The sequence below is a fragment of the Methylobacterium cerastii genome (genome assembly GCF_022179125.1).
GTDB classification, from domain to species: domain Bacteria; phylum Pseudomonadota; class Alphaproteobacteria; order Rhizobiales; family Beijerinckiaceae; genus Methylobacterium; species Methylobacterium cerastii.
Window position 1 is genome coordinate 1 of record NZ_BPQG01000046.1, and the last position, 111,103, is coordinate 111,103.

Here is a 111,103-nt window from a genome sequence, read left to right on the forward strand (position 1 = left end):
CGCCCCCTTCACCGAAGTCTCGAAGGTCGTCAGCGTCTTCTCCACCGTCGCAGGACCCGTCGCCTCCGCTGCATCCGTCTACGCCTACGCACGGTAGACGACACCGCGGCTTGCCGGATCGACGGTTTTCCCGGAAACAGGCGGCCGTCCGGGGCGCGGCGCAGCGTTTCGTGCGCCGCCTGCCGGGAGGGGCGTTGATGCCGAGAAGGGGCCTGATGACGATCGGACGCGCTTTCCGGTTCGGCCCGAACCTGCCCGGCCCCTGCTTCCGCGGTGTCAGCGCCGCCGCACTTCTGTTCGCGATGTTGGCGGTGGGACCGGCCGCGGCCGACGTCGTGGTCGGCGTGGCGGTGCCGCGTTCGGGGGCCTACGTCTCCGTCGGCGAGCAGGTGCTGCGCGGGGTCGAGGCTGCGGCCCGCGACGCCAACGCCAAGGGCGGCCTCGACGGTCAGACCATTCACCTCGACGTCCAGGACGACGCCTGCGACTCGAACACCGCGACCGCCGTCGCCAACCATTTCGTGCGCTCGGACGTCGGCCTCGTGGTCGGCCACGTCTGCTCGAACGCGTCGCTCGCGGCGTCCGAGGTCTACAGCCAGAACGGCGTCACGATGATCACCGCGGCCTCGGTCTCGGCCAAGCTGACCGATCGCGGCCTGCCGACGATCTTCCGCGTCTGTGGGCGCGACGACGACCAGGCGCGCCTCTCGGCGATCGTGCTGGCCGAGCGGTTCCGCGACCGCAAGATCGCCCTCCTCCAGGACTTGACGCCTGCGGCGCGCGCGCTCGCCAACGCGACCAAGGACAACCTCAACCGGATCGGGATCAACGAGACGCTGCTGTCCGCCTTCTCACCGAGCGACGCCGACGACGCGGCTCTCGCCGACCGGCTGAAGGCCGCCGGCATCGAGGTCGCCTATTACGGCGGCGACGCCGTCGAGATGGGCCGTCTGGTTCGGATTTCGGCCGAGCGCGGCTTCCGGCCGCAATGGTTCGGCACCTCCGCCATCGCCACGCCGGACTTCGCCAAGATCGCTGGCGGGGCCAGCAACGGCGTGCTGATGACCTTCTACCTCGATCCAAGCCGCCAGCCGGCGGCGGCCGAGGTGGTCAAGGCGTTCAAGGCGGAGGGCGGCGAGCCGACGGGCTCGACGATCTACGGCTACGCCGCGCTCCAGGCTCTGGTGGCCGCCGGCAACTTTGCCCGGACGCAGGACCCGAGGCGCATCGCCGCGACGCTGCATGCCGAGCGCTTCGACCTCGTGCTCGGCACGGTCGGCTTCGACGGCAAGGGCGACGTCACCGCCCAGGGCTACGTGCTCTACGTCTGGAAGGACGGCGTCTTCACCCCGGCGCCGAAGTAGCCGATCGGCTCAGGCGGCCTCGGCCGCGTCGACCTCGGCTCCACGGCCGAGGCCGCGGAGGAGGTCGGCGAGGTGCGGGCGCACACCGAGCTGGAGCTTGTGTAGGCGCCGCACCGCCTCGTTCAGCGTTCCCTGGCGGTCGAGCATCCGGTCGGCGAAGCCGATCATCCGCGCGTTCGGCCAGGCCGGCTCGCGGATCGCGTGCAGGCGCCGCACGAGGGTTTCCGCCTCAACGGTCGGCTCCGCGTCGCTCATCAGGATCAGCAGCGCCGCGGTCGAGCGCGACAGGCCGTAATGGCAGTGGACGAGGAGATGCGCGGCGGGCCCCGCCTCGCGGTCGCGCCCGAAGGCCAGGATCTCAGCCACGTGGTCGGGCTCCGGCGGGACGAGGCCGTCGCCCGGGCCGAGGCAATCGTGGAAATAGAGGGTCGTGCGTCGGTGCGCCCCGTAGGCGGCGAAGCCCGCCGGCTCCGGCGTGCCCGGATCGAGCAGCGACAGCACGCGGTCGACGCCGCTCGCGCCGTGGCGGGCGAGCTCTTCGAGGCCGCAGACCGTGTGGAGGGTGATGGAAGCCGGTGTCACGATGGCACCGCCCTACCACGCGCTGCCCGCGGTTTCGAGACCAGCGCCGGACGTGTTAGGGCCGCGGGACCGCGACCGATGCCTTGAGGGAGGTGCCATGACGACCGTGAAGCGACGTGCGCTCCTCACCGCGGGGCTCGGTGCCGCGCTGTCGGCGCCTGCGCTCGCCGCCGCGCCGGCGCAGAACGGGTCGGAGGTCCGGTGGCGGTTGGCCTCCGCCTTCCCGAAGAACCTCGACATCCTGTTCGGGGCGTCCGAGGCCCTCGCCCGCATCGTCGGCGAGGCGACAGACGGGCGCTTCGCGATCCAGGTCACGGGCCCGGGCGAGCCGGTGACGGCCGACGGGCTGCTCGACGCCGTGGCGGCCGGGACGGTCGAGATGGGCCACGGGCCGGCGACCGTCGCGCCCGGCAAGGACCCGACCCTCGCGCTCGCGACTGCCCTCCCTTTCGGTCTGAACGCCCGTGGCCAGAACGCGTGGTGGCTCGCCGGCGGCGCCAACGACCTGTTCGCGGAGCTGTTCGCCAAGAACGGGCTCGCCAGCCTGCCCGGCGGCAACACCGGCGCCCAGATGGGCGGCTGGTTCCGGCGCGAGATCAAGACGGCGGCCGACCTCCAGGGGCTGAAGGTCCGCATCGGCGGCCTCGGCGCGCAGGTGCTGGCCAAGCTCGGCGCGGTGCCGCAGGCGGTCTCCGGCTCTGAGATCGCCGCCGCGCTCGAGGCCAAGCGCCTCGACGCCGCCGAGTGGATCGGCCCCTACGACGACGAGCGCCTCGGCCTTCAGAAGGCGGCGCCGATCTACCATTATCCCGGCTTCTGGGAGGGCGGCGCGATGCTGCACTTCTGGCTCAACGCCGAGACGTGGAAGGCCCTGCCCAAGCCCTATCGCGCGATCCTGCAGGCGGCGGCGGCCGAGGTCGCCGCCGACGTCCAGGCGAAGTACGACGCCCGCAACCCCGGCGCCCTCCGCCGGCTGGTGGCGACGGGCGCGCAGCTGCGCCCGTTCCCGCAGGATGTGATGGAGGCGGCGCTGAAGGCGGCCAACGACGTCTACGCCGAAATCGCCGCCAAGAACCCCGATTTCCGCCGGATCCACGAGGCGATGAAGACTTTCCGCAACGAGGAATACCTCTGGTTCCAGGTGGCGGAGTACACCTACGACAATTTCATGATCCGGGCGCGTGCGCGCGGATAAGGCCGGTGCCGCCGTCCCTGGTTTCGTGGCAGGGTCGCGGTTCTCCGATGCCCGTTCGCGACAGGGCCGAAGTGGTCGCGGGAACAGCACGCGATGATGCCCGATGACGATGCGGTCCAAAGCTCCGGTCAGCGCTCGGGCCAAGGCTCCGGGGACGAGGCCGTCGACGACGCGCAGGAGCGGCCCGAACGCTTCCTGATCGTCGGCGTCGGCGCGTCGGCCGGCGGGATCGAGGCGCTGGAAGGCTTCTTCCGCGGCATGCCGTCGATGCCGGGTCTCGGGATCGTCATCGTCACGCATCTCAGCCCCTGGCGCGAGAGCGTGCTGCACGAGATCGTCTCGCGCTTCACCGACATGCCGGTTGAGGTCGCGAGCGACGGCGTCGCGGTCGCGGAGAACCACGTCTACGTCCTGCCGGCCGACGCCGTCGTCGGCATCCGTGACGGGCTCCTCGTCCTGCGCCACCAGAGCGCCGAGCACCGCGAGCGTCACCCGGTCGACATCTTCCTCAGCGCGCTCGCCGCCGACCAGGGCGAGTATGCCGGCGGGGCCATCCTGTCGGGGGGCGACTCCGACGGCACGCTCGGCATCAAGGCGATCAAGGAGCACGGCGGCGTCACGTTGGCCCAGATTGCCAATGGCGACGGGCCGCAGCACCCGAGCATGCCCTCCAGCGCGATCGCGACCGGGTACGTCGATTTCGGCGTGCCCTCGCACGAGATGGGCGCGAAGCTCGTCGCCTACCGGGCGAGCCTGTCGATGACCGACACGATCCTGGCCGGCAACGAGGCCGGCCCGTCGCCCGACGAGCTGCGCGGGGAGATCTACGCGATCCTGCGCGCCCAAGTCGGGCACGACTTCGGCGGCTACAAGACCAAGACCTTCCTGCGCCGCGTCCAGCGCCGGATGCAGATCCTGCAGGTCGAGGTCGTCGCCACCTATGTCGAGCGGCTGCGTCGCGACCCGGTCGAGGTCTCGGCCCTGTTCCGCGACCTCCTGATCAACGTGACCACGTTCTTCCGCGACGCCGAGGCGTTCGCCATGCTCAGCGAACGCGTCATCCCGAAACTCTTCGAGGGGCGCGGCGCCGACCAGACCGTCCGGGTCTGGGTGCCGGGCTGCGCCACCGGCGAAGAGGTGTTCTCGCTGGCGATCCTGATGATCGAGCACATGGAGACGCTGACCGCGGCCTGCCGGGTACAGATCTTCGCCACCGACATCGACGAGCACGCCCTCGGCGTCGCGCGCGCCGGCCGCTATCCGGAGCAGCTGCTCGACGGCGTCTCGCCCGAGCGCCGGCGCCGCTTTTTCCTGCAGGACGGGGCGAGCTTCGTGCTGGCCAAGACCGTGCGCGACCTGTGCATCTTCTCGCCCCACAGCGTCATCCGCGATCCGCCCTTCTCGCGGCTCGACATGGTCTCGTGCCGGAACCTGCTGATCTATTTCGGGCTCAGCATCCAGAACCAGGTGCTGCCGACCTTCCACTACGCGCTGAGGCCCGGCGGCTTCCTGTTCCTCGGCATGTCGGAGAACCTGAGCCAGTTCGCCGACCTGTTTGCGCCGATCGACAAGAAGCACCGCATCTTCCGCAGCCGCGCCGACAACGCGACCGAGCCCCGCGTCCCCCTCGCTCTCAGCGGATTGCGCGCGATGTCCCATGGCAGAGACCTGAGACCGCGCCAGGGCGGCAACAGCTCCCTGGCGCTCCGCCATTCGGTCGAGATGCAGGTCCTGGAGCGGTTCACGCCGCCGCACGTCGCGGTGAACCGCCAGGGCGACGTGGTCTACTACTCGAACCGCACCGGCAAATATCTCGAGGCGGCGGCGGGACTTCCCACCCGTCAACTGCTGACGATGGCGCGCAAGGGGTTGAGGCTCGAGCTCCGGGCCGCGTTCCGCGAGTCTGTCGACACCAACGCCCAGGTGGTGCGCGAGGGGCTCGTCGTCGAAGGCGACGACGGCCGCGTCCAGATCGTCACCGTGACCATCGAACCCCTCGTCGCCCAGCGATCCGAGGAGCCGCTGTTCCTCGTGCTGTTCAGCGACGAAGGGCCCTCGATCAGCCGCGAGGCGGCGCAAAAGCGCTCGGTCTCCGCCCACGACGAGGTCGCGCTCCAGCTCGAGCGGGAGCTGCGCGAGACCCGCGAGCGGCTGCAATCGCTGATCGAGGAGTACGAGACCGCGCTGGAGGAGCTGAAATCGTCCAACGAGGAACTCGTGTCGGTCAACGAGGAGCTGCAATCCACTAACGAGGAGCTGGAGGCCTCGAAGGAGGAGCTGCAATCGGTCAACGAGGAACTCTACACCGTCAACGCCGAGCTGAACGGCAAGGTCGAGGCGCTGGATCGCGCCAACACCGACCTGCACAACCTCTTCGCCAGCACCGACATCGCGACGGTGTTCCTCGACGCCAAGCTCGTGATCCGCAGCTACACTCCCGCGGTCACCGAGATCTTCAACATCCTGCCGAGCGACCGCGGACGCCCGATCACCGACTTCGCCGGGCGGCTGACCCTGCCGAACCTGGCCGAGGACGTCGCCGCGATCATGCAGGGCAGCGACACGATCGAGCGGCAGATCGACCGGACGAAGGATTCCGCGCGCTTCCTCGTGCGGCTCGCGCCCTACCGAAACGGCGAGAACCGGATCGAGGGCGTCGTCGTCAGCTTCATGGACGTCACCGTGCTCGCCCGCGCCGAGATGAGCCAGCGCGTGCTGGTGGCGGAGTTGCAGCACCGGACCCGCAACCTCCTGGCCGTGGTCCAGTCGATCGCCCGGCAGACCCTGGGAACGGGGTCGGCGGTCGAGGCCTACTCTGAGCGGCTGAAGGCGCTCGGCCGGGTGCAGGGCCTGTTCGGCCGCTCCGACAGCGGCGCGGTCGACTTCGCCGAGCTGGTGCGGCTCGAGCTGCGCGCCCACGGAACCGAGGAGGGCAGCCGGATCACCATCGACGGGCCGGAGGTCGCCCTCGGCTTCGAGCACGTCCAGACCTTCGCCCTCGCGCTGCACGAGCTCGCGACCAACGCGATCAAGCACGGTGCCCTCGCACAGGCCGGCGCCCGCCTCGCCATCGCCTGGTCCCTGGAGGCGAACCCGGCCAGCGGCCGGCTGCTCGTGCTCGATTGGACCGAGAGCGGGGTCGCCATGCCGCCGGAGCCCGAGCGGCGCGGTTTCGGGCGCGACCTGATCGAGAAGGCGCTGAGCTACAGCCTGCGCGCTCAGGCATGGTTCGAGCTCGGGGCCGACGGCGTCCACTGCCGGATCGAGATGCCTCTATGAGTCGTGACCTCGGGCGGCTACACCTTCAGACGGCAATTGGCGCCGACCGCCGGGACGTCTCGGTCCTCAAGCATGGTTCGGCGCTCAGGTTCGAGACGGCATGAACAACCCCTTCATCCGGAAACTGGAGAACTTCACCCGTTTCTCCCAGGCGGAGCGCAAGGCGCTCGAGGACGCGACCGGGCAGAACGTGCGCCGCCTCGGCTCGCGCGAGGACATCGTCAACGAGGGCGACGAACCGCGCGCCGTCAATCTCGTCCTCGAAGGATGGGCCTGCCGCTACAAGCAGCTTCAGGACGGGCGCCGGCAGATCATCGCGTTCTTCCTGCCGGGCGACCTCTGCGACCCGCACATCTTCACACTGCGCCAGATGGACCACGCCGTCGCCTCGCTGACCCCGGTGACGCTGGCCCGGGTCACCCAGCCCACCATCGAGGGCCTGACGGAGAGCTCGACCCGCATCGCCGAGACGCTGTGGTGGGAGATGCTGCACAACGCGGCGGTCCAGCGCGAGTGGACGGTGAGCCTCGGCCAGCGCTCCGCCGTCGAGCGCCTCGCCCACCTGCTGTGCGAGCTGTACATGCGCCTGCGCGCGGTCGGCCTCACCGAGGGCACCGCCTACGACCTGCCGGTGACGCAGGCCGACCTCGCCGACACCCTCGGGCTGTCGAGCGTCCACGTGAACCGGACCATCCAGGAGCTGCGCGGCGCGGGCCAGATCACCTGGAAGGGCCGGCGCCTGACGATCCACGACCTGCCGGCGCTGATGGCGTTGGCCCTGTTCGACCCCAACTACCTCCACCTCGATCACGAGGGTGCGCATCTCGATGCGCAGTGAGATCCGTTTCGCGCCGGCCACTTTCGCGCGCCGCGCCGCCCGGCGTGGCGGCGATCCCTCCGTAGCGACGGCCGTCCGATGAGCGACGAAGGCCGGATCGCCGCGCTCGAAGCCGAGAACGCGGCCCTGCGCCGACGCCTCGTCGCCGCCGGCCTCGACCTGGATGCGTCGGCGTCGGCGTCGCCCGAGGTGGACGCGGTGCTGCACCGGACGCGCAACACCCTGGCGATGGTCCGCGCGATCATCCGCCGCTCGGCCGATGCGGATCGAAGCGCCGAGGATTGCATGATGCGCCTCGACGGCCGCCTCGGTGCGATCGCACGGGTGCAGAGCGCCGGCATCGCCGACCCGTCGGCCGGCCTCGACCTGCACTCGATCGTCGCCGATGCGCTGATGGCGTTGCTGGCCCGCGAGGGCGAGCGCGTCCACATCGTCGGGCCGAAGGTGCTGCTGGCCCCGCGTGTCGCCGAGGTGTTCGCGCTGGCCGCCCACGAGCTCGCCAGCAACGCGATGGAACACGGGGCGCTGACGGTCCCCGACGGCCGCATCGCCGTCACCTGGACTCTCGACTCGTGCGGGGATGCGCCGACCCTCTCGCTCGGCTGGACCGAGACCGGATTGCACGACTTGCCTGCCGAACCGGCGCCGCTCGGCTTCGGCACCGAGATGCTGACGCGCACCCTGCGCTACGAACTGGGCGCAGAGACCACCCTCGCCTACCGGCCGGACGGCCTGCGCTGCACGATCCGCTTCGCGCTGGCGCCGCGGCTCGGACGCGTCGTCGAGGCTCCGGCGGAGGACGGGGGCGACGCCTAGCAGGCTGCTGAAAAAGTCGGGCGAGGTAGAACAATCATCTCCGAATCACACCATTTGTTAGAGAATGGGGCGGTTCTCGCGTCTCGACGGTTCTCGATCGTGGGGGCTCGGCCCGCGAGTGCCTGCGGCAGGAGAACGTCTTTCTCCATCTCGGGACTTTTTCAGCAGCCTGCTAGAGCATTTTCGAGCGAGGTGGATGCCGGCTCGCGTGAAGGAAATGCAACCACACCCGGCTCGAGCATCGTCCGTGATCCAGAGATCATGGACGATGCTCCAGGCGCCGCCGACGGCGCTCAGGCCCCGAACAGGACGCGGGCGATCGTCCCCGGCTCGACCGGCTTCTTGCAATGGGCGACCGCAGCGTAGCGCGGCGGCACCATCGTCCGGTCGTAGCCGGTGGCGAAGACGAAGGGGACACCCCGCGCCGTCAGCGCGTCCGCCAGCGGGAAGACCATCTCGCCCTGCAGGTTGATGTCGAGCACGGCCCCGTCGAGGTCTGGCGCCTCGGCGAGCAACGCCAGCCCGTCGGCGACGGTCGCCGCCGGTCCCACCACTTCGGCGCCCTCCGCCTCGAAGCTGCGCGCCAGATCGGACACGATGAAGTAGTCGTCCTCCACGAGCAGGACGCGGCGCTTGGCCAGCGGTGCCGTCGACGTGGCGTCGCCCATTCGGTCCATCGATCTCAAGACGTTCCACGACCGCGCCCGTCGCGACGTTCATGGCATAGAATGCCAGGGAAAGCGGCCGCGGGCGAGCGGCGTGCGCGCAAGTCGCTCAGGGCGTGCGCTTGCGTAGGACGAAGTTGCCCGAGGCGAGGAATTTCTGGGCGCGCTTGCCGGTGTCGACCTCCGTCGTGAAGACGTTTCCCTTCGAATCGACGGCGAGGTTGTGGACCCAATGGAATTGCCCGGCTCCGCGGCCGTTGCGGCCGAAGGCGCCGAGGGTCTCGCCGGTGGCGCGCGACAGGGTTCGCACCTCGTTGTTCGCCCCGTCGGCGTTGAAGAGGAAGCTCTCGTCGGCATCGGGCCACAGCGCGAGCTCCCAGACCGTGCCGTCGGCGCGGGTCTTCGTCTCGACGAACATCTCCTTCGCGAAGCTGCCGTCCTTCCGGAACACCTGGATACGGTCGTCGGTGCGGTCGCAGACATAGACGAGCCCGTCGCGCGCGATCTTCACACAGTGCACCGGGTTGGCGAATTGCTGCGAGGGAGCTGCGGCCGGATCGTAGGCGGGTAGCTTGTCGTCGGTCGGCGGGCGGCCGTAGGCGCCCAACATCCGCTTGAACGCCCCGGTCTCGGAATCGAACACGATGATTCGGTGATTGTAGTAGCCGTCGGCGACGTCGACTTCGTTGGCGGCGTCGAAGTCGACGTTGGCGGGCCTGCCGAGGCGGCTCGTGTCGCGGCTGTCGGTCTGCGGGCCGGACTTGCCGATCTGCATCACGAACCGCCCGTCGGCCGTGAACTTGAGCAGCTGCCCGTCGTTCGCGCCGTTGCCGGCGATCCAGACGGAGCCCTTCGGGTCGACCTGGATGCCGTGCTCGTTCTCGGGCCAGTCGTAGCCCTGCCCCGGGCCGCCCCAGGAGCGCAGCACCGTGCCGGCCTGATCGAATTCGCGCACCGGGGGCGCCGGCTTGCAGCATTTCGTCCGCGGCGGATCGAGGCTCGCCGCCTTCTCGTCGTCGGTGAGCGTCCGCGGGCGCTGGATCACCCAGACGTGGTCGTCGGCGTCCACCGCGACGCCGGATGCCTGACCCATGATCCAGTTGTTCGGGAGTGGCTTCGGCCAAGCCGGATCGACCTGGAAAGTCGGCACCTCGGCCGCTTCTCCGAGACCGACGGGGATCGCGGCCTATACGAACCCGATCGCCAGCGCTCCAGCGAGCCTGCGCAGGATGTCGTCCTCCCGGCGGCGCTTCTGCGCCTTCCAGACGATCTTAGGCTCGCCTCGATGCGCGGCCAGGGCACGGGGGCGGCAAAGCCGCGCCGACGGTGACAGATCGCGGGAAACGGTTCGAGGCGACGCGGGAAGGGGCGCACCAAGAAAAAAGGCCACTCCCGAAGGAGCGGCCCGAAGTCTAGGGAGGAAACGCCCAAGAAGGGCAGCAGGACCGCGACGCCATCGCTGTCCCGCGTTGCACAATCTGATCCTCCCTCGCCGAAATACAAGGGGGTTCGGTCAGTGACCCTGTCGTTTCTCGGCCCGACCTGCAGCTCGGTCGAAGCATGTGTTGAAAATGTCGCAGACGGGTTCGATCAATCTTCGGCCGTCCTTGGTGTCGTCCTTGAGCGACAAATGCATGCAAATGACTGATCGAAAACAGGTTTCGTCCACCGATGCGGCCCTGTGCTATGGCCCGGATTTCAGCCCCTCCCGCATTGGTGCGCGCGGGACGATCGCGATCTCCGCTCTAGCTGAGCCGGTACGGTTCCGGGCCGTGGACCGGGTTGGGGACGACGCGAGACGATGGCGATTCACGAAAAGCGCTTCCGGGTCCTGAACGATGTCGCACCGCGGAAGGGCGGCGCTTACGTCTTGTACCTGCTGCAGCAGGCCAACCGCGCGCATCACAACCCGGCGCTGGAATACGCGATCGAGGAAGGCAACCGCCTCGGGCTACCGGTGGTCGCCTGCTTCGGGCTGCTCGACGGCGCCAACGGGTTTCCCGAGGCCAACGCCCGGCACTACGCCTTCCTGCTCCAGGGGCTCGCCGACGCGAAGGCGGGACTGGAGAAGCGCGGCGTCGGCTTCGTCATGCGCAAGGCTTCGCCCGCCGAGATCGCGATCGACCTCGGCCGCGAGGCCGCCCTCCTCGTGCTTGATCGCGGCTACCTCGCGATCCAGAAAAGCTGGTACGGCGAGATCGCGAAGGCCGTCGAGACCCGCGTCGTGCAGGTCGAGGGCGATGTGGTGGTCCCGGTGGAGACCGCTTCCTCCAAGCACGAGTTTGCCGCGCGCACGCTGCGCCCAAAGCTGCACAAGCTGTGGGCCGATTTCGTGGAGCCGCTCGCGGCCCGCAAGGTCGAGCATAAAGCCGACGGCCTGAAGCTCCCGAGTGAGATCGATCCGTCCGACCCGATGAAGGTCCTGGCCGGGATGACCCTCGACACCGACGTCGGGCCGGTGAAGCGCTTCGTCGGGGGCGAGACGCAGGCGCGCAAGCGCCTGAAGGCGTTCCTCAAGGACGGGCTGTCCGGCTACGGCAACGGCCGCAACCGGCCGGAGGCGGCGGCAGCTTCGCACATGAGCCCCTACCTGCATTTCGGCCAGATCTCGCCCGTCGAGATCGCGCTCGCCGTGCGCGCGGCGAAGGACGGCGACGACGACGACCGCGGCGCCTACCTCGAGGAACTGGTCGTCCGGCGCGAGCTGGCCTCGAACCACGTCTTCTACACCGAGGGCTACGACCACTACGCCAAGGCGGTGCCCGACTGGGCGCAGAAGACGCTGGCCGAGCACGCGGAGGATCCGCGGCCCTACAGCTACACCGAGGCGCAGCTCGCGGCCGGCGAGACCCACGACCGTTACTGGAATGTAGCGCAGGCGGAGATGCGGGTGACCGGGTACATGCACAACCAGTTGCGCATGTATTGGGGCAAGAAGATCCTCGAGTGGTCGCCGTCGCCGAAGGTCGGCTTCGAGCGGACCCTGCGGATCAACAACCGGTACTTCCTCGACGGGCGCGACGCGAACTCGTTCACCAACGTCGCCTGGGTCTACGGCCTGCACGACCGGCCGTGGGCGCGGCGCAAGGTGTTCGGCACCGTGCGCTACCAGAGCGAGAACTCGCTCAAGAAGTTCGACGCCAAATCCTACGTGAAGGCCGTCGAGACCCTGTGCGCGGCGGAGAAATAGCCGTCGCGCCCCTCGCGGCCTGGCCCGCTCCTCGCTAAGGCAGGGCGGCCGACGCAAACCTCGCCCCAGGCAGGCTTGCCGAGGCGAGCGTGTTCCGTCGGTGTCGAGTCCTCGCGCAATGCCGCCCCGTTTCCGCACCCGCGCCTCGATCGCGCGCCTGCGCCGCGTCTCCATCGGCGCCTACCCGCTCTGGCGCGGGCGGTTGCTGTTCCTGTTCGGCGGCATCTGCGTCGGCCTCGCCGCCGTCCTGATGGCGCGCTGCGCCGACGCGGCGCAGGTCGGCTTCAAGGCGCTGGTCGGCGTCTCGCCGCTGGTCGCCCTCGTGGCGACGCCCGCGGGCTTCGCGCTGGCGGCCCTGCTGGCGCGGACCGTCTTCCCGAACTCGCAAGGCTCGGGCATCCCGCAGGTGATCGCCGCGCGCCACACCCGCGATCCGGCCTTTCGCCACCGCCTGATCTCGCTGCGCGTCGCCTTCGGCAAGATCGTGGTGATGACCTTGGGCCTCGCCTGCGGCGCCTCGTCGGGCCGCGAGGGGCCGACGGTGCAGGTCGGCGCCGCGATCATGGCCGCCGTCGGCCGCCTCACCCCGGATCGGCTGCCCGGCCTGATCCTCGCCGGCGGCGCGGCCGGGGTCGCGGCCGCCTTCAACACGCCTCTGGCCGGCATCGTCTTCGGGATCGAGGAGCTCGGCCGGGCCTACGAGCCGCGCTCGTCCGGCCTAATCGTCGCCGGGATCGTCGCCGCCGGCCTCACCTCGCTCTGGCTCGTCGGCAACTACACCTATTTCGGAACCAGCGACGTGACGCTGCCGCTCGGCAAGGGCTGGCTCGTTGTGGTCGTCCTCGGCGCGGCGGGGGGCTTTGCCGGCGGCGTGTTCAGCCGTCTCGTGATCCTGTTCGCGCGCGGGCTCCCGGGCCGGGGCGGACGCTGGATCGCCCGGCATCCGATCGCCTTCGCGGGGCTGTGCGGCCTCGGCGTCGCGCTCGCGGGGCTCGCCTCGGGCGGATCGGTCTACGGCACCGGCTACGAGGAAGCGAAAGCGCTGCTGCACGGCGATTCGGCAGCCCGGCTCGACTTCGCGCCGCTGAAATTCTGCGCCACCGCGCTCTCGGCGATCAGCGGCATCCCCGGCGGTCTGTTCGCGCCCTCGCTCGCGGTGGGCGCCGGCCTCGGGGGCATGCTTCAAGACGTGTTCCCGCACGTGCCGATCGGCGCGCTGGTGCTGACCGGGATGGTCGCCTACCTCGCCGGCGTGCTGCAGGCGCCGATCACCGCCTTCGTCATCGTCACCGAGATGACCCAGGACCACGCGATGATGATCCCGCTGATGATCGCGGCGGTGCTGGCCGACGCCGCCTCGAAGACCGTCTGCCGCACCGGCCTCTACCACACGCTGGCCGAGATCATGCTCGCCCGCGCCGCGCCGGCGCAGGACGAGGCCGAAATTCCGGGCGCGTCCGCGCGGGTCGGCGGGAACGGTTGAGCTTGGGCCGCATTGATCGGACGCTTTCCACGCCGGCCGTTCGCCGGTTCGATCCGGAGTTTTCGGCATGACCCTTCTGAAATGGGCCCTCATCTGCTTCGTCGTCTCGGTCATCGCCGGCGGCCTCGGCTTCACCGGCATCGCCTCGGGCGCCGGCTCGCTCGCCCGGATCCTGTTCGGCATCTTCCTGGTGATCGCGATCGTCATCGTCGTCATCGCCTTCGCCGTCGGTCAGGCGGTGTTCTAGGGCGCGCCACGTGGCGTCGGGCCTGAGCCGGGGCGCCCCCCCGGCGAAGCGCACGTGTCTGGTCACCGGCGCCACCTCCGGGATCGGCTACGAGACCGCCCTGGGGCTGGCCAAGGCCGGCGCCCGGGTCGGGATCGTCGGCCGTGACCCTGGCAAGGTCGCGGCGACGGCGGCCGCGCTCACCGCGGCCGTGCCGGGCGCCGCGATCGACCGCTTCGTCGCCGACCTTTCGTCGCAGGCGGAAATCAGGCATCTAGCCGGCGAAGTCCGCGCGGCCTATCCCCGCCTCGACGTGCTGGTGAACAACGCCGGGGCGATCTTCGACCGGCGCGAGACCACCGTGGATGGCTTCGAGCGGACCTGGGCCCTCGACCATCTCGGCTACGTCCTCTTCACCCTCGAGCTTCTCGACCTGCTCAAGGCCTCCGGCCGGCCGGGCGCCGCCGCCCGCATCGTCAACGTGGCCTCGGCCGCGCACACCCGCGGCCGCATCGCCTTCGACGACCTCCAGGCCGAGCGGTCCTACGGCGCGATGCGCGCGTATTCGCAGGCCAAGCTCGGCAACGTGCTGTTCACCTACGCGCTCGCCCGCCGCCTCGCCGGCGCGCCCGTGACAGTGAACGCCCTGCATCCCGGCGTGATCGACACGGGCTTTGCCAAGAACACCGGCGGCGCGTTCGGCCTCGCCTGGAACCTGATCCGTCCGTTCCTCAGCACCCCTGCCGCCGGCGCGGCGACGACGCTGCACCTTGCGACCGCGACCGCGGCCGAGGGGGTGAGCGGGCGCTACTTCGCGCGTAGCCGCGAGAAGACCTCGTCGCGCTACAGCCGGGACGAGGCGGTGCAGGAGCGGACTTGGGCGATCAGCCTGGAGCAGGTCGGGCAGGCACCGATCGAGGCGTGGACATGAACGCCTGGGAACCGTGCCCGAACGTTCGAGAAGCGCGGACAGGAGCGTCCAACCGTTTGCTTTGGGGCAGGCGGTCCGCTCCCGACCGAACTCCGTCGTGGAAGCGACTCGTTAGACCAGACCTCGATGAGCCCGACTCATCGAGGTCTGGCCCCCGCGACTGCGGGGCGGCGGCAATCCGCCGGACCTCATGGGTTCCTACCCATGAGACTTGGTATTCGACCGGCCGAAAGCGGGTGTCGGTCGGCGTCGCCGCGTTGGTCTGTCGCTCCGAACCGCCCGCTTCTCTGTGGAGTTCGGCTGGCCGACTCGGTCGCGGAGGGCGACAGGCCAGCCTCAGGCCAGCTTAGGGCGGAAGGGAAGAACGAGACCTTCCGGACGCAAGCTCGTCATGAGGGTCCGCGCGAGTTCCGACTGTCCGAACGGCTTGGTCAATCGCGGGACCGGAACCAGGCCGTTCTGAGGCAGCTCGGCGTAGCCGCTTGCAAGGATCGCGACCATGTCCGGATACTCGGCCCAGATCGCGTCGATCAGCTGCGTCCCGGTCATACCGGGCATCATCTGATCCGTGATGACAAGATCGATGGTCTCCCTCGACCGACGCAGGATGCGCAGAGCCTGCTCCCCGGAGACCGCCTCGACGACCGTGTGCCCGAGATCTTCGAGCATCGCCGCCGTGTTCATCAGCACCAGAGCATCGTCGTCGACGACCAGGACCGTGACCGGGTCGAGCTTCGGAAGTTCCGGCTCGGCCTGTCGGTCGGGTTGGATCGCTTTGCTCATGTCGGCCTCGGGCAACCAGAGCTCAGCCGTCGTGCCCTGGCCCTTGACGCTCTTGAGGAGCAAACGGCCGCCCGACTGCTCGGCGAAGCCGTGGGCCATCGAGAGGCCGAGCCCGGTGCCTTTGCCGACGCCCTTGGTGGTGAAGAACGGCTCCGCCGCCTTCGCCAAAGTCTCCGCATCCATGCCTTCGCCGGTGTCGATCACGGACAGGCAAACGTAGTTGCCCGGCTTCAGGCCTTGGACGTCCTCGGCCGAAACTTTGGCCTCGCGGGCGACCAGCGTGATCGTGCCTCCGGCCGGTGTGGCGTCGCGTGCGTTCACGCAGAGGTTCAGGACGACCAGTTCGAGTTGGTTGGCGTCTGCCAGAACGTGCGGAAGCTGCAGTGGGAACTGCATAATCACCGGGATGTTCAAGCCGATCGACCGCTGCAGCATGTCGCCCATGCCGCGGATGAGGTCCGGCACGTCGACGGGCGTCGTAGACAACTCCTGCCGCCGCGCGAACGCAAGCATGCGCTTGGTCAGGGTCGCGCCACGATGGGCGGCCTGGATCGAGTTGTCGATCAGCTGCCGGAGCTTTGGGTCGGGCGGCAGGCGCTTGCGGGCAAGCTCCAGGTTGCCGAGAACCACCGCGAGCAGGTTGTTGAAGTCGTGGGCCACCCCTCCGGTGAGCTGCCCGACCGCCTCCATCTTCTGAGATTGGATGAAGCGTGCACGAGTCTCTTCGAGCGCCTGCTGCGCGTCGCGTCGCTCGGTGATGTCACGTGTGATCTTGGCGAAGCCGATGAGTTCGCCGTGGTCACCCCGGATGGCGTCGATCACGACGTTGGCCCAAAAGCGTGAGCCGTCCTTGCGGATGCGCCAGCCTTCGGCTTCGAACCGGCCTTCTTTCGTGGCCGTCGCCAGCGCCGTTCCCGGCAGATCGGTCGCCCGGTCCTCGTCGGTGTAGAACCGCGAGAAATGCTCGCCGATGATCTCCGCGTCGGAGTAGCCCTTGAAGCGCTGGGCGCCCTTGTTCCAGCTGGTCACCCGCCCAGTCGGATCGAGCATGTAGATGGCATAGTCGCGCACGCCTTGAACCAGCAGGCGGAAGCGCTGCTCGCTCTGTCGCAAGGCGGCCTTCGTGGCCTGCTGCTCGGTGAGATCGCGGGTCACCTTGGCGAACCCGAGCAGCGTGCCGTCCTCGGTGCGGATCGGGTCGATAAGAACGTGCGCCCACATCAGGCTGCCATCCTTTCGAACGCGCCAGCCCTCCTGCTCGAAGCGGCCTTCGGTCTCGGCGATCATCAGAGCCCGCGCTGGAAGGTCCGTCGCCCTGTCCCCGACCGTATAGAACCGGGAAAAATGCTGTCCGACGATCTCGTGGTCGGTGTAGCCCTTGAAGCGCTGTGCGCCCTTGTTCCAGCTTGTGACCACGCCTGCCGGGTCGAGCATGTAGATCGCGTAGTCGATGATGCCCTCGACGAGGATCCGGTAGCGATCCTCGCGGGTCAGTCTCGGCGTGGCGGCCTCTTCGATGTCCATGCGGCGGTCCAGAGCTCATTTGGGCCGGGACCCGGCTTCGAGGGCCGCGTGCAGGTTGGTGGCGGAGCGGCCCTGGGCACGATGGGGTGACAGTCGCCCGAACCTAGAACGCCCGTCCCGGACGCTCGTATCCTTCGATCAGGGTGAAAAGCCCCGCGAGCCATGCGGTCACCAGACCGCCGACCTTCGTGTTGTGCCGACGTGCTCCATTCGCAGGGGGCGTTTTCCGAATGGTCGATCGACAGAAGACCATCGCAAACCAACCCATATCGGCCGCCGGTCTCTGGTTCATCAAGCGATCTGCAAGCGGACATTCCCAGGGTCCGCGATGGGTCGAACGCGGGTTCATGACCTGGGTACCACCCGTCGGGTTTCGACCACGAGAAACCTCGCGCGTCCAATGCTGGCGGTCCCTGCGGAAGGGCGGTTTCGAGTTTCGCGCCTTCGCGGCGCGGGCTCGCCTGGAACCACCTCCGCGTCGATCCAGCGGGAGGTGGTCCCGGCGCTCAGCCGCCGACGGCGGCGGCCTTCTCGCGCCCCGCGACTCGTTCGGAACTTGCGCGCGCCTGAGCCTCGATGAACACCCGCGTCACGTCCGGCACGCGTGCCCTCAGCTCGCGGTCGAGGCGCGTCGAGATCCGCTCGACCTCGCCCGCGGTGAGGTCGTCGGCCAGGTCGAGGCTCACGTTCACGAGGATGTCCGTCGGCCCGAGGTGCTGGGTCAGCACCTCGTTGACGTGGTTCACCCCGGGCTCGGCGCCGACGACCTCCTGGATCGCTGCGACGACCTCCGGGTCGGCGGCCTCGCCGATCAGCAGGCCGTGGGTCTCGATCATCAGGAAGATCGCCATCCCGACGAGCACGAGCCCGATGCCGATCGAGGACCAGCCGTCGAGCGCGGGCATGTCGAGGAGGTCGGCCAGTACCACGCCGGTGAGCGCGATGACGAGGCCGATCAGCGCCGCCACGTCCTCCACGAGGATCGTGAACAGGGCCGGGTCCTTGCTGCGCCGGATCGCGCTCAAGGGCGAGCGGTCGCCCTTCTCGGCCCAGAACGCCCGCATCGCGACGAAGCAGGAATAGCCCTCGGCCGCGACGGAGAAGCCGAGAATGGCGACGTTCACCCAGAAGCCCGGCAGCGCGTAGCCGAACAGGCTCGCGTCGGCGGCGGGCTCCGGATGCCGGATCTTGTGGGCACCCTCGTAGATCGCGAAGATGCCGCCGCCGAGGAAGATCAGCAGCGCGACGATGAAGGCGTAGAAGTAGACCTCGCGGCCGTAGCCGAACGGGTGCCTTGCGTCCGCCGGCTTCTTCGCGCGCTTCAGGCCGACGAGCAGCAGGATCTGGTTGGCGGTGTCCACCACCGAGTGTGCGCCCTCGGCCAGCATCGCGGAGGAGCCGGTGACGGTGGCGCCCACGAACTTCGCCAGGGCGATGGCGAGGTTGGCGCCGGCGGCGGTGTAGATGGCGCCGGTGCTCTCATGTGCCATGCGCGGGCGTTCCTGTTCGATCTGGGGGGCGGATCGCAGCCGGGCCGCGGCGATCCGAGCCTAAGCGCCGGCGCCGCCGACGGGTTCCGCGCGCGTGGACGCGGCGGCGGCGCCGGTGCATCCTGGCGGCCGCAACCACGGGTACCCTGCATGACGGACACGGCCTACGACCCCGACAACATCTTCGCGAAGATCCTGCGCGGCGAGATCCCCGCGCACCGGGTCTACGAGGATGCCGACACCCTGGCCTTCATGGACGTGATGCCTCAGGGGCCGGGGCACACGCTGGTGATTCCGAAGGCGCCCGCGCGCGGCCTGCTCGACGCCGATCCGGCCTCGCTCGCGGCGTTGGCGGCCAGCGTGCAGCGGGTCGCGCGGGCGGTGAAGGCCGCGTTCGAAGCGGACGGGCTCACGGTGTTCCAGTTCAATGAGGCGGCCGGGGGGCAGACGGTGTTCCACCTGCACGTCCACGTCGTACCCCGGTTCGACGGGGTGCCGCTCCAGCGCCACGAGGGCGGGATGGCCGACCCGACGGTGCTCGCAGGTCACGCGGAGCGCATCCGCGCCGCCCTCGAGGTCTGACGGCTCAGGCGGCCGTCGCCGCGCCGGTTTGCGCCATCCCGGTCAGCAGCCGGCGCAGGGTCGCGTTCTCGGCCTCGAGTTCGGTGATCCGACGCAGCAGCACCGTGACGGAGTTGTCCTCCGTCGCCGGCTCGGCCGCCGCCGTCGGCGCCGCGACGGAAGCGGGCTTGGCCGCCTCGTCGGCGAAGGTGATCCCGACGCCGTCGGCGCGGCGCCAGCGCAGGGTCGAGCGGTAGGTCCGGTCCTTCTGGGGGATGTAGAGGTCGAACACCTCGGGCAACGTCGAGCTTTCGCTGAGGGCCAGCCGCGCCCCCGAGGAGGAGAAGTCGCGCACGAGGCAATCCATGCTCGAGGCACCGTTGTTGAACACGATGCGGCCCTTCAGGAACACCCTTTGGCGGGTCTCGTTGCGGTGTTCCGAAGACATGAACAGGGCCCCAGGCTCGAAGACGATAGGCCGATCATCCCACGTCGCCCCTTAAGGAATGCTCGCCGCGACCTTCGACTTACGGCCCTAAGCCTACAAAAAGCGCCGGTCGACGGTCTGGAACAGGTAGAATCCGTTGAAGCGCACGCCGGTCTCCGCGGCCCGGCCGTCGAAGTCGAGGGGGATGTCGGACCGGTCGTCGAGCTTGCCGCCGAAGGTCCAGCGGCCGCCACCGAGGAAGCGCGGCACGCGGCTCGACTCCGGCACGGCGCAGCACAGACCCTCGACGCTCTTCAGGCGGAACAGGTTGTAGCTCTGCATGGGCGCATCCTCCCCTCGGCCGACCCCTCGAACCGGATCTGCCGTACACGGCAAATCAGCTTGACCGTGTGGATAATCACACACTCTGTCCGGTTTGTGTCGATCACGTTTCGGGGACGTTGCGCTCCAACTCGTCGAGCCAGATCCGGGCCGTCCCGTCGGAGGGCGCCCGCCAGTCGCCGCGCGGGGAGAGGGCGCCCCCGGCCGACACCTTCGGCCCGTTCGGCAACGCCGAGCGCTTGAACTGGCTGAAGCCGAAGAACCGGGTCAGGAACACCCCGAGCCAGCGCCGGATCTCCGGCAGGCCGTAGGCGAGCCGCTTGTCGGCGGGGAAGTCGGGCGGCCACGCGCCCTTCGCCGCGTCGCCCCAGGCATGGAGCGCCAGGAAGGCGATCTTCGACGGGCGAAAGCCGTGGCGCAGGGTGTAGAACAGGGTGAAGTCCTGCAGCGCGTAGGGGCCGATCACGGCTTCCGTGCTCTGCGGCGCGGCGTCCGCCCCGGCGGGCACGAGCTCGGGCGAGATCTCGGTGTCGAGCACCGCGCTCAACACGCGCCCCTCCTCCGTACCGAACTGACCGGAGGCGATCGTCCAGCGGATCAGGTGCTGGATCAAGGTCTTGGGCACGCCGGCGTTGACGGCGTAGTGGCTCATCTGGTCGCCGACGCCGTAGGTGCACCAGCCGAGCGCCAGTTCCGACAGGTCGCCGGTGCCGACGACGATCCCGCCGGCGTGGTTGGCCAGCCGGAACAGGTAGTCGGTGCGCAAGCCCGCCTGCACGTTCTCGAAGGTGACGTCGTAGATCGCCTCCCCCGCCGCGTAGGGGTGGCCCATGTCAGCGAGCATCTGGCGGGCGGCGGGGCGGATGTCGATCTCGGCCGCGGTCGTGCCGAGCGCCCGCATCAGCGCGTGGGCGTTGCCCTTCGTCGCGTTCGAGGTGGCGAAGCCCGGCAGGGTGTAGGCCAGGATGTCCGAGCGCGGAAAGCCGAGCCGGTCGAAGGCCTTGGCGATCACGATGAGGGCGTGGGTCGAGTCGAGCCCGCCCGAGACGCCGATCACGGCCTTGCGCGTGCCGGTGGCTTCCAGGCGCTTGGCGAGGCCCGCGACCTGGATGTTGTAGGCCTCGTAGCAATCCTGGGCGAGGCGGGCCGGGTCGGCCGGCACGAACGGAAACCGCTCGATCCGCCGCATCAGCCCGAGGTCGCCGGCCGGCGGATCGAGGCGGAACGGCACGCGGCGGTAGGCCGGGCGGGGGCCGCCGCGAGCGTTGTCGTCGAAGCTGCCGGCCTGCATACGCTCCTGGGCGAGGAGGTCGAGGTCGACGTCGGCGAGCGTCGCGACCGGCGAGGCCGAGAAGCGCTCGCCTTCCGCCAGCCGCACGCCGTTCTCGTCGACGCTGGTCTGCCCGTCCCAGGACAGGTCGGTGGTGGATTCGCCCAAGCCCGCCGCCGCGTAGACGTAGGCGCACAGGCCGCGCATCGAGGCCGCGCGCGAGAGCAGGGCGCGCGACTCCGCCCGGCCGACCGTGATCGGGCTGCCCGAGAGGTTGGCGAGCACCGTGGCGCCGGCAAGCGCCGCGTGCATGCCCGGGGCGTCGGGCACCCACAAATCCTCGCAGATCTCCACGCCGACGGTCAGGCCCGGCACGTCCTCGGCGACGAACAACTGGTCGGCGCCGAAGGGGGCCTCGTGGCCGGCGAAGCGCACGGTCTCGCCCGCGATGCCGGCGCCGGAGGCAAAGTGCCGCTTCTCGTAGAACTCGCGGTAGTTCGGCAGGTGGAGCTTCGGCACGACGCCCAGCAGCCGGCCGCCCTGGATCGCGAGCGCCGCGTTGTAGATCCGGTTCCGCCAGCGCACCGGCGCGCCGACGAGGAGGAGGGGGCGGAGATCGCCCGAGGCCGCGACCAACCGCCTTGCCGCCGCCTCGACCGCATCGAGCAGCGTCGCCTGCAGCAGCAGGTCCTCGATCGCGTAGGCCGACAGCGCCAGTTCCGGGAAGACGGCCACCGCGACGCCCTGCCCGTGGCACCGCTCGGCGAGCGCCAGGATCGCGTCGGCGTTGCGCTCGGGGTCGCCCGGGTGGCTCCGCCCGGTGCAGGCGGCCACGCGGGCGAACCCGTGCGCGTAGAGGGAGTGGAAGTCCTTCCGGGGAAGGGCTTGCGGGAGAGGGGCTTGTGCCAAGGGCGTCACGACCCGCGCGAGGTGGAATGTCCCCACCACCTTACCGCTTGCCGGCCCGCCCCTCCAGCACTCGGCGGCGGGCGGTTTTCAAGGCTCTGTTAACGACGTTCGGCCTAACTCGGATCGACCGTTCCGGGCGGGACGGCCTTTCCGTGTTTCGAGTTTTTGAGAACCCATGCGCGCATCGGGACGGCCTCCCTATTCTCATCGCGACCCCTCTCGCCCCAGCCGCGGCGGCGACCGCCCGAGCCTCACGCTCGGCGCGCTGGCGCATCGGTTGATGTCCCTGCGGGCGAGCCTGACGCGGCGCCTCGTCGGCGGCCCGCAGCGGCCGGGCTACGCCATCGCCGGCACCCGGCCGGCGCCGAGCTGGCTCACGCCGCCGAACGCGATGCTGGGGCGCGGCACCGAGCCGGGCTCTGACGGCAGCTGGACCGATTCCCGCGCCGGCCGCGACGCGGTGTTCGCCGACGCTTGGCCGACCGAGGTCTTCGACGACCGGGCGACCCTCGACATGCTCGACGGCGCCCGGCCCGAGAGCCGCATCGACGCCTCCGCCTCCTCGCCCGGCGTGCTGGTGCGCTCTCCGCGCCGGCCGGCCGCGATCACGCCGGAGGACATCGACCGTCCGCGCGGGGTCGCCCACGCTGTGGCGGGCGCCTCGCTCCGCCCCGACGCCCCGCCCGCCGTGCGCTACACCCGCACCCCCGACACCATCCTGCAGGAGCGCCGCCAGCGCGCGCTGGAGGCCGAGCGCAACGCCCTCGACCTCGCACGGGCCGACGCGCAGGCCGCGATGCTGGCCGCCGCCGCCGAGCGCGACGCCGCCGCGCATGAAGCCGAGATCGATGTCGAACGGTCGGCCGCCGAAGCCGAGCGCGGGGCGGCCGAGGCCGTGGCGATCCCGCCCGGGCCGCCGCTGCCCCTGTGGCGCCAGCCCTTCGTTCCGCCGCCCGGCGTCCGCTTCTTCCGCACGCCCGATCGCCGCCCGTCGCGCCCGGCGGTCGAGCTGTCGGCCGCCACCGCGCCCGCGCCGGCCGAGGCCCGCGACCTATCCGAGCTGCCCGATTGGTCCGACGTCCAGCCCTGGTTCGAGGCGGGCGACTGGTCCTCCGCCGAGGCCTGGGCGGCGATCCGGCCCGGCTCCGCCGAGGGCGGCGACGCCGCGCAGGAGGTTTCGGTCGCGATGCCGGCCGAGCCTGCGCCGGCCGACCGATTCGTTTCGGTGCCGGTGGACATCTCGCATCTGCGCTCGCTGCCGCCTGCGCCGGTCTACGTCCTCGACCGCCTCGTGCGCTTCGATCGCCCGCTCCGCCCCGAGCACGGGCAGGACAACGCGAGCCAGCACGACGTCGTCCAGGACGACGCCGGCCAGGACGGCCTCGGCCACGGCGGCGACGTGGTGATCGCCGCCGCGGTGCCGGCGCTCTCGGTGCGCCCGGCGCTGTCGCTGGTGTTCGGGCCCGGAACCCCCCTCCCCTCTCCGGCAGCGATCCACGAGGTCCGCCGCGCCCCGGTGCTGTCGGCGATGGCCGCCCGCGCCGCGATCCGTCCCGCGCGGCCGACGGAGCCGGCCCTGCTGCCGGCAATCGACGACCTCGAAGCCGTCCAGCCGGAATACGAGGCCGCGTTCCAGGCCGCCGAGCGAGCCTTCGGCGCCGAATCCTTCGCGCCGAGTTTGGCGATGCCGGCCGCCGCGCCGCCCGTGGTCCTGCCGATCGTGCCGCGCCCCGTGCTGCTGCGCGGCAAGGCCGCCCCGGCCCCGGCTCCGATCGAGGTCGCGCCGGTGCCCGAGCCGACCTTCGAGGCGCCTTCGGAGCCGGTCTTCGAGCAAGCCTTGGAGCACGCCTCGGAGCAAGCCTTCGAGCCGGTGGTCGAGGCCCTGGCCGCGCCGGTCGCGGCGATGCCGGTCGTCGGCCGCCCGCACCTGATCGCCGCCGGCCGTCACCTCGCCATCGCCTCGGTGGAGAACGCCGACTACGAGTTGCCCGCCCTCGACCTGCTCGCCATGCCCGTGCCCGGCGAAAGCCCGGAGGTCGACGCCGACGTGCTGGAGCAGAACGCGCTCAACCTGCAGCAGACGGTCCAGGATTTCGGCGTGCGCGGCGACATCCTCGCGGTGCGCCCCGGCCCGGTCGTGACCCTCTACGAGCTGGAGCCGGCCCCCGGCACCAAGTCCTCCCGCGTCATCGGCCTGTCGGACGACATCGCCCGCTCGATGTCCGCGGTCTCGGCCCGCGTCGCCGTGGTGCCCGGCCGCAACGTCATCGGCATCGAGCTGCCGAACGAGATCCGCGAGACGGTGTTCCTGCGCGAGCTGCTCTCGGCGCCGGACTTCTTCGCCAGCAAGCACAAGCTCGCGCTTTGCCTCGGCAAGAACATCGGCGGCGAGCCGATCATCGCCGACCTCGCCCGCATGCCGCACCTGCTGGTGGCCGGCACCACCGGCTCGGGCAAGTCGGTGGCGATCAACACCATGATCCTCAGCCTGCTCTACCGGATGAAGCCGGAGGAGTGCCGCCTGATCATGGTCGACCCCAAAATGCTGGAGCTGTCCGTCTACGACGGCATCCCGCACCTGCTCTCCCCCGTCGTCATCGACCCCAAGAAGGCGGTCATCGCCCTCAAGTGGGCCGTGCGCGAGATGGAGGAGCGCTACAAGAAGATGTCCAAGATCGCGGTCCGCAACATCGACGGCTACAACGCCCGGATGGCGGAGGCGCGCGCCAAGGGCGAGACCATTACGCGCACGATCCAGACCGGCTTCAACCGCGAGACCGGCGAGGCGGTGTTCGAAGACGAGGCGATGGACCTCTCGGCCCTGCCCTACATCGTGATCGTGGTCGACGAGATGGCCGACCTGATGATGGTGGCCGGCAAGGACATCGAGGGCGCGATCCAGCGCCTGGCGCAGATGGCGCGGGCGGCCGGCATCCACCTGATCATGGCGACGCAGCGTCCGTCGGTGGACGTGATCACCGGCACGATCAAGGCGAACTTCCCGACGCGGATCAGCTTCCAGGTGACGAGCAAGATCGACTCGCGCACGATCCTCGGCGAGATGGGCGCCGAGCAGCTCTTGGGCCAGGGCGACATGCTGTTCATGGCCGGCGGCGGCCGCACGACGCGCGTGCACGGGCCGTTCTGCTCGGACTCGGAAGTCGAGAGCGTGGTCGCCCACCTCAAGCGCCAGGGTCGGCCGGCCTACCTCGAGGCGGTCACCGCCGACGACGGCTCCGAGGATGCGCCGAAGGGCAAGAGCAGGGGCAAGGCCGAGGCGGTCGAGACCGAGGTCGAGGAGGCCGACCTTCCGGTGTTCGACGTCGGCGCCTTCGTGGCGGCGTCGGGCGGCGAGGCCGGCGACCTCTACGAGCAGGCGATCCAGGTGGTGCTGCGGGACCGCAAGGCCTCGACCAGCTACATCCAGCGCCGCCTGCAGATCGGCTACAACCGCGCCGCCTCGATCATGGAGCGGATGGAGATCGAGGGCATCGTCGGCCAGGCCAACCACGCGGGAAAACGCGAGATCCTGGTCGAGGGCGCCCCCCACGCCGCCAGCATGTACGACGACGAGTAGCCGGCACGCGGCGTCGGCCCGAAACCGGGCCGGCGTCGCATCTTCGCCACAGGGTGCCGCTCTAACGGCGCCCCACGACGCGCCCGGATGCCCGGCGCCCCGAGCGGGCGTCCCGGCGCGACGGGCGTTTCGCGCGCCACGACGCCCTCGCGCGGCGACGTTTGCGCGCCGGACGCCGACCATCGCTTGCGGGACGCCGCACCCGCCCAGGAGACGCCTGTCCATGCTCGGCCGCCGCACCCGACTTGCCGGATCGCTCTTCGCGCTCGCGGCCTGGATCGCCCCGGTCGCGCCGGCCGACGCGCAGGTCAGCAGCTTCCTCGACGGCCTGTTCGGCCGCAAGGAACAGCCGGCCCCGGCGCCAGAGCCGGAGGCGGCGCCGGCTCCCTCGCCGACGCCGGCCGCGCCGGCGAAGAAGACGGTCGCCAAGCCTGCGGCCAAGGATTCGACGAAGGACGCGACGAAGGAATCATCGAAGGACGCCAAGGCCCGCTCGGCCGAGAAGCCCGGTCCCGCCAAGCCGGTCGCGGGCAAGCCCTCCGCGGCGGACGCGAAGGTCGCCGCCGTCGGCGCGCCCGCCCCTGCCCCGGCCGGCGCCTCGGACGAGCCGCCGGACGCGGCCACCGTGCTGTCCCAGGCCAACGCCTACTTCAACGGCATGGGCACGCTCACCGGCTCGTTCATCCAGATCGCCGCGGACGGGCGGCGGATCGGCGGCAAGCTCACCATCGCGAAACCCGGCCGCCTGCGCTTCGACTACGACCCGCCCTCGCCGCTGGAGGTCGTGGCCGACGGCACCTCGGTGGCGGTGCGCGACCGCAAGCTCGCGACCCAGGATCTGTACTTCATCGCCCAGACGCCGCTAAAATTCCTGGTCCGCGAGAAAATCGACCTCGCCCGCGACCTCACCGTCACCGACGTGTCGAACGATCCGGGCGGCGTCCGCATCAGCCTGGAGGACCGCGCGACGCTGGGCGGCACCTCGAAGATCCAGCTGTTCTTCGACCCCGACGTGAAGGTGCTGAGCCAGTGGAGGATCACCGATCCGCAGGGCTACCTCACCACCGTGCAGCTCTCGAACCTGCAGCGGGGCAAGGCCGTCGACGGCAACCAGTTCTTCATCAATTACGGCCGTCCCGAGGACAAGGCGATGCAGGAGCGGATCAAGCAGTCGCAGACCCCGTGAGGTTTGGCGCGGCGAGGATTCCTTAACGCTCTCCGCATCGATCCGGGGACAGGCGCCTTGAAGCGTGGCGATTGCCGCCCAGCGCCGCCGCGGTGAACCCGCCGTCAACGCGCGCCGCCCGATCGTGCCCCTCGTTCGATTCGATCGGGGGTACGACATGGAAATCGCCAGGCTTCTCCACACCTTCGCAGGGCCCGTCGCCGCGTTCCTCGCGGTGGTGCCGGGCCTGCGCCGACCGGCCGGCCCGCCGCCGCCGGTGCTGGCCGGGCCGACGGTGACCAACGTCGACTTCCCCGCCGGCCGGCCGCCGGCCGCCGGCTACTGGCCCGAGCGGTCCTGCATCCTCTCCGGCCGCCCGGAGCAGACCGCGACCTACGTCTACGAGAGCCCCGACAAGCTGTTCGCCGCCGGCATCTGGACCTGCCGCCCGGGCAAGTTCCGCATCGACTTCGGCCGGGACGAGTTCATCCACCTGCTCGAAGGCGTCGTGATCGTCACCGACGCCGAGGGCACCGCGAAGAGCTACCGGGCCGGCGACGCCTTCGTCACACCGAAAGGTTTTTCCGGCACCTGGGACGTGATCGAGCCGGTGAAGAAGCACTTCACCTATTACGGCGCCGTCGACTGAAGCGCCTTACGCGGCTTGGGGATTCCAGCCAGGGCGGTCGCTGGAAGCCGCGTTCGCGGCTTCAGGGCGCGAAGAGCGCCCCGCGGAGCGGAAGCCCGAGCCCGCGGATGCGGGCGCCGGCGATTGAGGCCGCAATGAAAAACGGGGCAAGCGCTGTCAGGCGATTGCCCTGGGGCGCCAGCGATCGAGCTCGCTGTCGATCGCGCCCTCGGTGCCGCGCATGAACTCGGCCGCCGACAGGCCGGGCGCCAGGGGGGCGAGGTAGCTCACCGTCACGGTGCCGGCCCGCGTCGAGGACCCGGTCGGCCAGTACAGCCCGGAGTTGACCGCCACCGGCAGCACCGGCAGGCCGAGCCGCCCGTAAAGCAGCTCGACGCCGCGCTTGAACTGCAGCTTCTCCGCGATGGTGCCGCGGGTGCCCTCTGGGAAGATCAGCACCGAACGCCCGTCGGCCACCGCAGCGCGGCTCTCGTCGATCATCGTGCGCAGGGCCTGCGTGCCGTTGGCGCGGTCGATGATGATCATCGGCGAGCGGCGCAGGAACCAGCCGACCACGGGGATGGCGACGAGCTCGCGCTTGGCGATGATCGCCACGTCGGGCACCAGGATCAGGAAGGCCAGCGTCTCCCAGGCCGACTGGTGGTTGGCGACGATCAGGCAGGGCTCGTTCGGGATGCGCTCGCGCCCCTCCTCGACGTAGCGCAGGCCGCAGATCGTGCGGAGCCCGAACAGGATGCCGCGCGCCCACAGGCGCGTCGCCGCGCGGATCGGCCGGACCGGCGAGCCGGAAGCGGCCAGCACTGCGAGCGGCGCCAGGAACAGAGCGGTCCAGGCGGCCCAGTAGGCGTTGAACAGGACGGAGCGGATGCGCGGCAAGGGCGATGTCTCTGGCGTGTCGTCTAGCGGGGGGCGAGCGGTGGTCCGTGCGCGGACATACTCCGTCGTCCGGGGCTGAGCACGCCATTTCCGCGAGGCCCCCGGTCGCGGCGTCGATCGCACGGCCGAATCGCGCTATCCAGCCGCGTCCCCTCGAGAACCGCGAGCGTTTCCGTTGCGCCTCACCGTCACGTCCTGGAACATCAATTCGGTGCGCCTGCGCATCGACCTCGTGCTGCGCTTCCTCGCCGAGGCGAAGCCCGATGTGCTCTGCCTGCAGGAGACCAAGTGCCCGGACGACGCCTTCCCGCTGAAGGCCTTGCGCGGCTCCGGCTACGAGAACGTCGTCTTCGCCGGGCAGAAGGGCTACAACGGCGTCGCGATCCTCTCGCGGTTCCCGCTGATCACCCGCGACGTGATGAGCTTCTGCGAGCGCCAGGACGCGCGCCACATCTCGGCGGTGCTCGGCCCCGAGGCGGGTGCGGCCGCGGGCATCGCGTTGCACGATTTCTACGTGCCGGCCGGCGGCGACGTGCCCGACACCGCCCTCAACCCGAAATTCGCGCACAAGCTCGACTTCCTGCGCGACCTGCGCGCCTGGGGCGGGCGCCGGATGAAGGGGCCCGCGATCCTCGTCGGCGACCTCAACGTCGCGCCGCTTGAGCACGACGTCTGGTCGCACAAGCAACTCCTCGACGTGGTGAGCCACACGCCGGTCGAGACCGAGGCGCTCGAACTCCTGCGCAACGAGGTCGGCTGGGTCGACACCGCGCGGCTGCTGACCCCGCCGCCCGAGAAGATCTTCACGTGGTGGAGCTACCGCTCGCCCGACTGGGCGGCGGCCGACAAGGGCCGGCGACTCGACCACGCCTGGGTCTCGCCGGACCTGGCCGGCACCGTGCGCAAGGTCGACGTCGCGCGGGACGTCCGCGGCTGGGAGCGCCCGTCCGACCACGCGCCCGTGACGCTGACGCTGGAGCTCTGACCGGAACGCGGACGCGCTCGGCGCATTGCACCCTCACACGCTCGTGAAGAAGGTTCGCCGACCCCATGCGAAAGATCCTGCTCGCCTTCCTGCTGCCGAAGGTCGTCTCGTATCTCCGCCGCCGCTACGGCGGCGGGCAGACCCCGCACCGCCGCTCGTTCTGAGCCCCCGCACCCAGCCACGGGGGCATGCCCCCTGTGGTCCGGTTTCAGCCTGACGCCTGCGACGCGCCCGCCCTCACCCGGCGGGCGTTCTTGCGTCCGTAGCCCGCGTAGAGGGCGAGGCCGAGCGCGAGCCAGATTGCGAGGCGGATCCAGGTCTCGCCCGGCAGGCCCGCCATCAGCAGCAGGCACGACAGGATGCCGAGGCCGGCCACCAGCGTGACCGCCGGGACCCGGAACGGGCGCGGCCGGTCCGGCTCGGTCCGCCGCAGGATCAGGACCGCGGTGCAGACCAGCACGAAGGCGAACAGCGTGCCGATGCTGACGAGTTCGCCCAGCTCCTCGATCGGCACGAGGGCGGCGACCAGCGCGGTGAGCCCGCCGATCGTCGCCTGGCTCGACATCGGCGTGCGCGTCGTCGGGCTCACCCGTGCGAACAGGCGCGGCAGCAGGCCGTCGCGGGCCATGGCGTAGAACACCCGCGCCTGCCCGTAGAGCGCGGTCAGCGTCGCGGTGGTCAGCCCGACCAGGGCGCCGAGCTTGATCGCGACGCTGAAGCCGCCGAGCCCGATCGCGTCGATCGCCCTGGCGATCGGGTCGGCGACGTTCAGCGACCGGTACGGCACGAGGCCGGTGAGCACCGCGGCGACGGCCACGTAGAGCACGGTGCTCACCGCCAGCGACCCGAGCAGCCCGATCGGCGCGTCGCGCTGCGGATCACGGGTCTCGCCGGCGGCGGTCGAGACCGTCTCGAAGCCGATGAAGGCGAAGAACACCACGCCGGCCCCGCGCAGGATGCCGCTCCAGCCGAATTCCCCGAAGGTTCCGGTGTTCTCCGGGATGAACGGGTGCCACAGTTCTGGCTTCAGGTGCGCGGCGCCGACGCCGACGAAGCCGAGGATGATCGCGACCTTAAGGGCCACCATCGCAGCGTTGACCCACGAGGCCTCGCGGCTGCCCCGCATCAGCAGCGCCGTCAGCGCGATGACGATTCCCGCCGCCGGCAGGTTGACGAGGCCGCCTCCCCCGGGCGCTGCGGCGAGGACCGCGGGCAGGCGCAGGCCCACATCCGCCAGCAGGCTCTGCGCGTAGCCCGACCAGCCGACCGCGACGGTGGCCGCGGCGAAGGCGAATTCTAGGACGAGGTCCCAGCCGATGATCCAGGCGCAGAGCTCGCCGAGCGTCGCGTAGGTGTAGGCGTAGGTCGAGCCCGGCACCGGGATCATCGCGGCGAGTTCCGCGTAGCACAGCCCGACGAAGGCGCAGGCGATGCCGCCGGCCACGAACGACAGCGCCAGCGCCGGCCCGGCATATTGCGCGGCGGCCGTGCCCGTGAGGACGAAGATCCCCGCCCCGATCGTCGCGCCGAGGCCGATGCAGACCAGCCCGAACGCCGACAGGTCGCGGGCCAGTGCCGACCCTTGGTCGTCGTCATGCGCGGCGACGAGCGCGGCGACGGATTTCTTCGTGGCGAAGAGGCCGGTGCTCATGGGATGGTGTGGTCCGAACCCGCGGGCGATGCGCGAGGCTGCGGCAAGAGCCGCGCCAGCGATAGCCGCGTCGGGCAATGAATCTTCGCGCGCTCCGCGATCAGGCTTCGGCCGGCTGCGGAGGCGAGCGCGGGTTCCTTCTCCCAGGGGGAGAAGAACAGGATGAGGGGCGTGCCCTGTCCTGAGAGGTCACGCCCCTCACCCCAACCCTCTCCCCATGGGAGAGGGGGTCGCGCGGTGCTTCGAACGATCCATTCGGTGCTGTCATGCCGCGATGGACGTCAGTTCGAAGGCAGCGCGACGCGCGACCGCCCCCCTCAGCGCCGCTCGTACAGCAGCCGCGCGCGGATCGTGCCCGGGATCGCGCGGATCTCGGCGAGCAGGGTCTCGGCGTCGGCGTTGGTCGCGTCGGTCTCCAGCACCACGTAACCGACCTCGCCGTCGGTCTGGTAGAACTGGCCGGCGATGTTGATGCCGGCGCTGGAGAACACCGCGTTCAGGCGGTTGAGCATGCCGGGCAGGTTCTGCTGCACGTGGATGAAGCGGGCGCCGGTCGGCCGTGGCGGCAGCTGCACCTGCGGGAAATTCACCGCGCCGATGGTCGAGCCGATGTCGGAATAGTCCACGAGCTTGCGCGCGACCTCCGCGCCGATGCGCTCCTGCGCCTCCTCGGTGGAGCCGCCGACATGCGGGGTCAGGATCACGTTCTCAAGGCCCTGGAGCGGCGAGACGAAGCGCTCCTGGTTCGAGCCGGGCTCGACCGGGAACACGTCGACGGCGGCGCCCGCCAGGTGCCCGTCGCGGAGCGCGCGGGCGAGCGCGTCGAGGTCGACGACGGTGCCGCGGGCGTTGTTGATGAGGTACGCACCCGGCTTCATCGCCCGGATCTCGGCCTCGCCGATCATGTTGGCGGTGGCGTCGGTCTCGGGCACGTGCAGCGAGACCACGTCGCTCTGCGCGAGCAGGTCGGCGAGCGAGGCGGTCGGCTCGGTGTTGCCGTGGCGAAGCTTGTCGGTGTGGTCGTAGAAGACCACCCGCATGCCCATGGCCTCGGCCAGCGTCGAGAGCTGCGTGCCGATGTTGCCGTAGCCGACGATGCCCAGCGTCTTGCCGCGCACCTCGACGGAGCCCGTCGCCGACTTGTCCCACTGGCCCGCATGCGCCCCGACCGAGCGCGGCACGATTCGGCGCAGCAGCATCACGATCTCGCCGATGACGAGCTCGGCTACCGAGCGGGTGTTCGAGAACGGCGCGTTGAACACCGGCACGCCGCGGCGGCGGGCGGCGTCGAGGTCGACCTGGTTGGTGCCGACCGAGAAGCAGCCCACCGCGAGCAGCCGGTCGGCCGCGTCGAGGGCGGCCCCATCGAGCTGGGTGCGCGAGCGGATGCCGAGGATGTGGATGCCCTTCAGGGCCGCGTGCAGGGCGTCGCGGTCGAGCGCCTTCGGCAGGCGGACCAGGTTGGTGTAGCCCGCCGCCTGCATCAGGCCGACGGCGCTGTCGTTGATGCCTTCGAGCAGCAGCACCCGGATCTTGTCCTTCGGCAGGGACAGCCGTTCCGGCAGGACCAGCGTCTCGGGGGGCAGTTCGTGGTTCATGGTGCGATCGGTCATGTGGCGAGAGGCGCGTCGCGCCGCGTTGCGGCAGCGTTAGGAGCCGCAATGCCGCGAAGCAACGACGCATGGGGATGGCTGGGATGCATCCGCGCGCCGTTATATCCGGCCTGGGCCTGCGGCTCCGGGCGCGAAGAGCGCCCCGCGGAGCGAAAGCCTAAGCCCGCGGAGGCGGGCGCCGGCGACTGAAGCCGAAGGAGAATAAGGCAAGCGCTTTCGAGCGGTCGACCGCGTGCCCGCGCCGGGCTGGCGTCGGCGAGGGTTTCGTGTATGGTCCGCGCGGCCTCGGCCCGGCGACGGGCGGGGCCGAAACCGCTTGGGCCAACGACCCTGCTGGACGACATCCCGGCATCGGCCAAGATCCGAGCACGACCCGAGCCTGCCGACGCGCAGCCCTCCCGTTTCGGAGGGGCGACCGCACGGCACCTCCGAACACCTCACCTGAAAGGCACTGCGATGTCGATCTCGGCAGAGCGCAAGACCGCGCTCATCAAGGAATACGCGACCGTCGCCAAGGACACCGGCTCGCCGGAGGTCCAGGTGGCGATCCTCACCGAGCGGATCACCAACCTGACCGCCCACTTCAAGACCCACGGCAAGGACAACCATTCCCGCCGCGGCCTCCTGAAGATGGTCTCGCAGCGCCGCTCGCTGCTCGACTACGTGAAGCGTCGGGACGAGGCCCGCTACCGCGGCCTCATCGAGCGCCTCGGCATCCGCCGCTAAGCACTGCACGCGGTTCCGAGCCCGGCTCGGGACCGTTTTTCATGGAAAGCATTTTCGAGCGAGGCGGACACCGGCTCGCGTGAAGAAAATGCGACGACACACCGAGATGGGGTGTCTTTCGCGATCCGAGGATCGCGGAGGACGCTCCCGTACCTCGGGTGGCCGGAACGGGTCCGGCCCTCCGAGCAACGGGCGACTTCGAGGCGCGAACACCAGGGACAGGATCGCAGGGCACTCCGCCGCCGGAGTGTCCCGCCGTCTTGCCCCTGGCCGCGCCGGGTTCGCCCGCCGCACGATGGCAAGGAAAACAGAATGTTCGACGTACAACGTGAAGAGCTGATGTGGGGCGATCGCCGCCTCGTGCTGGAGACCGGCAAGGTCGCGCGCCAGGCCGACGGCTCGGTGATGGCCACCTACGGCGACACCTCGGTGCTCGCCACCGTCGTCTCCTCCAAGGAGCCGAAGGTCGGGATCGACTTCCTGCCGCTCACCGTGAACTATCAGGAGCGCGCCTACGCCGCCGGCCGCATCCCCGGCGGCTACTTCAAGCGCGAGGGCCGCCCGTCCGAGAAGGAGACCCTGGTCTCCCGCCTGATCGACCGCCCGATCCGCCCGCTCTTCATCGACGGCTGGCGCAACGACACCCAGGTCGTCGTGACCGTGCTCACCCACGACCTCGAGAACGATCCCGACATCCTGGCGATGGTCGCGGCCTCCGCGGCGCTGACCCTGTCGGGCGTGCCGTTCATGGGCCCGATCGGCGCCGCCCGCGTCGGCTACGCCAACGGCCAGTACGTGCTGAACCCGCCGGTCCCGGAGATGGACGGCGCGGTGCTCGACCTCGTCGTCGCCGGCACCACCGACGCGGTGCTGATGGTCGAGTCCGAGGCGAAGGAGCTCTCCGAGGAGATCATGCTCGGCGCCGTGATGTTCGGCCACAAGCACTTCCAGCCGGTGATCGAGGCGATCGTCCGCCTGGCCGAGAAGGCCGCCAAGGAGCCGCGCGCCTTCTCCCCGCCGGAGAACGCCGACGTCGAGGCCGCCGTGCTCGGCGTCTGCGAGTCGGAGCTGCGCGACGCCTACAAGATCACCGTCAAGCAGGAGCGCTACAAGGCCGTCGACGCCGTGAAGGCGAAGGTGGTCGCCGCGCTCTGCCCGGCTGAGGGCGAGCAGAAGTTCGCCCCCGAGAAGGTCAAGGCCGCCTTCAAGGAGGCGCAGTCGAAGGTGGTCCGCTGGAACATCCTCGACACCGGCTCGCGCATCGACGGCCGCGACGTGAAGACCGTCCGCCCGATCGAGAGTCAGGTCGGCGTGCTGCCCCGCGCCCACGGCTCGTCGCTGTTCACCCGCGGCGAGACGCAGGCGCTGGTCGTCGCGACGCTCGGCACCGGCGAGGACGAGCAGTACATCGACGCGCTGCAGGGGACCTACAAGGAGACCTTCCTGCTGCACTACAACTTCCCCCCCTACTCGGTGGGTGAGACCGGCCGCATGGGTTCGCCCGGCCGCCGCGAGATCGGCCACGGCAAGCTCGCCTGGCGCGCGATCCACCCGGTGCTGCCGCCGGCCCACGAGTTCCCGTATACGATCCGCGTCGTGTCCGAGATCACCGAGTCGAACGGCTCGTCCTCGATGGCCTCGGTCTGCGGCGGCTCGCTGTCGCTGATGGATGCGGGCGTTCCGCTGCGCCGTCCCGTCGCCGGCATCGCCATGGGCCTCATCCTCGAGGGCGAGCGCTACGCGGTGCTCTCCGACATCCTCGGCGACGAGGACCACCTCGGCGACATGGACTTCAAGGTGGCCGGCACGGACGAGGGCATCACCTCGCTCCAGATGGACATCAAGATCGCCGGCATCACCGAGGAGATCATGCGGGTCGCCCTCGACCAGGCCCGCGACGGCCGCGCCCACATCCTCGTGGAGATGGCCAAGGCGCTGACCGCCGCCCGCCCCGAGCTCGGCGAGTACGCGCCGCGCATCGAGACCATGCAGATCCCCACCGACAAGATCCGGGAAGTGATCGGCACCGGCGGCAAGGTGATCCGCGAGATCGTCGAGAAGACCGGCGCCAAGATCAACATCGACGATTCCGGCACGGTGAAGATCGCGTCGGCCGACGGCAAGGCGATCAAGGCGGCCTACAACTGGATCCGCTCGATCGTGGCGGAAGCCGAGCCGGGCATGATCTACGAGGGCACCGTCGTGAAGACGATGGAGTTCGGCGCCTTCGTGAACTTCTTCGGCGCCAAGGACGGCCTCGTCCACATCTCGGAGCTCGCCGCCCAGCGGGTCGCCAAGGTGACGGACGTCGTCTCCGAGGGCCAGAAGGTCAAGGTCAAGTTCCTCGGCCAGGACGACCGCGGCAAGATCCGCCTCTCGATGAAGGTCGTCGACCAGGAGACCGGCGAGGACCTCACCGAGAAGCTCAAGGCCGAGCGCGCCGAGCGCGGCGAGCCCGAGCGCGAGGAGCGGGCCCCGCGCGAGCGGAGCGAGCGCAGCAGCCGCGGCGAGCGTCGCAACGCCAACGACTGATCGTCTGGACTCGAGTCCTGGCGGAGACGACGGCGCGGTCCCCTAGGGGGCCGCGCCTTTTTCGTGGCGGTTCCGGCGCGGCGGCAAACGACACGGCTTGAGGAACGGCGGCGTTCGCAAGGCGTTCGATCCGCGAACCCCAACAGGAGTGCAGTCGATTCCATGGCCAACGACATGATCCACGACATCTTCAGCGGCGAGCCGAACCTCAGCACCACGGAGCGCGCGGTCTCGGTGGCGCTCGGCCTCGGCATCGCGGCGGCCGCCGCGCAGCCGCGCCCGAACAAGTGGCTGAGCCTCGCCGCCCTCGTCGTCGGCGTCGGCCTGGCGCTGCGCGGCGCCACCGGCCATTGCGCGATGAAGGCGGTCTCCGACCGGCTCTGAGCTTCGACGAAGCGAGACGAAAAAGGGGGCGCCTCGCGGCGCCCCCTTTTTTTGGTCGGTCGTCTAAGTGAACTGGACCTCAGAGCGTCGTGGTGCGGCCGCGGCTGGCGACGAAGCCGTAGATGGCGAGCACGACGATCGCGCCGACGACCGCGCCGATGAAGCCTGCGCCCTGGTTCGGGCCGTACCAGCCGAGCGCCTGACCGAGGAAGGTCGCGACGAAGGCGCCGACGATGCCGAGGATGGTGGTCAGAATGAAGCCCGCGGGCTCGTTCGAACCGGGCATGATGAACTTGGCGACGACACCGGCGAGAAAACCGATGATGATGGTCCAGAGAATACCCATGACGAACCCCTTGGCGACGTGACGCCTGACGATGTGACGCCGCTTATCCGATGACGCGACGCTAGAACGGACGTGAAACGCACGGTCGGCTTCGTGGGTTGCGACGGATTGGCCGCGATCGGACCTTTTTCCATGCCTTCTCTGGCTCGATCGCCGGCGCGGCGCCCCTTTACCTGGCTGGCGCCGGGCGGCAGAAGCGGTCCGAACCGCAGCTGAGGACAGGGCATGACGATCGAACGCTTCGAGCCGGGCGCACGGATGGCGCAGGGCGTCGCCTACGGCGACACGGTGTACCTCGCGGGCCAGGTCGCGGCCGACACGGTCGGCACCGGCGTCACCGCGCAGACGCAGCAGATTCTGGGACAGATCGACCGGTTGCTGTCAGATGCCGGCAGCGACAAGGAGCGCATCCTGATGGCGACGATCTACCTGGCCGACATCGGGACCTTCGCCGAGATGAACGCGGCCTGGGACGCCTGGGTGTCGAAGGAAAACCCGCCCGGCCGCGCGACCGTCGAGGCCAAGCTCGCCGGACCGGAATACCTCGTCGAGATCGTCGTCGTCGCCGCCCGCTCGGGCAAGTGAAGGGCGCCGCGATGCGGATGGTCCGGTGCGCCCGCGCGATCCTGCTCGCGGGATTGATGCTCGCGGGCGGTCCGGCGCTGGCGGCCGGCCCCGAGCGGGTCGTCAACATCTACAACTGGTCGGACTACGTCGACCCGAAGGTGCTCGAGGCCTTCACCCGCGAGACCGGGATCAAGGTCGTCTACGACACCTACGACAACAACGAGATCCTCGAGACGAAGCTGCTCGCCGGCAAGTCGGGCTACGACGTGGTCGTGCCCTCGGGGCCGTTCCTGCAGCGGCTGATCAAGGCCGGCGCGTTCCTGCCCCTCGACAAGGCCAAGCTCAAGAACCTCGGAAACGCCTGGCCGGAGATCGCCGGGCGGCTGGCTGCCTACGATCCCGGCAACGCCTACGCCGTCGACTACATGTGGGGCACCACCGGGCTCGGGCTCAACCTCGGGCTGGTGCGCGAGCGCCTGGGCACGAACGCCGCCCTCAACAGCTGGAACCTCGTCCTCAACCCGGCCTCGGCGAACAAGCTGAAGGATTGCGGGATCATGATGCTCGACAGCCCCGAGGACCTGATCCCGAGCATGCTGCCGACCTTCGGCCTGAAGAGCGATTCGAAGCGCTGGGACGACATCACCCAGGTCACCGACGCGCTGTTCAAGGTGCGCGGCACGGTGCGGAAGTTCCACTCGTCGGAGTACATCCAGTCGCTCGCCAACGGCGACCTCTGCGTCGCGGTCGGCTATTCCGGCGACGTGCTGCAGGCGAAGAAGCGGGCCGACGAGGCCAAGAACGGCGTCGAGATCGCCTACCTCATCCCGAAGGAAGGCACGCTGATGTGGTTCGACGCCTTCGCGATTCCGAAGGACGCCGCCCACCCTGCCGAGGCGCTGAGCTTCATCGACTATATGCTGCGGCCAGAGGTGGCGGCGGCCAACACCAACTTCGTCTCCTACGCCAGCGGCAACCTGCCCGCGAAGGCGTTCGTGAAGCCCGAGATCCTCTCCAATCCCGGCATCTACCCCGACGAGGCGACGATGCAGCGCCTCTCGGTCAACACCGCCTGGGACGACCGCACCCAGCGTTTCGTCACGCGAGCCTGGACGCGGGTGCGCACGGGCAAATGATGCGTGCGCCGGGCATGAAAAAGCCCGGCGCGACGGCCGGGCTTCGCTTCTGGTCCGAGGATGCGATCAGTCCTTGAGGTCGGCCGGCACCTTGCCGCCGTTCTCTTCGAGCTTCTTGATCACCTGCTTGTGCAGCCAGACGTTCATGGTCGCCGAATCGTCCTTGTCGCCGGTGTAGTGCAGCTCGTCGGCGAGCTGCTTGCGGGCGGTCAGGTTCGAATCGAGATCGAGGAGCTTCATCAGGTCCACGATCGAAGTGCGCCAGTTCAGCGTCTGGGAGTTCTTCTCGGCCATGCCGTTGAGCACGGCTTCGACGTCGACCTGGCCGCCCGAGGTGGAGGCCGACGGCGACGCGTCGGCCGTGGTGGAGGTCGAGGCCGGGCTGCTGGAGCCGCCGGCATCCGTGGTCGAGGGCGCGGCCGAGGACGAGGCCCCCCCGAACGGATGCAGGATCTTGCTGACGATGCTGCCGAGTAGGCTCATGAGATGGATTCCCTCGATCGATGCCGCGGAAGACGTGCCGCAGTCGCGGGACAACGGGGGCGGGACCGGCCTGTTCCGGTTGTGTTGCGTCCTCAGCGAAAGAACGGCAGGCCGACGCCGAGCAGCACAAGGCCGACGAGCAGGCAGATCCCGCTCCAGCGTTCCAGCATCGGTGCACGTTCGGCGTCGCGCTTCGACAATGCGGCGAGGCCGACGCCACAGGTCAGGCAGGTGAAGCACAGCATCGCGACGAGCATCGCCAAGTTGGATTTGTTACGTCGGCAAAGCAGTTAGATTACCAGAATCCGGATCGCAACGGCTTGCAGATCCATAAATATCGGCCTCACTTGATTTTGATGAGTACGCGTAGCGACTCTTGCACCTGACGGTTGAATTGACGGTTCAAGCGTCATGACGTTCCGACGTATGGTCGTGACCATGTGGTTACATCGATCATCTTGGGACGGTGGACGCCGCAAGGCCTGCGCATGAGACATGCGATTTGACCTTTCGCCGGCCTGTGGCATGGGAGCGGCGAACGCCGAACCCGTCGGTCCCCGAGCCCGGACCCTGAGAGCTCATGCGCTACCTCCCCCTCCGCCGTACGATCCTCGCCGCGGCCCTGTTCGCCCTCGGCGCGGGCGCCGCCCCGGCGCAGACCGCGTTGGTCCCCGTCCGCATCGGCGTGATCCCGGTGATCGGTGCGGCGCCGATCTTCGTCGCCAACGGCGAAGGCTGGCTCGAGGCCGCCGGGCTCAAGCCCGGCTTCACCACCTTCGAGTCCGGCCCGAACATGATTCAGGCGCTGGCGTCGGGCACCATCGACGTCTACGTCGCCGGCATCGCGCCGCTGGCCGTGGCGCGCACCAAGAACATCGACGTGCGCGTGGTCGCCGCGACCGCGGTCGAGGAGATGGTGTTCGTCGCCGGCCCCAAGCTCGCACCCTACTTCGCGGCCACCGCCGACAAGGCGGAGGCGTTCCGCCGCTACCGCGAGAAGGAGGGCCGCGCCGCCCGCCTCGCGACCCAGCCGCCGGGCTCGGTGCCGAACACGACGCTGCAGCACTGGCTCTGGCAGGTGGCCAAGACCGACAAGGCGAACGCCGACGTCGTCGCCATGGGCATCGACGCGACGCAGCAGGCGCTGCTCGCCGGCGCGGTGGACGGCGCCTCGATCCGCGAGCCGGCGCTAACGATCGTCCAACAGCGCAACCCGGCGATCACGCTGATCGCCACCGGTGCCGAGATGTTCCCCGATCAGCCCGGCACCGTCGTCGCCGTCTCCGGCGCCTTCGCCGACCGCAACCCGGCCGCCGTGCAAGGGCTCGTGGATGCGCTGGTGAAGGCGACCGACCTGCTCAAGACCGATCCGGCGCGCGCCGCGCCGCCGGTCGAGAAGGCGCTCGGCAAGGGCATTACCGACCTCGCCACCATCCGGAAGGCGCTCTCCTCGCCGGCGGCGAAGTTCACCGCCGACCCGCGCGTGATCATCGAGGCCACGAAGAAGATGCAGGCCTACCAGGTGAGCATCGGCACCCTCGACAAGGACGTGCCGATGGACGGCCTGTTCGTGCCGGGCTTCTACGAGAAGGCGGTCGCGCGCTGACCTTCCTCCGCTCGATCCTGCTGTCGGCCGCGGGGCTCGCCGCCTTCCTGCTCGTCTGGGAGGCCGCGCCGCGGCTCGGGCTGATCAATCCGGCCTTCTTGCCGCCGCCGACCACGATCCCGGCCGCGTTCCTGCGCGAGATCGAGCTCGGCGTCTGGTTCGAGGCGGTGGCGTCGAGCCTCAGCCACTACCTCGTGGGGCTCGCGGTCGGCGCCGGCGCCGGGATCGCCCTGGGGCTCGTCGGCGGCATGTCGCGGACCTTCGAGTCGGCGACCGCCTGGGTGGTGCGCCTGCTCCGGCCAATCCCCGGCCTCGCCTGGGTGCCCTTCGCCATCATCTGGTTCGGGGTCGAGCCCTCGGCCGCCGTGTTCATCATCGCCATCGGAGTGTTCTGGATCGTGTTCTTCGCGACGCAGGGCGCCGTGCGCGGCGTCGACCGCGACCTGATCGAGGTGGCGCAGGCCTTCGGCTTCCGCTCGGCCCCCGCTCGGCTGACCAAGATTCTGCTGCCCGCGGCGACGCCGGGCATCCTCGTCGGCCTGCGCACGGCCCTGGGCCAGGCCTGGATGGCGGTGGTCGCGGCCGAGATCTTCGGCGTGCCCGGCGTCGGGCAGCGGATGATGCAGGCCTCGAGCCTGCTCTCGACCGACATTGTGGTGGTCTACATGCTGACCATGGCCGGGCTCTACGGGCTGTTCGATTCCGCCTTCGTCGCCCTGCAGGGCTGGCTCCTGCGTTGGCGGGCCTGAGCGCATGACAGCCGACACCGCCCCGCACGCCCCGATCGTCGCCTTCCGTGGCCTCAGCCTCGCCTACGAGCGCGCGGGCACGCGCAACGTCATCCTGTCGAACCTCGACCTCACGGTCGCGCGCGGCGAGTTCCTGGTGATCGTCGGCGAATCCGGCGTCGGCAAGTCGACGCTCCTGCGGGTGCTGATCGGGCTCGCCGCGCCGAGTTCCGGCACCGTCGACCTTGCGACGCGCCCCGGGTGCCGCACCCCGATGGCCCTGGTGTTCCAGGATGCGCGCCTGCTGCCGTGGCGGCCCGTCATCGACAACGTGGCGTTCGGCCTCGAGAACAGCGGCCTGTCGCGTGCCGAGCGTCGCGCCAAGGCCGGCGAGATGCTGGCCCTCGTCGGGCTCGGCGACCTCGCTCAGCGCTGGCCGCACCAGCTCTCGGGCGGGCAGCGCCAGCGCGTCGCCATCGCCCGCGCCCTCGCGGTCGACCCCGACGTTCTGCTGATGGACGAGCCGTTCTCGGCGCTCGACAGCTTCACCCGCGAAGGCCTGCAGGACGAGGTGCAGCGCATCCAGGCCGCCACCGGCAAGACGGTGCTGTTCGTGACCCACGACATCGACGAGGCGGTGACCCTGGCCGACCGGGTGGTTGTGCTCGCCGGCAAGCCCGGCCGCGTGGCGGCGGAGGTGCGCATCGACCTGCCGCGTCCGCGGCGGCGGCGCGACGGCGCGCTGCTGGAGGCGGCCCGGCGCCTGCGCGGCGAGCTGTCCCGCGACTCGGCGGAACTCTGACGGAAGCGTCAGAACCAACCTCGGTGAGCCCGGCTCAGCGAGGTTCGACCCCCGCGACTGCGAGGCGGTGGTCGACCGCCGCACCTCATGGGTTATGACCCATGAGATTTGGTATCAGTTGTCCGAATAGGCCCGCATCATCTCGACGATGCGGGCTCGTACCTCCGGGTCCCCGACCCGCAGGAACGCCGCCAGCATCGCGTCGCATTCGGCCGCATTGGGAGTCAGTGCGTCCGAGACCGGTGGCTCGTGCCGGTAGAAGTCCGAGACCGGGATCGCGAGCACGGCAGCGATCTTGCCCAGGATCTGCTGGCTGGCCGCCGAACGCGAGCCATCCAGCATCAGACGCGAGGTTGCCGGGTCCGTCATCGGTTCGTGCCGTCCAGTCTACCTGCCTGCGGTCGGCCCGGCACGTGTATGCGAGCGAACCGGTTGGTCAAATCGGTATTTACGCAAATCGTTGCATGCGCAACGACTAGTTTCAACCATGCGTAGAAAATACGATCGGTGATCCCAGGCACCTCGACGTCCCACGCGGCGCGACGCCATCACGCCAGCGTCGCCGACACCGCCAACCAGACCAAAGCGACCGCTCCGAGGATGCGCCGCCAGGGGTTCACCCCGCGCAGAACTTCGTCGGCGGCCCACCACCCGAGCGCCGCGCCCGCCCCGATCCGCAACCAGAAGTCCGGCCGACCTTGCGGAACGAGGACCCAGCGCACGATCGAGAACCCAAAAAACAACCAGAGCGGGAGATTGGGCCATTGTCCAATCACGAACGCGCCGGTTCGCCGGTCGCGGAACGTCCAGTCCACGGCGCGGCGCAGGGCCGACACGGCCCGCTCAGACCTTGTCGGTGCCCTCGGCCTGGCGGAGCGGCGCGCAGATCTGCGGGCTGACCTTGTCGAGGTGTACGCAGGCGTTGTCGCGGTACCAGGCGCGCAGGCCGGGCTGGGTCGGCGCGACGTACATCGCGACGAGAACGAAGCCGCCGGCGAGCACGATGAGGGTGAGGAGAAGGTTGCGCATTACGGGGGCTCCGATCGGACGGGCCGCCGGGCGACGGGTCGTCCAGGCAAAAGGCCCGTTCGCCGGAAAGGGCGCGGGCCGGGCGGTCGCCAGGTTAGCCCGACGACGGGTCCTGTTCCGCCCGCACAACGGTCAGGGCGCGCCCGGGTTCCGATCCGCGGCGGCGCCGAGGTCATGGTTACCGCCGGCGCGAGCTTCGCGTGCGGTCTTAACGAAGCGTGAAGCGCGTTTCCGGGAAATCCGGGAGGGCCGGTTAAGAAAGCCTGAAACGATTCGCTCGAATGCGCCGGACGACGGATGGTGGGGCGACCGGGCGACGTCCGGCCCCTTCCCGAGACACCATCAGGCGACGGCCATGACCGAGACGTTCGACGACCTCAAGTTCCTGATGAGCCTCGCCTTCGTGGTCTTCGGCGGCTTCGGGCTCGACGCGCTCCTGCGCTGAGCGCGCGGCGCTGGGTCGATCAGCGCGCCGCGGCCCCGTAGGCGCTGCGCAGGGCGAGCAGGGCGTCGGAGGGACCGATGGCGCTCATCGGTCGCGCGGTCGGACCGAGGCGGATCTCCGGCGCGGGGCGGGCCTCGGCGACGACCTTCACCTTCGGCGCATCCGGGACCTGTCCGGATCGCAGGAAGCGGGCGAGTTCGGCGGCCTTGGCGCGCTGCTCGGCGTGGAGCAGCCGCAGGGCCACCACGATCCCGATCGCCCCGGCGCCTTCGAAACAGGCGGCGATCACGTAGCCGGGCGCCATGGTCGTCACTCCTTGGAGAGTTGCCGGGGCGCATGCGGAGGGCGCCGCCGTTCCGCGACGGGTTCTCGGCGGTCATGGTTACCGCCATGTTAACCGCCGGCGGTGTCGCTCCCGGTTCCGGATTTCGTGATGGCAGCGGGCAATGGTCGCCCTCGAGGCCGGCGGTTGGATCGCCTCGATCGCCGCTGCGTCCGTCCGGTTTGAAACCAGTCGGAGCCCCCGTCACGGTGACACCTTGAGATTCGCATGACTGAGCCGACGCTTCCCTGACGCCGTCTCCGAGCGCGACCTCGGCCAAGCCGTTCATGACGCTGGTCGTCGCCTTCGTGCCGGAAGCGGGCGGGTGCCGCTACACCGCCGTCGCCCGGCACTGGAGCGTGGCCGACCGCGAGGCGCACGAGGCGATGGGGTTCCACCAGGGCTGGGGCATCTGCGCCGACCAGTTCGCGGCGCTCGCCCAAACCCCCTGAAGGCTCGCATCGAGACCGAAAACGAAAAAAGGCCGCCCTCGCAGGCGGCCCTCCTTTCGACCGGCGAACCGATCGTACGCCGATCACATGCGGTGACGGCGGTGATGCATCATGCGGTGGCGCCGCTGGTGACGCATCATCGGCCGGCCCATTGGCCGCATGCCGGGGCGCATCGCCGGATCCATGTCGGGCGTGCCGCCCGGCGCACCCATCGCGCGCTCCATGCCGGCGCGCGGGCCGCCGGCCTGGGGGCCGGACCGGTTGTAGGGGGAGTTCCCCTGGGCGAAGGCGGTCGCGGACAGGAGGGTCAGCGACGCGGCGATCAGGAACACTTTCTTCATGGGGAAGTCCTTGGGTCGTCTGTAGGGGCGGAACACCCGCCTCGAACGGCGCCGCAGCCCGATGCGGCGTCGGCGTACGCTGGTGAACTTCGGCCGTCGCGCAGGGGTTCCCCCTCAGGCACGGATTCCGCGCGCAACGACCCGCGTTCGTGCGGACTCCGCTCACTCCCGGTACCCCGCCTCGGTAGTCAGCATCCGCGGCGACGGGCCGGCCGAGGTCTTCCCCCCCGTCCGCGCAGCAGGCCGCCCCGGCTGCGCGCCCGCATCCACCGCACCGGCAAAATGGGCTAGGGACATGGGGCTGCGGAACGCCGGGGCGCGAGGGAGACGCTGATGGATCCGGTACTGATCACGGGGGCCGCCGGGTTCATCGGGTATCACGTGGCCGAGCGCTACCTCGCGGCCGGTCGCCCGGTCGTCGGCATCGACGACCTCAACGCCTACTACGACGTCGGCCTCAAGCAGGCGCGGCTGGCCCGGCTCGAAGGCCGTCCCGGCTTCCGCTTCCTGCGGCTCGACATCGCCGACGCCGCGGCCGTCGACGCGCTGTTCTCCGAGCACCGGTTCAAGCGCGTGGTCCACCTCGCGGCGCAGGCGGGCGTGCGCTACTCGCTGGAGAACCCGCGCGCCTACGCCCGCAGCAACGTCGACGGGTTCCTGAACATCCTCGAAGGCTGCCGCCATCACGGCTGCGAGCACCTGGTCTACGCCTCGTCGAGCTCGGTCTACGGCGCGCTCACCAAGATGCCGTTCTCGGTCCACGACAACGTCGACCATCCGGTCAGCCTGTACGCGGCGACCAAGAAGGCGAACGAGCTGTTCGCGCATTCCTACAGCCACCTCTACCGGCTGCCGACCACGGGCCTGCGCTTCTTCACGGTCTACGGACCCTGGTACCGGCCCGACATGGCCCTGTTCCTGTTCACCCGGGCGATCCTGGCGGGCGAGCCGATCTCGGTGTTCAACAACGGGCTGATGCAGCGCGACTTCACCTACGTCGACGACGTGGTGGACGGCGTCGTGCGGGTGGCTGAGCGCATCGCCGCCCCGAACCCCGCCTGGGACGGCGTACGCCCCGATCCCGGCACGAGCCTCGCGCCCTACCGGATCTACAACGTCGGCAACAACCGGCCGGTGCAGCTTCTCCACCTGATCGACGTGCTGGAGGCGTGCCTCGGGGTGAAGGCGGTGCGCCGGATGCTGCCGATGCAGGCCGGCGACGTGCCGGCCACCTATGCCGACGTGGACGACCTCTCCGCCGCCGTCGGCTTTGCCCCCGCGACGCCGATCGAGGCCGGCGTCGAGCGGTTCGTGCGGTGGTACCGCGACTACTACCGCGCCTAACTCTCAGTCGGCTTGATCTTCAACTGGTCGATGACCCAGCGCCAGGTCCCGTCCGCCTGCTCGCGGGCGGTCTCGACCGAGAGCGTGCCGTCGGGCAGCCGCGCGAAGGTCATCGCGATCGAGCCGTTGCGTATGGGAGGCAGGATTTCGGCGGCCGGAAACTCTGAACGGCGGGCCAGCAGGTCCGCGTAGAAGGCGCGGATCTCGGCGTGCCCGGTGGCGACGACCCGTCCGGCGGCCAGCACCGCCTCCGACTCGTAGAGCGCGACGAGGCCTTCCACGTCGCCGGCGTTCGCGCGCTGGTTGAACAGGCGGGCCAGCGCCTCCGGCGCCTCGGCGCCTTCCCTGTGCATGTCCGACATGGCGGTTCCTTTCGTGATGGTCGGCGGGTTCTTCGAACCGCCGGTTAGGTCAGTTGCGCCCCGGTGCCGTCACGCACCGAGACGGCGATGGGAATGCCGAGCTTCACGCTCTCGGACACGGTGCAGAACCGCTGGAACTGATCCAGGACCCGGTCGATCCGCGGCATGTCGGCGGCGGTGGCGCCCAGGGTGATCCGCACGTCGACGCCGACGATCCGCAGACGTTCGTCGTCGTTGCGCCCGATGCGGCAGGTGGCCTCGGCCGAGACGCCGCCTCCGTCCTGGCGGAACTTGCCCAATGCGAAGACGAGGCTGGCGCACAGGCAGTTCGCGACGCCGGCGATCAGCAACTGCTCCGGGTGCGGCCCGGTCCCACCGCCGATCGGCTCCGCCTCGTCGACCCGCAGGGCCGGCAGGGCCTTACTGAAATCCACGCTGAAGACGTAGTCGCCGACCTGCGTGATCGTGATGCTCGGCGCCGCCGTCATCCCGCGTCCTCCCCACCCTGCCGAATGCCCGGCCTCGCCCCGCGTTCCGGCCCCTCCTCTGACAGACTTGCCCCTGACAGATCCGCGATTTGAAACCGAAGCGCCGCCGGGCCGGCTCCGCATGCCTTGACGCGATTTCCGCTCTGGCATACCACATACCATATAAGGAATCGAGCCGAGGCCGGATCGTTCTCAACGATCGCGAGCCCCGCCCGCCTCCGCCGCAGGGAGAGCTTCCATGCCTGGCCGAATTCCCGACCGCTGATCCCGCCTTCCGCTCGCGGCCGTCATCCCCCGCGGGTCGCGCGACCGACGACCTCGCCCACCGGCGGCGGACGACGGGTCCTGGAACGATGAGCGTCTTGCATGTCTCGGGCGATCGACTTCGAACAACTGGTCTCGAATGCCGGCGACGCGATCGTGGTCTCCGACGCCGACGGCGCGATCGTCGTGTGGAACGCCGCGGCGGAGCGCATCTTCGGGTTCACGCCGGAGGAGGCGATCGGGCGCACTCTCGACCTGATCACGCCCGACCGGCACCGCCAGCGCCACTGGGACGGCTACCACAAGACCATGCGGACGGGGGTGACGCGCTACGGCGCCGAGGTGCTGCGCGTGCCGGCCCTACACAAGGACGGTCGTTCGCTATCGATCGCGTTCACCGTGAGCATGCTGTTCGACGCGGACGAGACCGTCACCGGCATCACCGCCGTGATCCGCGACGAGACCGAACGCTGGAACGCGGAGCGGGCGATGCGCCGCCGCATCGCCGAGCTCGAAGCCTGAGCAATCATCAAGATCTCCCGTCGGAAACGGGCAACGAATTCAAGGTCAAGGCCGGTTTTCGCAAGCGAGAGCAGATCCGGCCGAGAGCAACGTGACCGCCGACCGAGGCTCCGAAGATGAGCCCGGCCTTCGATCACCGAGTGCGTCACCGATCCAGGATCGGCGTCGCCATCCGTCCACGCGAAGAGAGGAAAAGCCGACGATGAGCAAGCCACTCGAGGGGATCAAGATCATCGACTTCACCCACGTCCAGGCCGGTCCGGCCTGCACGCAGCTTCTGGCCTGGTTCGGGGCCGACGTGATCAAGGTCGAGCGCCCCGGCTCCGGCGACGTCACCCGCAACCAGCTGCGCCACGTCGAGGGCGCGGATGCGCTCTACTTCACGATGTTGAACTCCAACAAGCGTTCGCTGACGCTGGACACCAAGACCCCCGAGGGCAAGCAGGTCCTGGAGAAGCTGATCGCCGAGTCCGACGTGCTCGTCGAGAACTTCGGCCCCGGCGCCTTGGACCGGATGGGCTTCTCCTGGCCGCGGATCAACGAGCTCAACCCGGGCATGATCGTCGCCTCGGTGAAGGGCTTCTCCGACGGCCACCACTACGAGGACCTGAAGGTCTACGAGAACGTGGCCCAATGCGCGGGCGGGGCCGCCTCCACCACCGGCTTCTGGGACGGGCCGCCCACCGTCAGCGCCGCGGCGCTCGGGGATTCCAACACCGGCATGCACCTGGCCATCGGCATCCTCACGGCGCTCCACCAGAAGAACAAGACCGGCAAGGGCCAAAAGGTCGCCGTGTCGATGCAGGATTCAGTGCTGAACCTCTGCCGCGTGAAGCTGCGCGACCAGCAGCGCCTCGATGCGCTCGGCTACCTGGAGGAATACCCGCAATACCCGCACGGCACGTTCACGGACGTGGTGCCGCGCGGCGGCAACGCCGGCGGCGGCGGCCAGCCCGGCTGGGTATTGAAGTGCAAGGGCTGGGAGACCGACCCGAACGCCTACATCTACTTCACGATCCAGGGCCATGCCTGGGCGCCGATCTGCCGGGCGATCGGCAAGGACGCGTGGATCGACGATCCGGCCTACAAGACCGCGTCCGCCCGCCAGGACAAGATCATGGACATCTTCGGCACGATCGAGGAATGGCTCGCCGACAAGACCAAGTTCGAGGCGGTCGACATCCTGCGCAAGTTCGACATCCCCTGCGCGCCGGTGATGTCGATGAAGGAGATCTCTGTCGATCCGAGCCTTCGCGCCAGCGGCACGGTCGTCGAGGTGCCTCACCCCCATCTCGGCTCGTACCTGACGGTCGGAAGCCCGATCAAGTTCTCGGACATGACCGTCGAGATCAAGTCGTCGCCGCTGCTGGGCGAGCACACCGACGAGGTGCTGGTCGACCTCGGCTACACCCAGCAGCAGATCGAGGAGCTGCACCAGGCCCGCGCGGTCTGATCGGTTCGACGATCTAGCGAAGCCGCTTCCGGCCCGAAAAGGCACCGGGGCGGCTTCCGTCATATCCATTGCTGCTGCTTCGGAGCTATCAAATTGATCGCGCGAAGCACCGACCGGCCCCCTCTCCCAGGGGGAGAGGGTTGGGGTGAGGGGCGTGACCTAACCGGACATGTCACGCCCCTCATCCTGTCCTTCCCCCCTGGGAGAAGGAACCCGCGCTTGATCCTGCCGGCGGTGCGACGACGGCGGCCTTCGCGGGTGTCGGAATGGCGCGTCCCTAAAACACGCGAAGGCTCGGATCCATGCAGCCACTTTGGCGCCGGTTCGTTCCGGCGGCGACGCCGCTCAGCCTGCGGGAACGCGCCCGCTCGGCGCTCGGCGCAATGCTCGGCATCCTCGTCACCGGGGCGCTCGCGGCCTGGGCATTGGGGCCGACCACCGCCCTGCCCTTCCTGATCGCGCCGATGGGCGCCTCCGCGGTGCTGCTGTTCGCCGTGCCCGCGAGCCCGCTGGCGCAGCCCTGGTCGATCGTCGGCGGAAACCTCGTGGCGGCCCTCGTCGGCGTGAGCGTCGCGGCGCTCGTGCACGATCCGATCCTGGCGGCGGCGCTGGCCATCGCAGGAGCCGTCGGGTCGATGATGGCGCTGCGCTGCGTCCACCCTCCGAGCGGCGCGGTCGCGCTCACCGCGGTGCTGGGCGGCCCGGCGATCCACGACCTCGGCTACGGCTTCGTGCTCTGGCCGGTCGGCGTGAACTCGTTGCTGCTGCTCGCCGCGGCGCTCCTCTTCAACAACCTCACCGGCCGCCCCTACCCGCATCCCGGCATCGCGCCCGCGCCCGGCCGCACCGATCCCGTCGCCGCGCCGCTGGGCTTCAGCGGCGAGGACCTCGATGCGGCGCTAGAAGACTTCGACCAGATCCTCGATGTCGGGCGCAGCGACCTCGAGGCGATCCTGCGGCAGGCGCAGCTCCGCGCCACCCGCCGTCGCTCGGGCCAGACGGACTGCGCCGCGATCATGACCCGCGACGTGGTGGCGATCGCCCCCCACGCGCCGCTGATGGATGCGCTCGCCCTTCTGCGCCGCCACCACATCAAGGTCCTGCCGGTGACCGACGAGAGTGCTCGCGTGGTCGGCATCGTCACGCAGACCGACCTCCTCGACAAGGCGGCGTGGGACCGACGCGGGCCGCGCCTTGGGCTCCTCCGCCGCCTGCGCCTGACCGCGGCCCGCGGGCGCGCCCCGCACGGCTCGGTCGAGGACATCATGACGAGCCCTGTCGTGACGCTGCGGCCGGACAGCCCGATCGGCGAGGTCGTGCTGCAGATGTCTGGGCTCGGCCTGCACCATCTGCCGGTGGTCGGGCCGGACGACCGCCTCGTCGGGATCGTCTCGCAGGGCGACCTCGTGGCGGCCCTGCTCACCGACGCCACGCGGCACCAGGCCGAGGTGCCGACGCCGCGGATGCTGGCGCCGGCCTGATCCGAGGGGGCGTCAGGCTGGGTTCGGCACGTCGAGGAAGAAGGCGACGGCCTGCGCCACCACCGCCGGGTCGTAGGCGTGGGGGCCGTCGTACTCGACGTAGGTGGTGTCGTAGCCGGCCCGTTCGAGCTGCGCGGCATGGCTGCGGCCGCCATGCGCGACCGCGATCTGCGCGTCCCGGGTGCCGTGCGAGACGAAGACCCGCGGCGCCCCGGTCTGGACCTGCACGCTCAGGAAGCCGGCGGACGAGGCGATGACGTGGGTGACGACGTCCCCGTTGGTCAGCCCCGAGGACAGGGCGTAGCTACCGCCGTCCGAATGGCCGGCGAAGGCCAGATGCGACGGATCGAGCAGGAAGCGCGATCCGACCTCGGAGAGCGCGGCTTCGAGGCGCTCGCGGTCGGGACCGTGGCCGGCGATGACGAGGTCCCAGGTCGGGAACAGCGATTGCGGGGCCAGCAGCAGGAACCCGCGCGCCTCCGCGTGGGCTTCCAGCATCGGCAGGATCTTCTCCGCGCCGCCCCCGCCGCCGTGGAACAGCACCGCCAATGGCGTGGCCCTTCGCGGGTCGATCCGGGCCGGCACGTGGAGGATCGCGTCGCGCTCCGGAAACAGCCCGAGCGGGTGACGCCCCGGCGGTAGCGGCGGCTTCACGGGGAGCCGGTGCGCGAAGGCGATGCGGCCGACGAGGCGCGGATCGATCATCGCGTCGGCTCCCATGGTCGCGGGAGGGCGGCGACCGCCCTCCCGCTCTTCGCCCGGCTGCACTTACTTCCGCTTCACGGTGCTCTGCGGGTTGAGGCTGCCGATGTTGCCGCTCTCGGTGCCCGCAGAGGGATCGATCACCGCGTTGATCAGGGTCGGACGACCCGAATCCATCGCCGCGTTGACCGCCTCGCGGAGCGCATCCGGCGTCGTGACGTTGACGCCGACGCCGCCGAAGGCCTCCATCATCTTGTCGTAGCGCGCGTCCTTCACGAACACGGTCGGCGCCACGTCGGCCGCGCCCGACGGGTTCACGTCGGTGCCGCGATAGATGCCGTTGTTGTTGAACACCACGATGCAGACCGGCAGGTCGTACCGGCAGATCGTCTCGACCTCCATGCCGGAGAAGCCGAAGGCCGAGTCGCCCTCGACCGCGAGCACCGGCTTGCCGGTCTCGACGGCCGCCGCCACGGCGAAGCCCATGCCGATGCCCATGATGCCCCAGGTGCCGACGTCGAGGCGCTTGCGCGGCTGGTACATGTCGATGACGCCGCGGGCGAGATCGAGGGTGTTGGCGCCCTCGTTGACGAGGATCGCGTCGGGGCGCTCCTTGATGATTGTGCGCAGCACGCCGAGCGCGCCGTGGAAGTCCATCGGGATCGAGTTCTTCAGGAGGCGCTGGCCCATCTTGGCGATGTTGGCGTCCTTCTTCGCCTTGATCGTCTCGGTCCAGGCCGCGGGCGGCGCCGGCCAGCCGCCCTTCATCCCGTCGAGCAGCGCCGCGACGCAGGAGCCGATGTCGCCGACGACCGGCGCGACGATCTCGACGTTCGAATCCATCTCGCGCGGCTCGATGTCGATCTGGATGAACTTCTTGGAGCCCGGGGCGCCCCAGGTCTTGCCCTTGCCGTGCGAGAGCAGCCAGTTCAGCCGGGCGCCGACCAGGAGCACGACGTCGGCCTCCTTCAGCACCGTCGAGCGCGCGGCGCCGGCCGAGAGCGGGTGGGTGTCGGGCAGGAGGCCCTTGGCCATGCTCATCGGCACGTAGGGGATGCCGCTGGTCTCGACCAGCGCGCGGACCGCCTCGTCGGCCTGCGCGTAGGCGGCGCCCTTGCCGAGGATGATCAGGGGGCGCTCCGCGGTCTTCAGCACGGCCAGCGCCCGCGCGATCGCTTCCGGCGCCGGGATCTGGGCGGGCGCCGGGTCGATCACCTTGACCAGCGACTTCGCGCCGGCCTCGGCGTCCATCACCTGCGCGAAGAGCTTGGCCGGCAGGTCGAGGTAGACGCCGCCGGGACGGCCGGAGCAGGCGGCGCGGATCGCGCGGGCCACGCCGATGCCGATGTCGGCGGCGTGCAGCACGCGGAAGGCCGCCTTGCACAGGGGCTTGGCGATGGCGAGCTGGTCCATCTCCTCGTAGTCGCCCTGCTGCAGGTCGACGATCTCGCGCTCGGACGAGCCCGAGATCAGGATCATCGGGAAGCAGTTGGTGGTGGCGTTGGCCAAAGCCGTCAGGCCGTTGAGGAAGCCCGGCGCCGAGACCGTAAGGCAGATGCCCGGCTTCTTCGTGAGGAAGCCGGCGATCGCCGCCGCGTTGCCGGCATGCTGCTCGTGCCGGAACGAGATCACCCGGATGCCCTCGGCCTGGGCTAGGCGCCCGAGATCGGTGATCGGGATGCCCGGCACGCCGTAGATCGTGTTGATGTCGTTGAGCTTCAACGCGTCGATGACGAGGTGGAACCCGTCGGTCAGCGCAGGCTGGGTGTCGGCCTCGGCCATGTTCACGTCGGCGGTATGCATGTCGATGACTTGTGCGTGCGCGGGCATCTCGGCCTCCCGAATGGATGGTTGTTGGGCCTCTCCGAGGCTTGGGCCTCGGATGGCTGGTCGCAGGACACGCGCCATGGGGGTGTCGATGGGGCGGGTCGACGAGGCGGACGTCGGAGGCGGGGCCGGCGCGAGGCGCCGGCCCGCCGGTGTCAGGCGATCCGGATCGGCTCGGCCTTCGGCACGGACACGGTCTCGTCGAGGGCGAGGTAGCGCGCCCGCATCGGCTTGAGCACGAAGATCGCCAAAGCCGCCGCGGTGAGGTTCAGGGCGACGATCATGCCGAACACCGCGTACCAGCCGTAGGCGGCCGCCACGAGGCTGCCGAAGGGAACCAGGAACGAGGCCGTGCCCTTGGCGGTGTAGAGCAGGCCGGCGTTGCTGGTGGCGAACTTCGAGCCGAAGGTGTCGCCGCAGGTGGCGGGGAACAGCGAGTAGATCTCGCCGAACACGCCGAAGTACAGGGCGGTCGCCAGCACGAACACCGTCGGGATGGTGCCGTAGCTGAGCAGCAGCAGCACCGCGACCGCCGCGGTCGAGAACGCGATGAACATCGTGTTCTCGCGCCCGATCTGGTCGGAGACCCAGCCGAAGAACGGGCGCCCGAACCCGTCGAAGATCCGGTCGAGCGAGATCGCCAGGGTCAGCGTCGCCATCGTCAGGCCGAGCATGCTCACCGGCACGTCGGCGACGTGGAAGTCGTGGGCGATCGGCGCGATCTGCGCCGCCGCCATCAGGCCGCCGGCGGCGACCATCACGAACATCGCGTACATCACCCAGAAGACCGGGGTGCGCACGGTCTCGCTCGGGGTGCGGTCGACCTTGCTCTGGGGCAGGTTGTGGCGCTTGCGCTGCACCGGGGCCGCGCTCCTCGGCTTGCGCAGGAACATCGAGAGGAACACCACCACCGCGCCCTGGATCAGGCCGAAGGTGAGGAACGCGCTCTGGTAGCCGCTCGACGCGATCATCTTCGCGATCGGCACCACCGTGATCGCGGCGCCCGCGCCGAACCCGGCGGCGGTGGCGCCGGCGGCGAGGCCCCGGCGATCCGGGAACCACTTCAGCGCGTTGCCGACGCAGGTGCCGTAGACCGACCCGGCGCCGATGCCGCCGACCACCGCGCCGAGGTAGAGCATCGGCAGCGAGCCGGCATAGGCGTTGATCACCCAGGCCAGCGCGATCATCACGCCGCCGAAGGCGACGACGATCTTGGGTCCGTAATTGTCGACGAACCAGGCCTCGACCGGGACCAGCCAGGTCTCGGTGGCGACGAAGACGGTGAAGGCGAGCTGGATCGAGGCCCGGCCCCAATGATGCTGGGCATCGATCGGATCGACGAACAGCGTCCAGCCGTATTGGAGGTTGGCGATCATCGCCATGCAGAGCACGCCGAAGGCGAGCTGCCACCATTTCGCCGCAGGGGCGTCCTGACGTTCCATCCCGGTTTCCTCCGCCTGCGACTCTCGGTTCGCGTGGATGCATCATGCATCGATTGCTCAGGTATGCAATATACCAGAGGCGGGGCGGCGGCGGAAACGTATTATCTTGCCGCTTTCTGTCATGCGGCCTCTTCGTGCGGCCGCGCAAGGCGGTGGCTCTGCCTCTCGGTAACGCGGCGGCGCGAGACCCGTGCCCTGCCCTTCCAGGGCCATCGACGACCACATCGTGACCGGAGGCCCGTGATGCGCGCTGGCTCAACGGGCGCGCGGCATGCGACAGGGTGCGAACCCGCCCGACGAGAGCCCGATGCCCTGCGCCCCCGACCGACTGCCCGCGTGACCGATCCCGCTCCCGCGTCGCGCAAGCGCGACCCGCGCGTCGACGTGCTGCGCGGCCTGGCCCTGCTGATCATCTTCGTCGACCATATCCCCAACAACGCGCCGGCGCTGATCACGCCGCACAATCTCGGCTTCTCGGACGCCGCGGAGCTCTTCGTGCTGTTTGCCGGATACTCGGCGATGGCCGCCTATGGCGGCCTGTTCCGCCGCGCCGGCACGATCGAAACCCTGAAGCGCGTCGCACGGCGGTGCCTGCGCATCTACCTCTTCCAGGCGGCTCTCCTGCTGGCCACCCTGCTGATCGTGCGGGCCTGGATGGACGCGACCGGCCTCGTCCCCCGCTTCGGAGTCGCGCCACTGCTGCAGATGGGGCTGTGGTCCGGCCTGTGGCGCGGGCTGCTGCTCAACGCCTTGCCGAACTACCTCGACATCCTGCCCCTCTACATCGTGCTGCTGGCCGCCTTCCCGCTCTACTATGCCGGCATGCGCCGGAGCGTCTGGGGCGTGCTCGGCGTCTCGGCCCTGATCTGGCTGCTCGCCAACCTCGACCCGGCCTTCAACCTGCCCAACGCCGCGGCCGACGACGGCTGGTATTTCAACCCGTTCGCGTGGCAGTTCCTGTTCGCGATCGGGATGGCGCTGTCCGTCGCCATCCGGGGCGGCGACGGCCTGCTGCCGCGCCGTGCCTGGCTGAGGGCCGCGTGCTGGCTGATGCTCGCCGTCTCGCTGCTGCAGGCCGCGCCCTGGAGCGCCTGGAACCTGCCGGACCTGAGTCTCGTCGCCATGGCGCCGCCGGACAAGGGCCACGTCGCCCCGCTGCGGCTGCTCCACATCCTGGCGGTGATCTATCTGCTGTTCGGGTCTCCCCGCGTCTACGCCCTCACCACGAGCCCGCGCCTGCGCTGGCTCGAGCTGTGCGGGCGCCACTCCCTGGAGGTGTTCGCGCTCGGGTGCCTCGCGGCGCTGATCGGCCGGATCAGCTACCGCACCTTCGGGCCGACTTGGCCGCTGCAGGTCGGCGTCAACGTCGCCGGCCTCGCGGCGATGATCGCGCTGGCGTGGTTCCTCGACCGGCGGGCGCGCCTCAGCGCCGCCCCATGACCACCCGCAGCTTGTCGGCCAAGTCCTCGCGGCCGTAGGGCTTGTTGAGCAGCGGCAGGTCGGCGGGCAGGCCGTCCTCCCCGAAGGCGGAGGCGGTGTAGCCGGAGGCGAGCAGCACCCGGAGGCCGGGCCGGAGCCGGCGCGCCTCGACCGAGAGCTGCACCCCGTTCATCCCGCCCGGCATCACCACGTCTGAGAACAGGATGTCGACCCGCTCCGGCCCTTTCAGCCGGGCGAGCGCCTCGGCGGCATGGGTCGCGGTCAGGGTGCGGTAGCCGAGCTCGCTCAGGCTCTCGACCGCCATGTCGAGCACCGCCGGCTCGTCCTCGACGACGAGGATCACCTCGCCGTCGGTGGCGCGGCGCAGCGGCATCGGCCCCTCGGGCCGGGCCGGCGTGGCGATCTCCTTCGAGTGCGGCAGGTAGATCGACACGGTGGTGCCCGCGCCGACCTCGCTTCGCAGCAGCACCTGCCCGCCGCCCTGGCGCGCGAACCCGTAGACCTGGCTGAGGCCGAGGCCGGTGCCCTTGCCGACCTCCTTCGTGGTGAAGAACGGCTCGAAGGCGCGGGCGGCGGTGCCGGCATCCATGCCCTGGCCGGAATCGCCGACCGCGACGTGGACGTACTGCCCCGGCGCGAGGTCCGGCAGCGCCGCGCCGTCCTCATCCGTCACCGTCAGGTTCTCGGTGCGGATCGTCAGGCGGCCGCCGGACGGCATCGCGTCGCGGGCGTTGACCGCGAGGTTGAGGATCGCGCTCTCGAACTGGCCGGGGTCGAGCCGCACCGGATCGAGGGCGGCGTCGAGGTCGAACGTCACGGCGATGGTCTCGCCGACGGCGCGCTCCAGCAGGGTGCGGAAATCCTTGAGCAAACGGTTCGGGTTGACCGTCTCGGGGCGCAGCACCTGCCGGCGCGAGAACGACAGCAGCTTCTCGGTGACCTCGGCGCCGCGCCGGGCCGCGGTCATCGCCGAGCCGGCGAGGCGCTCCACCCGCTGCGCGTCGGCGGGGCGGCGGACGATCATGTCGAGGTTGCCGATGACGATGGTCAGCAGGTTGTTGAAGTCGTGGGCGACGCCGCCGGTGAGCTGGCCGATCGCCTCCATCTTCTGCGCCTGGTTCAGGCGGTCGTCGGCGTCCTGGCGCGCGGTGGTGTCGACGACGATCCCGGCGAGCGCGGTCGCGCGGCCGGCCTCGTCGCGCATCGCCCGGCCCTTCAGCTCGATCCAGCGCGTCGCCCCGTCGCCCGCGCGCCGGATGCGGCATTGCAGGTCCAGGGATCCCACGGTCGCGATGGTGGTGAAGGCGGCCTCGGCGGCCGCGCGATCCTCGGGGAGGACGTGCGCGAGGGTCGTCGCCACGTCCCAGCGCGGCTGCAGGGCGTCGTAACCGAAGATGGCGTCGTGGCGCAGGCTCCGCCGCGACACGCCGGAGCCGAGGTCGAACTCCCAGTCGCCCATGTCGGCGGCTTCGAGCGCGATGGCGAGGTGGTCGCGGGCGACCTGGAGGTCGGCGCGCTGGCGCTCGCGCGCCTCGGCGATGCGCTCGGCATGTCCGTAGAGCAGGTCCACCTTGTGCAGGTACGCGCACAGCACGACGATGCCTGAGATCAGCGCCTCGAACCGCCCAGAGAACCAGCCGACGCTGCCGCGGGACGCGCCCGTCAGCGTCACGAGGTTGTCGAGGAGGAGCAGGAACAGCGAGACCGCGAGCCAGAGCTGGAGCAGGCTGCGCAGGCGCGTCGTCCAGCACAGGATCGCGAGCGAGAGGATGGTGAGCAGGGCGACCCCCGGCCCGACGCCGGAGGTGGTGAGCGACCAGTAGTCGTCGCCGACCACGGTGGTCGGCAGCCGGTCGACCTGGGCGACCACGAGGTAGGTCAAACCGGCGACCGCCACCGCGACCCCGACGGCCGCGGCGATCCCGACGGATGCGGACCGTTCGGGGGCGATCGACCGGCGCCGGCCGTCGCCTTCCATGATCGCGTAGGGCAGCGCGAACAGCGGCGGCCCGAGGTGCCACAGGGTCCAGAGCCACGTCGTCGTCGCCGGCGCCGACCCGAGGATGCGAGCCGTGCCGAAGACGTTCGGGAAGCTCAGGAGCTGGATCGCCACGATCAGCGTGACGTAGAGGCCGCCCGACGAGAGCACCAGCAGCGGCACCGAGCGGGTGCGCCGGTACTGCGCGAAGAACAGCGCCGTGGTGACCGCGTAGACCACCGTGAGCGCCGATTGATGGCTCGCGACGAATCCCGGCATCGGCGCCATCGGCTGCCCGACGAACGGGAGCAGCGCGAGCGACAGCGCGGCGAAGGCGAGGCAGACCAAGCCGGCGAACTGTCGCTGTCTCGGGCCCGGAGCCGCGTTGGCGAAGGTGGTGAGGTCGGCGGGGCGCGGGGCGTCGTTCACGATGGTCTCCGACCTTGCGACACCACGGGTGAAGCCGAAACGACAGGATTGCGTCGGCCTACCACAACCCAATGCTTGTAACTATCGCAGATGTGCAACTGAGAGGCACAATTTGTGACGGCGAGATCAGTCCGTCGCGCGGCGGAGTCCGAGGAGGGTCTTCCGGGTTGCGCGACGCTCGGCCTGGATCTGCGCCACCAGGGTCTCGGCGCTCGGCACGCCCATCGCGGTGGCCATCCGGGCCAGGGCGCCGCGCGACGGCGCCGTCCCGTCCGCGCCGACGAGGCGCTGCCAGTGATGCACGGCATCGAACAGGCGATAGGCGTCGGCGAGCCGCCCGGCGGCGTCGACGGGAAGCACTCCGCTCGCGCCGGCCTGCTCCAGCACCGCGTCGGCGGTGGCGCCGACGAGCGCTGGCTGCTCGTGCGCATGGCCGAGCACCAGGGCCTGGGCGAGGAACTCGAGGTCGAGCAGGGCGCCCGACGCCATCTTGAGGTCGAGCGGCCCGCGATGGCCCTTCTCGCGCGCGACCAGCCCGCGCATGTCCCGCGCCGCCCGGCACACCGCACCGGCGTCGCGGACCTGCGCCACCGTCTCGCGGATACCGGCTTCGATCTCGGCGCCGAGGCCCGGGTCGCCCGCGATCACCCGCGCCCGGGTCAGCACCATGTGCTCCCAGACCTCGGCCTCGCTCCGGTGGTAGGCAAGGAAGCCGCGGACCTGCACCGCCGTCGGGCTGTGCTCGCCGCCGGGCCGCAGGCGGAGGTCCACGGCGTAGAGACCACCGCGGCGGGTCTGGACCGTCAGCGCCGCGTAGAGCCGTTGTGCGAGGCGGTTGTAGGCCACCACCGCGTCGATCGCCCGCCGTCCCGTCGTGGTCCGGTCCTCGGGGTCGAAGTCGTAGACGATCACGAGGTCGAGGTCGGACTCCGCCGTGAGCTGGCGCGAGCCGAGGCGGCCGATGGCGAGGATCGCGCAGCGCCCCTTCGGCACGGCGCCGTATTCCGCGGCGAAGACGCGCTCGACCGCTGCGAGGCTCGCAGTGACCGCAGCTTCGGCGATCGTCGAATAGGCCTCGCCGGCCTGGGCCGCCGACAGGATGCCCGAGAGCAGGCGCGCGCCGGTGACGAAGCGCAGTTGCCGGGCGGCGTCGCGGCTGCGGTCGAGGAAGGTCTCGTGGTCGGCCGGGCTGCCGACCAGCGCCGCGTACTGCGCGGCGACCGCGGCTGGATCGGTCGTCGGCGCGACGAAGTCCGGGTCGAGCACCGCGTCGAGCACGTGCGGGCCGGTCCCGACGGTAGCGGCCAGCCGCGGCGCGGTGCCGAGGATGTCGGAGAACAGCAGGCGCAGGCGTTCGTGCGCCAGCAGGATCGTCAGGAGCTCGGACGCGTCCGGCATCCGGGCGAAGGCGTGGTCGAGGGTGTTGAGCGCCGCATCCGGCTCCGCGGTGCCGCCGAGCGCCTGGAGCAAGCTCGGCAGAAGCTCGGTCAGCACGGCGCGGGCGCGGGCGGTCCGCACCGCTGGCCGGCGCCCGAAATGCCAGCCGCGCACGGTCTCGACGGTACGGGCCGGATCGGTGAAGCCGAGGGCTGCCAAGGTCGCCAGCGTCGCGGGATCGTCCTCGCTGCCGCTGAAGACGAGGTCGCCGACCTCTGCCGACAGGCTCGGCGCGGTCTCGAACAGCAGGACGTAATGGGCCTGCACCCGGCCGGCATGGCGCAGGAGCGCCGCCTCGAACGCGCCGCGGGTCTCGAAGCCGCAGAACCGCGCGAAGGCTGCGAGGTCGTCGCCGTCAAGCGGCAGGCGCTGGGTCTGCTCGTCGCGCCGCATCTGCAGGCGATGCTCGATCGTGCGCAGGAACGCGTAGGCCGCGGCAAGCTCGTCGCGGGCGGCGGCGTCGATCCAGCCGGCCTGCGTCAGCGCGCCGAGCATCGGCACCGTACGGCTGCCGCGCAGTTCGGGCCGCCGCCCGCCGAAGACCAGTTGCTGGGTCTGCACGAAGAACTCGATCTCGCGGATGCCGCCGCGGCCGAGCTTGATGTCGTGGCCGACCACCGCCAGCGCCTCGTGGCCGCGCACCACGTGGATCTGGCGCTTCATCGCGTGGATGTCGGCGATGGCGGCGAAATCGAAGTACTTGCGCCAGATGAAGGGCGTCAGCTCGGCGAGGAACCGTGCCCCGGCGGCGCGGTCTCCGGCGATCGGCCGCGCCTTGATGAAGGCCGCCCGCTCCCAGTTCTGGCCGAGCGACTGGTAGTAGTCGAAGGCGAAGTCGGTGGAGAGCGCGACCGCTGTCGAGCCGGGATCGGGCCGCAGCCGGTAGTCGACGCGGTGGACGTAGCCCTCGGACGTGCGCTCTTCCAGGAGCTTCGCGATGCCCTGCGCGAGCTTGGCGAAGAACGGTTTCGCCTCGACGTTCTCGCCGAGCGGCGCGACGGCGGCGTCGAAGAACATGATCAGGTCGACGTCGCTGGAATAGTTGAGCTCGCCCCCGCCGAGCTTGCCGAGGCCCAGGACCACGAGGCCCGAGCCGGCTTGGGGGGCCTCGGGGTCGGCCGGGCGAAACTTCCCCGTGCCCGCGGCCTGGAGCAGGAGCGCGTCGGCGGCGGCGCCGACCGACGCGTCGGCGAAGTCCGACAGGGCCTTTGTCACGGTGGCCAAGTCCCACAGGCCGCCGAGGTCGGCGAGCGCCACGAGCAGGGCGTGCTCCGCGCGGTTGCGCCGAAGGACCTGCCCGATCGCGGCGAGGTTCGGCTTCGTTCCGCCCGTGCGACCCGCGGCCCGCTGCCGTGCCGTGATCGCCGCGTCCGCCGCCTCCGGGGCCTGGCCCGCCAGCGCCACGAACCGGTCCGGCGCCTGTGCGATCAGCCGCCATAGGAAGGGGGCGTGGTCGGCGATCCCGAGGAGGAGCGCGCGCACCGGCGGCGTGACGAACCCCGGCGGAAAGGCGGGCTCGACGTCGCCGAGGCGCGCGGCGGCGGTGCCCGGATCATGTAGGCCGGGTGCCGCCCGCAGGCGATCGTGTAACGAACCGAGGGCTGGCATCGGCGACCCGTCCGTGGCCGGAATGTCGAGGCCCGCGTGCCGGTCCTCCAATCGGCTGGCACGCTATCCGATCGCGATCCGCTTGGGGATGCGCGCGCGTCCCGCCGGGACCGCGGGGGCCTATTCCAGCATCTCGAGCGTGCGCAGCACCGCCATGCCGACGCGTTCGGCATCGATCTCGCCGGCCTCCGTCCGGGGCAGGACCGCGACGGCCTCGACGCGGTCGCCGACAAGCGGCCCGACGACGACTTTCAACACTTCGCCCGCCGGCGAGCCGGGATCGGCCACCAGGGCGACGACGTGGCCGGCCGCCTCGCCGTAGATCCGCAGCGGTTCGAGCGCGATCTCCTCGGGCACCTCGGCGTCGGGCTGCGGCGGGCGACTGAAAGTCGGGCGAATCACGTTGGTCATGCGCCGGGTCCTTTCGAATCGTCGTGGCCGTGTCTGTTAAGCGAGGCTTGGGCGCTGGGTCATCGAACGGGCGGCCATCCCTCGCGGCTCGATGCCCTCCGCTCGCCGAGATGTCATCGCGGCGGCCCTCGCAGGACGCCCCATCGTGCTTGTGAGCGGATGCCGTCGCCGCTAAGAGGCGGACCCCGGGCAGAAAAAAGGCCGCCCCCAAAGGAGCGGCCCGAAGTCTAGGGAGGAAACGCCCAAGATGGGCAGCGGTACGGCGACGCCATCGCTATCCCGCAATGCACAAATAACCCTTCGCGCCGCACCATGCAAGCCTCGGTTGGTCCGCTCGGACTACTAAGCGCGCCGGCCGGGTTTCTCTCGTCACGCGGTCGGACGAAGCCTCACGACCCGAGCTGCCGGTCGTGGTCGAGCTGCCGCATCAGTTCGGCCAAGCGCGGATCGAGCGCTTCGTCGATCACCGGCTCGTAGAGCGCCTGGAGGTGGCGCCCGAGGCGCTGGCGGGTCAACGCGTCGAGGGTCGGCGTCGCATCCGGCTTGGCAACGACGGGCTGGGCTTGGCGGTTCGTGTCGAGCATCGACATTACATTGGCGCCGGCGCCGACTTGGCAACCATCTCCGGTCGAACCCCGTGTGCCAAATCGGCGACGGGTTGTGCCGGAAAACGGAACGGCGCGAACCGTGAGGTCCGCGCCGCGCCTTTCGTTGAATACGCTGATGCGTGTTCGACCGTTTAGCGGTCGCCGACGCCCGACAGGAGCTTCTCGATCTGCCCCAGGCCGCTCTCGCGGGCCTTCGCCTCGCTGGGCAGGCTCCGGTCGGAGCGCTGGGTCAGCTTGCCGTTCTTACGGATGGCCCACTGGTAGGAGCCGCCGTCGGCCTTCGGGGGAATGATCTCCAGGGAGTACGGATGGATGTTCGTTGATGTCTCGCTCATGAGCCTATTATGCCACGGACGCGGTTCCAGTCCAAGTCCGGACTGAAACCGCGGATGCAGATGCCGCATCGGGCGCTCCGCGAAGCGAGTCCTTGGGCTGCGCGATCCTGGCGGCACGCGTGAAAATCGTGAGCTTGGATCGGCCTGCCGACCTACGGTGGCGCGCGGCGCGAACGCTGCATCGGCGGACGCCGATCTTGTCGAATGCCTGACCAATCGATGTTCGGCCGCACGGACTACCGGGCCTTCTCGTGCTCGCCGAGGCCGACGGCCTTGAAGTCGTAGGTCGGGAAGAATTCAGTGCGGTAGGCACCCCACGCGGTGTCCTCCAGCACGCGATTGATCTCGCGAAGACGGGTCGCAGGCAGGCGCAGCACCACGATCTGGCCGACGCCCATCACGACGTTCCACGACACCACCTCGATGCCGGGCGGCGGGAAAGCCTTGTAGAAGCCTTGCCGCGCCAGCTGCGCGTTCAGCTCGGCGAGCGGCCGCGACTGGTCGTGCTTCAGGAAGACCGTCAGCAGGATCGCGTCCTCCGGCGTCGCCGTCGCGGTGCCCGACGGGGGGGCCGAGACGGCCTGGGCGAACGCGCTCGGAGCACCCGCGAGCGCCATCGCCAGGGCCGCGAGCGGCCAGGCCGCACGAAGTGAACGCCGCATCGCAGTCTCCTCCACCAGCCCGGTTCGTCCTTCGAGACGCCGCGTGGGCGAAACACCGTCTCGAAGCCTCGAACGCGGGACCGCGCTCGCGGGTCCGCACCCTGCCCGGATGAACCTCCGGCGTCTCCGCCCGTTGCCGTGCGCTTGCGCCGAATCGGTGCGACCGCCCCCGGACCTGGACAGACCGATGACCCGCACGACGCTCGCCCTCGCCTCCGCGCTCGGATTGATCCTGGCCGGTCCCGCCTCGGCGCAGATCGTGACGGGGGGCGCCGGCAACACCGGCGTCGCGCCCCCGCCCGGCACCGGGGGCGTCGGCGGCGGCGCGCGCGACCTCGGGCCGAGCCCGATCACCCGCGGGAACGAGGCCAACCCGAGCAACATGTCGGTTCCCGGCACGACCCCGAACGTGAACATCGGCGGGACGCCGACCAGCGGTCCGCCCGGCACCGGCGGCGCCGCCGGCGGTCCTTCGCTCGGCCGTTAGCTTCTCGGCGCCCTGCACGATTCGCATGGCTTCGTTGCGGGCGCCGCAAGCTCCAGGCGTCGCAATTGTGTTGCGGCGCACACGCGGTAGGGCGACCATAACCGCTGTCCGCCGCCATTCCGGCCGGCGAACACCGCGTGACGCGGCCCCGGCGAGACTCCGGAGCGCCCTCCGCCCACGGTGACGGCCCCAAGCCATCTGGGGCGTTTCACGTCTCGCTGCAGACCCACCCCCATGAACACCTCCGTTCGGATCGCGCTGACGACGCTCGTCGTCGGCGTGGACTTCCTCGTCCTGCGCGCCGGCACGGGCGACCGGCTCGGCGCCGCGCAGTCCGGCCGCATCGCCGCCCGGCAATTCCAGGATTCCGACTGGCCGGCGGCGGAGGCCGCCTGGGCCGCCACCGCCCTGGACGGCGCCGGCCCGCTCGCCGCGATCCTGTCCGTGGCGGCGCTCGCGGCGATCTGGCTCGTCGGCCGGCGCGGTGCCGGATATGCCGGGTTCGCGGTCGCGGGCCTCCTGATCGAGGGGCGACCCGAGCCGGCGCAGGCCTATTACGACACGCGCGACTATCCCGAATTCGTCGAGGTCCTGCCGAACCAGACCGCGTTCCTCATCCCCGAGGTCGGCGAGACGAAGTCCGGCCAGGCGGCCTTCATGTCCGAGCAGTTCCTCAACGAGCGCAAGGTCGCGATGAAGCGGATCCAGATCCCGCATACGCTGATCCGCAACCCGGGCTGGGCCTACGACTACTTCGTCCCCGCCGCGCGGCTGATGCTCGTCGACCGGTCGCCGGTCTCGCGCGAATGGGTGAGCGCGACCGAGCGCGGCACCTCCGTCCGCGACCAGGGCATCCGCTTCGAGACCGCCGATTCCGTGACCCTGCGCGCCGGAATCGTGGTCTCGGCCTTCGCGAAGGAGGAGGATGCGAGCAAGTTCGTCTACTGGTTCGGCGCGCGGGCCGCGGGCGGCAACGCCGCCGACCCGCAGGTGAACTTCGCCAGCGTGATCCAGGGCAAGTCGCTGGCCGAGGTCGTCGACGAGAACGTGCACCGGACGGTCCAGGCGGCGATGGCCAAGGAGTTCGGCCGACGCACCACCGACAAGGCGATCCACGGCAAGGTCGCGATCATCGAGGCTGTCGAGAAGGAGGTCCGCCGGGTCTACGAGCCGATGGGGATCACGGTGACCACCTTGGGCTATGCCGAAGGCCTGACCTTCGACAACCCCGAGATCCAGAAGGCGATCGACATGAGCTTCATGGCGATGAAGCACGCGCAGTCGGCGCAGGTGCAGATGCAGACGCTGCCGATCCAGGAGAAGATCCTAGACCTCAAGATCCGCGAGATGGACGCCCAAGGCCGCCAGACCCTCGCCGGCCGCTGGAACGGCTCGGCCGCCAACGTCCTGCCGGCGCTGCCGAACTGGGTGGTGCTGCCCGCCGGCTGGCTCGACGCGCTCAAGGCCTGGCTTCAGCCGAGCGCACCGGCGCCCGCCGCGCCCTGATCGACGCGCCTCGCACATGTGCGCGGCGAGGCGCCGCCCTCCTTCCGGACTGCGACCGACCCGGAGACGATTCGGGCCGGTCGCTCAGAGGTCCGCGGTCTGCGCGTCCCGGATCATCCGGTCGACCAGCGCCTCGCGCCTGGCCTGGCGGATGAGGATGCGGGCGGCGGCGCGGGCGTTGGCCGCGCGCGCTTGGCCGCTCGGCGCGCCGTCGCGGAGCGCCCGCCAGGCGAGCCGGCGGAACCAGCGCACGTTGGCGATGACCGTCGTCCGGCGGCTCAAAGGGCCGCCGACCTCGAGGATCTGTTCCGTCGTGCGTGGGGTCATCGTCTGGCAGTCCGGATCGCGAACCCGTGCTCGTCCGTGAATGAACGAGAGATGGCCGCCGCACCAAGATTCGGCAAGAGCAATGCCATTCGATCTGTGTCGAATTCAGACAGCGATGCTTCTCCCACCTGTTTTGCCGCACCGACCTCTGATTTCGGCCGCTGTACGAGATCGTGTTTGGAGCAACGCGACCGCTCGCCGGCCGACCGCACGATCGGTGACGCACCGCGTGGACGACCTGCGTGACGTAGACGAGGCTGTTGCCCGATGGGGAGACGTGTCGTCGCGACACGAGGCGTGCCGCGGTGGGACACGGAACGAAGCGGTGCTCCCGCGCTTCTCCGATCGACTTCCTCCCGCGGCAGGAGAACACCATGGACGACGATCGGGTCTGGTCTTTCGAGAAGAGCCTCTGGGACGGTACTCCCGAGCACTACCGCGAGCTGGTCGACGAGACGTGCCTGATGGTGCTGCCGCACCCGCCCTTCGTGCTCAGTGGCACGCAGGCGATCGAGGCCGTCGCCGACACCACCCGCTGGACCGAGGTCGCGTTCTCGAAGGGTCAGATCGCCCGGCCGCAAGAGGGCCTGATCGTGGTCGCCTACCACATCGAGGCTTCGCGCGGCGACGAGACCTACCAAGCGAACTGCACCTCGACCTATCGCTGGCTGTCGCACGAGGTCTGGCGCGTGATCCAGCACCAGCAGACGCCGCCGCTGGTGGTGCAGGGTGCGGTCGAGAAGACCGGCTGACCGGTCGATTCCGGGCTTCGAACCGCGCCTATCTCGCCGGGCTGCGCTATGGCGCGCCCGGTACCATTCTTTCCGCGCTCAGGTGCGCTTGCGGCAGAGAAAACCGGTCGCCGTCCGACGGAGACACCTGTGACGCGGCGGCTTACGTCGTGCGCGCCGAGCGACGTTACGGCTTATCCTGACGGGCCGCGTCTTCGGCTTCGGTGCCCGGCCGGTCCATTGGGCCGTCGACCGGCTTTGTCTTGCCATCGACGGTGTCCTGAGGGGTGATCGCCGCGCCGTCCGGCGTCGGCTTTCCCTGCGGCATGCGTTGGGCCTGCGTGTCGACGTCGTCGGTCATCGGGACAGACTTTCAGATTTCAGTTTCGCCGCGGACGATCGCAGCCTCACCCGTGCCCCTCTGCGCCAGACCGACGTCGGTTTCTTCTTCCGCGACCGCCAACGGCGGCAGGCTGATGTCATCCGTGGAGGCTCGGCCAAGGCGATCGTCGATCCGTTCGATGCCCGGTCGATCTGCAACCATACCGCCTCCTCTGTTCGTCAGAGGGTCGGCGTCGGCGTTCCGAGCGGACATGCGAACCTCACCGTATAAGAGGGTTAACGTCCCGAAGGTGTCGCGGTTCTCCGGGCCGGATGGCACTGCGACGAACGGCGTGATCTCATGGCACGAACCGGCCCCTGCGGGATCGCTCGCGGGCACAGGTGGATACCGGCGACCCATGCCGACCGGAGCGGCCGATCGCAACGAAACGCCAAACCACTCCACCGCGAACATGATGGCGGCGGGACATGCACCCCGCCGCCGTTGCCTAAACGCGAAGCGAGGTTGTGATCAGAAGGTCCCGATGGCGCTCGCCGTACCGACGATGGTGGCGACGAGGCCGAAGGCGAAGGCCCCGATCATTGCGTAGCTGAAGGGCTTCAGTTCCATGGTCGGCATCCTCTTTCGGTTTTGGTGACGCGGTCCGAAAACTGCCCGGCCGCGTGGCGATCAGCGTCCGATCAAACGTGGTGATGCCACCTCGGCCGTGACGTGCGAGTACGCACGCTGCACCGCAGCATGGCGCAAAGCACGGTCGCAAAGCCGATGCCACGCCGGATCGGCAACCGTTGCGAAGCCTGCGTCGCGCCGCGTACTCTGCCACGCCGAGCCGGCGCAAATCACCCGCATTGCGCTCAAGCTTCGAACAGGATCAAAGTACGGGGCGGACACCCGCAGACCATCGCCCGCGTGGAAGAGTACGCACACACGGCACGGTTGCAGGTTTGTCAATATTAACAACCTGTGATTAAACCCGCAGATTGGGAGGCCGGCATGCAACCGTCGGAATGCTGCATCTTTCGGATCGTGATCGCGTCCGGTCTCGGGCTGCTGATCACGGCCGCGCTGCTCTGGCGCTACTCGCCGGTCCTGGCCGTGCTGTCCGCGCCGCTCGGCGGCTCGGTGGCAGCCCTCCTGGCGATGGTCGTGTTCCAGGCGGCCCGGCCCTTCGTGTCACCCGAGCCGATAGGCGTCGACCCGAACAGCGACTACTTCGCACGGAAGATCGGCTTTCTGTGATGCCGGGTTCGGACTGCCGCCAGTCGATCGGCTGCGATCACGCCGTCAGCGATCGGCCTGCCGTGTCGCGCGACGGCTCGGGCTGCGAACCGTTGCAGTCCGTCCGACCCGGTGGCGTGAGCGGACGACACGCCGTGACGGTCTCGCGTAATCCTTGCCGGACCTGACAGCGATCGGGCGTGCGCCGCTTGTGTTTTGCAGGTTGTCGTAAGGCCCGCGACCCGTGCGCGCCCGGTAGGCGGCACCGGCGAAATCCCCGGGCGTGGGCGGCGTGCCGGGTTGCGAGAAGCTCGTCTCCGGCCGGTAGGCCGGCCCCCAGCCGATCTCGTCGTCGCCCGCCGGGTCCTTGCCCGGAAAGCCGGTGACGTAACCGGTGCTCTGCGCAGCTGCCGGGCCGATCGGCGCCAACAGGCAGAGCAGGCCGCCGAGCACGAGGATAGCTTTTTGCGATGCATGGGGCATGGCGTGGGTCCTTACCTTCGCGCACCGAATGCGCGTGCGTGGAGTGCTGGACCAACCCGACGCCGGACCACCGGTTCTGAGCCTGTGGTCCGCTGCCGCGGATGGCTTCGACGGACGCCTTGTCCCGCGCGCTACGCCTGCTTTTGCGCGAAAGGCTCGGCATGTCCGAAGCCGCTTCGTCGATAATCAGGCCGCCATCGCCTGCTCGACGGCGTCGCAGGTCGCGTTGAGCCCGTCCTCTTGCGCCAAAAGTAGCGCGGCCTCGCGGCAGGCCTGCGCCACCTGCGGCGACCCGAGGAGCCGCTCCAGCACGCGTGCGGCACGCGGCGGCGTGAACCGGCGCCGGCTGAGCGCGGCGCCGACGCCGAGGCGCCGGAGGCGGACGGCCTCGTCGAAATGATCGAATGCCACCGGCACGAGCAGTTGTGGGATGCCGGCGGCGAGCGCCTGCGCCACGGTGCCGATGCCGCCGTGATGGACCAGGGCGGCGCAGCGCGGCAGCAGCGCGCTGAACGGCGCGTAGGCGACCCGCAGGATTTCCGGCGGCAGCGCCCCGGGCATCTGGTCGGCCTGCGGCGCCAGCAGGATGCCGCGCCGGCCCATGCGCCGGCACAGGGCGACCGCAGTCTCGAAGAACGCGCGCCCCTGCCGCATCCCTGATCCATAGGTGAACGCGATGGGGGGCGTGCCCGCATCGAGGAAGCGCGCGACCTCGGGATCGAGCGCGGCCCGGTCGCCGTAACGGTCCGCGAGGGGGAAGCCGACCTGCACGGCCTGTTCCGGCCAATCCGCCTGCGGGCGGGCGAACCAGTTCGGGAACGTCAGCACCATCCGGGTCGGGCTGTTCCACCAGTGGCGCAGGCGGCGGACCGGCGGCAGGCCGAGGCTGTCGCGGAAGGCGTTGAGGTCGGGCAGCACCGCCGGATCGATGACGTAGCGGTCCCCGCCCCGCCCGAGCCAATGCCGAAACCGCGACGGCAGGCGTCGCGCCGCGGCCAGGCCCGGCAGCACCGGCGCCTCGCGACGGCTCTCGATCAGGAACGGGGCGACGTGGACCGTGACCAAGGGCAGGCCGAGCTTGTCCTGCGCGATGCGGGCCCCGAGGCTGTTGGGCGAGGCGACGACGATCCCGCCCTCCGCCGACCAGCGGGCCTGCACCCACGCGAAGACCGGCTCGGTCGCCGTGGACAGCGTCTGCAGCAGCGGCGCGACCCCCCGCGTCGGGTGCCAGAGGTTCGGGTGCCGGAGGGTCCGCTCGTAATCCGCCCGCGTGCCGAGCGCGTGGAAGTCGATCCCCGCCCGCGCCGCGAGGTCGCCGAACGGCGCCGGGGCGGCCAGCGCAACTCTATGGCCGCGATCTTTGAGTGCGGCGGCAAGCGCAAGAAAGGGCAGCACGTCGCCATGCGAGCCGAGCGTAACCAGGGAAACCTGCATCGTTCTATATTAGAGGAATTTTGATGGAATGGATCAAAAATATATTATAGTTATAAACTAACTTATGTTATAAGAAGCGTGGCGGCTTATTTGTCGTTTATACTAGTAAAAAGCGGCAAATCGTCTTGGTGCGGGCGTCGCGGCGCCTGGTGCCTTGCGATCGTACGGTGAGCGCTCGTGGCGCAGGCGCGTCCCGGAACTGGCCCGCCTGCCCCCGGTTCGCCTTTGGGACCGTTCCAAGCCGAGGCACGAACATGGCCGACCTTCGCGGGAAGACCGTCGTCATCACAGGCGCATCGAGCGGCATCGGGCGCGCGGCAGCGGAGGCGTTCGCCGCCCGGGGCAGCCGCGTCGTCCTGGCCGCACGGAGGGCCGACGTGCTCGACGCGTTGGCGCGCGACATTCGCGGCCGCGGCGGCGAGGCCGTGGCGATCCCCACCGACGTCGCCGATCCCGAGGCCGTGTCGGCGCTGGCCGACGGGGCGGTGGGCGCGTTCGGCCGGATCGACGTCTGGATCAACAACGCCGGCGCGGGCGTGTTCGGCCCGCTCCTCGACGCGCCGCTCGATCTGCACAGGCAGACGATCGCGATCAACCTGTTGGGCGCCATCCACGGCGCCTACGCCGTGCTGCCGCACTTCCTACGTCAGGGGAACGGCACGCTGATCGACACGGTCTCGATGGGCGGCTGGGCGCCGACGCCGTTCGCCGCGGCCTACACCGCCAGCAAATTCGGGTTGCGTGGCTTCTCTGCCAGCCTGCGCCAGGAGCTCGCGCCTCACCGGCACATCCACGTCTGCGGCGTGTTTCCGGCGATCGTCGACACGCCCGGCCTCGAGCACGGCGCCAACGTGACCGGTAAGACGCTCAACCCCGGCTACCTGTACTATGCACCGGAAGACGTGGCCGAGACCTACTTGCGGCTTGCGCTGCACCCACGCCACGAGGTGGCGGTGGGCTGGCCTGCGCGTTTGGCCCAGGTCGGCTACGCCCTCGCACCGTCCGTGACCGAACGGATGATGGGTGCGGGTTTCCGCCGCGCGCTCGACAGGGCCGACCCTGGCCCACGCACCCATGGTGCCTTGCGCCAGCCGAAGCCCGAAGGCGCCCGGGCCGACGGTGGCTGGCGCGACCGCAAGGGCGTTCCCTCGGCAGGTCGCCTCGGTCTCGGGCTCGTGCTTGCGGCGGCCTGCGGTACGGTGCTTCTCGGCAGCGCGTTGTCCGCGCGCCGCTCCTGACCGGCGAACGAAGCGCCGCCCTGCCGGCAGGCTTCTACCGCTCGGCGTGAAGGCTCTTGATGAAGCGCCGCGCGATCTCGCGCACCCCCTCGTCGTCGCGAGCCTCGCCATGGGCCTTGTCCCAGAGATGGTCGAGGCTGCCGTCGAGCTCGTCGAGGAGTTCCGGGTGGCGCTGCGCCACGAAGCGGATCGTGCCGAAGAGAAGGTGCTCGACGGCCATCTCCCGGCGGCGCGCGTCGATGAGGGCGTCGGAGGCTTGGGCGGGGGGCTGATCGGTCATGGCGGATCAACGAACGCCATCCGCGTTCGGTTCGCGCGAGGGCGACGTCGCGAGTGCCGCAGCGTGGACGTGTCAGGTCAACCAGCGCTCGTCGATGTCGGTCGCGTTCCACGCGGCCATCGGTTGGCGCTCGTCGCCTTCTGCGAACACCACCAGGTCGTCGGGGCCGACGTCGTGCACTGCGAACCAGTCCCAGCGCCGGTGGATCACCCGAGGGCCGCCGAAGATGCGGACGGCGTTCCAGTAGCGGTCGTCCTTGAAGCCGACGTAGTGGACGCAGCGCGGCGGCCCGGCCGGCTCAGACATTCGCATCAAAGATCGTCTCGCGACCGCCCGGCGGCCCGTCGGCGGCGGGCGCGGTGCGAGGACGAGCGGTAGCGGGTTGATGCATCGATCCAGGATAGCCCCAGCGTTCGGCGTGTCGAGGAAGCGCGTCGTCTCGCCGGGTGCCGTCTCACCGCGCCGCGGCGCAGGCGTGATCCATCAGGTCCTCGGCGCTCGCCCGCGGTGCGCGGTAGGCGAGCACGTAGAAGCCGGGCTCGGGGTCGCCGGCCGCGGTGGCGACGGCGGCGAAGCTCGTCTCGCGCAGGTCCCGCCGGCCGGGCAGCCGGGCCAGCGCCGCGAAGGGGTTGAAGCGCGCCGCCTCGGCCGCCGGCACCCGCATCGCGAGGTAACGGTCGCCGGCGAGCGCGACCGGGAACGGCGCCCAGCTGCCGCGGATCGCCTGCGCGTGCGCCTTCAGAGACGCCAGAACCCGCGGCTTCATGCAATCGAGATGGATGTGAAGCTGGTCCTGGCTGCGGCCGCGCGCCGAGTTCACCGCGAGGCCCACCTCGGCCACCGGCACGCGGCCCTTCAGCGGATCCGACACGAAGCGCCGCGCCGCCAGGGCGGCGCGCCAGTAGGCGGCGCCGCGCGCCCCGCGCAACACCGTCGCCTCGAGCCCGGCCACCGACTGGGTCGGCATCACCACGACGTGGGTCGGTTCGCCCGGCGCGCGCAAAACCGCAGTGCCGGGGCGGTCCGCGTCGCCGAGATCCACGTCGAGGCACGGAAAGGTCCGGTTGGCGACCGTCTTGGCGAGCACGCAGGTCTTCAGCGCGGCCCAAAGCACGTCCCGGCTCGGATCGCCTGCGGAGCGTGCGGGTGCCGGCAAGACGGCCAAGAGGATCAGGACCGGCACGATCCGACGCATCACGATCCCCAGCTCACAACGAGCGAACGCGACACGGCTTCAGACGATCGTCAGGCATGAAAAAACCCGCCACGTCGGAGACCGGACGGGTTCGATGAATGGTAGCGGGAGAGGGACTCGAACCCCCGACACGAGGATTATGATTCCTCTGCTCTAACCAGCTGAGCTACCCCGCCCCAGCCCGCGGCCGTCTGCGTGGGCAGGCGGCCGGTTCGGAGATCGGCGGTATAGGGAACGGCGGCTTGCGGTGTCAACGCCCTCTTTCCGGCCGAGGCGCGGGTTTTTTTCTGTGGCGCGTCCCGGCGTTCCGGCTCATCCCGCAACGGATCGCGCAGGGCGTGCTTATCGCTATGAGTGCTGTCCGAATGCCGGAACCGAGCGAGGGTTCATTCTTGTCAGACCGTCCAACGCAAGAGGCGCAGCCCTCGCGCCGCCATGCCGACCTCGGCGCCGACTTCTTCGACGTGGTCGCGGCCGCCCGCTTCCCGCAGACGATCCTGCGCTTCCGCAACCGCGCTTGGGCCGCCCGCGTCGGGCTCGACGGGCTGACGGACGCCGAGTGGATCGCCCGGTTCGGCCGGTTCGAGCCCCTGCCCGGCTCGTTCCCCGCGCCGCTGGCCCTGCGCTATCACGGCCACCAGTTCCGCTCGTACAACCCCGAGCTCGGGGACGGGCGCGGCTTCCTCTACGCGCAGCTGCACGATTTGCGCGACGGGCGCCTGCTCGACCTCGCCACCAAGGGCAGCGGCACCACGCCGTGGTCGCGGGCGGGCGACGGCCGGCTGACCCTGAAGGGCGGCATGCGCGAGGTGCTGGCCACCGCGCTCCTCGAAGCGCAGGGCGTGAACACCTCCAAGAGCTTCAGCCTGATCGAGACCGGCGAGGCGCTGGAGCGCGGCGACGAGCCCTCCCCCACCCGCTCCGCGGTGCTCGTGCGCCTGAGCCACGGCCACATCCGCATCGGCAGCTTCCAGCGGTTCCTGGCGCTCGACGAGCCGAGGAACATCGAGCGGCTGCTCGATCACACCATCACGACGCACATGCCCGACCTCTGGCGCGAGGCGCCGGCCGACCGGGCGGTGGCCTTCCTCGCCGAGGTCGTGCGACGGGTCGCGCGGATGGGTGCGCAATGGGCGGCCGCGGGCTTCGTCCACGGGGTGCTCAACACCGACAACATCAACGTCACCGGCGAGAGCTTCGATTACGGGCCGTGGCGCTGGTTGCCGGCCTACGATCCGAATTTCACGGCCGCCTATTTCGACAGCCAAGGGCTCTACAGCTTCGGCCGCCAGCCGGAGGCGTTGTACTGGAACCTCGCACGGCTGGCGGATTGCCTGCTGACGCTGGCGCCGCAGGCCGACCTCGAAGCGGCGCTGAAGGGTTTTGGGCCCGCCCTGCAGGAGGGCTTCGCCGAGGCCTTGTTCGCCAGGCTCGGGCTCGCGAAGGCCGGCCAGGACGAAACCGATCGGCTGGTCGGCGCCTTCTGGCGCTTCCTGGCCGAGAGCCACGCCCCGTTCGAGCAGACCTTCTTCGATTGGTACGGCGGCATCGCCAGCGCCGAGCGCGCCGCGGCGAGCCCCTCGGCCGCACTCTATGCCGGCGACGCCTTCGCCCCGGTGCGCGCAGCGTTGGAGGGCTTGGCGTCGGCGCCGGGCGCCGGCCTCGCCCATCCCTATTTCGCCGACCTCACACCCTGCACGCTGCTGATCGACGAGGTCGAGGCGCTGTGGGCGCCGATCGCTGCGTCCGACGACTGGTCGGCGCTCGACGACAAGCTCGCGGCGATCGCGCGCATGGCCGAGGCCTACGGCACGGCGCCTGCGCTGGTTTGGTAAGGCCTCAACGCTCCTCCTCCTCGCGGCGGCGCGCCTCGGCGTGGCCGGCGCGGATGCCGAGGTCGACCATCGTGCGGGTGATGCGCAGGCCGAGCCAGAACAGCAGAACGCAGACGGCGATCGCGGCGGCGATCTTCACGGGGTTCACGGGCGGCGCCCTCGCGGCGGTGGACGATCGGATTGAGTTAGGGCAGAGGCACTGGTGTGCGCGAGACCTTTCACATCGAAGTCCTCGGCCCCGAGCCGGGTGACGTCCAGACCCGGATCTCGGTGCGCAGCACCGGGCTCGAGGGGGCGCAGGAGCGTGCGCTGCGCCTGTTCGCCCGGGCCCGCGTGCCGCAGCGCTCGGTCGGACCGGCGGAAGCGGTGCGGGTGATCGACGGCGCCGGACGCGAGGTGTTCTTCCGCAGCCGCTTCGACGAGCCGAGCTAGGCGAATGCGCAGGGCTCTCCTCGTCCTCGCGCTGGTCGTGCTGCTGCCGGCACTGTTCGTGCGCAGCTACAGCCTGCCGCCGGCCCCCGACCGGCGCGGTGGGACGACGATCCTGCTGAGCGTTCCGAACCGGCCGCTGTTCGGCAGCCCGCGGGCCGATTGCGTCGACACGCCGGAGGACGGCTCGGTGATCGCCTGCCTGATCGCCTCGGTGAACCGGTCGCGGGCGGAGGGCATCCCGCTCCTGTCGCTGCCGTTCTCGCCGACCGCCTACGGCCTGTCGGAACGGGTGGCGCTGCTCGGGCGGGACGAAGCCGCGGGGAAGGCGCAGCTCGCCCGGATCGCCCGCTTCGGCTGGTGAGGCGCCCTCACCCGCGCAACATTTATTTGGGCTTGGCCGGCGCGGCGGGCTCGACGGCGGGCTCGACGGCGGGCTTCGGCTTGCGGGCCTCCTGTTGGCTCTCGGCCTTCTCCTCGTCGGTGTCGCCCTTCTCGATCGTCTTCTCCGGGTCGGCGGCCAGCGTCTTCACGATCTCCAGCACGCGCTCGCATTCGGTGACGTAGGAATAGCTCTCCAGCACGATCGCCGCGTCACGCAGCGTGCGCAGGTCGCGCACCGTTTGCTTGTTGGCGGCCTCCTGGAGCTCGCTCTTCCGGGCGATCGTCTCCTCGATCTTGGCGGCCTTCACGTCGCAGGCGGCTTCGACCGGCGTGGCGAGGCCGGCGGCGAGCATCAGGAGGGCGGCGTGAGCGAGGCGCATGCGTCAGGGTTCCGGGCGTCGTGCGTCGAGGGATGGGTTCTAGGCGTGGTGGGCGTGGCTGCGCAGGATGTCGTTCGTCAGCGCGACGAGCTGGCTCGGACGGTAGGGCTTCGGCACGAACACCGATTCGGGGACCGCCTCGCCCTGCGAGAGGCAGGCGCGGCCGCCGGAGGTGTAGACCACCGGCAGCGAGGGGCAATGCGCCCGCGCGGCCCGGGCCAGCGTGATCCCGTTCGTGTTGCGGGCGAGGTCGATATCGGTGAAGAGCAGGTCGACGGTCTCCCGGGCGAGGATCGCCTCGGCCTCCCAGGCGTCGGCGGCGGTCAGGACGCGGTAGCCCTCGTCGAGCAGCGCTTCCGCTGCCAGTTCGCAGACGAACGGCTCGTCCTCGACCACCAGGATGGTGGTCGGCGCGCGGTCGAGGTAGCTCGGCAGGCCGAAGGCGGCGCAGGCGAAGGACATCATGACGCAACTCCAACTCACCCGGCGTGGGACGAAGGTCCCGCAGCCGGATCGAAGGACAAACGGCGCCCTACGCTCCGGCGTTCGCCGTGATTGCATCGAATTGCCGAGGTTTGGTGAGCGAAGCCTTAACCCTGCTCGCCCGCCCCTGAACGAGGCGCCGGGAATGGTTAACCAAGGGTTGACGCGTCGCGCACCGGATCGGGTTTCGTGAACCGGTCCTGGCAGGTCGGGACCGGGCTCGTGCTCACCGCGCTCGCCGGATTCGTCGACGCGCTGGGCTTCGTCCGGCTCGGCGGCCTCTACACCTCGTTCATGAGCGGCAACACCACGCAGCTCTCGGTCTTCCTCGGGCATGCGGATTTCGCGCACGTGGTGCTGCCGGCGATCCTGATCGGCGGGTTCCTCGGCGGCGCGATCCTCGGCAGCGGCCTGTCGATCCTGATCCCCTCCCCCTGGGCGACGCCGGCGGTGCTCGGCTACGAAGCCCTGCTGATCCTGGCAGCCCTCGGGGTCGGCCTCGCGATTCCGGAACTCGGCATCGCCGCGTTCTTCATGGCGGTGGCGATGGGCTCGCAGAACGCCGTGCTGGCGCAGGTGAAGGGGTTCCGCGCCGGCACCACCTTCGTCACCGGGGCCCTGTTCAGCCTCGGGCAGAAGGTGGCGCAGGCGCTCACCCGCACCGGGCCGCCCTTCGGCTGGGTCGGCGACGGGGCGGTCTGGGCCGCGCTCCTCGTCGGCGCGTTCGGCGGCGCCGTGGCCTATGCCCGCCTGGAGCTCTATGCCCTGTTCATCCCGGCGGCGGTCTCCGGCCTCCTCGCCCTGGTCGCCGCGATCTTCGCGCTGCGCCACCGGACGATGATGCCCGAGCCGCCCGCCACCTGAGACCGTTTCACGCCTGTTCTGCCCGCCTTGTCCTGCCCGCGCCCGTCCTGATCGAGTCTCCCGATGAGCAACGCTTCGCTGACCACCCACGTCGCCCCGGTCGAGGCCGGCGCCCACGTCGTCGCCGCGCACTTCCTGAAGGACGCGCTGGTGATGGCCCTCGGCGACGGCACCGTCCTGCTCAGCCGGGACGGCACGTCGAGCCGCCTCGCCGCCCATCCCGAGGCCGGCATCCTGGCCGCCGTGGGCGACGGCAACCGCCTCGTCACCGGCGGCGACGACGGGCGCGTGGTGGCGCTCCGGCCCGACGGCACGCTGTCCGAGGTCGCCACCGCCAAGGGCGGCGCCTGGATCGACGCGCTCGCCCTGCATCCCGACGGGTCGGTGGCCTACGCGGCCGGGCGCACCGTGGTCGCCCGCGACGCCAAGGGGCGCGAGCGCACGTTCACGGCCCCCTCCACCGCCCGCGGCCTCGCCTTCGCCTCCAAGGGCTACCGGCTGGCGGCCTCGCACTACAACGGCGTCTCGCTCTGGTACCCGAACCACGAGACGCCCGCCGAGATGGTCGAGTGGAAGGGCTCGCACATCGACGTGACGTGGTCGCCCGACGGGCGCTTCGTCGTCTCGACCATGCAGGAGAACGCGCTGCACGGCTGGCGCCTGCAGCCGGACCGCGGCCACATGCGGATGTCGGGCTACCCGGCCAAGGTGCGCTCGGTGTCGTGGTCGTCGGATGGCCACTGGCTCGCCACCAGCGGCGCGGAGGCCGCGATCGTGTGGCCGTTCGATTCGAAGGAAGGCCCCACCGGCAAGGCTCCACGCGAGTGCGGCGTGCGCCCGGCCCGCGTCTCCCGCGTCGCCTTCCACCCCAAGGCCCTGGTGCTGGCCATGGGCTACGAGGACGGCTGCATCCTGCTCGTGCGCTTCACCGACGCCTCCGAACTGCTGGTCCGCCCGGCGGTGAAGGGCAGCGGGATTTCGGCGTTGGCCTGGGACGCGAAGGGCGGGCGGCTGGCGTTCGGATGCGTCGACGGGGCGGCGGGGCTGCTGACCCTGCCCGCCTGATCGCGGTCGGGTTCTGGAACTGCCGCCGCCACCATGCTCTTCTGCCACGACCACCACGACGAGGATGCCCCGTGTTCCGTGTCTTCCGCACCCTAGGCCTCGCCCTCGGCCTGCTCGGCGGCGGGCTGGCGGCGCAGGGGCCCGAATTCGCCCAGCAATACGCCCAGCGCCTCGGTGGCGCCCTGGACGAGCTGAAGCGCGAGGTCGCGTCGCTCGAATCGGACGCCAAGGCCACCGGCAACACCCGCGAAGGGGCCGTCGATCGCTTGCGCACCAATCCCGACACCCTGGTCGCGCGCCGGGGCGAGGCCGCGCGCTACGACATCGAGCGGCTGGAACGGCTCTCGGCGCAGCAGCAGGCTTTGGCGAACGCGGCGAGCCCCCTCGGGCGGCTCGCTGCCGTGATCCGCGACCCCGACGTTCCGCTCGCCCGCGCCACCTACCGCGATTACGACCCGGCCCTCCCGACCACCACCGACGGGATCGTCGCCGGTCTCCTCGGCTTCCTGGCCGCCTGGGGCGGCTGGCGCGTGCTCTCCGACGTCGGCCGCCGCGTGGTCCGCCGCCGGCCGCGGACCGCGGTCACGACGGCTTAAACGGGCGTCGGCGCGATCACGGCGGGCGACGTCGGCGCCTCTGTGTGGCCGGGCGTCTACAGCCCCTAGCGCGCGGCTTGCTTAAGCGAGACATCGAGGACGGGCGCGGCCGGGCTTTCCGGCACACGCAACCGTCACGCTGGTTCCCGAGTCGCACCATGGCGCGCCCATCCACCCAGACGATCGACCCGGCGCTCGATGCGGCCGCGCTCCTGCGCCGTGTCGGGTTCTTCGGGCTGTTCGTGATCCTTCCGGTGGTGGCGCAGGTGGCGCGGCGCGCGACCGTGATCCTCGCCCCGATCTCCGTCGCCCTGCTGATCCTCGCCAGCGCCATCGACGGCCGCCAACGGCCGCTGCGCGCCAGCGGCGTCCGGCTTCTGCGCGCCCCGGCCTTCCTCGCCGGCCTCCTCGTGCTGGCCTGGATGGCGCTGTCGCTGGTCTGGACGCCGTTCCCCGGCCCCGCCTCCGAACGGTTCGCCAACCTCGTCGCCACGATCCTGCTGACGCTGGCCGGCTACATGGCGCTGCCGGACCGGATGCGCTCGGCCAACCTCTACCTGCTGCCGCTCGGCGTCACCGCGGCGGCGATCGTCGCCATCATGCTCGGTCTGTTCGGCGACAGCCTGATGCGCGGCGTCCCGGACGACGACAACGCCCTCGACCGCGGCCTCACCCTCCTCGCCCTGCTGGTCTGGCCCGCGGTGGCCTGGCTGCGCTCGCGTCGCCGCGACCGGGAGGCGCTCGGCCTCGCCGTGGTGGTCGCCGTGGCGCTGGCGGTCTCGCCGGATCTCGGGCAGATCGCGGCGCTCGCGATCGGGGCGCTGGCCTTTGCGGTGACGAGCTTCCGGCCGCGCCTCGGCGTCGGCCTCACCGCCGGCATCGCCGCCGGCTTGCTCGCGGTGGCGCCGCTGCTGCCGTTTCTCGCCCGACCCGTCGGCGCCGCCCTGTTCGGCCCCCTGAGCCCCGGCGTGCTGACGCTGAAGAGCTGGCAGCGGATCGTGACCACCGAGCCGGTCCGGCTCATCACCGGCCACGGCTTCGAGACGGCCTTGCGCGGACGCGTCTTCGGGCTGATCCCGGTGAACGCGCCGAGCACCGCGCTGTTCGCCATGTGGTACGAGCTCGGCGTCGTCGGGGCGCTGGCCGCCGCCTTCGCCCTCTACGCCTCGGTCCGCCGGGCCGGCCTCGACGTGCCGCTGCTGGTGCCCGGGGCGATGGCGGGCTTCGCCGCCGCCTTCACCATCGCCTGCATCGGCGTCGGCCTGACGGTGGTGTGGTGGCTGACGACGCTGGCCATCACCATCCTCGTCTTCGTCGCGATCGAGCGCGGCCAGTTCCGCACCCGCCGCCCGAAGGTGAGCCGCCTGAAGCTGCCGCCCCTGGGCGAGCCGCCGACGCCTTGAACTTGGTCTCATGGGTCAGGACCCATGAGGTCCGGCGGATTGCCGCCTCCCCGCAGTCGCGGGGGCCGGACCTCGATGAGTCGGGCTCATCGAGGTCCGGTCTCAAAGGTCGGCGGCGGCCTCGATGCCGGCCATGTCGGCGTCCGACAGCCCGACATGGTGGCCGATCTCGTGGATCAGCACGTGGGCGACGAGGTGGCCGAGCGTCTCGTCGTGCTCGGCCCAGTAGTCGAGCAGGGGCCGGCGGTAGAGCCAGACCGTGTTCGGCATCTGGCCCGTGACGGTCTCGCCGGCTTGCGCCAGACCGATCCCGCGGAACAGGCCGAGCAGGTCGAACTCCGATTCGCACTGCATCTCGGACAGCGTCTCGTCGTCGGGAAAATCATCGACGACGATGCGGACGTCGCGCGCCAACGCCTGGAACGCGGCCGGCAGCGCCGCGAAGGCGGCGTGCGCCAGATCCTCGATCTCGACGAGGCTCGGCGCCTTCGCCGCGCTCAAGGCTTGCGCGTCGACGAGGCTCACGCGGCATCCTTGGCGACGGGAAGGACACAGCGGCGCAGGAACGCGGCGAGGTCGTTGGTGATGTGGTCGATATGGGCTTCGCGCACCGCCTCCTGCTCGAAGGCCTCGCGGTAGGGGTCGATCGCGGACGGCACCACCAGCACGGTGGCCATGCCCATCTGGTGCGGCACCACGAGGTTGCGGGCGATGTCCTCGAACAGGGCCGCGCGCCGTGGGTCGACCGCGTGCTGGGCGAGGAAGCGCTCGTAGGTCACGCGTTCGGGCTTCGGCACGAAGTCGGCGGCGGCGATGTCGAACACGTCCTCGAAGTGGTCGAGGATGCCGAGGCTTTTCGCGACGTTCTCGGCGTGCTTGCGCGAGCCGTTCGTCAGGATGAGCTTGCGCCCGGGCAGCTGCTCGATCGCGTCGCCGAGCGCCGGATCGAGCCGGATCGTCGCGTGGTCGATGTCGTGCGCGAAGTCGAGGAAGGCGTGCGGGTCGACGCCGTCCTCCACCATCAGCGCCTTCAGGGTCGTGCCGTAGCGATGGTAGAAGTACTTCTGCAGGGCGCGCGCCGAGATCCCGTCGAGGCCGTAGAGCTGCATGACGAACAGCGTGATGCGCTCGTCCACCTGCGGCCACACCATCGCGTCGCTCGGATAGAGCGTGTTGTCGAGGTCGAACACCCAGGTGTCGACGGCCTCGAAGCCGCGGGCGTCGTCCGCCGTCACGTGGCTCTCGCCGGCTATTGATCTGTCCGAGATGTCCGGTCTCCGAGATGACCGCAAGGCAGGATGCGCGCACCCGGATTCCAAGCAAGATCCGGGCGCGCGCGATGCGGGGTTGGGCCGTCAGCTCCGGCGGATCAGGGTGCCGGCGCCGTAATCGGTGAAGAGTTCCAGCAGCACGGCGTGGTTGACCTTGCCGTCGAGGATCACGACCGCCTCGACGCCCTGATCGATCGCGTAGATGCAGGTCTCGATCTTCGGGATCATGCCGCCGGTGATGGTGCCGTCGGCGATGAGCCGCCGGCAATCCTCGACGGTCAGCTCCGGGATCAGGTTCTTGTCCTTGTCGAGCACGCCCGGCACGTCGGTGAGGAGCAGCAGGCGCTTGGCGCGGAGCGCCCCGGCGATGGCGCCGGAGAAGGTGTCGGCGTTGACGTTGTAGGTCTTGCCGTCGGCGCCGTAGGCCACGGGGGCCAGGACCGGGATCAGCTCGGCCTTCAGCACCGCGTCGAGCACGCCGCGCTCGACGTGCTCGGGCTCGCCGACGAGGCCGAGGTCGACCGTCTGCATCTCCCGGCTCTCGGGGTCCATCACGGTCTTGGTCGCGCGCTTGGCCCGGACCATGTTGCCGTCCTTGCCGCACAGGCCGATCGCCCGGCCGCCCTCGGCCGAGATCCAGCCGACGATCTGCTTGTTGATCGAGCCGGCCAGGACCATCTCGACCACCTCGACGGTGGCCTCGTCGGTGACACGGAGGCCGCCGCGGAACTCGGACTGGATGCCGAGCCGCTCGAGCATCCGGCCGATCTGCGGGCCGCCCCCGTGGACGACGATCGGTTTCACGCCCGATTGCTCGAGCAGCACGATGTCCTCGGCGAAGTCTTCGGCCGCGGAGGCGTCGCCCATGGCGTGCCCGCCATACTTGATGACCACGATCTCCTGGTCGTAGCGCTGCATGTGGGGCAGCGCCTGGGACAGGACTTCGGCGCGGACGTGCACGTTCGGCAGTTCGGTCATCGGCATCCTCTCGCGCCGGCTTCGCGACGCGCAGGTCTCTACAGGAAGCTTGGCGAACCGCGAAGCGTCATCACAGGCCCAGCTCCGAGAGGCCCGGATGGTCGGCGGGTCGCGGCCCTTGCGGCCAGTGGAACTTGCGCTCCGAGGCGGCGATGGCGACGTCGTTGATGCTGGCCTCGCGGCGGCGCATCAGGCCGGACTCGGCGAATTCCCACTGCTCGTTGCCGTGGGAGCGGAACCACTGCCCGTCCGCGTCGTGCCACTCGTAGGCGAAGCGCGCCGCGATCCGGTCTTCGTGGAAGGCCCAGACCTCCTTGATCAGGCGGTACTCCCGTTCGCGCTCCCACTTGCCGGTCAGGAAGGCGACGATCGCCGGGCGCCCGACCAGGAACTCGGAGCGGTTCCGCCACCAGCTGTCGGGCGTGTAGGCCAGCGACACCCGCTCGGGGTCGCGGGTGTTCCAGGCATCCTCGGCACCGCGCGCCTTCTTGGCCGCGGACCCGGCATCGAACGGCGGCAGCGGTGGGCGCGTCTCGGTCATGCGGTTCGATCTCCTGGTCGCAGCCGCCCGATCGTTCGCGGGCGGCGCGGTCGATGCGTCGGGCGGACGGCGCGGGTCAGGCGCCGAGCCCGAGCATCAGGCCGATGTTCTGCACGGCCGCGCCCGAGGCGCCCTTGCCGAGGTTGTCGAGGCGGGCGACCAAAACCGCCTGCCGGTGCTCGGCCGAGCCGAACACCCGCAGCTCCAGGCGATCGGTGTCGTTGAGCGCCTCCGGCTCGATCTGCTCCTTGTGGGCGCCGGTGGTCGCGCCGGGCACGACCTGCACCAGGGGCTGCCCCGCGTACCAGCGCACGAGGGCGTCCTCGAGGTCGCCCGCCGACGGGCGGCCCGGCAGCGCGTCGAGATGGAGCGGGATCGACACCAGCATGCCCTGCCGGAACGCGCCGACGGAGGGGATGAAGATCGGCCGGGCGGTGAGCCGGGAATAGGTCTGCGTCTCCGGCAGGTGCTTGTGCGCGAATCCGAGGCCGTAGAGCAGGAACGGCGCGGCGGAGCCGGCCTTGTAGGATTCGATCATGCTCTTGCCGCCGCCGCTGTAGCCGCTGACCGCGTTGATGCTGACGAAAGTGTCGGCCGGAATCAGGCCGCCCTCGACCAGCGGCCGCAGCAGCGCGATCGCGCCGGTGGGATAGCAGCCGGGGTTGGCGACCCGCCGCGAGGCGGCGATCGCCTCCGCCTGCCCGGGGGCCATCTCGGCGAAGCCGTAGGTCCAGCCGCCGGCGATCCGGTGGGCGGTGCTGGCATCGAGCACGCGGGGACCGCCGCCGGGCAGCGCGTCGCAGAGCGCCACCGTCTCGCGGGCCGCGTCGTCCGGCAGGCAGAGCACCACGAGGTCGACCTCGGCGAGCAGCGCCCGCTTCACGCTCGAGTCCTTGCGGTCGGCATGCGCGATGCTGCGGAGCACCACCTTGCCGTCGCGCTCAAGGCGCTCCCGGATGCCGAGCCCTGTCGTGCCGGCCTCGCCGTCGATGAACACCGTCGGCTTTTTGGTCTCGCCCGCCATCGCTCGTCGCACCCTCGAAGCCGGCCGCCGCCGGGACGTCGTGTCGCGGTGCGGGAGGTGGCCGGTGCGTGCCGGCCTGTCAATGCCGCGCGCCATCAACAAGCCATCGCGCTGCTGCCGGAACGCGGTGGGCGTGCCCCCGTTGTCGGCAAAATCGACGACGATGGGTGAAAGACGATGTCCGAGACCGCGAAGAAGACAGATCCCAAGCTTTGGGAGAAGACCAAGGACAAGGTCACGAAGAGCGAGAAGGGTGGAAAGGCCGGCCAGTGGTCGGCTCGCAAGGCCCAGCTCGCGACGCAGGAATACAAGAAGGCCGGCGGCGGCTACGCCGGCGAGAAGACCGACGACAACCACCTCAAGCAGTGGACCGACGAGGAGTGGGACACGGAGTCCGGCAAGGAAAGCGGCAAGACCGGGGAACGCTACCTGCCGAAGAAGGCGCGCGAGGCCATAACGGACGAGCAATACGAGCGCTCGACGCAGAAGAAGCGCAGCGACACGGCGAAGGGCAAGCAGTTCTCGAGGCAGCCGAAGGACGTGGCGAAGAAGGCCGCGACCGCCCGCAAATCCGCCTCCGGCGAGACCAAGGCCGACCTGGTAAAGAAGGCCAGGGCGCAGAAGGTGCCCGGGCGCTCGAAGATGTCCAAGGCGGAGCTGGAGAAGGCGGTCCACGCCTGACCCGGCAGTCGCGCCCGCTGGGACCTGTCGGGCGGTCCGCTTAAGGCGAGCTCGACCGATTCGGGTCAGCGATTGGACCGAACCAATAAAAAAGGCGGCCCCGCGAGGAGCCGCCTTCTCTTTTGACCGAATGGGCCGATCAGCGCTTCGAGAACTGGAAGCTGCGGCGGGCCTTCTTGCGGCCGTACTTCTTGCGCTCGACCACGCGGCTGTCGCGGGTGAGGAAGCCCTCGCGCTTCAGCGGCGCGCGAAGCTCCGGCTCGTAGTAGGTCAGCGCCTTCGAGAGGCCGTGGCGCACCGCGCCGGCCTGGCCCGAGAGACCGCCGCCGGCGACCGTGACGGTGATGTCGTACTGGTCGACGCGGTTGGCCACCGTGAGCGGCTGGCGCAGGATCATGCGCAGCACGGGACGGGCGAAGTATACCTCGACGGCGCGCTTGTTGACGACGACCTTGCCGGTGCCGGGGCGGATCCAGACGCGGGCGACCGCGTCCTTGCGCTTGCCGGTGGCGTAGGCGCGGCCCTGGGCGTCGAGCTTCTGCACGTGGACGGGCGCGGCGTGCTCGTTCTCGAGGCCGCCGGCGTTCGACCGGTTGAGGTCGGAGAGGGACTGAAGCGTCGCCATCTTAAGCGCTCACGTTCTTGCGGTTGAGGACGCCGACGTCGAACGTCTGCGGCTGCTGGGCCTCGTGCGGGTGGCTGGTGCCCTTGTAGACCCGGAGGTTGCCCATGATCTGGCGGAACAGCGGGCCGCGGGGCAGCATGCGCTCGACGGCCTTCTCCACGACGCGCTCGGGGAAGCGCCCTTCGAGGATGAACTTGGCCGACCGCTCCTTGATGCCGCCGGGGAAACCGGTGTGGTGGTAGTACACCTTCTGGACGTATTTGCGCCCGGTGAACTTCACCTTGTCGGCGTTGATGACGATGACGTTGTCACCGCAATCGACGTGGGGGGTGTAGGCGGGCTTGTGTTTGCCGCGCAGACGCAGGGCGATGATCGACGCCAAACGGCCGACGACGAGGCCCTCCGCGTCGATCACGATCCACTTCTTGTCGACGTCGGCGGGCTTCAGCGAAAAGGTTTTCATAAGCCGAATTCCGTTGGCGCTCGGTGGTGTGTCGAAAAACGAGCCGCCGCCGCGTCGGGGGACGCGGCGGCGTTGGCCGGTGGATAGACGGGGCGACGCCTGAGGTCAAGCCGTTTCGCAGGCGCGCATCACCGGAAAAGCGATGTTCTGGAAGGAGTTCAGCCTAGTGGTATCCAGATACCGCGAGGCCGGGACCTGTCCCGTCGCACCATCGCGAATGGCGTGCTTCAATCCATTCCACCACCTCGCGGGGCGATGGTGAACTTCTGTACGCCCTTACCCGCGAGCACCGGCTTCTTCGCGCTGATGATGCGCGAGTTGACCCCGGTCCAGCCGATCTCGCCCGAGAGCCGGCCGTACTCGATCTTGGGGCAGCGGTTCATGATGACAGTGACGCCGCGCGCCTCGGCGCGGGCGGCGGCCGCGTCGTCGCGCACGCCCAGCTGCATCCAGATCGTCTTCGGCAGCGGGTCGAGCGCCAAGGCCTCGTCGACGAGGCCGCCGGCGGCGGCCGAATTGCGGAAGATCTCGACCATGTCGACCGGTTCGCCGAGTTCGGCCAGCGATGCGACCACCGGGCGCCCGAGCAGCGTCTGCCCGGCGAGGCCCGGGTTCACCGGCGTCACCACGTAGCCGCGGTCGAGCAGATACTTCAGTACGATCCAGCTCGGCCGCGCCGGGTTGGCCGAGGCACCGACGAGGGCGATCGTGCGCGTGGCCCGCAGGGTCGCGCGGATGTGCGCGTCGGCGTAGCGACCGTGGCGGGTGGCGAGGCCGTCGGGAACCTGGTCGAGGGTCGGGATCATCGAACTTCGCTTCCTTTTCGGATCGCGGACTCTTTGGTATCGCAGACCTCCCTGCTTACGGTGCCGCGCGGATCGGGTCGATTCCGGCGGTCGGCCCGAGGTGCAGCCACCCGGCACCGCGGCAGGGCGACATCGGGCGAAGCGCGGCATTAAGGCCGCTTGATTGCCACGCGTCCCGCGCGATCTCGCTGCGATGATCTTGAACTTACCCACCGCGGCCGCGACTGCGCCGCCGACCCTGTTCTGCCTGCACTTCCTCGGGGGCAGTGCGCGGGAATGGGCGCCGACGGCCGGACGCCTCGGGGCGGATGTCGTTTGCGTGCCGATCGACTTGCCCGGCTTCGGCGACGCCGCGGACGTGACCGGCTACGACGTGGCGGCGATGGCCGACCACGTCGCGGCAAAGGTCCGCGCCGCGCGGCCGGGACGCTGGCTCATCGCCGGGCACAGCATGGGCGCGAAGGTGGCCCTCGCCCTGGCGCGTCGTGCCGAGGATGGCGAGGCGGGGCTCGGAGGGCTGTCCGGCCTCGTCCTGCTCGCCGGCTCGCCGCCGAGCCCCGAGCCGATGGAGGAAGAGCGTCGCGCGGCGATGATCGCCTGGATCGGCGCCGACGCCGGGACTCGGCAGTCGGAGGCCGAGGCCTTCGTCGCGTCGAACGTCGGCGCGCCCCTCCCCGCCGACCGGGCCGAGGCCGCAATCGCCGACGTGCTGCGCGCCGAGCCGGCGGCCTGGCGCGCCTGGCTCGCGGGCGGAAGCCGCGAGGATTGGTGCGAGCGCGTCGGCGTCCTGCGCACCCCCGCCCTCATCCTTGCCGGTGGCGAGGACGGCGACCTCGGGCCGGAGGCGCAAACCGCGCTGATGGCGCCGCATTTCGGTTCGGCCCGCCTGGTCACCCTCGACGGCGCCGGCCACCTGCTGCCGATCGAGCGGCCGGATGCGGTCGCCGACTTGATTCGCGGCCACGTCGTCGCGCCGCACACGGAAGAGCCTGAAGCGCCGAAGATCGACGCGGCGTATCGCGACCTGATCGCCTCCGAGCGGGTCAACGGCCGCCTGCGCGCGGCCTTGCACGAGCGCGCCGCGCCGGACGATCCCGCCTATCGCCCGCAGGCCCTCGACGCGGTGGAACTGGCGATCCTGCGGGCCGTCGTCGCCCGGGTGCTGCCGCAGGCCGCCGGGATCGATCTCGCCGCCCGCATCGACGCGCGGCTCGCGGGCGGCGCCGGCGACGGCTGGCGCTTCTCAGCGTTGCCGCCGGACGCCTCCGCCTACCGAGCCGCCCTGCGCAGCCTCGACGCCGCGGCGCAGGCGGGGGGACACCGCTTCGTTGCGCTGGACGGCGCGGCACAGGACGACCTGCTCGAGGCGATCGAGGCCAAGACCCTTTCGCGCGGTCCGGTCGGCGGCTTCGATCCGGAGCAGCTGGCCTTCTGGTTCGAGGACCTGCGGTCGGACGTGGTGCGGACATGGCTCGCCCATCCGGCGGCGCTCGCCTGGATCGGCTATTCGGGCATCGGCGCGGGCGGCGACGGGTCGCGGCCGGTGGGATTCAAGAAGGTCGGTTTGGGCGAGCGCGAGGGCTGGGAGCCCGTCGCGCAGGGTGGGGATGCACGATGAACCTCGATTCGATGAGGCGCTATTCCACCGACGAGATAGTCGACGCGGTGGTGATCGGCACTGGCGCCGGCGGTGCGCCGCTGATGGCGCGCCTGGCCGCCGCCGGTTCGCGCGTGGTCGCCCTGGAGGCCGGCCCGAACTTCGATCCGCAGGCCTTCGCCTTCGACGAGACCCTCGCCGACGAGATCTACTGGACGGACGAGCGCCTTAGCGGCGGTTCGACGCCGGAAGCCTTCGGCGGCAACAACAGCGGCACCGGCGTCGGCGGTTCGACCCTCCATTGGGGCGCGTTCTGCCCGCGTGCCGACCAGCGCGACCTGATGATCCGCACCGAGACCGGAGAGGGCACCGACTGGCCGGTGAACTACGACGAGCTGCTGCCGTTCTACGAGCGCGTCGAGGCCTTCATCGGCGTCTCCGGCCCGCAGAGCTATCTGTGGGACGCGAGCCGGCGCTACCCCCTGGCCCCCGTGCCCCGCAACGCTTCCGCGCAGATCATGGCCGAGGCCTGCGCCGGCATGGGCATCCGCGCCACGGACGCGCCCGCGGCCGTCGTCTCGCGCGATTTCCCGCAGGCAGGCGGCGCGGTGCGATCGGCCTGTATCAATTGCGGCTACTGCCATCAGGGCTGCCGCAACGGCGCCAAGACCAGCATGGACGTGACCTACCTCCCGCTGGCGGTGGCGCATGGCGCCGAGATCCGGCCGGAGGCCCGCGCGCACGGGTTCGAGCGTGACCGCGAGGGCCGGATCACAGCGGTGATCTACCGGCAGGGCGGCGTCGACCACAAGCAGCGTTGCGCGCAGGTGTTCCTCTGCGCCGGCTCCGTCGAGACCGCGCGGCTGCTGCTGCATACGGGACTGGCCAACGGCAGCGGGCAGGTCGGGCGCAACTACATGGGCCATGTCGCGACGCAGGTCTGGGGCACGTTCGATGCCGAGACGCGGCCGAACAAGGGCTACCCGTCCTCGCTGATCACCGAGGACATGATCCGCCCGAAGGGCGCCGACTTCGCAGGCGGCTATCTGGTCCAGAGCCTCGGCGTCGCGCCGCTGACCTTCGCCAACTCGGTGGCGCGCGGGCGCAAGCTGTGGGGCAAGGCGCTCGGCGACTACCTCGCAAACTACAACCACGTGGCCGGCATCGGCATCAACGGCGAGACCCTGCCCTGCGACGCCAACCGGCTGACGCTCTCGGACGAGGCCGACGCCCTCGGCATGGGCAAGGCCGCGATCGATTTCGGCTACGGCCCCAACGAGACGCGCCTGAACGCCCACGCCACGAAGCTGATGGTCGACCTGTGGACCCAGGCCGGCGCCCGCGACATCTGGGTGCTCGACCGCGTCGCCCACACCATCGGCACCTGCCGCATGGGCCATGACGGCGACCACGCGGTGGTCGATGCGTTCGGGAAGTCGTTCGAGGTGCCGAACCTGTGGGTCTGCGACGGCTCGACCTTCCCGAGTTCGCTCGCGGCGAACCCCGCGCTGACGATCATGGCCCTGAGCTTGCGCAGCGCGGAGAAGGTGCTGAGTGGCGCCTGACATGTGACGGCGGGTCATCCCTCATCCGCAGAGGAAGGGAAGACCCGCGTCGCGTGCGATCTCGTACGCTTGGAGGCCCCTTCTGAGCCCCTGCCGCGATCAAGCAGCGATCGCCTCGGGCTTCGGCGCGGGTGCGTCCATCGCCCGCATGTAGACGTCGAGCAGCGTCTCGTGCTCGTCGCGGGCATCCTGGTCGAGCTTGCGCAGGCGGATGATCTCCTTGAGGATCTTCACGTCGAGGCCTTCGCCCTTCGCCTCGGCGAAGATTTCCTTCTTCGCCTCCATCAGCGCCTTGATCTCCTCGTCCACCTGCTCGATCCGCTCGACGATGGAGCGGATGCGGTCGCCGGCGATTCCAATGGTGTCGGTCATCCGAGAACCCTGTTCGTGAGAAGCCACGGCGGGCTCGTCGCGCATCGGGGTGAGCGAACGGTTAAGGCGGCCGATCCCCCGAGCGCCGCACGACGGATCTGGATTTCCGGCCGTCGATCGTCTATATGAGACCTGCGGTTGATGACCGGTTCGTAATAACGTTTCAGGACCCGGAGGGCAGTACTCCGGCGCCTCCACCACGAACGCAGCGGCGCTGCGTTTCTGATGGGGGCGAAATAGGTTCGACTGGGCGGTAAAGGGATCGCGAGTTCAGCTTCACTTCGGTGAGGTACGATGCGACTGTCGGTAGGGACTCGACCGGTTCGACGCGGGCAACCCCCGTTTCGGGCACCTGACCAAATCCTAAATGCCAACGATAACGTTGTCATGGATGCCCGCCTCGCGGCGTAAGCATCTTGCGGTAGGGTAACCGTCGAAACAGAACCCGGGGCTTCGGCCCCGGGACCCACCTTTCCTCATCCTCGGATTGAGCGCCCTGCCCTCTCGGCGGAGCGGAAACGCATGTCCGGGCGACGCCCCGCAGGCCCGAGAGCCGGCGAGGCGACGGCGGCTGCGGCGCTTAGCGCTGCTTGTCCTTCTTGTTGGCGTTGTGATGCCCGACGGCGCAGCCGGCGGCAGCGCCCATCTTGCCGTGGCCCGCCATGTGGCCGGCGACGCCGCCGACGATGGCGCCCTTGATGCAGCCCTTGGCCTCGGCCGGGGCGGACTGGCTGAGGGCGCCGAGGGCGAGCAGGCCGGCGAGGAGTGCGAACTTCATGAGCGTGGATCTCCGTTGCTGTGAAGATCGAACGAGCGGGCCGGCGACAGCGTTCCGGCGGTCCTTTTCCGGTCTTCGCTGCAGGTCCGCCATGCGTGCGCCGAGCGAGATGAATTGACACCGCGCGAAAACCCACGACATCACGGGTCTTGATCGCACTGACACAGGAAGGCGCACGTGGCTCGTCCCGAACTCGGTACCAAACGGATCTGCCCGACGACCGGCAGGAAGTTCTACGACCTCGGTCGTGATCCGGTGGTTTCCCCCTATTCCGGCGAGGTCGTCCCGACCGCCGCCCTCACCCCCTTCGCGAGCCGGTCCGCGCCGATCGCCGCCCGCAAGGAACCCGTCGCCGACGAAGACGAGGCCGACGCCGCCGGTCCGGAACTGGTCTCCCTCGACGAGGTCGAGGCCGAGGAGACCGAGAAGGACACGGATACGGACACCGAGGGCGACGACGTCATCGAGCCGGATGCCGACGGCGAGACCGCCGACGACGACACCCTCGTGGTGGACGACGAGGACGACGACACCACCGATCTCGTCGACGTCGAGGACGAAGACGACGATTGATCGCGCGACGCAGGTCGCGCCGGTTCGCCCGGCGCGACCACGTCCCCGATTCGCCGTCAGCGTGGGGCTGATCTGGGCGCATGCGACTTGCGCGGGCTTGCCGGCAGAATCGGCCCAAGGTCGGATGGAGACATTAGAGGCACACCTCGGGTGCTCGAACCCCAGGCGTGGCGCCGGTCGTACGTCGACCTGTTGCGGCCAAGAAAAAAGGGCCCCCTGCGGAGCCCTTGCTTCGATCATCGATCATTCCGCGAGTGGAATGGTGGGCGCGACAGGGATCGAACCTGTGACCCCTTCCATGTCAAGGAAGTGCTCTCCCGCTGAGCTACGCGCCCCCGCCGAAGTCGTTTGGCTTCGGTGTGGGGGGCCTATAGCCTTCGCCGTCCGGGGGCGCAAGCCGGAACGGACGAAACGGACGCTGGATTTGGTCGTCCGGTCTCGCCGCAGTCCGGTCGACCCGTCGTTGCCCACTGCAACGCTGCTCGAAATGGGTTATGGCGCGGTCTCGGTCGGCGCTAGAGGTCGTCCGGGATCGGGCCCGGGCGACGGGCGCTGCAGCGACGGGACATGCGGTTCTTCATCGATTACGACAACGGCGACGTGATCCATGGCTGGATCGTCCCGGACAACCCCCTGGCGGTCAGCCGGGTCGTGGTGTCCGTCGAGGGGCAGCGGGTCGCGGAAGTCTCCGCCACGATCACCGAGCCCGCGTTCCAGCGCAGCGGCTGGCACTCCACCGGGCAATGCGTGTTCGTGTTGCGGGAATCCGAAGTGCCGGGCCTGGCGGCGATACCGGTCCTCGAGCTCTACGACGCCGACACCAACGTGCTGGTCTATCGCCGCGTCCCGCGCGAGGGCCTGATCGATCGCCGGGTGCTTTTGATCCACACCGGCATCCATCCCGAAGTCGGGTTGCAGAACGCGCTGTTCCCGTATTTTCAGCAATCCCATTTCGGCATCCACAAGCTCTCCGACGAGATCGTGACCAGCGTCCTCGGAAACGAGACTCCGACCTCCCGCCTTATCGCCGGCGCGCTCGTGGTGCCGCGCTACGAGCAGTATTTCCCGCCGGATCGCATGCTGTCGGCGATCCTGGTCCACGATCCGCATGTGGAGATGGCCACGCGGATGCTGTGGCTGAAGGCGCGTTCCAAGGTGGTGGCCGAGGACGATGCCGGTTGGCGCGTCGATCGCTATGCCGAGGCAGCCCTATTCGTCGACGACTACGACTACACGGATCAAAAGAGCCTGAAGCGCTTCTTCCGGATGCTGCCGGAGCAGGCCTACCACCTCCTCTACAACCCGCTGTCGCGGCAGCTCGGCACGCGGCTACCCGACGACCGGCTCCATCCCGGTAATTCCATCGTCGCGATCGAAATCCTCGCGCGCCTCGGGATCGTCGGACACCGGACCTACTTCGACGCTTTCGCTTCCACCTTGTTCGACCAGATCGGACTGGAGGGCGGTTTGCCTCTGCCGGCGCCCGTTCCGATCTCCGACGAGGCGTTGGCCCTGGCCGAGCGCCTTCGCGCCGTGAAGGCGGTCGCCGACATGCTGGTCTTCGACATCGCCATGTCGGACGCGGTGCTGATGTCCCTCGCCAAGAGCTGGAATCACTGACGTGGTGGATATCGAGGCTGTCCTCGTCGGCGTCGGAGCGAATCGGACGCTCGTCGTCCACCGCGACGCGGACGGGCTTCGCCTCGACCTCGCCGGCCTTGGGCTTGGCGGGGCCTGGGTTACGATCACGCTGCACGACAACCCCGCCGCGCCGCGCGAGGCCCACCCGCTGATGAGTCTGGTTGTCAGCGACGAGGCCCGGTTCGGCGTTCCGGTCGCGCACGAGGCCGTCGGCGCCGGCGTCTCCGCCTGGACCGGTCAGGTCCCGGCGACGATCCGCGCCCTCCGGGTCGCGAACCTCGCCGGCGGCAGGCCTCCGCATCCGAGCCGGATCACGATCCGCCGCCGCACCCGTCCGGCCTTGGTGGCGAGAGCCTTTTCCCGGGCCCCCGGGCTTGCGGTGCGGGCGGTTTACTGGCGCAGCCTCGGCAAACGGGTGCGCGGGCGCAGCTTCCTCGACCGGGCGCTGCGGCACCGGAGCGAGGGCGGCTACGCCGCCTGGATCCGGCGAGCCGACACCCTGGACGCGGCCGAGCGCCGCCGGATCGCGGCGGAGGTCGCCGCCTGGGAGGCGCCGCCGTTGATCTCGGTGCTGATGCCGGTCCACGACCCGGCACCGAAGGTCCTGCGAACGGCGCTGCGCTCGGTCCAGGCCCAGCTTTATCCGTACTGGGAACTCTGCGTCGTCGACGACGCCTCGACCGATCCGCGGATCCCGCAGCTGCTCGCGCGCTTCGCAGCCGCCGACCCCCGTATCCGCGTCGCGCGCCGGGCCGAGAACGGACACATCGCCCGCGCGACCAACGACGCGGCGGCGGCGGCGCGGGGCACGTTCTGCGCCTTCCTGGATCATGACGACGCGCTGCCCGTGCACGCCCTCTACGAGGTGGCGCGGGCGATCCGCGCCAATCCCGATCTGGTGCTGATCTACAGCGACGAGGACAAGGTCGACCGCCGCGGCAACCGGTTCGATCCGCACTTCAAGGCAGACTTCGACCGCGAGCTGCTCTACGCGCAGAATTACATCAATCACCTCACCGTGGTGCGCACCGAGGCCTTCCGGGCGGTCGGCGGCCTGCGCCCGGGATTCGAAGGCAGCCAAGACCACGACCTGTTGCTGCGTCTGACCGATCGGCTCGACCCCGCCCGCATCCGGCACATTCCGGCGGTGCTCTATCATTGGCGCGCTGCGAGCGGCTCGGGCACGTTCTCGGACCGGGCGAGCGCCCGTACCGAGGCGGCCCGCCTGCGGGCGCTGGACGAGATCGTCGCCCCCTGGGGCGGCAGGGCCGAGCGCGGTCCCGCCGGCTTCAACCGGCTGGTGCGCCCGATCCCCGATCCGGCGCCGCGCGTCTCGGTGATCATCCCGACGCGCGACCGCGCCGAACTGCTCCGCGTGACCCTCGACGGCCTGTTCGGTCGGACCGATTACCCGACGATCGAGGTCGTCGTCGTCGACAACGACAGCCGCGAGCCCGAGACCCGCGCCCTGTTCGCGGAATATCGCGACGACCCGCGCCTGCGTGTGGTGGCGGTGCCCGGCGCGTTCAATTTCTCTGACCTGTCGAACCGTGGGGCGGCGGCGGCGACCGGCTCCGTGCTGCTGTTCCTGAACAACGACGTCGAGGTGGTCGAACCGGGCTGGCTGCGCGAGCTCGTCTCGATCGCGCTGGTGCCTGATGTCGGCGCGGTCGGCGCCAAGCTCCTCTACCCGGACGGGACGGTGCAGCACGGCGGCGTCATCCTCGGGATCGGCGGGGTCGCCGGCCACAGCCATCTCGGGGTCGACGGCGACGCGCCGGGCTATTTCGGGCGGATGACGGTCGCGCACGAGGCCTCGGCCGTCACCGGCGCGTGCCTGGCGATGCGCGCCGACGTGTTCGCCGCCGTCGGCGGCTTCGACGCGCAGGACCTGAAGGTCGCCTTCAACGACGTCGATCTGTGCCTGCGCGTGCGCGAGGCGGGCTACCGGATCGTCTGGACGCCCTTCGCCACCCTCGTCCACCACGAGTCGAAGAGCCGTGGCCAGGAGGACACGCCGGAGAAGCAGGCCCGGTTCGAACGGGAGGTCGCGGTGATGCAGGCGCGTTGGGGGGCGCAATTACGCGCTGACCCCTATTACAACATCAATCTGTCACGGATCTCCGGGCATTACCGGCTCTGAGCGCCGTGCCGCCGTTGAGGGGACGAGCCGGGGCACAGCCTTGGCGGGCGCGCGCAAGTCGGTGCAGACATCTGCGGGCCTGTTCCCTGCGCAGCCGATCCAGGGTAATGCTGCAGTGCAATCGGCGATCGCATCCGAGCCGACGACGGAGGTTGCATGCGGATCGTCATGGTCGGGTCGGGGTATGTCGGCCTGGTGTCCGGGACTTGTTTTGCCGATTTCGGGCATGAGGTCGTGTGCCTCGACAAGGACCCGGCCAAGATCGAGGCGTTGCGCGCCGGGCGCATGCCGATCTACGAACCCGGTCTCGAAGCGCTCGTCGCCGAGAACGTGCGCCGGGGTCGGCTCGGCTTCGGGATCGACCTCGCGGCGGCGGTCGCGGGCGCCGACGCGGTGTTCATCGCGGTGGGCACGCCCTCGCGCCGCGGCGACGGCTTCGCCGACCTCAGCTACGTCTACGCCGCGGCCCGCGAGATCGCGGCGGCGCTGACCGGCTATACGGTGATCGTCACAAAATCCACGGTTCCGGTCGGCACCGGCGACGAGGTCGAGCGCATCATCCGCGAGGCGCGGCCCGAGGCCGACTTCGCCGTCGTGTCCAACCCGGAATTCCTGCGCGAGGGCGCGGCGATCGACGACTTCAAGCGACCCGACCGCATCGTCATCGGTGCCGAGGACGCGCGCGCCGAAGGGGTGATCCGGGAGGTCTACCGCCCGCTCTACCTCAATGCCGCGCCGATCCTCGTCACCGGACGGCGCACCGCCGAGCTGACCAAGTACGCGGCCAACGCCTTCCTGGCGACCAAGATCACCTTCATCAACGAGATCGCGGACCTGTGCGAACAGGTCGGCGCCGACGTGCAGGAGGTCGCCCGCGGCATTGGCCTCGACAACCGCATCGGCGCGAAGTTCCTCCATGCCGGCCCGGGCTACGGCGGCTCGTGCTTCCCCAAGGATACGCTGGCGCTGGTGAAGACAGCGCAGGATGCCGGGACGCCGATGCGGATCGTCGAGACCGTGGTCGCGGTCAACGAGAGCCGCAAGCGGGCGATGGCGCGCAAGGTGATCCAGGCCTGCGGCGGCTCGGTGCGCGGCAAGACGATCGGGCTGCTCGGCCTCACCTTCAAGCCCAACACCGACGACATGCGCGATGCCCCTTCGCTCGCGATCGTCGCCGGTCTGCAGGACGCCGGTGCGACCGTGCGGGCCTACGACCCCGAGGGAATGGGCCAAGCACGTGCGCTCCTGCCCGACATCGATTACGCCGACGACCCCTATTCCTGCGCCGAGGGCGCCGACGCCTTGGTGCTCGTCACCGAGTGGAACGCGTTCCGGGCGCTCGACCTCGAACGGCTGCGCACCACAATGGCCGAGCCGGTCCTGGTCGACCTGCGCAACGTCTACCGCGTCCAAGACGTGGAACGCCTCGGCTTCCGTTACGCCGGCGTGGGACGTGCGTCGGGGGGCGGGCGATCCGAAGACCGAGACGGCGGGTGAAGCCGGCAACTCGAGCGTCCAGAGGTCGATCGATCGGCGCGCGCTGCAATGACGCGGCGCCGTCAACACAAATTCACCGGTTTTGAACGGTTCAGATGGCGACGGTGACCAGTCTGCGGCAAAGCTTAGGTTGATGAACATTCACGACAGCCGAGCGCAAACCGGCCTCTTCGATGCCGTCGTCCCTCCCTCAGGTTGGACAGCGATCTAGAGCCATACTAAGCATCGCCTCGAAGCGCGGTGCTGCCGATGCCCGATCCGTTTTCCGTTAACGAGCGTGTGCGAATCAAACGTGACACAACGCACTGACATCGCGATCGTCGGTCGCGCCTGCCGGCTTCCCGGCGCACCGAGCGTCGACGGACTCTGGCAGTTGCTCACGGAGGCGCGCTGCGCCGTCGGTCGCATCCCCGGCGACCGCTGGTCGCTCGACCGGTTCGGGCACCCGCGGGCGCAGGAGCGCGGCAAGAGCTACACCTGGGCCGCGGGCGTGCTCGACGACATCTGGTCGTTCGACCCGGCGGTGTTCGGCATCTCGCCGCGCGAGGCCGAGCAGATGGACCCGCAGCAGCGGCTCCTGCTCGAGCTGACCTGGGAGGCGCTGGAAGACGCGGGCATGCGGCCCTCGAACGTCGCCGGCAACCCGATCGGCGTGTTCGTCGGCGCCTCGTCGCTCGATTACGGCAACCTTCGCATCCTCGACGTTCCGTCGGGCGACGCCTACGCCGCCACCGGCAACACGCTCTCGATCCTGTCGAACCGGATCTCGTACATCTTCGACCTCAAGGGGCCGAGCTTCACCGTCGACACCGCGTGCTCGTCCTCGCTCGTGGCCCTCGACAACGCGGTGGCCGCGATCCGTTCGGGCCGCGTCGACACGGCGATCGTGGCCGGCGTCAACCTGCTCGCGAGCCCGTTCAACTTCATCTGCTTCTCCAACGCGCAGATGCTGTCGCGCACCGGGCTGTGCCAGGCCTTCTCGGCCTCCGCCGACGGCTACGTCCGCTCGGAGGGCGGCGTGGTGCTCGTGCTGCAGTCGGCGGAAGCCGCGCGACGCGGCGGCTCGACCGTCCGCGGCGTGATCGCCGCCACCGGCGTCAACTCGGACGGGCGAACCACCGGCATCTCGCTGCCCTCGGGCTACGCGCAGGGCGCGCTGCTGGAGCAGGTCTACCGCGAGGCCGAGATCGACCTCGACGACGTGGCGTTCATGGAAGCGCACGGCACGGGCACGCCGGTGGGCGACCCGATCGAGGCCTCCGCCATCGGCGGCAAGATCGGCAAGGGCCGCAAGAGCCCGCTGCCGATCGGCTCGATCAAGACCAATATCGGCCACACCGAGCCGACCTCCGGCCTCGCCGGCCTGCTCAAGGCGAGTCTTGCGCTCGAGCACGACCTCGTGCCGCCCTCGCTGCATTCGGCCGAGCTCAACCCCGACATCCCGTTCGCCGAGATGAACCTGCACGTGGTGCAGACCGGGTTGGCGATCCCGCGCGGCGCGCGCCAGCGCTTCGCCGGCGTGAACTCCTTCGGCTTCGGCGGCACCAACGCCCACATCGTGCTGACCGATCCGGCCCCGGTCGCCGCGGCGGCCTCCGCGGCCCGCGCGCCCGAGATCCTGCTGCTGTCGGCCCAGAGCCGCGCCGCCCTCAACGAACTCGCCCTCGACTACGCCGAGCGCTTCGACGGTGTCGACGCCGCCGAGGCCGCCCGGATCGCGGCCGGCGCCGCACACCGTCGCGAGCGCCTGGCGTCCCGCCTTGCGATCACGCTGGACGGCAAGGCCGACATCGCCGGCGAGCTCCGCGCCGTCGGCGAGGCCGAGGATTCGGCGGTCGCGCTCACCGGCACCGCGATCGACCGGGCGGCGGACGTCGCCTTCGTCTATTCCGGCAACGGCAGCCAGTGGGCCGGGATGGGCCGCGAGGCCTATGCCGAGAACGTGGCGTTCCGCGCCGCCTTCGACCGGATCGACGCGCTGTTCGCGGCGTATTCGAAGTGGTCGCTCAAGGCGGCACTCGACGCCGAAGACCTCGAAGAGCGCCTGGCGCTCACCAGCGTCTCGCAGCCGCTGATCTTCGCGATCCAGAGCGCCTCGACCACGGCGTTGCGTGCCGCCGGCCTCGCGCCGAAATTCGTGCTCGGCCACAGTGTCGGCGAGATCGCTGCGGCAGAAGCCGCCGGCATCCTGAGCCTCGAGCAGGCGGTGAAGGTGATCTTCTACCGCAGCCACCATCAGGAGACGACCCGCGGCCAGGGCACCATGGCGGTGCTGCTGATGCCGGCCGAGGAGGTCGAAGGCTTCCTCAAGGACTACCCGACCCTCGACATCGCCGCCTACAACAGTCCCAAGGCCGTCACCGTCGCCGGGCCGGTCGCCGCGATCGACGCTGCGCTCAAGGCCCTGTCGCGCAAGCGCCGGCGCGGGCGCAAGCTCGACCTCGACTACGCCTTCCACGGCCGGTTCATGGATCCGACCGAGAAGCCGCTGCTGCGCGACCTCGCCGGCCTCAAGCCCTCGACCGGCACCACGAAGATGGTCTCGACCGTGACCGGGTCGGTGCTCGACGGGACCCAGTTCGGCGGAACCTACTGGTGGCGCAACATCCGCGAGCCGGTGCGCTTCTCCGAAGCGGTGCAGGAGGCGACCCGCCAGGGCGCCCGCATCTTCGTCGAGGTCGGCCCGCGCGCGACGCTGATGTCGCATATCGGCGACGCCATCGAGCCGCTCGGCATCGACAACGCCACCGTCGGCGTCATGCACAAGAAGGCCAGCGGCGGCGATCCGATCGCCCGCGCGCTGGCGGCCGCCCTGGTCCAGGGCGCCGCCGTGGACGAGCCGACCGTATTCGGCGACGCGCCTTCGGGCGCACTGGACCTGCCGACCTACCCTTGGCAGCGCCGCCCGTTCCGCCTCGGCGACACCACTGAAAGCCTCGGCTCCGCGACGGCGCGGGTCTACCATCCGCTGATCGGCTCTCGCGTCCAGGTCGACGGCCTGGAATGGCACGGCTACGCCGACATCGCGACGATCCCGGAACTCGACGACCACCGCATCGAGGGCCAGGCGATCATGCCGGGCGCCGGCTTCGTCGAGATGGCGCTGGCCGCCGTCCGCGAGGCCCTGCGCAGCGACCACGTCGTGCTCGCCGAGTTCGAGATCCACTCGCCGATGGTGTTCGGCGAGGAGGCCTTGCGCGAGGTCGCGGTGCGGATGGCCGGCTCCGGCAACGCCGTCCAGGTCCTCAGCCGCCCGCGCCTGACCCCGTCGCCCTGGCAGCTGCACGCCTCGGCCAAGATCGTCGAGGGCACCTTCGCCCCTCCGGTCCGGCCCAACGTCGAGATGCCGTCCGAGAACGTGCTCACCGGCGACGAGCTCTACCTGCGCGCCGAGGCCGCCGGCCTCGGCTTCGGGCCGAGCTTCCGCCAGGTCGCGGCGAGCGCACGCATCGACGACGTCACCATCGTCTCCGACCTCGTCCCCGCCGAGGCCGACCCGCGCTACGGTCTGGTGCCGGCGCGGCTCGACGCCTGCTTCCACGGCCTGATCCTGCTGTTCGCCGACCTGCTCGGCGAGAACGCCGGCAAGGCCTACATCCCAGTCCGCTTCGGCGAGGTCCGGCTGCTGCGCCCCGGCGCCTCGATCGCGCGGGCCGTCATCCGGACGCGGCGCTGCAACGAGCGCTCGATCCTGGCCGACTTCACCATTCTCGACACCGAGGGCGAGGTGGTCGCCACCATCCGCGAGGGTCGTTTCCAGGCCCTGCGCGCCAAGGGCGGCGGCGACCTCGCGGCCTACGCGATCACGCAAGGGGTGGAGCTGGCCACCGAGCCGACCGCGATCGCGATGGACCGCCGTTCGAGCATCGCCGCGCTGTTGAAGCCGTCCGCCAAGGTCGCGCGGGCCGCGTCCGGCGCCCCGCTTTCGCCGGGCCACCTCCTGCTCGAGGGCTGGGCGACCTCCCTCGCCTACCGCCTCGCCTCCGGCCTCAAGCAGGGCACCGCCGTCACCGTCGACGCGCGCGTCCCCGCCGAGATGCGGCCCTGGCTGGTCAACGCCCTCTACGCGCTCGAGAGCAGCGGCCTAGCCGAGCAGGATGGCGGGCGCTGGCGCCTCGGCGACGGCGACGCCCTGCCGGCGCCGACCGAAATCATGCGCTGGATCGCGGCCGACCATCCCGAGCTGTCGGCCGAGCTGGTGCTCCTGGCCGACGTCGGCGCCCTGGTCGATCGCCTGCTCGCGGGCACGCTGACCGAGGCCCCGAGCCTGCCGCAGAACGCGCTCGACGCGTTCACCCTGCGCAGCGCCACCGCTCGCGCTTCCGCCGACGTGGTCGCTGGAATCGCCGAGGCCTGCCGCGACAGGCTGCCGAAGGACCGGGCGCTCCGCCTGCTGCAGGTCGGCTTCGGTCCGCTATCCGCCCAGGCCGCCGCCTTCGCCGAGACGGCCGAGGCGCGCCTGACCGTGTTCGACACCGATCGTCGCCTGGCGGAGCGTGCCCGCCTCGCCCTGCCCCGCGGCGTCGCGGTGATCGAGGCGGCCGAGGACCTCCCCGCCGCCGGCTTCGACCTGATCCTGGCCAGCGGCGCGCTGCACCGCGGCGACCGCGACCTGCCGCAGCGGCTGGCCAACGCGCTTGCCACCGGCGGCCTGCTGCTCGCCGTCGAGCCCGGCGCCTCGCTGTTCCGCGACCTCGTCTTCGGCCTGATCCCGGGTTGGTTCGAGGCCGGCGTGGGCGACATGCCCGTCGGCCGCCTCGACGACATCCCGGGCTGGCAGCGCACGCTGAGCGCCACCGGCCTCGTCAGCGTCGCCGTCGATCGCGCGGCCTCCGTCAACGGCGACGACTTGCTGCTCGTCGCCGAGGCTCCGCCCCGCCCCGGTAAGGCGGCGGCGCAAACCTTCGCCTTCGTCATCGGCTCGGACGACGAGTTCGCCGCCGAGACCGCGTCGTCCCTCGCGACCCTGCTCGTGGCCGCCGGCGTCCACGTCTCGATCATCCTCGACTCCGAGGCGTCCCTGTTGGAGCTGGAGCGGGAGACCCCGGACACGGTGGTGTTCCTGGCCGGCGCCTTCACCCGCGGCGGCGACGCGGCCGCCCGGCTGCGCGACCGGTGCCTCAGCCTGAAGCGCTGCACCGAGCATCTCGGCGCGCGCCCGACCAAGCTCTGGGTGGTCTCCCCCGGCGCGACCCGCGATGCCGGCGGGTCGGCGGCCTCGGTCGAGGCCGGGGTCTGGGCCTTCTCCCGCACGCTCGCCAACGAGATCGCGACGCTCGACGTGCGCCGCATCGACCTTGCGCCCGAGATCGGCTCGAAGCGCTCCGCCGAGCGCCTGCGCGACCTGATCCTCTCGGGCACGCCTGAGACCGAGATCGTCCTCGACGACGACTGCACGCGGGTGATCCGCTTCCGTCCGGGCCACGCCGCCCGGCGGACCGATCCAGAGGCGGTGCCGGCCGAGGCCGCGCGCCTGGAGCGCAGCAACACCGGCGGCCTCAATGAGATGGTTTGGGGGCCGGCGACCCGTCGCGCTCCGGAGGCCGGCGAGGTCGAGATCGCCGTCGAGGCGACAGGCCTCAACTTCCGCGATGTGCTCTGGGCGCTGTCGATGCTGCCGGAGGAGATCCTGGAGGACGGCTTCGCCGGACCTCGCCTCGGCCTCGAATGCGCCGGCCGCGTCGTCGCGGTGGGCGCCGGCGTCAAGGCGTTCAAGGTCGGCGATCCGGTCGTGGCCTTCGCCCAGTCGGGCTTTTCCACCCACATCGTCGTGCCCGAGCTCGTAGTCGCGCCGGCGCCCGACGGCCTCGATCCGATGGCCGCCGCCACCGTGCCGGTCGCGTTCCTCACTGCCTATTACGGCCTCGTCTCCTGTGCACGCCTGCGCCGCGGCGAGTGGGTGTTGGTCCATGGCGGAGCCGGCGGCGTCGGCCTAGCCGCGCTTCAGATCGCCAAGCTGAAGGGGGCCCGCGTCATCGCCACCGCGGGCTCGCGCGAAAAGCGCGCCCTGGTGAAGGCGCTCGGCGCCGAGCACGTGCTCGATTCGCGATCGCTCGCCTTCGTCGACGACGTCCGGGCGCTGACCGGCACCGGCGTCGACGTGGTCCTCAACAGCCTGTTCGGCGAGGCGATGGAACGCTCGCTCAACGCGCTGAAGCCGTTCGGCCGCTTCATCGAGCTGGGCAAGCGCGACTACGTCGCCAACACCCATATCGGCCTGCGCCCTTTCCGCCGGAACCTCAGCTACTTCGGCGTCGACCTGGACCAGGTGCTCCAGCACCAGGGCGAGGACGGCGCGCGGATGTTCCGCGAGGTGATGGCTCTGTTTAACGACGGCGGCCTCAAGCCCCTGCCCTATCAGCCGTTCACCGCGGACGAGACCTCGGATGCGTTCCGGCTGATGCAGCAATCGGGTCACGTCGGTAAGATCGTGATCGCGCCGCCCAAGCCCGGCCGGGTGCTCGCCGCGCGCAGCACGCCCTTCGTGGCCACGACTGACGGCGTCCACCTGATCACCGGCGGCCTCGGCGGCTTCGGCGGCGAGGCGGCGCGCTGGCTTGCCGACCGCGGCGCCAGGAACCTGCTCCTCGTCGGCCGCAAGGGCGCGGAGACGGAGGAGGCCAAGGCGGTCGTCGCGGATCTCACCGCCCGCGGCATCACCGTCGAGGCGACGCCGTGCGACATCACCGACCGCGTTGCGGTGGACGCGCTGCTCGCCGGCGTCGAGGCGTCCGGCCGCAAGCTCGCCGGCGTGATCCACGCCGCCGCCGTGCTGCAGGACGGTCTCATCGCCAACCTCGACGCCGCCGGCCTCGACGCCGTGATCGGCCCCAAGGTCGTCGGCGCGCAGAACCTCGACGCGGCGACCCGTGAGCGCGCGCTCGACTACTTCGTGGTGTTCTCCTCGGCCACCACCTTCATCGGCAACCCGGGCCAGGGCGCCTACGTCGCCGCCAACGGCTTCATGGAAGGGCTGGCCCGCCAGCGCCGCCGCCGCGGGTTGCCGGCGCTGGCCGTCGCCTGGGGTGCCATCGGCGACGTCGGCATGCTCGCCCGCAACAAGGCGGTGATGGAAGGCCTCGCCGGCCGCGTCGGCGTCACGCCGATGGAGGCCCGCCGCTGCCTCGACCTGATGGCCGACGCGCTCGGCGCCCAGGGCTCGACGCCCGACGACGCGGTGTTGGCCATCGCCTCGATGCACTGGGGCAAGACGCGCGAGCGCCTCGCGACCATGCGCTCGCCGAGCTACGACGACCTCGGCTCCGACCAGCAGATGGAAGCCGGCGCGGTGGCCGCGATCAGCATCGGCACGCTGCTCAAGGGCGGCGACGTCGACGCGGTGCGCAAGACGGTGTCCGACGCGATCGTCGAGGACATCGCCCGGATCCTGCGCCTGCCCAAGGATGACATCAGCCGCGTGCGGCAGCTCTCGGAGATCGGCCTCGACTCCCTGATGGGCGTCGAGCTCGGCGCGAGCCTGCAGGAGCGCTTCGGCCTCGATTCGCCGCCCGCGGGCCTCTCGTCGGGGATGACCGTGAACGAGTTGTCGGAGTCCTTAATTCAGGCGGTTTCCGCGCCGATGGACGAGGCTGCCGGCGTTGCCTTGAGCCTCGCCTCCAGGCACGTCGGCAGCGAGGTCGACGCGGCGGTGCTTCAGCCGTTCCAGGACCTCGTCGAGAAAAAGAGCCTCGAGAGTAAAGAGATCCTGTCATGACCCAATCGCCACGGCCGGACGGTGGGCGCGCCGCGCTCGCGGGCTTCGTGACGAACCGGCTCGGGCGCAACGCGCCCCGGCCGACGGCCCTGCGCGCGCCCGAGAAGGGCGGCGACCCGTCGGTGCAGGATTTCGCGAGCCTTCCGGGCTATCGCGAGCTGCGCCTGCAGCGCTCAGCCGCCGAGCTGATCGGCCTCGACAACCCGTTCTTCCACGTCCACGAGACCAAGGCCGGCGCGACCACGCGCATCGCCGGCCGGTCCTTCGTCAACTTTTCCTCCTACGACTATCTCGGGCTGAACGGACACCCGCGCATCTCGGATGCGGCGCGCGAGGCGATCACCCAGTTCGGCACCTCGTCGTCGGCGAGCCGCGTCGTCGCTGGTGAGCGGCCGGGCCATATCAGCCTGGAGAAGGCGCTCGCTGCGCATTACCAGACCGAAGCCTGCGTCGTGATGGTGAGCGGGCACGCGACCAACGTCACGACCATCGGGGCCTTGCTCGAAGCCGGCGACGTGATCTTCCACGACGCCCTGATCCACAACAGCATCGTCACCGGCGCGCAGCTGTCGGGCGCCCAGCGCCGCTCCTTCGCCCACAACGACCTCGACGCGCTGGAGAGCCTGCTGCAGGCGACGCGGCACGAGCACCGCCGCGCCCTGATCGTGATCGAGGGCCTCTACAGCATGGACGGCGACGCGCCGGACCTCGCCGGCTTCATCGCCCTCAAGGAGCGCTACAACGCCTGGCTGATGGTCGACGACGCCCACGGGCTCGGCGTGCTCGGGCGCAGCGGCGCCGGGCTGTTCGAGCATGCCGGCATCGACCCCAAGCGGGTCGACATCTGGATGGGCACCTTCTCGAAGACGCTCTCTGCCTGCGGCGGCTACGTCTGCGGCGCCTCCACCCTCATCGAATACCTGAAGTGCACCGCCGGCGGCTTCGTCTACAGCGTCGGCATGTCTCCGCCGCTCGCCGCCGCCGCGGAGGCTGCCCTCGAAGTGATGCACGAGGAGCCGGACCGGGTGGAGCGTTTGCGCCAGAACGGCGCGCTGTTCCTCGCCTGCGCCAAGAAGCGCGGGCTCGACACCGGCACCAGCATGGGCCTCGCGGTGATCCCGGTGATCGTCGGCGATTCGCTGAAGTCGGTGACCCTGTCCGACCGCCTGTACAAGCGCGGCATCAACGTGCAGCCGATCATCCATCCGGCGGTGCCCGAGCGCGCTTCGCGCCTGCGCTTCTTCATGACCTCGGAGCACACCCCCGAGCAGATCCGCGAGACGGTGGCCGCGGTTGCCGAAGAACTCGCGGCCATCGAGAAGGGCGGCTCGCTGATCGAGCAGCTTCTGGCCAAGCGCAGCTGACGATCCACGAGATAAGATGTTCGGAACGCCCGGGTCTCGAGCCCGGGCGTTCTGCGTTTCAGCAGGGAATTCCAGAGACGCGACCTGCATTTTGCCAATCCAGACCTTTGGTTTGCAAGACACCCGTAGGTTGAGCGCAGAACACTGCTTCCAGCCGATTTAAGACCCGCGGTCGGTCCCTAGCCTGATCTATCTCAGGATTTTGTGCTTAACGGTCCTTTAACCACGTCCTGCGACCTTGGTGGTGTCTTCCAGGGACCGCCGACCATGCTGCACTCCGATCCGCTCCTCACCCGCCCCACCCTCGTCCACACTGGGCTGCTCGCCCAGGCGGTGGATGGCCTGAAGCGCAGCGCCACGTCTCCCGTCGACATGTGGCGCCTGCTGACCGAGAACTACATCGTCGACCTCGACGCGGTCGCCGCCTTGATGCCGGTGTCCGAGCCCGAGCCTGTCTGGCTCTCCGCCCGGGACTGATGCGGCAAGGTCACAGCCACGATCGATGCTGTCGATCTGGCACGGCCCCTGCAAAGACACCGTCGCGACCAAGCCCAACGTCGGCAAGCCGAAGCTCATCAAGAGAAACGTCGTCACGAGGAACGCCCGGACAAGAAACACGCGGTGGCTCGAACGCCCGAGCACCCCGCGGACCTGTCGATCACTCGAACTCGAGGTCCGTCATGTCCGACCTGTTGTCCGTTGCCCTCGTCTGCGCCGGCACGCTCCTGGCGCAGGATTGCTCCCGCGAGACCGCGCTCGACGTCATCGTCTCGCCGGCGCGCACCCCGATGGAATGCGTCATGCACGCGCAGACCATGGCCGCCGCGGCCGGTCTGCCCGGCGGCGACCACCGCTATCTCAAGATCTCCTGCGAGCACCGCCGCACCGAGGGCGAACCCGTGTTCGTCGCGCGGCGGTCGTCCTGATCCCGCCTCAGCCGATCGCCGTCAGGGTGTCGCCGACGGCGAGCATGCCGCCGGCGATCACCTCGGCGTAGACGCCGCAATCGCGGTGGCCGAGATGCGCGTCGATCGCCCAGGGGATGTCGAGGTCGCGCGCGCCGCTGACCGGGTCGACGTTGGTCGCTGCGCAACGCACGGTGCGCTTCGTCAACTTCAGGCGTAGGCCGCTCGGCGCCTCCAGCACGCGGCCGACCATCTTCAGCTCGGCCCAGGGCGCGAGCCCTTCGACGTGGAGGTTGCCGCGGAAGCGCAGCGGGTCGACCGGAGCGCCGACGTATTCCTCGACCGCGCGGACGCTCGCGAGGTTGATCAGCGAGACGTATCCGATCTTCGAATCGGTGAAGCGGTATCCGGTGTGCTCCGGCGCCGCGAGCACCCGCGGCTCCCCGCGCAGGGCGTCGGGCAACCGACGCCGCATGAGGCCTTCCAGCGTCGCCCGGCCCGCCTCGGTGTCGAGCTTGGCGACGACCGTCTCGCCGTCCGCCTCGACGGTGAGCGTCGCCGTGGCGTCGTCGTAGCGCGTGCGCAGGCGGGCCAGCGCCTCGTCGCGCATCAGCATCAGGTACTTCGTCTTGGGCTGGTGCCGCGGCGCGACCGGGTCGAAGCCGGAATCGCCGTTCTCGATGGCGTAGAGCCTGTCGCCGGGAAAGTAACCCGACGTCTCCAGCACCGTTCGCTCCAGCGGCTCGGGGCTGAACCCCTTCACGGGGTAGCGGTAGAGGGCGGACAGCGTCGTCGTCATGCCCGCACCGTGACCCGGATCTTCGCCGGGATGCAAGGGGGCGTCACCCTCTTGTGGTGCGCAATTACAACACCACATCCCTGTGACCGGCGGCCTTGGGCGCCGGGGCTTTCTGCGGTGGTTTCCGCCGGGGAGGCAACGTCTCGGGCCGACACCGTGCCTTCCAGGGCGGCGGAGGCCGAAGCGGTAGGATGAAGACACGCATGAATTTTGAAAAATACACCGAGCGCGCCCGCGGCTTCGTCCAGGCGGCGCAGAACCTCTCGATGCGCGAGGGCCATCCCCAATTGCAGCCGGGCCACCTGCTGAAGGTGCTGCTCGACGACCCCGAGGGCCTGTGCGCGGGCCTGATCGACCGCGCCGGCGGCCAGTCGCGCGTCGCGCTGGCGCAGGTCGAGGCGTGGCTCGCCAAGCAGCCGAAGGTGTCCGGCAACGCCAGCCAGCCGCAGGCGACCCGCGACCTCGTGCGCCTGTTCGACACCGCCGAGAAGGCCGCCGAGAAGGCGGGCGATTCCTACGTCACCGTCGAGCGGCTTCTGCTCGCGATCGCCGTCGAGAAGGACACCGAGGCCGGCAAGGCGCTCGTTTCTGCCGGCGTGACGCCGGCCTCGCTCAACGGCGCGATCAACGCCCTGCGCAAGGGCCGCACCGCGGACAACGCCTCGGCCGAGAACGCCTACGACGCCCTGAAGAAGTACGCCCGCGACCTCACGGAGGCGGCGCGCGAGGGCAAGCTCGACCCGGTGATCGGCCGCGACGAGGAGATCCGCCGTACGATCCAGGTGCTGTCCCGCCGGACCAAGAACAACCCGGTGCTGATCGGCGAGCCCGGCGTCGGCAAGACGGCGATCGTCGAGGGGTTGGCGTTGCGCATCGTCGACGGCGACGTGCCCGAGAGCCTGAAGGACAAGAGCCTGCTCGCCCTCGACCTCGGCGCACTGATCGCGGGCGCGAAATTCCGCGGTGAGTTCGAGGAGCGGTTGAAGGCGGTGCTGTCCGAGGTGACGGCGGCGGCCGGCGGCATCATCCTGTTCATCGACGAGATGCACACTCTCGTCGGCGCCGGAAAGGCCGACGGCGCCATGGACGCCTCGAACCTGCTCAAGCCCGCGCTCGCCCGCGGCGAGCTGCACTGCGTCGGCGCGACCACACTCGACGAGTACCGCAAGCACGTCGAGAAGGACGCGGCGCTGGCCCGCCGCTTCCAGCCGGTCTTCGTCTCGGAGCCCACCGTCGAGGACACGGTGTCGATCCTGCGCGGGATCAAGGAGAAGTACGAGCAGCACCACGGCGTCCGCATCCAGGATTCGGCCCTGGTCGCCGCCGCCACGCTGTCGAACCGCTACATCACCGATCGCTTCCTGCCCGACAAGGCGATCGACCTGATGGACGAGGCCGGCTCGCGCCTGCGCATGCAGGTCGACTCGAAGCCCGAGGAGCTGGACAACCTCGACCGCGAGATCGTGCGCCTGAAGATCGAGGGCGAGGCCCTGAAGAAGGAGACCGATTCGGCTTCGCGCGACCGGCTCGCCCGGCTCGAGCGGGAGTTGGCCGACCTTGAGGAGCAGTCGGCCACCATTACCTCGCGGTGGAAGGCGGAGAAGGACAAGCTCGGCGCCGCCGCCGAACTGAAGAAGAAGCTCGACGAGGCGCGCAACGACCTGGCCTCCGCCCAGCGGCAGGGCCAGTATCAGCGCGCGGGCGAGCTCGCCTACGGCGTGATCCCCGGGCTGGAGAAGCGGCTCGCCGAGATCGAGGCGGCGGCCGAAGGCGCGGTCGCGCGCGACGGCATGGTCGAGGAGGCGGTGACGCCGGCTCACATCGCGGGCGTCGTCTCCCGCTGGACCGGCGTGCCGGTGGACAAGATGCTGGAGGGCGAGCGCGACAAGCTGCTCGCGATGGAGGACGCAATCGGCAAGCGGGTCGTCGGGCAGCGCGAGGCGGTGGAGGCGGTCTCGACCGCAGTCCGCCGCGCGCGCGCCGGCCTGCAGGACCCGAACCGGCCGATCGGCTCTTTCATGTTCCTCGGGCCGACCGGCGTCGGTAAGACCGAGTTGACAAAAGCGCTCGCCAACTTCCTGTTCGACGACGACACCGCGTTGGTGCGCATCGACATGTCAGAGTACATGGAGAAGCATTCCGTGGCCCGGCTGATCGGCGCGCCCCCCGGCTATGTCGGCTACGAGGAGGGCGGCGCGCTCACCGAGGCGGTGCGGCGCCGTCCGTATCAGGTCGTCCTGTTCGACGAGATCGAGAAGGCGCATCCGGACGTTTTTAACGTCCTGCTGCAGGTGCTCGACGACGGGCGCCTGACGGACGGACAGGGTCGCACGGTCGACTTCCGCAACACGCTTTTGATCATGACCTCGAACCTCGGGGCCGAGTACCTGGTGGCGCAGCGGGACGGCGAGGACACCGACGCGGTTCGGGACGACGTGATGGGCGTGGTGCGCAACCACTTCCGGCCGGAATTCCTGAACCGGATCGACGAGATCATCCTGTTCCACCGCCTCAAGCGGGCGGAAATGGGGGCGATCGTCGACATCCAGCTCGTCCGGCTGCAGAAGTTGCTCGACGAGCGCAAGATCGCCCTCGACGTGGACGCCGAGGCGCGCGCCTGGCTCGCCGACCGCGGCTACGACCCGGCCTACGGGGCGCGACCGCTGAAGCGCGTGATCCAGAAGACGGTGCAGGATCCGCTGGCGGAGCTGTTGCTGTCGGGCAAGATCCACGACGGCGAAAGCGTGCCGGTCGGGGTCGGCCCGTCCGGGCTCGTCATCGCCGGCACCTCCCCCGAGCCGCGCCGGCGGCCCGAGAAGGTGACCCTGAACTGAGGTTTGGATCGCACCCCGCCCCGGCCGCTCGGATCGAGCGGCCGGGGCTTTTCTTTGCGCCGCCGCGCGGCGACACTAGGCCGACATGAGCGACTTGACCTACGCCATCGGCGACATCCACGGCTGCGCCGACCTGCTCGACGCGCTCCTCGCCCGCATCGAGACCCATGCGGCGGGACGCCCGCATCGCCTCGTCTTCCTCGGCGACTACATCGACCGCGGGCCGGACAGCGCCGGTGTTTTGCGGACGATCAGCCGCCTGCATTGGAGCGATCCCGAGCGGGTCGCCTGCCTGATGGGCAACCACGAGGCGATGCTGCTCTCGGCCCTGACGACGCCCGGCGCCGACGACCTCTGGCTCCGAAACGGCGGCGCCGAGACCCTGGCCTCGTTCGGCGTCGACGAGGCGGCGGCGATCCCCGGCGACGTGCTCGATTGGATCGAGGCGCTGCCGACGATGCATGCGGACGCCGAACGCTGGTACGTCCACGCCGGCTTCCGGCCCGGGACCGACCCGGAGATCTCGGACGCGCAAGACCGCCTCTGGATCCGAGAGCCCTTCCTCTCCGAAGATTGCGATTTCGGCCGGCATGTCGTCCACGGCCACACGCCGCAACACTCCGGCACGCCCGATCGCCGCCGCTTCCGCACCAATCTCGACACCGCCGCCGTCTACGGCGCCGCGCTGACGGCGGGCGTCTTTTCGGACGTACAGGGGCCGGCCGTGGAGTTCCTGCAGGTGCGGGCGGGCTAAAAGTCTACCGCGTCGCCACGACCCGCGCCGGATTGCCGACCACCGTCGCGCCGGCAGGCACGTCCCGCGTCACCACCGCGCCGGCGCCGATGACCGCGTCGTCGCCGACGGTGACGCCGGGCAGGATCAGGGCGGCGCCGCCGATCCAGACGTTGGCGCCGATCGCGATCGGGCGCCCGAATTCGAGGCCCGATCGGCGAGTCTCGGCATCGCGCGGGTGGTCGGCAGTCAGGATCTGAACGCCGGGACCGACCTGTGTGCCGTCCCCGATCGTCACCGCGACCACGTCGAGGACGATGCAGCCGAAATTCAGGAACACGTCGGCGCCGAGCGTGATGTTGTAGCCGTAGTCGCAATGGAACGGCGGCCGGACGACGACCCCTGCCCCGACGCCGCCGAAATGCTCCATCAGCA

105 protein-coding genes, 2 tRNA genes, 1 other RNA gene and 1 pseudogene (1 of these 109 cut by a window edge) are annotated in these 111,103 nt (G+C 70.1%); 54 read left to right on the forward strand and 55 right to left on the reverse strand.

From position 1 onward, the window contains the following. Positions 1 to 215 precede the first annotated feature (215 nt). Entirely contained in the window at positions 216 to 1,364 is a 1,149-nt protein-coding gene (locus MFF13_RS14830) for a branched-chain amino acid ABC transporter substrate-binding protein (protein WP_373322546.1), read from the forward strand. A 9-nt stretch (positions 1,365 to 1,373) separates the two neighbouring features. Here the strand turns inward: MFF13_RS14830 and MFF13_RS14835 are convergent, their stop codons facing one another. Then, positions 1,374 to 1,946, reverse strand: coding sequence for a tyrosine phosphatase family protein (locus MFF13_RS14835; RefSeq protein WP_147828602.1), 573 nt, complete (start codon positions 1,944 to 1,946; stop codon positions 1,374 to 1,376). A 97-nt stretch (positions 1,947 to 2,043) separates the two neighbouring features. Here MFF13_RS14835 and MFF13_RS14840 point away from each other — a divergent pair, with 97 nt between their 5' ends. The 4 genes from MFF13_RS14840 (at position 2,044) to MFF13_RS14855 (ending at position 8,074) form a co-directional block, all read left to right on the forward strand. Further along, positions 2,044 to 3,141: a TRAP transporter substrate-binding protein gene (locus tag MFF13_RS14840; RefSeq protein WP_147828603.1), complete on the forward strand. Its 1,098-nt coding sequence runs from the start codon at positions 2,044 to 2,046 to the stop codon at positions 3,139 to 3,141. A 93-nt stretch (positions 3,142 to 3,234) separates the two neighbouring features. Then, the gene (locus MFF13_RS14845) at positions 3,235 to 6,420 is read left to right on the forward strand and encodes a CheR family methyltransferase (protein WP_238272445.1); all 3,186 of its coding nucleotides are present in this window, start codon (positions 3,235 to 3,237) and stop codon (positions 6,418 to 6,420) included. Between the two features lie 100 nt (positions 6,421 to 6,520). Next, positions 6,521 to 7,258, forward strand: coding sequence for a Crp/Fnr family transcriptional regulator (locus MFF13_RS14850; RefSeq protein WP_238272446.1), 738 nt, complete (start codon positions 6,521 to 6,523; stop codon positions 7,256 to 7,258). Between the two features lie 78 nt (positions 7,259 to 7,336). Continuing rightward, complete coding sequence (locus MFF13_RS14855) at positions 7,337 to 8,074, forward strand: sensor histidine kinase (RefSeq protein ID WP_147828605.1); 738 nt, start codon at positions 7,337 to 7,339, stop codon at positions 8,072 to 8,074. Between the two features lie 293 nt (positions 8,075 to 8,367). On the opposite strand, the gene MFF13_RS14860 is transcribed toward MFF13_RS14855, so the two are convergent. Both MFF13_RS14860 and MFF13_RS14865 read right to left on the reverse strand, forming a co-directional pair. Then, complete coding sequence (locus MFF13_RS14860) at positions 8,368 to 8,742, reverse strand: response regulator (protein ID WP_238272447.1); 375 nt, start codon at positions 8,740 to 8,742, stop codon at positions 8,368 to 8,370. A 106-nt stretch (positions 8,743 to 8,848) separates the two neighbouring features. Continuing rightward, a complete protein-coding gene (locus tag MFF13_RS14865) occupies positions 8,849 to 9,919 on the reverse strand; it encodes an NHL repeat-containing protein (protein ID WP_147828606.1) in 1,071 nt (356 codons plus the stop codon). 621 nt (positions 9,920 to 10,540) lie between these two features. On the opposite strand from MFF13_RS14865, the gene MFF13_RS14870 reads away from it, so the two are divergent. The 4 genes from MFF13_RS14870 (at position 10,541) to MFF13_RS14885 (ending at position 14,569) form a co-directional block, all read left to right on the forward strand. Beyond that, the gene (locus MFF13_RS14870) at positions 10,541 to 11,929 is read left to right on the forward strand and encodes a deoxyribodipyrimidine photo-lyase (RefSeq protein ID WP_238272448.1); all 1,389 of its coding nucleotides are present in this window, start codon (positions 10,541 to 10,543) and stop codon (positions 11,927 to 11,929) included. A gap of 118 nt (positions 11,930 to 12,047) precedes the next feature. Continuing rightward, entirely contained in the window at positions 12,048 to 13,412 is a 1,365-nt protein-coding gene (locus tag MFF13_RS14875; RefSeq protein WP_147828608.1) for a chloride channel protein, read from the forward strand. 67 nt (positions 13,413 to 13,479) lie between these two features. Further along, entirely contained in the window at positions 13,480 to 13,659 is a 180-nt protein-coding gene (locus tag MFF13_RS14880; RefSeq protein ID WP_147752961.1) for a DUF1328 domain-containing protein, read from the forward strand. A 10-nt stretch (positions 13,660 to 13,669) separates the two neighbouring features. Beyond that, a complete protein-coding gene (locus MFF13_RS14885) occupies positions 13,670 to 14,569 on the forward strand; it encodes an SDR family NAD(P)-dependent oxidoreductase (RefSeq protein WP_238272449.1) in 900 nt (299 codons plus the stop codon). A 336-nt stretch (positions 14,570 to 14,905) separates the two neighbouring features. Here MFF13_RS14885 and MFF13_RS14890 read toward each other — a convergent pair whose 3' ends face one another. Beyond that, positions 14,906 to 16,876, reverse strand: a complete 1,971-nt coding sequence (locus MFF13_RS14890) for a hybrid sensor histidine kinase/response regulator (RefSeq protein WP_238272450.1) — start codon at positions 16,874 to 16,876, stop codon at positions 14,906 to 14,908. Between the two features lie 506 nt (positions 16,877 to 17,382). Further along, a complete protein-coding gene (locus MFF13_RS14895) occupies positions 17,383 to 18,366 on the reverse strand; it encodes a cation diffusion facilitator family transporter (RefSeq protein ID WP_238272451.1) in 984 nt (327 codons plus the stop codon). A 150-nt stretch (positions 18,367 to 18,516) separates the two neighbouring features. Here MFF13_RS14895 and MFF13_RS14900 point away from each other — a divergent pair, with 150 nt between their 5' ends. Beyond that, a complete protein-coding gene (locus MFF13_RS14900; protein WP_147763644.1) occupies positions 18,517 to 18,948 on the forward strand; it encodes an HIT family protein in 432 nt (143 codons plus the stop codon). A gap of 4 nt (positions 18,949 to 18,952) precedes the next feature. Here MFF13_RS14900 and MFF13_RS14905 read toward each other — a convergent pair whose 3' ends face one another. The 3 genes from MFF13_RS14905 to MFF13_RS14915 all read right to left on the reverse strand — a co-directional run bounded on the left by MFF13_RS14905 (position 18,953) and on the right by MFF13_RS14915 (position 21,875). Beyond that, entirely contained in the window at positions 18,953 to 19,375 is a 423-nt protein-coding gene (locus MFF13_RS14905; RefSeq protein ID WP_147828611.1) for a PilZ domain-containing protein, read from the reverse strand. A gap of 93 nt (positions 19,376 to 19,468) precedes the next feature. Beyond that, positions 19,469 to 19,696, reverse strand: coding sequence for a hypothetical protein (locus MFF13_RS14910; protein ID WP_147812966.1), 228 nt, complete (start codon positions 19,694 to 19,696; stop codon positions 19,469 to 19,471). Positions 19,697 to 19,799: 103 nt separating this feature from the next. Further along, on the reverse strand, positions 19,800 to 21,875 hold the full coding sequence (locus MFF13_RS14915; protein WP_238272452.1) for an NAD(+) synthase: 2,076 nt from the start codon (positions 21,873 to 21,875) through the stop codon (positions 19,800 to 19,802). A gap of 280 nt (positions 21,876 to 22,155) precedes the next feature. On the opposite strand from MFF13_RS14915, the gene MFF13_RS14920 reads away from it, so the two are divergent. The 3 genes from MFF13_RS14920 to MFF13_RS14930 all read left to right on the forward strand — a co-directional run bounded on the left by MFF13_RS14920 (position 22,156) and on the right by MFF13_RS14930 (position 27,266). Beyond that, the gene (locus MFF13_RS14920) at positions 22,156 to 25,452 is read left to right on the forward strand and encodes a DNA translocase FtsK (RefSeq protein ID WP_238272453.1); all 3,297 of its coding nucleotides are present in this window, start codon (positions 22,156 to 22,158) and stop codon (positions 25,450 to 25,452) included. Between the two features lie 223 nt (positions 25,453 to 25,675). Continuing rightward, on the forward strand, positions 25,676 to 26,638 hold the full coding sequence (locus MFF13_RS14925) for an outer-membrane lipoprotein carrier protein LolA (protein WP_147828613.1): 963 nt from the start codon (positions 25,676 to 25,678) through the stop codon (positions 26,636 to 26,638). A 157-nt stretch (positions 26,639 to 26,795) separates the two neighbouring features. Next, positions 26,796 to 27,266: a cupin domain-containing protein gene (locus tag MFF13_RS14930; protein WP_147828614.1), complete on the forward strand. Its 471-nt coding sequence runs from the start codon at positions 26,796 to 26,798 to the stop codon at positions 27,264 to 27,266. 156 nt (positions 27,267 to 27,422) lie between these two features. Here the strand turns inward: MFF13_RS14930 and MFF13_RS14935 are convergent, their stop codons facing one another. Beyond that, on the reverse strand, positions 27,423 to 28,142 hold the full coding sequence (locus tag MFF13_RS14935; protein WP_147750962.1) for a lysophospholipid acyltransferase family protein: 720 nt from the start codon (positions 28,140 to 28,142) through the stop codon (positions 27,423 to 27,425). Positions 28,143 to 28,317: 175 nt separating this feature from the next. On the opposite strand from MFF13_RS14935, the gene xth reads away from it, so the two are divergent. Next, positions 28,318 to 29,127 carry an exodeoxyribonuclease III gene (xth, locus tag MFF13_RS14940; protein WP_147828615.1) on the forward strand — a complete coding sequence of 270 codons (810 nt, stop codon included), beginning with the start codon at positions 28,318 to 28,320 and terminating at the stop codon, positions 29,125 to 29,127. Positions 29,128 to 29,335: 208 nt separating this feature from the next. On the opposite strand, the gene MFF13_RS14945 is transcribed toward xth, so the two are convergent. Together MFF13_RS14945 and serA are read right to left on the reverse strand one after the other, a co-directional pair. Continuing rightward, positions 29,336 to 30,778 carry an amino acid permease gene (locus MFF13_RS14945; RefSeq protein WP_147828616.1) on the reverse strand — a complete coding sequence of 481 codons (1,443 nt, stop codon included), beginning with the start codon at positions 30,776 to 30,778 and terminating at the stop codon, positions 29,336 to 29,338. A 317-nt stretch (positions 30,779 to 31,095) separates the two neighbouring features. Continuing rightward, complete coding sequence (gene serA / locus MFF13_RS14950; protein ID WP_373322548.1) at positions 31,096 to 32,376, reverse strand: phosphoglycerate dehydrogenase; 1,281 nt, start codon at positions 32,374 to 32,376, stop codon at positions 31,096 to 31,098. 471 nt (positions 32,377 to 32,847) lie between these two features. Here serA and rpsO point away from each other — a divergent pair, with 471 nt between their 5' ends. From rpsO to MFF13_RS14965, 3 genes are all read left to right on the forward strand, one after another. Continuing rightward, positions 32,848 to 33,117, forward strand: a complete 270-nt coding sequence (gene rpsO / locus MFF13_RS14955) for a 30S ribosomal protein S15 (RefSeq protein ID WP_147750959.1) — start codon at positions 32,848 to 32,850, stop codon at positions 33,115 to 33,117. A gap of 312 nt (positions 33,118 to 33,429) precedes the next feature. After that, positions 33,430 to 35,649 carry a polyribonucleotide nucleotidyltransferase gene (gene pnp / locus MFF13_RS14960; RefSeq protein WP_147750958.1) on the forward strand — a complete coding sequence of 740 codons (2,220 nt, stop codon included), beginning with the start codon at positions 33,430 to 33,432 and terminating at the stop codon, positions 35,647 to 35,649. A 162-nt stretch (positions 35,650 to 35,811) separates the two neighbouring features. Further along, positions 35,812 to 36,033, forward strand: coding sequence for a YgaP-like transmembrane domain (locus MFF13_RS14965; RefSeq protein WP_147750957.1), 222 nt, complete (start codon positions 35,812 to 35,814; stop codon positions 36,031 to 36,033). A gap of 79 nt (positions 36,034 to 36,112) precedes the next feature. Here the strand turns inward: MFF13_RS14965 and MFF13_RS14970 are convergent, their stop codons facing one another. Further along, positions 36,113 to 36,379: a GlsB/YeaQ/YmgE family stress response membrane protein gene (locus MFF13_RS14970; protein ID WP_147750956.1), complete on the reverse strand. Its 267-nt coding sequence runs from the start codon at positions 36,377 to 36,379 to the stop codon at positions 36,113 to 36,115. A gap of 225 nt (positions 36,380 to 36,604) precedes the next feature. On the opposite strand from MFF13_RS14970, the gene MFF13_RS14975 reads away from it, so the two are divergent. Together MFF13_RS14975 and MFF13_RS14980 are read left to right on the forward strand one after the other, a co-directional pair. Beyond that, positions 36,605 to 36,964 carry a RidA family protein gene (locus MFF13_RS14975; protein WP_147750955.1) on the forward strand — a complete coding sequence of 120 codons (360 nt, stop codon included), beginning with the start codon at positions 36,605 to 36,607 and terminating at the stop codon, positions 36,962 to 36,964. Positions 36,965 to 36,981: 17 nt separating this feature from the next. Next, positions 36,982 to 38,082, forward strand: coding sequence for a polyamine ABC transporter substrate-binding protein (locus tag MFF13_RS14980; RefSeq protein ID WP_147828642.1), 1,101 nt, complete (start codon positions 36,982 to 36,984; stop codon positions 38,080 to 38,082). A 66-nt stretch (positions 38,083 to 38,148) separates the two neighbouring features. On the opposite strand, the gene MFF13_RS14985 is transcribed toward MFF13_RS14980, so the two are convergent. Together MFF13_RS14985 and MFF13_RS14990 are read right to left on the reverse strand one after the other, a co-directional pair. Beyond that, positions 38,149 to 38,565, reverse strand: coding sequence for a DUF3597 domain-containing protein (locus tag MFF13_RS14985; protein WP_147828617.1), 417 nt, complete (start codon positions 38,563 to 38,565; stop codon positions 38,149 to 38,151). A gap of 92 nt (positions 38,566 to 38,657) precedes the next feature. Further along, on the reverse strand, positions 38,658 to 38,828 hold the full coding sequence (locus MFF13_RS14990; protein WP_187273615.1) for a hypothetical protein: 171 nt from the start codon (positions 38,826 to 38,828) through the stop codon (positions 38,658 to 38,660). A 317-nt stretch (positions 38,829 to 39,145) separates the two neighbouring features. Here MFF13_RS14990 and MFF13_RS14995 point away from each other — a divergent pair, with 317 nt between their 5' ends. From MFF13_RS14995 to MFF13_RS15005, 3 genes are read left to right on the forward strand one after another with little or no spacing between them, the layout of a single operon-like run. Next, positions 39,146 to 40,171, forward strand: coding sequence for an ABC transporter substrate-binding protein (locus MFF13_RS14995; RefSeq protein ID WP_147828618.1), 1,026 nt, complete (start codon positions 39,146 to 39,148; stop codon positions 40,169 to 40,171). Next, complete coding sequence (locus MFF13_RS15000) at positions 40,168 to 40,920, forward strand: ABC transporter permease (RefSeq protein ID WP_147828643.1); 753 nt, start codon at positions 40,168 to 40,170, stop codon at positions 40,918 to 40,920. Before MFF13_RS14995 ends, MFF13_RS15000 begins: the two co-directional genes overlap by 4 nt. A gap of 4 nt (positions 40,921 to 40,924) precedes the next feature. Further along, the gene (locus MFF13_RS15005; protein WP_147828619.1) at positions 40,925 to 41,701 is read left to right on the forward strand and encodes an ABC transporter ATP-binding protein; all 777 of its coding nucleotides are present in this window, start codon (positions 40,925 to 40,927) and stop codon (positions 41,699 to 41,701) included. Positions 41,702 to 41,815: 114 nt separating this feature from the next. Here MFF13_RS15005 and MFF13_RS15010 read toward each other — a convergent pair whose 3' ends face one another. The 4 genes from MFF13_RS15010 to MFF13_RS15025 form a co-directional block, all read right to left on the reverse strand. After that, positions 41,816 to 42,070 carry a hypothetical protein gene (locus MFF13_RS15010; protein WP_238272454.1) on the reverse strand — a complete coding sequence of 85 codons (255 nt, stop codon included), beginning with the start codon at positions 42,068 to 42,070 and terminating at the stop codon, positions 41,816 to 41,818. A gap of 179 nt (positions 42,071 to 42,249) precedes the next feature. Next, a complete protein-coding gene (locus tag MFF13_RS15015) occupies positions 42,250 to 42,537 on the reverse strand; it encodes a hypothetical protein (RefSeq protein WP_373322549.1) in 288 nt (95 codons plus the stop codon). A gap of 7 nt (positions 42,538 to 42,544) precedes the next feature. Continuing rightward, positions 42,545 to 42,730 carry a hypothetical protein gene (locus MFF13_RS15020; protein ID WP_147750950.1) on the reverse strand — a complete coding sequence of 62 codons (186 nt, stop codon included), beginning with the start codon at positions 42,728 to 42,730 and terminating at the stop codon, positions 42,545 to 42,547. A gap of 464 nt (positions 42,731 to 43,194) precedes the next feature. Then, the gene (locus MFF13_RS15025) at positions 43,195 to 43,479 is read right to left on the reverse strand and encodes a hypothetical protein (protein WP_147750949.1); all 285 of its coding nucleotides are present in this window, start codon (positions 43,477 to 43,479) and stop codon (positions 43,195 to 43,197) included. A gap of 290 nt (positions 43,480 to 43,769) precedes the next feature. Here MFF13_RS15025 and MFF13_RS15030 point away from each other — a divergent pair. Then, a pseudogene (locus MFF13_RS15030) lies at positions 43,770 to 43,949 on the forward strand (SRPBCC domain-containing protein); the annotation flags it as partial. Positions 43,950 to 44,032: 83 nt separating this feature from the next. On the opposite strand, the gene MFF13_RS15035 reads toward MFF13_RS15030, so the two are convergent. Then, on the reverse strand, positions 44,033 to 44,290 hold the full coding sequence (locus MFF13_RS15035; protein ID WP_147750947.1) for a hypothetical protein: 258 nt from the start codon (positions 44,288 to 44,290) through the stop codon (positions 44,033 to 44,035). A 333-nt stretch (positions 44,291 to 44,623) separates the two neighbouring features. Between MFF13_RS15035 and MFF13_RS15040 the strand changes: the two genes are divergently transcribed. After that, on the forward strand, positions 44,624 to 45,634 hold the full coding sequence (locus MFF13_RS15040) for an NAD-dependent epimerase/dehydratase family protein (RefSeq protein ID WP_147750946.1): 1,011 nt from the start codon (positions 44,624 to 44,626) through the stop codon (positions 45,632 to 45,634). On the opposite strand, the gene MFF13_RS15045 is transcribed toward MFF13_RS15040, so the two are convergent. Both MFF13_RS15045 and MFF13_RS15050 read right to left on the reverse strand, forming a co-directional pair. After that, positions 45,631 to 45,996, reverse strand: coding sequence for a nuclear transport factor 2 family protein (locus MFF13_RS15045; protein ID WP_147828622.1), 366 nt, complete (start codon positions 45,994 to 45,996; stop codon positions 45,631 to 45,633). The two genes, MFF13_RS15040 and MFF13_RS15045, sit on opposite strands and share 4 nt — an antisense overlap. Positions 45,997 to 46,040: 44 nt before the next feature. Continuing rightward, complete coding sequence (locus MFF13_RS15050) at positions 46,041 to 46,484, reverse strand: OsmC family protein (RefSeq protein ID WP_147814925.1); 444 nt, start codon at positions 46,482 to 46,484, stop codon at positions 46,041 to 46,043. Between the two features lie 366 nt (positions 46,485 to 46,850). Between MFF13_RS15050 and MFF13_RS15055 the strand changes: the two genes are divergently transcribed. From MFF13_RS15055 to MFF13_RS15065, 3 genes are all read left to right on the forward strand, one after another. After that, positions 46,851 to 47,270 (forward strand): PAS domain-containing protein, encoded by a 420-nt coding sequence (locus MFF13_RS15055; protein ID WP_147764254.1) that lies wholly within the window; start codon positions 46,851 to 46,853, stop codon positions 47,268 to 47,270. Positions 47,271 to 47,472: 202 nt separating this feature from the next. Then, a complete protein-coding gene (frc, locus tag MFF13_RS15060) occupies positions 47,473 to 48,723 on the forward strand; it encodes a formyl-CoA transferase (protein WP_147764255.1) in 1,251 nt (416 codons plus the stop codon). Between the two features lie 302 nt (positions 48,724 to 49,025). Then, positions 49,026 to 50,204, forward strand: a complete 1,179-nt coding sequence (locus MFF13_RS15065) for an HPP family protein (protein WP_147828623.1) — start codon at positions 49,026 to 49,028, stop codon at positions 50,202 to 50,204. A 12-nt stretch (positions 50,205 to 50,216) separates the two neighbouring features. Here MFF13_RS15065 and MFF13_RS15070 read toward each other — a convergent pair whose 3' ends face one another. From MFF13_RS15070 to oxlT, 3 genes are all read right to left on the reverse strand, one after another. After that, positions 50,217 to 50,909, reverse strand: coding sequence for an alpha/beta hydrolase (locus tag MFF13_RS15070; protein ID WP_147750940.1), 693 nt, complete (start codon positions 50,907 to 50,909; stop codon positions 50,217 to 50,219). A gap of 63 nt (positions 50,910 to 50,972) precedes the next feature. Next, complete coding sequence (oxc, locus tag MFF13_RS15075) at positions 50,973 to 52,736, reverse strand: oxalyl-CoA decarboxylase (RefSeq protein ID WP_147828624.1); 1,764 nt, start codon at positions 52,734 to 52,736, stop codon at positions 50,973 to 50,975. 152 nt (positions 52,737 to 52,888) lie between these two features. Further along, positions 52,889 to 54,175, reverse strand: a complete 1,287-nt coding sequence (gene oxlT / locus MFF13_RS15080) for an oxalate/formate MFS antiporter (RefSeq protein ID WP_238272455.1) — start codon at positions 54,173 to 54,175, stop codon at positions 52,889 to 52,891. 336 nt (positions 54,176 to 54,511) lie between these two features. Here oxlT and MFF13_RS15085 point away from each other — a divergent pair, with 336 nt between their 5' ends. Further along, the gene (locus MFF13_RS15085) at positions 54,512 to 55,615 is read left to right on the forward strand and encodes an OpgC family protein (protein WP_238272456.1); all 1,104 of its coding nucleotides are present in this window, start codon (positions 54,512 to 54,514) and stop codon (positions 55,613 to 55,615) included. Here the strand turns inward: MFF13_RS15085 and MFF13_RS15090 are convergent. The 6 genes from MFF13_RS15090 to MFF13_RS15115 all read right to left on the reverse strand — a co-directional run bounded on the left by MFF13_RS15090 (position 55,599) and on the right by MFF13_RS15115 (position 63,083). After that, positions 55,599 to 58,022: an MASE4 domain-containing protein gene (locus MFF13_RS15090; protein ID WP_238272457.1), complete on the reverse strand. Its 2,424-nt coding sequence runs from the start codon at positions 58,020 to 58,022 to the stop codon at positions 55,599 to 55,601. The two genes, MFF13_RS15085 and MFF13_RS15090, sit on opposite strands and share 17 nt — an antisense overlap. 126 nt (positions 58,023 to 58,148) lie before the next feature. Continuing rightward, on the reverse strand, positions 58,149 to 61,067 hold the full coding sequence (locus tag MFF13_RS15095) for a bifunctional [glutamine synthetase] adenylyltransferase/[glutamine synthetase]-adenylyl-L-tyrosine phosphorylase (protein WP_147828627.1): 2,919 nt from the start codon (positions 61,065 to 61,067) through the stop codon (positions 58,149 to 58,151). Positions 61,068 to 61,187: 120 nt separating this feature from the next. Then, the gene (locus MFF13_RS15100; RefSeq protein ID WP_147828628.1) at positions 61,188 to 61,478 is read right to left on the reverse strand and encodes a hypothetical protein; all 291 of its coding nucleotides are present in this window, start codon (positions 61,476 to 61,478) and stop codon (positions 61,188 to 61,190) included. Between the two features lie 389 nt (positions 61,479 to 61,867). Next, positions 61,868 to 62,062, reverse strand: a complete 195-nt coding sequence (locus MFF13_RS15105) for a hypothetical protein (protein WP_147750934.1) — start codon at positions 62,060 to 62,062, stop codon at positions 61,868 to 61,870. Between the two features lie 155 nt (positions 62,063 to 62,217). After that, positions 62,218 to 62,421, reverse strand: coding sequence for a hypothetical protein (locus MFF13_RS15110; protein ID WP_147750933.1), 204 nt, complete (start codon positions 62,419 to 62,421; stop codon positions 62,218 to 62,220). Positions 62,422 to 62,657: 236 nt separating this feature from the next. Further along, positions 62,658 to 63,083, reverse strand: a complete 426-nt coding sequence (locus MFF13_RS15115; RefSeq protein WP_147764263.1) for a hypothetical protein — start codon at positions 63,081 to 63,083, stop codon at positions 62,658 to 62,660. A 187-nt stretch (positions 63,084 to 63,270) separates the two neighbouring features. Here MFF13_RS15115 and MFF13_RS15120 point away from each other — a divergent pair, with 187 nt between their 5' ends. After that, positions 63,271 to 63,570, forward strand: a complete 300-nt coding sequence (locus tag MFF13_RS15120) for a hypothetical protein (RefSeq protein WP_147750931.1) — start codon at positions 63,271 to 63,273, stop codon at positions 63,568 to 63,570. 234 nt (positions 63,571 to 63,804) lie between these two features. Continuing rightward, positions 63,805 to 65,076 carry an SPFH domain-containing protein gene (locus MFF13_RS15125; RefSeq protein ID WP_238272458.1) on the forward strand — a complete coding sequence of 424 codons (1,272 nt, stop codon included), beginning with the start codon at positions 63,805 to 63,807 and terminating at the stop codon, positions 65,074 to 65,076. Between the two features lie 84 nt (positions 65,077 to 65,160). On the opposite strand, the gene MFF13_RS15130 is transcribed toward MFF13_RS15125, so the two are convergent. Beyond that, entirely contained in the window at positions 65,161 to 65,403 is a 243-nt protein-coding gene (locus tag MFF13_RS15130) for a hypothetical protein (RefSeq protein ID WP_147828631.1), read from the reverse strand. 374 nt (positions 65,404 to 65,777) lie between these two features. On the opposite strand from MFF13_RS15130, the gene MFF13_RS15135 reads away from it, so the two are divergent. Then, on the forward strand, positions 65,778 to 66,155 hold the full coding sequence (locus MFF13_RS15135; RefSeq protein ID WP_238272459.1) for a DUF4440 domain-containing protein: 378 nt from the start codon (positions 65,778 to 65,780) through the stop codon (positions 66,153 to 66,155). 166 nt (positions 66,156 to 66,321) lie between these two features. On the opposite strand, the gene MFF13_RS15140 is transcribed toward MFF13_RS15135, so the two are convergent. Together MFF13_RS15140 and MFF13_RS15145 are read right to left on the reverse strand one after the other, a co-directional pair. Then, positions 66,322 to 66,495 carry a hypothetical protein gene (locus MFF13_RS15140; protein ID WP_187273613.1) on the reverse strand — a complete coding sequence of 58 codons (174 nt, stop codon included), beginning with the start codon at positions 66,493 to 66,495 and terminating at the stop codon, positions 66,322 to 66,324. Positions 66,496 to 66,507: 12 nt separating this feature from the next. After that, positions 66,508 to 66,930, reverse strand: a complete 423-nt coding sequence (locus tag MFF13_RS15145) for a hypothetical protein (RefSeq protein ID WP_238272460.1) — start codon at positions 66,928 to 66,930, stop codon at positions 66,508 to 66,510. Between the two features lie 540 nt (positions 66,931 to 67,470). Here MFF13_RS15145 and MFF13_RS15150 point away from each other — a divergent pair. Then, complete coding sequence (locus tag MFF13_RS15150; protein ID WP_147750925.1) at positions 67,471 to 67,716, forward strand: hypothetical protein; 246 nt, start codon at positions 67,471 to 67,473, stop codon at positions 67,714 to 67,716. A 45-nt stretch (positions 67,717 to 67,761) separates the two neighbouring features. Here MFF13_RS15150 and MFF13_RS15155 read toward each other — a convergent pair whose 3' ends face one another. Together MFF13_RS15155 and MFF13_RS15160 are read right to left on the reverse strand one after the other, a co-directional pair. Further along, positions 67,762 to 68,178 carry a hypothetical protein gene (locus tag MFF13_RS15155; protein ID WP_238272461.1) on the reverse strand — a complete coding sequence of 139 codons (417 nt, stop codon included), beginning with the start codon at positions 68,176 to 68,178 and terminating at the stop codon, positions 67,762 to 67,764. 186 nt (positions 68,179 to 68,364) lie between these two features. Beyond that, on the reverse strand, positions 68,365 to 69,612 hold the full coding sequence (locus MFF13_RS15160) for a glycosyltransferase (RefSeq protein ID WP_147828634.1): 1,248 nt from the start codon (positions 69,610 to 69,612) through the stop codon (positions 68,365 to 68,367). A 254-nt stretch (positions 69,613 to 69,866) separates the two neighbouring features. On the opposite strand from MFF13_RS15160, the gene MFF13_RS15165 reads away from it, so the two are divergent. Further along, a complete protein-coding gene (locus MFF13_RS15165; protein ID WP_238272462.1) occupies positions 69,867 to 70,850 on the forward strand; it encodes an SDR family oxidoreductase in 984 nt (327 codons plus the stop codon). A gap of 34 nt (positions 70,851 to 70,884) precedes the next feature. On the opposite strand, the gene MFF13_RS15170 is transcribed toward MFF13_RS15165, so the two are convergent. From MFF13_RS15170 to MFF13_RS15185, 4 genes are all read right to left on the reverse strand, one after another. Beyond that, positions 70,885 to 71,130, reverse strand: coding sequence for a hypothetical protein (locus MFF13_RS15170; RefSeq protein ID WP_238272463.1), 246 nt, complete (start codon positions 71,128 to 71,130; stop codon positions 70,885 to 70,887). 72 nt (positions 71,131 to 71,202) lie between these two features. Next, positions 71,203 to 71,442 carry a hypothetical protein gene (locus MFF13_RS15175; protein WP_238272464.1) on the reverse strand — a complete coding sequence of 80 codons (240 nt, stop codon included), beginning with the start codon at positions 71,440 to 71,442 and terminating at the stop codon, positions 71,203 to 71,205. 142 nt (positions 71,443 to 71,584) lie between these two features. Beyond that, a complete protein-coding gene (locus MFF13_RS15180; RefSeq protein WP_147828636.1) occupies positions 71,585 to 72,325 on the reverse strand; it encodes a CDP-diacylglycerol diphosphatase in 741 nt (246 codons plus the stop codon). Between the two features lie 99 nt (positions 72,326 to 72,424). Beyond that, positions 72,425 to 72,501 (reverse strand) — tRNA-Met (locus MFF13_RS15185). A gap of 216 nt (positions 72,502 to 72,717) precedes the next feature. Between MFF13_RS15185 and MFF13_RS15190 the strand changes: the two genes are divergently transcribed. Further along, positions 72,718 to 74,160, forward strand: a complete 1,443-nt coding sequence (locus MFF13_RS15190; protein WP_238272465.1) for a protein adenylyltransferase SelO — start codon at positions 72,718 to 72,720, stop codon at positions 74,158 to 74,160. Positions 74,161 to 74,164: 4 nt separating this feature from the next. Here MFF13_RS15190 and MFF13_RS15195 read toward each other — a convergent pair whose 3' ends face one another. After that, a complete protein-coding gene (locus MFF13_RS15195; protein WP_187273581.1) occupies positions 74,165 to 74,308 on the reverse strand; it encodes a hypothetical protein in 144 nt (47 codons plus the stop codon). 56 nt (positions 74,309 to 74,364) lie between these two features. Between MFF13_RS15195 and MFF13_RS15200 the strand changes: the two genes are divergently transcribed. Further along, positions 74,365 to 74,592, forward strand: a complete 228-nt coding sequence (locus tag MFF13_RS15200) for a hypothetical protein (RefSeq protein ID WP_147763180.1) — start codon at positions 74,365 to 74,367, stop codon at positions 74,590 to 74,592. Between the two features lie 4 nt (positions 74,593 to 74,596). Continuing rightward, a complete protein-coding gene (locus MFF13_RS15205; protein WP_147828241.1) occupies positions 74,597 to 74,953 on the forward strand; it encodes a hypothetical protein in 357 nt (118 codons plus the stop codon). 22 nt (positions 74,954 to 74,975) lie between these two features. On the opposite strand, the gene MFF13_RS15210 is transcribed toward MFF13_RS15205, so the two are convergent. Continuing rightward, on the reverse strand, positions 74,976 to 75,353 hold the full coding sequence (locus MFF13_RS15210; protein WP_238272466.1) for a photosystem reaction center subunit H: 378 nt from the start codon (positions 75,351 to 75,353) through the stop codon (positions 74,976 to 74,978). 39 nt (positions 75,354 to 75,392) lie between these two features. Next, positions 75,393 to 75,818, reverse strand: a complete 426-nt coding sequence (locus MFF13_RS15215; protein ID WP_147750207.1) for a response regulator — start codon at positions 75,816 to 75,818, stop codon at positions 75,393 to 75,395. A gap of 207 nt (positions 75,819 to 76,025) precedes the next feature. Between MFF13_RS15215 and MFF13_RS15220 the strand changes: the two genes are divergently transcribed. The 4 genes from MFF13_RS15220 to MFF13_RS15235 all read left to right on the forward strand — a co-directional run bounded on the left by MFF13_RS15220 (position 76,026) and on the right by MFF13_RS15235 (position 79,764). Then, positions 76,026 to 76,700: a YoaK family protein gene (locus MFF13_RS15220; protein WP_147814686.1), complete on the forward strand. Its 675-nt coding sequence runs from the start codon at positions 76,026 to 76,028 to the stop codon at positions 76,698 to 76,700. Between the two features lie 63 nt (positions 76,701 to 76,763). Further along, on the forward strand, positions 76,764 to 77,765 hold the full coding sequence (locus MFF13_RS15225) for a WD40 repeat domain-containing protein (protein ID WP_147763185.1): 1,002 nt from the start codon (positions 76,764 to 76,766) through the stop codon (positions 77,763 to 77,765). Positions 77,766 to 77,836: 71 nt separating this feature from the next. Next, a complete protein-coding gene (locus MFF13_RS15230; protein WP_147828242.1) occupies positions 77,837 to 78,361 on the forward strand; it encodes a DUF2937 family protein in 525 nt (174 codons plus the stop codon). A gap of 158 nt (positions 78,362 to 78,519) precedes the next feature. After that, positions 78,520 to 79,764 carry a peptide ABC transporter permease gene (locus tag MFF13_RS15235; protein ID WP_238272467.1) on the forward strand — a complete coding sequence of 415 codons (1,245 nt, stop codon included), beginning with the start codon at positions 78,520 to 78,522 and terminating at the stop codon, positions 79,762 to 79,764. A 102-nt stretch (positions 79,765 to 79,866) separates the two neighbouring features. Here MFF13_RS15235 and MFF13_RS15240 read toward each other — a convergent pair whose 3' ends face one another. The 5 genes from MFF13_RS15240 to argC all read right to left on the reverse strand — a co-directional run bounded on the left by MFF13_RS15240 (position 79,867) and on the right by argC (position 83,578). After that, positions 79,867 to 80,289, reverse strand: coding sequence for a metallopeptidase family protein (locus tag MFF13_RS15240; RefSeq protein ID WP_147828244.1), 423 nt, complete (start codon positions 80,287 to 80,289; stop codon positions 79,867 to 79,869). Next, on the reverse strand, positions 80,286 to 80,999 hold the full coding sequence (locus MFF13_RS15245; protein WP_238272468.1) for a pyrimidine 5'-nucleotidase: 714 nt from the start codon (positions 80,997 to 80,999) through the stop codon (positions 80,286 to 80,288). The genes MFF13_RS15240 and MFF13_RS15245 overlap by 4 nt, the downstream gene beginning before the upstream one ends. A 120-nt stretch (positions 81,000 to 81,119) precedes the next feature. Further along, the gene (argB, locus tag MFF13_RS15250; protein WP_147763188.1) at positions 81,120 to 82,013 is read right to left on the reverse strand and encodes an acetylglutamate kinase; all 894 of its coding nucleotides are present in this window, start codon (positions 82,011 to 82,013) and stop codon (positions 81,120 to 81,122) included. 70 nt (positions 82,014 to 82,083) lie between these two features. Then, a complete protein-coding gene (locus MFF13_RS15255) occupies positions 82,084 to 82,554 on the reverse strand; it encodes a nuclear transport factor 2 family protein (protein ID WP_147828245.1) in 471 nt (156 codons plus the stop codon). A gap of 76 nt (positions 82,555 to 82,630) precedes the next feature. Then, positions 82,631 to 83,578: an N-acetyl-gamma-glutamyl-phosphate reductase gene (argC, locus tag MFF13_RS15260; protein WP_147750199.1), complete on the reverse strand. Its 948-nt coding sequence runs from the start codon at positions 83,576 to 83,578 to the stop codon at positions 82,631 to 82,633. Between the two features lie 177 nt (positions 83,579 to 83,755). Between argC and MFF13_RS15265 the strand changes: the two genes are divergently transcribed. Further along, the gene (locus MFF13_RS15265; protein WP_238272469.1) at positions 83,756 to 84,259 is read left to right on the forward strand and encodes a hypothetical protein; all 504 of its coding nucleotides are present in this window, start codon (positions 83,756 to 83,758) and stop codon (positions 84,257 to 84,259) included. A 139-nt stretch (positions 84,260 to 84,398) separates the two neighbouring features. On the opposite strand, the gene rpsI is transcribed toward MFF13_RS15265, so the two are convergent. From rpsI to MFF13_RS15280, 3 genes are all read right to left on the reverse strand, one after another. Next, the gene (gene rpsI / locus MFF13_RS15270; protein WP_147750197.1) at positions 84,399 to 84,884 is read right to left on the reverse strand and encodes a 30S ribosomal protein S9; all 486 of its coding nucleotides are present in this window, start codon (positions 84,882 to 84,884) and stop codon (positions 84,399 to 84,401) included. A gap of 1 nt (position 84,885) precedes the next feature. Continuing rightward, positions 84,886 to 85,347 carry a 50S ribosomal protein L13 gene (gene rplM, locus MFF13_RS15275; RefSeq protein ID WP_147750196.1) on the reverse strand — a complete coding sequence of 154 codons (462 nt, stop codon included), beginning with the start codon at positions 85,345 to 85,347 and terminating at the stop codon, positions 84,886 to 84,888. A gap of 227 nt (positions 85,348 to 85,574) precedes the next feature. Next, on the reverse strand, positions 85,575 to 86,153 hold the full coding sequence (locus tag MFF13_RS15280; RefSeq protein ID WP_147828247.1) for a CoA-binding protein: 579 nt from the start codon (positions 86,151 to 86,153) through the stop codon (positions 85,575 to 85,577). Between the two features lie 193 nt (positions 86,154 to 86,346). Here MFF13_RS15280 and MFF13_RS15285 point away from each other — a divergent pair, with 193 nt between their 5' ends. Together MFF13_RS15285 and MFF13_RS15290 are read left to right on the forward strand one after the other, a co-directional pair. Then, positions 86,347 to 87,771, forward strand: a complete 1,425-nt coding sequence (locus tag MFF13_RS15285) for an alpha/beta hydrolase (protein ID WP_147828248.1) — start codon at positions 86,347 to 86,349, stop codon at positions 87,769 to 87,771. Beyond that, positions 87,768 to 89,315: a GMC family oxidoreductase gene (locus MFF13_RS15290; protein WP_238272471.1), complete on the forward strand. Its 1,548-nt coding sequence runs from the start codon at positions 87,768 to 87,770 to the stop codon at positions 89,313 to 89,315. The genes MFF13_RS15285 and MFF13_RS15290 overlap by 4 nt, the downstream gene beginning before the upstream one ends. Before the next feature lie 99 nt (positions 89,316 to 89,414). Here MFF13_RS15290 and MFF13_RS15295 read toward each other — a convergent pair whose 3' ends face one another. Beyond that, positions 89,415 to 89,687: a DUF2312 domain-containing protein gene (locus MFF13_RS15295; RefSeq protein ID WP_147813398.1), complete on the reverse strand. Its 273-nt coding sequence runs from the start codon at positions 89,685 to 89,687 to the stop codon at positions 89,415 to 89,417. A 146-nt stretch (positions 89,688 to 89,833) separates the two neighbouring features. Between MFF13_RS15295 and ssrA the strand changes: the two genes are divergently transcribed. Next, positions 89,834 to 89,952: a transfer-messenger RNA gene (ssrA, locus tag MFF13_RS26630) on the forward strand. Between the two features lie 315 nt (positions 89,953 to 90,267). Here the strand turns inward: ssrA and MFF13_RS15305 are convergent. Continuing rightward, positions 90,268 to 90,465, reverse strand: coding sequence for a hypothetical protein (locus MFF13_RS15305; RefSeq protein WP_147750191.1), 198 nt, complete (start codon positions 90,463 to 90,465; stop codon positions 90,268 to 90,270). A 177-nt stretch (positions 90,466 to 90,642) separates the two neighbouring features. Here MFF13_RS15305 and MFF13_RS15310 point away from each other — a divergent pair, with 177 nt between their 5' ends. Further along, on the forward strand, positions 90,643 to 91,038 hold the full coding sequence (locus MFF13_RS15310) for a TIGR02300 family protein (RefSeq protein ID WP_147750190.1): 396 nt from the start codon (positions 90,643 to 90,645) through the stop codon (positions 91,036 to 91,038). Positions 91,039 to 91,298: 260 nt separating this feature from the next. On the opposite strand, the gene MFF13_RS15315 is transcribed toward MFF13_RS15310, so the two are convergent. Continuing rightward, positions 91,299 to 91,373: transfer RNA gene (locus MFF13_RS15315), tRNA-Val, on the reverse strand. Positions 91,374 to 91,605: 232 nt separating this feature from the next. Here MFF13_RS15315 and MFF13_RS15320 point away from each other — a divergent pair. From MFF13_RS15320 to MFF13_RS15350, 7 genes are all read left to right on the forward strand, one after another. Then, positions 91,606 to 92,658, forward strand: a complete 1,053-nt coding sequence (locus MFF13_RS15320) for a hypothetical protein (RefSeq protein WP_238272472.1) — start codon at positions 91,606 to 91,608, stop codon at positions 92,656 to 92,658. Position 92,659: 1 nt separating this feature from the next. After that, positions 92,660 to 94,822, forward strand: a complete 2,163-nt coding sequence (locus MFF13_RS15325; RefSeq protein ID WP_147828252.1) for a glycosyltransferase family 2 protein — start codon at positions 92,660 to 92,662, stop codon at positions 94,820 to 94,822. 156 nt (positions 94,823 to 94,978) lie between these two features. Beyond that, complete coding sequence (locus MFF13_RS15330) at positions 94,979 to 96,319, forward strand: UDP-glucose dehydrogenase family protein (RefSeq protein ID WP_238272473.1); 1,341 nt, start codon at positions 94,979 to 94,981, stop codon at positions 96,317 to 96,319. Positions 96,320 to 96,611: 292 nt separating this feature from the next. After that, positions 96,612 to 104,033 (forward strand): type I polyketide synthase, encoded by a 7,422-nt coding sequence (locus tag MFF13_RS15335; protein ID WP_238272474.1) that lies wholly within the window; start codon positions 96,612 to 96,614, stop codon positions 104,031 to 104,033. Continuing rightward, entirely contained in the window at positions 104,030 to 105,397 is a 1,368-nt protein-coding gene (locus MFF13_RS15340; protein ID WP_147763199.1) for an aminotransferase class I/II-fold pyridoxal phosphate-dependent enzyme, read from the forward strand. The genes MFF13_RS15335 and MFF13_RS15340 overlap by 4 nt, the downstream gene beginning before the upstream one ends. A gap of 267 nt (positions 105,398 to 105,664) precedes the next feature. Continuing rightward, the gene (locus MFF13_RS15345; RefSeq protein WP_238272475.1) at positions 105,665 to 105,874 is read left to right on the forward strand and encodes a hypothetical protein; all 210 of its coding nucleotides are present in this window, start codon (positions 105,665 to 105,667) and stop codon (positions 105,872 to 105,874) included. Between the two features lie 203 nt (positions 105,875 to 106,077). Then, the gene (locus MFF13_RS15350; protein WP_147763201.1) at positions 106,078 to 106,323 is read left to right on the forward strand and encodes a hypothetical protein; all 246 of its coding nucleotides are present in this window, start codon (positions 106,078 to 106,080) and stop codon (positions 106,321 to 106,323) included. A 7-nt stretch (positions 106,324 to 106,330) separates the two neighbouring features. Here the strand turns inward: MFF13_RS15350 and MFF13_RS15355 are convergent, their stop codons facing one another. Beyond that, entirely contained in the window at positions 106,331 to 107,101 is a 771-nt protein-coding gene (locus tag MFF13_RS15355; RefSeq protein WP_238272476.1) for an MOSC domain-containing protein, read from the reverse strand. A 203-nt stretch (positions 107,102 to 107,304) separates the two neighbouring features. Between MFF13_RS15355 and clpB the strand changes: the two genes are divergently transcribed. Together clpB and MFF13_RS15365 are read left to right on the forward strand one after the other, a co-directional pair. Continuing rightward, entirely contained in the window at positions 107,305 to 109,935 is a 2,631-nt protein-coding gene (gene clpB, locus MFF13_RS15360) for an ATP-dependent chaperone ClpB (protein WP_238272477.1), read from the forward strand. Between the two features lie 85 nt (positions 109,936 to 110,020). Further along, positions 110,021 to 110,689, forward strand: a complete 669-nt coding sequence (locus MFF13_RS15365) for a metallophosphoesterase family protein (protein ID WP_147828255.1) — start codon at positions 110,021 to 110,023, stop codon at positions 110,687 to 110,689. 4 nt (positions 110,690 to 110,693) lie between these two features. Here the strand turns inward: MFF13_RS15365 and MFF13_RS15370 are convergent, their stop codons facing one another. Next, on the reverse strand, positions 110,694 to 111,103 hold the 3' portion of the coding sequence (locus MFF13_RS15370; protein WP_238272478.1) for a sugar O-acetyltransferase. 148 nt of this gene lie beyond the right edge of the window; only the last 410 of its 558 coding nucleotides appear in the window; its start codon lies off the right edge, out of view — the gene reads right to left on this strand; the stop codon is at positions 110,694 to 110,696.

Excerpts from the sequence above, each read along its gene's own strand:
- MFF13_RS14830 (WP_373322546.1), top strand. The coding sequence starts at position 216 with ATGACGATCGGACGCGCTTTCCGGTTCGGCCCGAACCTGCCCGGCCCC.
- MFF13_RS14840 (WP_147828603.1), top strand. The coding sequence starts at position 2,044 with ATGACGACCGTGAAGCGACGTGCGCTCCTCACCGCGGGGCTCGGTGCC.
- MFF13_RS14845 (WP_238272445.1), top strand. The coding sequence starts at position 3,235 with ATGATGCCCGATGACGATGCGGTCCAAAGCTCCGGTCAGCGCTCGGGC.
- MFF13_RS14850 (WP_238272446.1), top strand. The coding sequence starts at position 6,521 with ATGAACAACCCCTTCATCCGGAAACTGGAGAACTTCACCCGTTTCTCC.
- MFF13_RS14855 (WP_147828605.1), top strand. The coding sequence starts at position 7,337 with ATGAGCGACGAAGGCCGGATCGCCGCGCTCGAAGCCGAGAACGCGGCC.
- MFF13_RS14860 (WP_238272447.1), bottom strand. The coding sequence starts at position 8,742 with ATGGGCGACGCCACGTCGACGGCACCGCTGGCCAAGCGCCGCGTCCTG.
- MFF13_RS14870 (WP_238272448.1), top strand. The coding sequence starts at position 10,541 with ATGGCGATTCACGAAAAGCGCTTCCGGGTCCTGAACGATGTCGCACCG.
- MFF13_RS14875 (WP_147828608.1), top strand. The coding sequence starts at position 12,048 with ATGCCGCCCCGTTTCCGCACCCGCGCCTCGATCGCGCGCCTGCGCCGC.
- MFF13_RS14880 (WP_147752961.1), top strand. The coding sequence starts at position 13,480 with ATGACCCTTCTGAAATGGGCCCTCATCTGCTTCGTCGTCTCGGTCATC.
- MFF13_RS14890 (WP_238272450.1), bottom strand. The coding sequence starts at position 16,876 with ATGGACATCGAAGAGGCCGCCACGCCGAGACTGACCCGCGAGGATCGC.
- MFF13_RS14895 (WP_238272451.1), bottom strand. The coding sequence starts at position 18,366 with ATGGCACATGAGAGCACCGGCGCCATCTACACCGCCGCCGGCGCCAAC.
- MFF13_RS14900 (WP_147763644.1), top strand. The coding sequence starts at position 18,517 with ATGACGGACACGGCCTACGACCCCGACAACATCTTCGCGAAGATCCTG.
- MFF13_RS14905 (WP_147828611.1), bottom strand. The coding sequence starts at position 19,375 with ATGTCTTCGGAACACCGCAACGAGACCCGCCAAAGGGTGTTCCTGAAG.
- MFF13_RS14910 (WP_147812966.1), bottom strand. The coding sequence starts at position 19,696 with ATGCAGAGCTACAACCTGTTCCGCCTGAAGAGCGTCGAGGGTCTGTGC.
- MFF13_RS14920 (WP_238272453.1), top strand. The coding sequence starts at position 22,156 with ATGTCCCTGCGGGCGAGCCTGACGCGGCGCCTCGTCGGCGGCCCGCAG.
- MFF13_RS14925 (WP_147828613.1), top strand. The coding sequence starts at position 25,676 with ATGCTCGGCCGCCGCACCCGACTTGCCGGATCGCTCTTCGCGCTCGCG.
- MFF13_RS14930 (WP_147828614.1), top strand. The coding sequence starts at position 26,796 with ATGGAAATCGCCAGGCTTCTCCACACCTTCGCAGGGCCCGTCGCCGCG.
- MFF13_RS14945 (WP_147828616.1), bottom strand. The coding sequence starts at position 30,778 with ATGAGCACCGGCCTCTTCGCCACGAAGAAATCCGTCGCCGCGCTCGTC.
- serA (WP_373322548.1), bottom strand. The coding sequence starts at position 32,376 with ATGAACCACGAACTGCCCCCCGAGACGCTGGTCCTGCCGGAACGGCTG.
- rpsO (WP_147750959.1), top strand. The coding sequence starts at position 32,848 with ATGTCGATCTCGGCAGAGCGCAAGACCGCGCTCATCAAGGAATACGCG.
- pnp (WP_147750958.1), top strand. The coding sequence starts at position 33,430 with ATGTTCGACGTACAACGTGAAGAGCTGATGTGGGGCGATCGCCGCCTC.
- MFF13_RS14965 (WP_147750957.1), top strand. The coding sequence starts at position 35,812 with ATGGCCAACGACATGATCCACGACATCTTCAGCGGCGAGCCGAACCTC.
- MFF13_RS14970 (WP_147750956.1), bottom strand. The coding sequence starts at position 36,379 with ATGGGTATTCTCTGGACCATCATCATCGGTTTTCTCGCCGGTGTCGTC.
- MFF13_RS14975 (WP_147750955.1), top strand. The coding sequence starts at position 36,605 with ATGACGATCGAACGCTTCGAGCCGGGCGCACGGATGGCGCAGGGCGTC.
- MFF13_RS14980 (WP_147828642.1), top strand. The coding sequence starts at position 36,982 with ATGGTCCGGTGCGCCCGCGCGATCCTGCTCGCGGGATTGATGCTCGCG.
- MFF13_RS14985 (WP_147828617.1), bottom strand. The coding sequence starts at position 38,565 with ATGAGCCTACTCGGCAGCATCGTCAGCAAGATCCTGCATCCGTTCGGG.
- MFF13_RS14995 (WP_147828618.1), top strand. The coding sequence starts at position 39,146 with ATGCGCTACCTCCCCCTCCGCCGTACGATCCTCGCCGCGGCCCTGTTC.
- MFF13_RS15005 (WP_147828619.1), top strand. The coding sequence starts at position 40,925 with ATGACAGCCGACACCGCCCCGCACGCCCCGATCGTCGCCTTCCGTGGC.
- MFF13_RS15010 (WP_238272454.1), bottom strand. The coding sequence starts at position 42,070 with ATGACGGACCCGGCAACCTCGCGTCTGATGCTGGATGGCTCGCGTTCG.
- MFF13_RS15020 (WP_147750950.1), bottom strand. The coding sequence starts at position 42,730 with ATGCGCAACCTTCTCCTCACCCTCATCGTGCTCGCCGGCGGCTTCGTT.
- MFF13_RS15025 (WP_147750949.1), bottom strand. The coding sequence starts at position 43,479 with ATGGCGCCCGGCTACGTGATCGCCGCCTGTTTCGAAGGCGCCGGGGCG.
- MFF13_RS15035 (WP_147750947.1), bottom strand. The coding sequence starts at position 44,290 with ATGAAGAAAGTGTTCCTGATCGCCGCGTCGCTGACCCTCCTGTCCGCG.
- MFF13_RS15040 (WP_147750946.1), top strand. The coding sequence starts at position 44,624 with ATGGATCCGGTACTGATCACGGGGGCCGCCGGGTTCATCGGGTATCAC.
- MFF13_RS15045 (WP_147828622.1), bottom strand. The coding sequence starts at position 45,996 with ATGTCGGACATGCACAGGGAAGGCGCCGAGGCGCCGGAGGCGCTGGCC.
- MFF13_RS15050 (WP_147814925.1), bottom strand. The coding sequence starts at position 46,484 with ATGACGGCGGCGCCGAGCATCACGATCACGCAGGTCGGCGACTACGTC.
- MFF13_RS15055 (WP_147764254.1), top strand. The coding sequence starts at position 46,851 with ATGTCTCGGGCGATCGACTTCGAACAACTGGTCTCGAATGCCGGCGAC.
- frc (WP_147764255.1), top strand. The coding sequence starts at position 47,473 with ATGAGCAAGCCACTCGAGGGGATCAAGATCATCGACTTCACCCACGTC.
- MFF13_RS15065 (WP_147828623.1), top strand. The coding sequence starts at position 49,026 with ATGCAGCCACTTTGGCGCCGGTTCGTTCCGGCGGCGACGCCGCTCAGC.
- MFF13_RS15070 (WP_147750940.1), bottom strand. The coding sequence starts at position 50,909 with ATGATCGATCCGCGCCTCGTCGGCCGCATCGCCTTCGCGCACCGGCTC.
- oxc (WP_147828624.1), bottom strand. The coding sequence starts at position 52,736 with ATGCCCGCGCACGCACAAGTCATCGACATGCATACCGCCGACGTGAAC.
- oxlT (WP_238272455.1), bottom strand. The coding sequence starts at position 54,175 with ATGGAACGTCAGGACGCCCCTGCGGCGAAATGGTGGCAGCTCGCCTTC.
- MFF13_RS15095 (WP_147828627.1), bottom strand. The coding sequence starts at position 61,067 with ATGCCAGCCCTCGGTTCGTTACACGATCGCCTGCGGGCGGCACCCGGC.
- MFF13_RS15100 (WP_147828628.1), bottom strand. The coding sequence starts at position 61,478 with ATGACCAACGTGATTCGCCCGACTTTCAGTCGCCCGCCGCAGCCCGAC.
- MFF13_RS15105 (WP_147750934.1), bottom strand. The coding sequence starts at position 62,062 with ATGCTCGACACGAACCGCCAAGCCCAGCCCGTCGTTGCCAAGCCGGAT.
- MFF13_RS15110 (WP_147750933.1), bottom strand. The coding sequence starts at position 62,421 with ATGAGCGAGACATCAACGAACATCCATCCGTACTCCCTGGAGATCATT.
- MFF13_RS15115 (WP_147764263.1), bottom strand. The coding sequence starts at position 63,083 with ATGCGGCGTTCACTTCGTGCGGCCTGGCCGCTCGCGGCCCTGGCGATG.
- MFF13_RS15120 (WP_147750931.1), top strand. The coding sequence starts at position 63,271 with ATGACCCGCACGACGCTCGCCCTCGCCTCCGCGCTCGGATTGATCCTG.
- MFF13_RS15125 (WP_238272458.1), top strand. The coding sequence starts at position 63,805 with ATGAACACCTCCGTTCGGATCGCGCTGACGACGCTCGTCGTCGGCGTG.
- MFF13_RS15130 (WP_147828631.1), bottom strand. The coding sequence starts at position 65,403 with ATGACCCCACGCACGACGGAACAGATCCTCGAGGTCGGCGGCCCTTTG.
- MFF13_RS15135 (WP_238272459.1), top strand. The coding sequence starts at position 65,778 with ATGGACGACGATCGGGTCTGGTCTTTCGAGAAGAGCCTCTGGGACGGT.
- MFF13_RS15140 (WP_187273613.1), bottom strand. The coding sequence starts at position 66,495 with ATGACCGACGACGTCGACACGCAGGCCCAACGCATGCCGCAGGGAAAG.
- MFF13_RS15145 (WP_238272460.1), bottom strand. The coding sequence starts at position 66,930 with ATGTTCGCGGTGGAGTGGTTTGGCGTTTCGTTGCGATCGGCCGCTCCG.
- MFF13_RS15150 (WP_147750925.1), top strand. The coding sequence starts at position 67,471 with ATGCAACCGTCGGAATGCTGCATCTTTCGGATCGTGATCGCGTCCGGT.
- MFF13_RS15155 (WP_238272461.1), bottom strand. The coding sequence starts at position 68,178 with ATGCCCCATGCATCGCAAAAAGCTATCCTCGTGCTCGGCGGCCTGCTC.
- MFF13_RS15160 (WP_147828634.1), bottom strand. The coding sequence starts at position 69,612 with ATGCAGGTTTCCCTGGTTACGCTCGGCTCGCATGGCGACGTGCTGCCC.
- MFF13_RS15165 (WP_238272462.1), top strand. The coding sequence starts at position 69,867 with ATGGCCGACCTTCGCGGGAAGACCGTCGTCATCACAGGCGCATCGAGC.
- MFF13_RS15170 (WP_238272463.1), bottom strand. The coding sequence starts at position 71,130 with ATGACCGATCAGCCCCCCGCCCAAGCCTCCGACGCCCTCATCGACGCG.
- MFF13_RS15175 (WP_238272464.1), bottom strand. The coding sequence starts at position 71,442 with ATGCGAATGTCTGAGCCGGCCGGGCCGCCGCGCTGCGTCCACTACGTC.
- MFF13_RS15180 (WP_147828636.1), bottom strand. The coding sequence starts at position 72,325 with ATGCGTCGGATCGTGCCGGTCCTGATCCTCTTGGCCGTCTTGCCGGCA.
- MFF13_RS15205 (WP_147828241.1), top strand. The coding sequence starts at position 74,597 with ATGCGCAGGGCTCTCCTCGTCCTCGCGCTGGTCGTGCTGCTGCCGGCA.
- MFF13_RS15210 (WP_238272466.1), bottom strand. The coding sequence starts at position 75,353 with ATGCGCCTCGCTCACGCCGCCCTCCTGATGCTCGCCGCCGGCCTCGCC.
- MFF13_RS15215 (WP_147750207.1), bottom strand. The coding sequence starts at position 75,818 with ATGATGTCCTTCGCCTGCGCCGCCTTCGGCCTGCCGAGCTACCTCGAC.
- MFF13_RS15225 (WP_147763185.1), top strand. The coding sequence starts at position 76,764 with ATGAGCAACGCTTCGCTGACCACCCACGTCGCCCCGGTCGAGGCCGGC.
- MFF13_RS15235 (WP_238272467.1), top strand. The coding sequence starts at position 78,520 with ATGGCGCGCCCATCCACCCAGACGATCGACCCGGCGCTCGATGCGGCC.
- argB (WP_147763188.1), bottom strand. The coding sequence starts at position 82,013 with ATGACCGAACTGCCGAACGTGCACGTCCGCGCCGAAGTCCTGTCCCAG.
- MFF13_RS15255 (WP_147828245.1), bottom strand. The coding sequence starts at position 82,554 with ATGACCGAGACGCGCCCACCGCTGCCGCCGTTCGATGCCGGGTCCGCG.
- argC (WP_147750199.1), bottom strand. The coding sequence starts at position 83,578 with ATGGCGGGCGAGACCAAAAAGCCGACGGTGTTCATCGACGGCGAGGCC.
- MFF13_RS15265 (WP_238272469.1), top strand. The coding sequence starts at position 83,756 with ATGTCCGAGACCGCGAAGAAGACAGATCCCAAGCTTTGGGAGAAGACC.
- rpsI (WP_147750197.1), bottom strand. The coding sequence starts at position 84,884 with ATGGCGACGCTTCAGTCCCTCTCCGACCTCAACCGGTCGAACGCCGGC.
- rplM (WP_147750196.1), bottom strand. The coding sequence starts at position 85,347 with ATGAAAACCTTTTCGCTGAAGCCCGCCGACGTCGACAAGAAGTGGATC.
- MFF13_RS15280 (WP_147828247.1), bottom strand. The coding sequence starts at position 86,153 with ATGATCCCGACCCTCGACCAGGTTCCCGACGGCCTCGCCACCCGCCAC.
- MFF13_RS15285 (WP_147828248.1), top strand. The coding sequence starts at position 86,347 with ATGATCTTGAACTTACCCACCGCGGCCGCGACTGCGCCGCCGACCCTG.
- MFF13_RS15290 (WP_238272471.1), top strand. The coding sequence starts at position 87,768 with ATGAACCTCGATTCGATGAGGCGCTATTCCACCGACGAGATAGTCGAC.
- MFF13_RS15295 (WP_147813398.1), bottom strand. The coding sequence starts at position 89,687 with ATGACCGACACCATTGGAATCGCCGGCGACCGCATCCGCTCCATCGTC.
- MFF13_RS15305 (WP_147750191.1), bottom strand. The coding sequence starts at position 90,465 with ATGAAGTTCGCACTCCTCGCCGGCCTGCTCGCCCTCGGCGCCCTCAGC.
- MFF13_RS15320 (WP_238272472.1), top strand. The coding sequence starts at position 91,606 with ATGCGGTTCTTCATCGATTACGACAACGGCGACGTGATCCATGGCTGG.
- MFF13_RS15330 (WP_238272473.1), top strand. The coding sequence starts at position 94,979 with ATGCGGATCGTCATGGTCGGGTCGGGGTATGTCGGCCTGGTGTCCGGG.
- MFF13_RS15340 (WP_147763199.1), top strand. The coding sequence starts at position 104,030 with ATGACCCAATCGCCACGGCCGGACGGTGGGCGCGCCGCGCTCGCGGGC.
- MFF13_RS15345 (WP_238272475.1), top strand. The coding sequence starts at position 105,665 with ATGCTGCACTCCGATCCGCTCCTCACCCGCCCCACCCTCGTCCACACT.
- MFF13_RS15350 (WP_147763201.1), top strand. The coding sequence starts at position 106,078 with ATGTCCGACCTGTTGTCCGTTGCCCTCGTCTGCGCCGGCACGCTCCTG.
- MFF13_RS15355 (WP_238272476.1), bottom strand. The coding sequence starts at position 107,101 with ATGACGACGACGCTGTCCGCCCTCTACCGCTACCCCGTGAAGGGGTTC.
- clpB (WP_238272477.1), top strand. The coding sequence starts at position 107,305 with ATGAATTTTGAAAAATACACCGAGCGCGCCCGCGGCTTCGTCCAGGCG.
- MFF13_RS15365 (WP_147828255.1), top strand. The coding sequence starts at position 110,021 with ATGAGCGACTTGACCTACGCCATCGGCGACATCCACGGCTGCGCCGAC.